Annotated in this window: 103 protein-coding genes, 1 tRNA gene and 3 pseudogenes; 49 read left to right on the forward strand and 58 right to left on the reverse strand. The window is 65.2% G+C overall.

All coding sequences use genetic code 11. The features are described from left to right. The 3 genes from VGD28_RS06605 to VGD28_RS06615 form a co-directional block, all read right to left on the reverse strand. A partial coding sequence (locus VGD28_RS06605) for a glutamate synthase subunit beta (RefSeq protein WP_331027541.1) occupies positions 1-1,201 on the reverse strand: 1,201 nt, incomplete at its 3' end. Positions 1,202-1,343: 142 nt separating this feature from the next. After that, the gene (locus VGD28_RS06610) at positions 1,344-2,144 is read right to left on the reverse strand and encodes an undecaprenyl-diphosphate phosphatase (protein ID WP_331027542.1); all 801 of its coding nucleotides are present in this window, start codon (positions 2,142-2,144) and stop codon (positions 1,344-1,346) included. Between the two features lie 52 nt (positions 2,145-2,196). Continuing rightward, positions 2,197-3,129 (reverse strand): NAD-dependent epimerase/dehydratase family protein, encoded by a 933-nt coding sequence (locus tag VGD28_RS06615; RefSeq protein ID WP_331027641.1) that lies wholly within the window; start codon positions 3,127-3,129, stop codon positions 2,197-2,199. A 135-nt stretch (positions 3,130-3,264) separates the two neighbouring features. On the opposite strand from VGD28_RS06615, the gene VGD28_RS06620 reads away from it, so the two are divergent. Both VGD28_RS06620 and VGD28_RS06625 read left to right on the forward strand, forming a co-directional pair. Beyond that, a tRNA-Leu gene (locus VGD28_RS06620) sits at positions 3,265-3,351 on the forward strand. Positions 3,352-3,528: 177 nt separating this feature from the next. After that, the gene (locus tag VGD28_RS06625; RefSeq protein WP_331027543.1) at positions 3,529-4,803 is read left to right on the forward strand and encodes a tyrosine-type recombinase/integrase; all 1,275 of its coding nucleotides are present in this window, start codon (positions 3,529-3,531) and stop codon (positions 4,801-4,803) included. Positions 4,804-4,879: 76 nt separating this feature from the next. On the opposite strand, the gene VGD28_RS06630 is transcribed toward VGD28_RS06625, so the two are convergent. From VGD28_RS06630 to VGD28_RS06710, 17 genes are all read right to left on the reverse strand, one after another. Next, positions 4,880-5,083, reverse strand: a complete 204-nt coding sequence (locus VGD28_RS06630) for a DNA-binding protein (protein ID WP_331027544.1) — start codon at positions 5,081-5,083, stop codon at positions 4,880-4,882. Then, entirely contained in the window at positions 5,080-5,310 is a 231-nt protein-coding gene (locus VGD28_RS06635) for a DUF2274 domain-containing protein (RefSeq protein WP_331027545.1), read from the reverse strand. Before VGD28_RS06635 ends, VGD28_RS06630 begins: the two co-directional genes overlap by 4 nt. A gap of 1 nt (position 5,311) precedes the next feature. Further along, entirely contained in the window at positions 5,312-6,535 is a 1,224-nt protein-coding gene (locus VGD28_RS06640; RefSeq protein ID WP_331027546.1) for a TrbI/VirB10 family protein, read from the reverse strand. Continuing rightward, positions 6,532-7,485, reverse strand: coding sequence for a P-type conjugative transfer protein TrbG (trbG, locus tag VGD28_RS06645; RefSeq protein WP_331027547.1), 954 nt, complete (start codon positions 7,483-7,485; stop codon positions 6,532-6,534). Before trbG ends, VGD28_RS06640 begins: the two co-directional genes overlap by 4 nt. After that, on the reverse strand, positions 7,482-8,291 hold the full coding sequence (trbF, locus tag VGD28_RS06650; protein ID WP_331027548.1) for a conjugal transfer protein TrbF: 810 nt from the start codon (positions 8,289-8,291) through the stop codon (positions 7,482-7,484). Before trbF ends, trbG begins: the two co-directional genes overlap by 4 nt. Then, positions 8,291-9,595, reverse strand: a complete 1,305-nt coding sequence (gene trbL / locus VGD28_RS06655; protein ID WP_331027549.1) for a P-type conjugative transfer protein TrbL — start codon at positions 9,593-9,595, stop codon at positions 8,291-8,293. Before trbL ends, trbF begins: the two co-directional genes overlap by 1 nt. A gap of 114 nt (positions 9,596-9,709) precedes the next feature. Continuing rightward, positions 9,710-10,456 carry a P-type conjugative transfer protein TrbJ gene (gene trbJ, locus VGD28_RS06660; RefSeq protein WP_331027550.1) on the reverse strand — a complete coding sequence of 249 codons (747 nt, stop codon included), beginning with the start codon at positions 10,454-10,456 and terminating at the stop codon, positions 9,710-9,712. A 5-nt stretch (positions 10,457-10,461) separates the two neighbouring features. Continuing rightward, positions 10,462-12,900 carry a conjugal transfer protein TrbE gene (gene trbE / locus VGD28_RS06665; protein WP_331027551.1) on the reverse strand — a complete coding sequence of 813 codons (2,439 nt, stop codon included), beginning with the start codon at positions 12,898-12,900 and terminating at the stop codon, positions 10,462-10,464. After that, positions 12,894-13,178, reverse strand: a complete 285-nt coding sequence (locus VGD28_RS06670) for a VirB3 family type IV secretion system protein (RefSeq protein ID WP_331027552.1) — start codon at positions 13,176-13,178, stop codon at positions 12,894-12,896. Before VGD28_RS06670 ends, trbE begins: the two co-directional genes overlap by 7 nt. Next, the gene (locus VGD28_RS06675; RefSeq protein WP_414714474.1) at positions 13,175-13,501 is read right to left on the reverse strand and encodes a TrbC/VirB2 family protein; all 327 of its coding nucleotides are present in this window, start codon (positions 13,499-13,501) and stop codon (positions 13,175-13,177) included. The genes VGD28_RS06670 and VGD28_RS06675 overlap by 4 nt, the downstream gene beginning before the upstream one ends. A gap of 9 nt (positions 13,502-13,510) precedes the next feature. Continuing rightward, entirely contained in the window at positions 13,511-14,497 is a 987-nt protein-coding gene (gene trbB, locus VGD28_RS06680; RefSeq protein ID WP_331027554.1) for a P-type conjugative transfer ATPase TrbB, read from the reverse strand. Beyond that, positions 14,497-14,895 carry a CopG family transcriptional regulator gene (locus VGD28_RS06685; protein ID WP_331027555.1) on the reverse strand — a complete coding sequence of 133 codons (399 nt, stop codon included), beginning with the start codon at positions 14,893-14,895 and terminating at the stop codon, positions 14,497-14,499. The genes trbB and VGD28_RS06685 overlap by 1 nt, the downstream gene beginning before the upstream one ends. A 1-nt stretch (position 14,896) precedes the next feature. Then, positions 14,897-16,918, reverse strand: coding sequence for a conjugal transfer protein TraG (locus VGD28_RS06690; RefSeq protein ID WP_331027556.1), 2,022 nt, complete (start codon positions 16,916-16,918; stop codon positions 14,897-14,899). A gap of 190 nt (positions 16,919-17,108) precedes the next feature. Beyond that, the gene (locus VGD28_RS06695) at positions 17,109-17,270 is read right to left on the reverse strand and encodes a hypothetical protein (protein ID WP_331027557.1); all 162 of its coding nucleotides are present in this window, start codon (positions 17,268-17,270) and stop codon (positions 17,109-17,111) included. Positions 17,271-17,534: 264 nt separating this feature from the next. Beyond that, positions 17,535-18,899: an alkaline phosphatase PhoX gene (locus VGD28_RS06700; protein ID WP_331027558.1), complete on the reverse strand. Its 1,365-nt coding sequence runs from the start codon at positions 18,897-18,899 to the stop codon at positions 17,535-17,537. Between the two features lie 176 nt (positions 18,900-19,075). After that, positions 19,076-20,125: an SGNH/GDSL hydrolase family protein gene (locus tag VGD28_RS06705; RefSeq protein WP_331027559.1), complete on the reverse strand. Its 1,050-nt coding sequence runs from the start codon at positions 20,123-20,125 to the stop codon at positions 19,076-19,078. Positions 20,126-20,266: 141 nt separating this feature from the next. Then, positions 20,267-21,409, reverse strand: a complete 1,143-nt coding sequence (locus VGD28_RS06710; protein WP_331027560.1) for an ROK family transcriptional regulator — start codon at positions 21,407-21,409, stop codon at positions 20,267-20,269. Between the two features lie 27 nt (positions 21,410-21,436). On the opposite strand from VGD28_RS06710, the gene VGD28_RS06715 reads away from it, so the two are divergent. The 3 genes from VGD28_RS06715 (at position 21,437) to VGD28_RS06725 (ending at position 26,669) form a co-directional block, all read left to right on the forward strand. After that, positions 21,437-24,244, forward strand: coding sequence for a TonB-dependent receptor domain-containing protein (locus tag VGD28_RS06715; protein WP_331027561.1), 2,808 nt, complete (start codon positions 21,437-21,439; stop codon positions 24,242-24,244). Between the two features lie 115 nt (positions 24,245-24,359). Next, positions 24,360-25,241: a phosphodiester glycosidase family protein gene (locus tag VGD28_RS06720; RefSeq protein ID WP_331027562.1), complete on the forward strand. Its 882-nt coding sequence runs from the start codon at positions 24,360-24,362 to the stop codon at positions 25,239-25,241. A 66-nt stretch (positions 25,242-25,307) separates the two neighbouring features. Beyond that, entirely contained in the window at positions 25,308-26,669 is a 1,362-nt protein-coding gene (locus VGD28_RS06725; protein ID WP_331027563.1) for an MFS transporter, read from the forward strand. Between the two features lie 24 nt (positions 26,670-26,693). Here the strand turns inward: VGD28_RS06725 and VGD28_RS06730 are convergent, their stop codons facing one another. The 3 genes from VGD28_RS06730 to VGD28_RS06740 all read right to left on the reverse strand — a co-directional run bounded on the left by VGD28_RS06730 (position 26,694) and on the right by VGD28_RS06740 (position 28,715). Further along, positions 26,694-27,302, reverse strand: coding sequence for a TetR/AcrR family transcriptional regulator (locus VGD28_RS06730; RefSeq protein ID WP_331027564.1), 609 nt, complete (start codon positions 27,300-27,302; stop codon positions 26,694-26,696). Then, positions 27,299-27,835, reverse strand: a complete 537-nt coding sequence (locus tag VGD28_RS06735; protein WP_331027565.1) for a dihydrofolate reductase family protein — start codon at positions 27,833-27,835, stop codon at positions 27,299-27,301. The genes VGD28_RS06730 and VGD28_RS06735 overlap by 4 nt, the downstream gene beginning before the upstream one ends. Positions 27,836-28,259: 424 nt before the next feature. Beyond that, on the reverse strand, positions 28,260-28,715 hold the full coding sequence (locus tag VGD28_RS06740; RefSeq protein ID WP_331027566.1) for a carboxymuconolactone decarboxylase family protein: 456 nt from the start codon (positions 28,713-28,715) through the stop codon (positions 28,260-28,262). Positions 28,716-28,870: 155 nt separating this feature from the next. Between VGD28_RS06740 and VGD28_RS06745 the strand changes: the two genes are divergently transcribed. Further along, the gene (locus tag VGD28_RS06745) at positions 28,871-29,776 is read left to right on the forward strand and encodes a sigma-70 family RNA polymerase sigma factor (RefSeq protein WP_331027567.1); all 906 of its coding nucleotides are present in this window, start codon (positions 28,871-28,873) and stop codon (positions 29,774-29,776) included. 278 nt (positions 29,777-30,054) lie between these two features. On the opposite strand, the gene VGD28_RS06750 is transcribed toward VGD28_RS06745, so the two are convergent. Then, positions 30,055-30,903 carry an arylamine N-acetyltransferase gene (locus VGD28_RS06750; protein WP_331027568.1) on the reverse strand — a complete coding sequence of 283 codons (849 nt, stop codon included), beginning with the start codon at positions 30,901-30,903 and terminating at the stop codon, positions 30,055-30,057. A 90-nt stretch (positions 30,904-30,993) separates the two neighbouring features. Between VGD28_RS06750 and VGD28_RS06755 the strand changes: the two genes are divergently transcribed. Continuing rightward, entirely contained in the window at positions 30,994-31,917 is a 924-nt protein-coding gene (locus tag VGD28_RS06755; protein ID WP_331027569.1) for a LysR family transcriptional regulator, read from the forward strand. 95 nt (positions 31,918-32,012) lie between these two features. Here VGD28_RS06755 and groL read toward each other — a convergent pair whose 3' ends face one another. Together groL and groES are read right to left on the reverse strand one after the other, a co-directional pair. Beyond that, positions 32,013-33,632, reverse strand: a complete 1,620-nt coding sequence (gene groL / locus VGD28_RS06760; protein ID WP_331027570.1) for a chaperonin GroEL — start codon at positions 33,630-33,632, stop codon at positions 32,013-32,015. 48 nt (positions 33,633-33,680) lie between these two features. Beyond that, complete coding sequence (gene groES, locus VGD28_RS06765) at positions 33,681-33,995, reverse strand: co-chaperone GroES (RefSeq protein ID WP_265119197.1); 315 nt, start codon at positions 33,993-33,995, stop codon at positions 33,681-33,683. Positions 33,996-34,246: 251 nt separating this feature from the next. On the opposite strand from groES, the gene VGD28_RS06770 reads away from it, so the two are divergent. From VGD28_RS06770 to VGD28_RS06790, 5 genes are all read left to right on the forward strand, one after another. Next, positions 34,247-34,483, forward strand: coding sequence for a hypothetical protein (locus tag VGD28_RS06770; RefSeq protein ID WP_331027642.1), 237 nt, complete (start codon positions 34,247-34,249; stop codon positions 34,481-34,483). Next, positions 34,480-34,749, forward strand: a complete 270-nt coding sequence (locus tag VGD28_RS06775) for an usg protein (RefSeq protein ID WP_331027571.1) — start codon at positions 34,480-34,482, stop codon at positions 34,747-34,749. Before VGD28_RS06770 ends, VGD28_RS06775 begins: the two co-directional genes overlap by 4 nt. Positions 34,750-35,088: 339 nt before the next feature. Beyond that, positions 35,089-35,307 carry an Hsp20/alpha crystallin family protein gene (locus VGD28_RS06780; RefSeq protein ID WP_331027572.1) on the forward strand — a complete coding sequence of 73 codons (219 nt, stop codon included), beginning with the start codon at positions 35,089-35,091 and terminating at the stop codon, positions 35,305-35,307. 245 nt (positions 35,308-35,552) lie between these two features. Next, positions 35,553-35,792 (forward strand): hypothetical protein, encoded by a 240-nt coding sequence (locus VGD28_RS06785; protein ID WP_331027573.1) that lies wholly within the window; start codon positions 35,553-35,555, stop codon positions 35,790-35,792. Continuing rightward, positions 35,792-36,628, forward strand: a complete 837-nt coding sequence (locus VGD28_RS06790; RefSeq protein WP_331027574.1) for a trypsin-like peptidase domain-containing protein — start codon at positions 35,792-35,794, stop codon at positions 36,626-36,628. The genes VGD28_RS06785 and VGD28_RS06790 overlap by 1 nt, the downstream gene beginning before the upstream one ends. Before the next feature lie 73 nt (positions 36,629-36,701). Here VGD28_RS06790 and rlxS read toward each other — a convergent pair whose 3' ends face one another. From rlxS to VGD28_RS06820, 6 genes are all read right to left on the reverse strand, one after another. Then, entirely contained in the window at positions 36,702-38,663 is a 1,962-nt protein-coding gene (gene rlxS, locus VGD28_RS06795) for a relaxase/mobilization nuclease RlxS (protein WP_331027575.1), read from the reverse strand. Between the two features lie 255 nt (positions 38,664-38,918). Then, positions 38,919-39,275 carry a hypothetical protein gene (locus tag VGD28_RS06800; protein ID WP_331027576.1) on the reverse strand — a complete coding sequence of 119 codons (357 nt, stop codon included), beginning with the start codon at positions 39,273-39,275 and terminating at the stop codon, positions 38,919-38,921. Positions 39,276-39,496: 221 nt separating this feature from the next. Continuing rightward, on the reverse strand, positions 39,497-40,084 hold the full coding sequence (locus tag VGD28_RS06805; protein ID WP_331027577.1) for a lytic transglycosylase domain-containing protein: 588 nt from the start codon (positions 40,082-40,084) through the stop codon (positions 39,497-39,499). Next, on the reverse strand, positions 40,072-40,650 hold the full coding sequence (locus VGD28_RS06810) for a S26 family signal peptidase (RefSeq protein ID WP_331027578.1): 579 nt from the start codon (positions 40,648-40,650) through the stop codon (positions 40,072-40,074). Before VGD28_RS06810 ends, VGD28_RS06805 begins: the two co-directional genes overlap by 13 nt. After that, positions 40,647-40,874 carry a helix-turn-helix domain-containing protein gene (locus VGD28_RS06815; RefSeq protein WP_331027579.1) on the reverse strand — a complete coding sequence of 76 codons (228 nt, stop codon included), beginning with the start codon at positions 40,872-40,874 and terminating at the stop codon, positions 40,647-40,649. The genes VGD28_RS06810 and VGD28_RS06815 overlap by 4 nt, the downstream gene beginning before the upstream one ends. A gap of 138 nt (positions 40,875-41,012) precedes the next feature. After that, entirely contained in the window at positions 41,013-41,312 is a 300-nt protein-coding gene (locus tag VGD28_RS06820; RefSeq protein WP_331027580.1) for a DUF736 domain-containing protein, read from the reverse strand. 389 nt (positions 41,313-41,701) lie between these two features. Here VGD28_RS06820 and VGD28_RS06825 point away from each other — a divergent pair, with 389 nt between their 5' ends. After that, a complete protein-coding gene (locus VGD28_RS06825) occupies positions 41,702-41,917 on the forward strand; it encodes a hypothetical protein (RefSeq protein ID WP_331027581.1) in 216 nt (71 codons plus the stop codon). Further along, on the forward strand, positions 41,904-42,299 hold the full coding sequence (locus VGD28_RS06830) for a thermonuclease family protein (protein WP_331027582.1): 396 nt from the start codon (positions 41,904-41,906) through the stop codon (positions 42,297-42,299). Before VGD28_RS06825 ends, VGD28_RS06830 begins: the two co-directional genes overlap by 14 nt. A 37-nt stretch (positions 42,300-42,336) precedes the next feature. On the opposite strand, the gene VGD28_RS06835 is transcribed toward VGD28_RS06830, so the two are convergent. The 3 genes and pseudogenes from VGD28_RS06835 to VGD28_RS06845 all read right to left on the reverse strand — a co-directional run bounded on the left by VGD28_RS06835 (position 42,337) and on the right by VGD28_RS06845 (position 45,603). Next, entirely contained in the window at positions 42,337-44,139 is a 1,803-nt protein-coding gene (locus VGD28_RS06835) for a ParB/RepB/Spo0J family partition protein (protein ID WP_331027583.1), read from the reverse strand. A gap of 104 nt (positions 44,140-44,243) precedes the next feature. Further along, positions 44,244-44,638, reverse strand: a pseudogene (locus tag VGD28_RS06840) (DUF2958 domain-containing protein). Continuing rightward, the gene (locus VGD28_RS06845) at positions 44,635-45,603 is read right to left on the reverse strand and encodes an ArdC family protein (RefSeq protein ID WP_331027584.1); all 969 of its coding nucleotides are present in this window, start codon (positions 45,601-45,603) and stop codon (positions 44,635-44,637) included. Before VGD28_RS06845 ends, VGD28_RS06840 begins: the two are co-directional and overlap by 4 nt. Before the next feature lie 624 nt (positions 45,604-46,227). Here VGD28_RS06845 and VGD28_RS06850 point away from each other — a divergent pair. Both VGD28_RS06850 and VGD28_RS06855 read left to right on the forward strand, forming a co-directional pair. Next, complete coding sequence (locus tag VGD28_RS06850; protein WP_331027585.1) at positions 46,228-46,938, forward strand: hypothetical protein; 711 nt, start codon at positions 46,228-46,230, stop codon at positions 46,936-46,938. A gap of 281 nt (positions 46,939-47,219) precedes the next feature. After that, positions 47,220-48,233 (forward strand): hypothetical protein, encoded by a 1,014-nt coding sequence (locus VGD28_RS06855; RefSeq protein WP_331027586.1) that lies wholly within the window; start codon positions 47,220-47,222, stop codon positions 48,231-48,233. Between the two features lie 22 nt (positions 48,234-48,255). On the opposite strand, the gene VGD28_RS06860 is transcribed toward VGD28_RS06855, so the two are convergent. After that, positions 48,256-48,771, reverse strand: coding sequence for a DNA -binding domain-containing protein (locus VGD28_RS06860; RefSeq protein WP_331027587.1), 516 nt, complete (start codon positions 48,769-48,771; stop codon positions 48,256-48,258). A 76-nt stretch (positions 48,772-48,847) separates the two neighbouring features. Then, positions 48,848-49,048, reverse strand: a pseudogene (locus VGD28_RS18665) (transcriptional regulator domain-containing protein); the annotation flags it as partial. Positions 49,049-49,259: 211 nt separating this feature from the next. Between VGD28_RS18665 and VGD28_RS06865 the strand changes: the two are divergent. From VGD28_RS06865 to VGD28_RS06880, 4 genes are all read left to right on the forward strand, one after another. Continuing rightward, positions 49,260-50,003 carry a LuxR family transcriptional regulator gene (locus VGD28_RS06865; protein ID WP_331027588.1) on the forward strand — a complete coding sequence of 248 codons (744 nt, stop codon included), beginning with the start codon at positions 49,260-49,262 and terminating at the stop codon, positions 50,001-50,003. 74 nt (positions 50,004-50,077) lie between these two features. After that, entirely contained in the window at positions 50,078-50,686 is a 609-nt protein-coding gene (locus VGD28_RS06870) for an acyl-homoserine-lactone synthase (protein WP_331027589.1), read from the forward strand. After that, positions 50,686-51,573: a phytanoyl-CoA dioxygenase family protein gene (locus tag VGD28_RS06875; RefSeq protein ID WP_331027590.1), complete on the forward strand. Its 888-nt coding sequence runs from the start codon at positions 50,686-50,688 to the stop codon at positions 51,571-51,573. The genes VGD28_RS06870 and VGD28_RS06875 overlap by 1 nt, the downstream gene beginning before the upstream one ends. An 11-nt stretch (positions 51,574-51,584) precedes the next feature. Then, positions 51,585-52,202 (forward strand): GntR family transcriptional regulator, encoded by a 618-nt coding sequence (locus tag VGD28_RS06880; protein ID WP_331027591.1) that lies wholly within the window; start codon positions 51,585-51,587, stop codon positions 52,200-52,202. A gap of 48 nt (positions 52,203-52,250) precedes the next feature. On the opposite strand, the gene VGD28_RS06885 is transcribed toward VGD28_RS06880, so the two are convergent. The 8 genes from VGD28_RS06885 to VGD28_RS06920 form a co-directional block, all read right to left on the reverse strand. Then, positions 52,251-53,486 (reverse strand): type II restriction endonuclease, encoded by a 1,236-nt coding sequence (locus tag VGD28_RS06885; RefSeq protein WP_331027592.1) that lies wholly within the window; start codon positions 53,484-53,486, stop codon positions 52,251-52,253. Further along, complete coding sequence (locus VGD28_RS06890; protein ID WP_331027593.1) at positions 53,473-53,943, reverse strand: very short patch repair endonuclease; 471 nt, start codon at positions 53,941-53,943, stop codon at positions 53,473-53,475. Before VGD28_RS06890 ends, VGD28_RS06885 begins: the two co-directional genes overlap by 14 nt. Beyond that, positions 53,933-55,189, reverse strand: a complete 1,257-nt coding sequence (gene dcm / locus VGD28_RS06895; protein ID WP_414714475.1) for a DNA (cytosine-5-)-methyltransferase — start codon at positions 55,187-55,189, stop codon at positions 53,933-53,935. The genes VGD28_RS06890 and dcm overlap by 11 nt, the downstream gene beginning before the upstream one ends. Before the next feature lie 90 nt (positions 55,190-55,279). Continuing rightward, a complete protein-coding gene (locus VGD28_RS06900) occupies positions 55,280-55,594 on the reverse strand; it encodes a hypothetical protein (RefSeq protein ID WP_331027595.1) in 315 nt (104 codons plus the stop codon). A gap of 133 nt (positions 55,595-55,727) precedes the next feature. Then, entirely contained in the window at positions 55,728-56,840 is a 1,113-nt protein-coding gene (locus VGD28_RS06905; protein WP_331027596.1) for a hypothetical protein, read from the reverse strand. Beyond that, positions 56,840-59,041, reverse strand: a complete 2,202-nt coding sequence (locus VGD28_RS06910; RefSeq protein ID WP_331027597.1) for a sensor histidine kinase — start codon at positions 59,039-59,041, stop codon at positions 56,840-56,842. Before VGD28_RS06910 ends, VGD28_RS06905 begins: the two co-directional genes overlap by 1 nt. Before the next feature lie 551 nt (positions 59,042-59,592). Beyond that, complete coding sequence (locus VGD28_RS06915; protein ID WP_331027598.1) at positions 59,593-60,672, reverse strand: PHB depolymerase family esterase; 1,080 nt, start codon at positions 60,670-60,672, stop codon at positions 59,593-59,595. A gap of 143 nt (positions 60,673-60,815) precedes the next feature. Continuing rightward, positions 60,816-60,977, reverse strand: a complete 162-nt coding sequence (locus VGD28_RS06920) for a hypothetical protein (RefSeq protein WP_331027599.1) — start codon at positions 60,975-60,977, stop codon at positions 60,816-60,818. A gap of 700 nt (positions 60,978-61,677) precedes the next feature. On the opposite strand from VGD28_RS06920, the gene VGD28_RS06925 reads away from it, so the two are divergent. From VGD28_RS06925 to VGD28_RS06940, 4 genes are read left to right on the forward strand one after another with little or no spacing between them, the layout of a single operon-like run. After that, positions 61,678-61,806 (forward strand): hypothetical protein, encoded by a 129-nt coding sequence (locus tag VGD28_RS06925; RefSeq protein ID WP_331027600.1) that lies wholly within the window; start codon positions 61,678-61,680, stop codon positions 61,804-61,806. Positions 61,807-61,834: 28 nt separating this feature from the next. After that, a complete protein-coding gene (locus VGD28_RS06930) occupies positions 61,835-62,101 on the forward strand; it encodes a hypothetical protein (RefSeq protein ID WP_331027601.1) in 267 nt (88 codons plus the stop codon). Then, positions 62,085-63,059 carry a transglutaminase family protein gene (locus VGD28_RS06935; protein WP_331027602.1) on the forward strand — a complete coding sequence of 325 codons (975 nt, stop codon included), beginning with the start codon at positions 62,085-62,087 and terminating at the stop codon, positions 63,057-63,059. Before VGD28_RS06930 ends, VGD28_RS06935 begins: the two co-directional genes overlap by 17 nt. Further along, positions 63,056-63,208, forward strand: coding sequence for a hypothetical protein (locus VGD28_RS06940; RefSeq protein ID WP_331027603.1), 153 nt, complete (start codon positions 63,056-63,058; stop codon positions 63,206-63,208). The genes VGD28_RS06935 and VGD28_RS06940 overlap by 4 nt, the downstream gene beginning before the upstream one ends. 218 nt (positions 63,209-63,426) lie before the next feature. Here VGD28_RS06940 and VGD28_RS06945 read toward each other — a convergent pair whose 3' ends face one another. From VGD28_RS06945 to VGD28_RS06955, 3 genes are all read right to left on the reverse strand, one after another. Beyond that, on the reverse strand, positions 63,427-63,681 hold the full coding sequence (locus tag VGD28_RS06945) for a hypothetical protein (RefSeq protein WP_331027604.1): 255 nt from the start codon (positions 63,679-63,681) through the stop codon (positions 63,427-63,429). A 154-nt stretch (positions 63,682-63,835) separates the two neighbouring features. Beyond that, the gene (locus tag VGD28_RS06950) at positions 63,836-64,054 is read right to left on the reverse strand and encodes a hypothetical protein (protein WP_331027605.1); all 219 of its coding nucleotides are present in this window, start codon (positions 64,052-64,054) and stop codon (positions 63,836-63,838) included. A 91-nt stretch (positions 64,055-64,145) separates the two neighbouring features. Continuing rightward, positions 64,146-64,352 carry a cold-shock protein gene (locus VGD28_RS06955; protein WP_331027606.1) on the reverse strand — a complete coding sequence of 69 codons (207 nt, stop codon included), beginning with the start codon at positions 64,350-64,352 and terminating at the stop codon, positions 64,146-64,148. 332 nt (positions 64,353-64,684) lie between these two features. Here VGD28_RS06955 and VGD28_RS06960 point away from each other — a divergent pair, with 332 nt between their 5' ends. Beyond that, entirely contained in the window at positions 64,685-65,227 is a 543-nt protein-coding gene (locus VGD28_RS06960; protein ID WP_331027607.1) for a PAS domain-containing protein, read from the forward strand. A gap of 72 nt (positions 65,228-65,299) precedes the next feature. On the opposite strand, the pseudogene VGD28_RS18670 reads toward VGD28_RS06960, so the two are convergent. Then, positions 65,300-65,434, reverse strand: a pseudogene (locus tag VGD28_RS18670) (DUF6894 family protein); the annotation flags it as partial. 156 nt (positions 65,435-65,590) lie between these two features. On the opposite strand from VGD28_RS18670, the gene VGD28_RS06965 reads away from it, so the two are divergent. Continuing rightward, positions 65,591-66,148 (forward strand): hypothetical protein, encoded by a 558-nt coding sequence (locus VGD28_RS06965; protein ID WP_331027608.1) that lies wholly within the window; start codon positions 65,591-65,593, stop codon positions 66,146-66,148. Positions 66,149-66,181: 33 nt separating this feature from the next. Here VGD28_RS06965 and VGD28_RS06970 read toward each other — a convergent pair whose 3' ends face one another. Beyond that, the gene (locus tag VGD28_RS06970) at positions 66,182-67,570 is read right to left on the reverse strand and encodes a serine hydrolase domain-containing protein (RefSeq protein ID WP_331027609.1); all 1,389 of its coding nucleotides are present in this window, start codon (positions 67,568-67,570) and stop codon (positions 66,182-66,184) included. 67 nt (positions 67,571-67,637) lie between these two features. On the opposite strand from VGD28_RS06970, the gene VGD28_RS06975 reads away from it, so the two are divergent. Continuing rightward, entirely contained in the window at positions 67,638-68,135 is a 498-nt protein-coding gene (locus VGD28_RS06975) for a MarR family winged helix-turn-helix transcriptional regulator (RefSeq protein WP_331027610.1), read from the forward strand. Between the two features lie 301 nt (positions 68,136-68,436). Here VGD28_RS06975 and VGD28_RS06980 read toward each other — a convergent pair whose 3' ends face one another. Continuing rightward, positions 68,437-68,610, reverse strand: a complete 174-nt coding sequence (locus VGD28_RS06980) for a hypothetical protein (RefSeq protein WP_331027611.1) — start codon at positions 68,608-68,610, stop codon at positions 68,437-68,439. 225 nt (positions 68,611-68,835) lie between these two features. Between VGD28_RS06980 and VGD28_RS06985 the strand changes: the two genes are divergently transcribed. Then, positions 68,836-69,576 carry a response regulator transcription factor gene (locus VGD28_RS06985; RefSeq protein ID WP_331027612.1) on the forward strand — a complete coding sequence of 247 codons (741 nt, stop codon included), beginning with the start codon at positions 68,836-68,838 and terminating at the stop codon, positions 69,574-69,576. A 212-nt stretch (positions 69,577-69,788) separates the two neighbouring features. Here VGD28_RS06985 and VGD28_RS06990 read toward each other — a convergent pair whose 3' ends face one another. From VGD28_RS06990 to VGD28_RS07005, 4 genes are all read right to left on the reverse strand, one after another. Continuing rightward, on the reverse strand, positions 69,789-70,550 hold the full coding sequence (locus VGD28_RS06990; RefSeq protein WP_331027613.1) for an NTP transferase domain-containing protein: 762 nt from the start codon (positions 70,548-70,550) through the stop codon (positions 69,789-69,791). Continuing rightward, complete coding sequence (locus VGD28_RS06995) at positions 70,504-71,595, reverse strand: inositol-3-phosphate synthase (RefSeq protein WP_331027614.1); 1,092 nt, start codon at positions 71,593-71,595, stop codon at positions 70,504-70,506. The genes VGD28_RS06990 and VGD28_RS06995 overlap by 47 nt, the downstream gene beginning before the upstream one ends. A 6-nt stretch (positions 71,596-71,601) precedes the next feature. Continuing rightward, positions 71,602-72,462, reverse strand: a complete 861-nt coding sequence (locus VGD28_RS07000) for a CDP-alcohol phosphatidyltransferase family protein (RefSeq protein ID WP_331027615.1) — start codon at positions 72,460-72,462, stop codon at positions 71,602-71,604. A 411-nt stretch (positions 72,463-72,873) separates the two neighbouring features. Continuing rightward, a complete protein-coding gene (locus VGD28_RS07005) occupies positions 72,874-73,068 on the reverse strand; it encodes a DUF6961 family protein (protein WP_331027616.1) in 195 nt (64 codons plus the stop codon). 442 nt (positions 73,069-73,510) lie between these two features. Here VGD28_RS07005 and VGD28_RS07010 point away from each other — a divergent pair, with 442 nt between their 5' ends. The 7 genes from VGD28_RS07010 to VGD28_RS07040 all read left to right on the forward strand — a co-directional run bounded on the left by VGD28_RS07010 (position 73,511) and on the right by VGD28_RS07040 (position 77,051). Further along, positions 73,511-73,684, forward strand: coding sequence for a hypothetical protein (locus VGD28_RS07010; RefSeq protein ID WP_331027617.1), 174 nt, complete (start codon positions 73,511-73,513; stop codon positions 73,682-73,684). A gap of 1 nt (position 73,685) precedes the next feature. After that, positions 73,686-73,946: a translation initiation factor IF-1 gene (gene infA / locus VGD28_RS07015; RefSeq protein WP_331027618.1), complete on the forward strand. Its 261-nt coding sequence runs from the start codon at positions 73,686-73,688 to the stop codon at positions 73,944-73,946. Beyond that, positions 73,943-74,221, forward strand: a complete 279-nt coding sequence (locus VGD28_RS07020; protein WP_331027619.1) for a hypothetical protein — start codon at positions 73,943-73,945, stop codon at positions 74,219-74,221. Before infA ends, VGD28_RS07020 begins: the two co-directional genes overlap by 4 nt. 49 nt (positions 74,222-74,270) lie before the next feature. Continuing rightward, a complete protein-coding gene (locus tag VGD28_RS07025) occupies positions 74,271-74,801 on the forward strand; it encodes a hypothetical protein (protein ID WP_331027620.1) in 531 nt (176 codons plus the stop codon). Between the two features lie 127 nt (positions 74,802-74,928). Next, positions 74,929-75,120, forward strand: coding sequence for a hypothetical protein (locus tag VGD28_RS07030; RefSeq protein WP_331027621.1), 192 nt, complete (start codon positions 74,929-74,931; stop codon positions 75,118-75,120). A gap of 278 nt (positions 75,121-75,398) precedes the next feature. After that, positions 75,399-76,442, forward strand: a complete 1,044-nt coding sequence (locus VGD28_RS07035; protein ID WP_331027622.1) for a rod shape-determining protein — start codon at positions 75,399-75,401, stop codon at positions 76,440-76,442. Between the two features lie 330 nt (positions 76,443-76,772). Next, complete coding sequence (locus VGD28_RS07040; protein WP_331027623.1) at positions 76,773-77,051, forward strand: hypothetical protein; 279 nt, start codon at positions 76,773-76,775, stop codon at positions 77,049-77,051. 73 nt (positions 77,052-77,124) lie between these two features. On the opposite strand, the gene VGD28_RS07045 is transcribed toward VGD28_RS07040, so the two are convergent. Further along, positions 77,125-77,334, reverse strand: coding sequence for a hypothetical protein (locus tag VGD28_RS07045; RefSeq protein ID WP_331027624.1), 210 nt, complete (start codon positions 77,332-77,334; stop codon positions 77,125-77,127). Positions 77,335-77,801: 467 nt separating this feature from the next. Between VGD28_RS07045 and VGD28_RS07050 the strand changes: the two genes are divergently transcribed. After that, positions 77,802-78,140 carry a YegP family protein gene (locus VGD28_RS07050; RefSeq protein ID WP_331027625.1) on the forward strand — a complete coding sequence of 113 codons (339 nt, stop codon included), beginning with the start codon at positions 77,802-77,804 and terminating at the stop codon, positions 78,138-78,140. A gap of 75 nt (positions 78,141-78,215) precedes the next feature. Beyond that, a complete protein-coding gene (locus tag VGD28_RS07055) occupies positions 78,216-79,055 on the forward strand; it encodes an NYN domain-containing protein (RefSeq protein WP_331027626.1) in 840 nt (279 codons plus the stop codon). Between the two features lie 821 nt (positions 79,056-79,876). Here VGD28_RS07055 and VGD28_RS07060 read toward each other — a convergent pair. After that, on the reverse strand, positions 79,877-81,946 hold the full coding sequence (locus VGD28_RS07060; RefSeq protein ID WP_331027627.1) for a glycoside hydrolase family 2 protein: 2,070 nt from the start codon (positions 81,944-81,946) through the stop codon (positions 79,877-79,879). Positions 81,947-82,304: 358 nt separating this feature from the next. On the opposite strand from VGD28_RS07060, the gene VGD28_RS07065 reads away from it, so the two are divergent. From VGD28_RS07065 to VGD28_RS07100, 8 genes are all read left to right on the forward strand, one after another. Beyond that, a complete protein-coding gene (locus VGD28_RS07065) occupies positions 82,305-83,459 on the forward strand; it encodes a non-reducing end alpha-L-arabinofuranosidase family hydrolase (protein WP_331027628.1) in 1,155 nt (384 codons plus the stop codon). A 330-nt stretch (positions 83,460-83,789) separates the two neighbouring features. Then, complete coding sequence (locus VGD28_RS07070; protein WP_331027629.1) at positions 83,790-85,088, forward strand: DUF1080 domain-containing protein; 1,299 nt, start codon at positions 83,790-83,792, stop codon at positions 85,086-85,088. Beyond that, positions 85,085-86,404 carry a Gfo/Idh/MocA family oxidoreductase gene (locus VGD28_RS07075; RefSeq protein WP_331027630.1) on the forward strand — a complete coding sequence of 440 codons (1,320 nt, stop codon included), beginning with the start codon at positions 85,085-85,087 and terminating at the stop codon, positions 86,402-86,404. Before VGD28_RS07070 ends, VGD28_RS07075 begins: the two co-directional genes overlap by 4 nt. A gap of 52 nt (positions 86,405-86,456) precedes the next feature. Further along, positions 86,457-87,449, forward strand: coding sequence for an FAD:protein FMN transferase (locus tag VGD28_RS07080; protein ID WP_331027631.1), 993 nt, complete (start codon positions 86,457-86,459; stop codon positions 87,447-87,449). Further along, on the forward strand, positions 87,446-88,708 hold the full coding sequence (locus VGD28_RS07085) for a Gfo/Idh/MocA family oxidoreductase (protein WP_331027632.1): 1,263 nt from the start codon (positions 87,446-87,448) through the stop codon (positions 88,706-88,708). The genes VGD28_RS07080 and VGD28_RS07085 overlap by 4 nt, the downstream gene beginning before the upstream one ends. Before the next feature lie 31 nt (positions 88,709-88,739). Then, the gene (locus tag VGD28_RS07090) at positions 88,740-89,903 is read left to right on the forward strand and encodes a Gfo/Idh/MocA family oxidoreductase (RefSeq protein ID WP_331027633.1); all 1,164 of its coding nucleotides are present in this window, start codon (positions 88,740-88,742) and stop codon (positions 89,901-89,903) included. A gap of 233 nt (positions 89,904-90,136) precedes the next feature. After that, on the forward strand, positions 90,137-90,916 hold the full coding sequence (locus tag VGD28_RS07095) for a DeoR/GlpR family DNA-binding transcription regulator (RefSeq protein WP_331027634.1): 780 nt from the start codon (positions 90,137-90,139) through the stop codon (positions 90,914-90,916). A 38-nt stretch (positions 90,917-90,954) separates the two neighbouring features. Beyond that, a complete protein-coding gene (locus VGD28_RS07100) occupies positions 90,955-92,106 on the forward strand; it encodes an MFS transporter (protein WP_331027635.1) in 1,152 nt (383 codons plus the stop codon). A gap of 40 nt (positions 92,107-92,146) precedes the next feature. Here the strand turns inward: VGD28_RS07100 and VGD28_RS07105 are convergent, their stop codons facing one another. Beyond that, the gene (locus VGD28_RS07105; RefSeq protein ID WP_331027636.1) at positions 92,147-92,893 is read right to left on the reverse strand and encodes a FadR/GntR family transcriptional regulator; all 747 of its coding nucleotides are present in this window, start codon (positions 92,891-92,893) and stop codon (positions 92,147-92,149) included. A gap of 182 nt (positions 92,894-93,075) precedes the next feature. Between VGD28_RS07105 and VGD28_RS07110 the strand changes: the two genes are divergently transcribed. From VGD28_RS07110 to VGD28_RS07125, 4 genes are read left to right on the forward strand one after another with little or no spacing between them, the layout of a single operon-like run. Beyond that, positions 93,076-94,392 carry an alpha-L-fucosidase gene (locus VGD28_RS07110; protein WP_331027637.1) on the forward strand — a complete coding sequence of 439 codons (1,317 nt, stop codon included), beginning with the start codon at positions 93,076-93,078 and terminating at the stop codon, positions 94,390-94,392. A gap of 4 nt (positions 94,393-94,396) precedes the next feature. After that, positions 94,397-96,814 (forward strand): glycoside hydrolase family 2 TIM barrel-domain containing protein, encoded by a 2,418-nt coding sequence (locus VGD28_RS07115; RefSeq protein WP_331027638.1) that lies wholly within the window; start codon positions 94,397-94,399, stop codon positions 96,812-96,814. 24 nt (positions 96,815-96,838) lie between these two features. After that, on the forward strand, positions 96,839-98,470 hold the full coding sequence (locus VGD28_RS07120) for an alpha-L-fucosidase (protein ID WP_331027639.1): 1,632 nt from the start codon (positions 96,839-96,841) through the stop codon (positions 98,468-98,470). Positions 98,471-98,498: 28 nt separating this feature from the next. Beyond that, positions 98,499-100,550 carry a beta-galactosidase gene (locus tag VGD28_RS07125; protein WP_331027640.1) on the forward strand — a complete coding sequence of 684 codons (2,052 nt, stop codon included), beginning with the start codon at positions 98,499-98,501 and terminating at the stop codon, positions 100,548-100,550. Positions 100,551-100,583: the final 33 nt, after the last annotated feature.

Genomic DNA, 100,583 nt, shown 5'->3' on the forward strand with positions numbered 1-100,583 from the left:
GGTCGGCGTCCAGGGTGAACTCGGTCCCCTCGATCGCCTGAAGGCTGCGGGACGAGGTGCCCTTCACCTCGCGCCCATGGATGCGCTGCACGCGCCCGTCGCCCTCGATGCCGGTGACCTGATGGCCGAAGTGGCGCTCGCCGCCCTCCTCGAGGGCGTAGGTCGTGATCAGGCGCCGCGGCTGCATCGGCCAGGGGGTGAAGTCGTAGCGCCCGCCCTCGGGGACCTCGGGGTAGACGTCGAGCAGCCTCACGCTCCGGGCACCCTCGCGCATCGCGTTCGAGACGCAGTCCATGCCGGTGTCGCCGCCGCCGATCACGACGACGTTCTTGCCCGCGGCGTCGAGGCTGCCGTCGTCGAATGCCGGGACCGCGTCGCCGAAGCTCTTGCGGTTGGAGGCGATCAGATAGTCGAGCGCCTCGACCACGCCGCTCGCGCCGACGCCGGGCGCCTTGATCGCGCGCGCCTTGTACACGCCGGTGGCGATCAGCACCGCGTCGTGCCGGGTGCGCAGCTGCTCGAGCGTCGCATCGCGGCCGACCTCGAAGCTCTGGTGAAAGACGATGCCGCCCGCCGCCAGCCGGTCGGTACGGCGCAGCACGACCTGCTTCTCCAGCTTGAAGCCGGGGATGCCATAGGTCAGCAGCCCGCCAGGCCGGTCGTGCCGGTCATAGACATGGACCTCATAGCCGAGCTTGCGCAGATATTCGGCGGCGGTGAGGCCCGCGGGCCCTGCGCCGATCACGCCCACCGATTGCCCGCGCGCGGGACCGGGGACGAGCGGCTCGACCCAGCCTTCTTCCCAGGCGGTGTCGGTGATGAACTTCTCGACCGATCCGATCGTGACCGCGCCGTGATCCGAGAATTCGATGACGCAATTGCCTTCGCACAGCCGGTCCTGCGGGCAGATGCGGCCGCAGATCTCGGGCATGGTCGAGGTGGCGTTGCTGAGCTCATAGGCCTCGCGCAACCGCCCCTCGGCGGTCAGCCGCAGCCAGTCGGGGATATGGTTGTGCAGCGGGCAATGCACCGAGCAGTAGGGCACGCCGCATTGCGAGCAGCGCCCGGCCTGCTCCTCCGCTGAGGGCGGGGCATAGCGTTCCGCGATCTCGCGGAAATCCTGCGCGCGCAGCTTGGGCTCGCGCTTGGGCGGAAACGCCTGCGCACGGTCGACGAATTTGAGCATGACTTCCTTTGCCATGCCAGCGCCAGTGACAGGTCGCGGGAGGCGAGTCACGCGAATATTGCTAAATAAGACAGTGGTCCTGACCTATTTAGCAATAATCGATCACGAACTCTCTACTTATTGCGATCGTATCGCAATAATAATGGCCGATTCGGCCTTATCTTGCCAGAAGCCAGACCAGCGCGGCGCTACCTGCAACGATTCGATACCAAGCGAAGGGCGCAAAGCCGTAACGGCCAACCACCTTCACGAACGCCCGCACCACCAGTAGCGCGACGACGAAGGCCGCGCCGAAGCCGATGGCGATCGCGCTCAGATCATCGAAGCTCAGCAGGTTGCGATCCTTCCACAGCGAATAGGTCGTCGCCGCGAGCATCGTCGGCACCGCGAGGAAGAAGCTGAACTCGGCGGCGGTCTTGCGCTCCACGCCCATCAGCAGCGATCCCATGATCGTCGCGCCCGACCGGCTGACGCCCGGCAGCATCGCCAGGCACTGGACCACGCCGATCGACACGGCGGTGCCGGTCGGGATCGCCTCGACGCGGCTGTAGCGCACGATCTTCACGATGCGCTCGATAGCCAAGATCGCGACGCCGCCGACGACCAGCGCCACCGCGACGATCACCGGAGTCTGCATCGCCGCACGGATCGCATCATAGGCGACCACGCCGATCGCCAGCGCCGGGGCAAAGCCGATCAGGATGTTGCGCACGAACGCCACCGATTGCGGCTCGCGCCGCAACAGGCCGATTCCGCGGTCCCAGAAGGTGCGCCAATAGGCGACCAGCACCGCCAGGATCGCGCCGAACTGGATCGCGATCTTGAAGGTGATCGAGCTGCTGTCGTTGAACCCGAACAGCTCGCCCGCGAGTATCAGGTGCCCGGTCGACGAGACGGGCAGAAACTCGGTCAACCCCTCGATGATGCCGAGCAGGATATAGGTCAGCGTGTCGCTCATGCCGGATGGTTCCCCTGCCGGGGTTCACCCGGTCTTGCGTGTGCCGGTAGGTTCAGGCGGCCTGATGCGAACCCGCGAAGCGCCCGTGGCGGCGATATTGCACCAGCCAGCCGGGCGCGACCGCACCGAACGGCGTGGGAGTCACGCCCAGCTGAGCAAGTCCGTCTTCCGCCGCGACATTGTCGGTCTGCAGCATCAGCCATTGGTCCCAGGTAATCGGCATGCCCGGCAGGAAGCCCAGGGTCGCGATCGCCGCGCCCGCGAAATCGGGCAGCTCGATCAATGCCGGATGGCGCCCGATCGCATCGGAAAGCCGCTGATGGAACTGGGTGAAGGTCATTACCTCGGGCCCGCCCAGCTCGAGCGTCTTTCCGCCGAAGCGCTCCGGGTGGGCGACCGCCTTGACCACCGCCGCGGCGACGTCGGCGACATAGACCGGCTGCATGCGCATCGCGCCGCGCAGCACCGGAACCGCCGGCGCACGCGCGATCAGCCCGGCGAAGCGGTTCACGAACTGATCCTCGCGCCCGAAGATGAAGGAGGGGCGCAGGATCGTAGCGGCGGGGAAGGCGGCGCGGGCCAGTGCCTCGCCCTCGCCCTTGGAGCGGCCGTAATCCGACTGCGCCTGCGCATCGGCGCCGATGGCGGAAATCTGGACGAAGGCGCGCGCACCCGCTGCGGCGGCGGCCTTGGCGGCATTCTCCGCGCCGATCGCGTTCACCGCATCGGCATTCCGCCCGAAGGCGCCGGCCAGGTTCACCACCGCGTCCGATCCGGCGAGCGCGCGGGCCAGCGAATCGGGCCTGCGGACGTCGCCCGCGACGAACTGGGTCTGGCCGAGCCCGCCGAGCGGCTTCAGGAACCATGCCGAGCGCGGGTCGCGCTGGACGATGCGGACGCGCGCGCCGGCCTTGAGCAGCGCCTGTGCGACATAGCGTCCGACGAACCCGCCGCCGCCGATCAACGTCACCAGCCTGTCCTTCATCACGCCCTCGAAAGTCTGTCCCAATTCCATCCCCCATGCCGCGCGTCGCGGCAAAGGGCAACCATGTGGCGATCAGTTGCGAGAAGCGGTTGACAGGTCCCCCGCCGGTCCCCTAGAGGCGCCCGCCTACCCCGTGCCCAGATGGCGGAATTGGTAGACGCACCAGCTTCAGGTGCTGGCGGTCGCAAGGCCGTGGAGGTTCGAGTCCTCTTCTGGGCACCATTTGTTCTCTCTGGAAAAGTCCAGAGACGTCCAGCAAGTAGCTGGTTTCAAAGCAAAATTTCATCGACGATCGCTGGCAACCATCCGGGTTGATCCAGCTGATTCCAGCAAAAGAGCAACAAAAAGAGGCTCATTTTGTGACTGCTGGGTGGCCCGGAGAATCCGGGAACACGCTCGATGCTGACACAACTCCAGATCACCTCCGCCAAGCCCAAGGCGAAGCCGTACAACCTCACCGACGGCCAGGGCCTCTTCCTCGTCGTCCAGGCGACCGGCTCGAAGCTCTGGCGCTTCCGCTACCGCTATGGCGGCCTGCAGAAGACGCTTCACCTCGGTCCCTGGCCTACGATCTCGCTTGCCGATGCGCGGGAGAAATGCCGTGAGGCGAAAAAGGCGATCGCCACCGGGCTCGATCCGGTGCTCGAGAAGAAGCGCGCCAAGGTCACCGCGAAATTCTCGACGGCCACGACCTTCAAGGAGGTCGCGCTCGAATGGCTCGCAAAGTGCGAGCGGGAAGGCCGCACGGAGACCACGATCGGCAAGATCCGCTGGCTGCTGGGCATGGCCTATCCGCTGATCGGCTCGCATCCGATCAACTCCATCACCCCCACCGAAGCGCTGCTGGTCCTGCGCAAGGTCGAAGCCGGGGGCCGGTTCGAAAGCGCCCGCCGCATGCGCAGCGTCCTCAGCCGGATATTTCGCTACGGCATCGCGACCGCGCGCTGCGACCGGGACGTGGCGGCCGACCTGCGCGGCGCGCTGACCACGCCCAGGACCACGCATCACGCGGCCATCACCGATCCGCGGGAGGTCGGTATCCTGCTGAAGACGATGGATGGCTACACCGGCCAGGCGGTCACGCGCATGGCCTTGCGGCTGTCGCCGCACCTTTTCGTCCGCCCGGGCGAGCTGCGCCAGGCCGAATGGAGCGAGATCGATGTCGAGAAGGCGATCTGGTCGATCCCCGCCGAGCGGATGAAGATGCGGCGGCCGCACAGGGTGCCGCTATCCCGCCAGGTGCTGGAGATGATCGCGGAGCTGCGCGAGATCACCGGGCATCGCCAGCATCTCTTCCCGTGCATGGGACGGCCGAGGAAGCCCATGTCCGAGAACGGCGTCAACCAGGCGCTGCGCCGGCTCGGCTATGAGACCGGCGAAATGACCGCGCACGGGTTCCGGGCGATGGCGGCGACATTGCTCAACGAGATGGGCCGGTGGCACCCCGACGCGATCGAGCGGCAGCTTGCGCATCAGGACATGTCGGCCGTCCGCCGCGCCTATGCGCGCGGCGAATATTGGGAGGAGCGCGTCGCGATGATGCAGCACTGGTCGGATTATCTCGACGGTCTGCGGGACGCCGCGGACGCACCGAGGCCTGCGAAGGCCACTTCCGGCAAATCGAAGGTGCGCAGATCAAGGGCCGGACGCCCTCGCGGCCGGCCGGGGAGATAGGCTGCCTGCACCCTGCGGGGCATGGATCCGGTCCATGTCCCGCAGGTACGGGGCGATCGATAAGGAGAACAGGTCCTCAACCCGGTTGCCTGGAGCATCCGACGAGGGCCTTGAGGCTGCCATATTGGATGAGCGTCGCGCGGCCGACCTTCACCGTCTCGAGATCGCCCGACTGGATCAGCTCGTAGACGCGGGACCGGCTGAGGCCGGTTATCCGCACCGCAGTCGAGATGCGCACGGTCAGCGGCTCGATCTTCTGCTCCCAGGCCCGCTCGATCATTTCTGCCCCCGCAGCCGTGCGTCGCGCTCGCGCACGAAGCTCCGGTCGCTTTCGAGGAATGCGGCGAGCATCGCGGGAATGAGATCCACGATCGCCTCCTCCCGCCCATAGGCCTGAGCGTAGAGAGCTGCATATTCGCAGAGCGCCTGATTGAGGTCGGGCATCAGCGAGATGCCGAGCTTGACCGGCGTGCGGTCCGGCAGCTTCGCGAGCTTGAGATCGGGCATGTTATCGCTCCTGTCCGGGCCAGGGTGCGAGGACGATGTCCTTGTGCACCACCACGCGCAGCGGCCAGCCTGGCCTGACCTTGATGGTCGGCTGGATGTTGAGGTTCTTCGTGACGATCTGGTCGCCGGCGTGGGACGTGCCTTGCTGGGTCGACTCGCGGATCGCGCGGACCAGATCGCTCTCGTCGCCCAGGCTGAGTTCGGTGCCGACGCCGAGCAGCGTCGACAGCGCCACGCCCTTGAGCAGCTGCCAGGTGTGGCCGTCGACCTCGTCGGCGAGACCCGCATAGCCTGCCAGGTCGGTCGCCGGCACATTGTCGATCCGGATCGAGCTGCCATTCGGCAGCACGATGCGTTGCCACACGACCAGCGCCCGCTTCTGCCCGAAGGCGACGACGCTGTCGTAGCTGCCGATCAGCCGCGCGCCCTGCGGGATCAGCAGGATGCGACCGGTGACGCTGTCATAGGCGTTCTCGGTCACCTGCGCGGTGACGAGGCCGGGCAGATCGGAATTGAGGCCGGTGATCAGGCTGGCCGCGATGATGCTGCCTGCGGTCAGCATGTAGGGCGAGACCGGGGCGATCAGCGCGTGCGGGTTGATGTCGCCTGTCGCACCCTTGTCCGCGAGGAACGCTGCCTTGCGCTGCTGGCCGCCCGGATCGCGTACGGGATCGAGCGGCATCGTCGCGGGTGGCGCAAACGGGGCTGGACCGGCGGCCTGGTCCGCAGCTGCGGATGCGTCGCTGGCCGTCACTCGTTGGGGAGTGGCGAGCTGCATCAGGATACCGGATTCCCGGGCCGCCTTGCGCTCGGCGGCGATACGCTGCCGCTCGGCCTCGGCCGCCTGCGCCGCCTGGTCCGCGGAGCCCGCCGGCGGCACCGCGCCGAGCGCCTGCTGATGGCGCAGGATCGGGCGCCCGAGATCGCCCGGCAGCGGTGGCCCGAGCTTCGGCACGTCGCCATAGCTCCTTGGGGCGCCGGCGAGCACATCTTCGGGGCCGCGACTCGCGATGTCCTTCGAATCGTCGGCGCCGGCGACGACCCGGAATGCCGCTGGCTTCAGCGCAACCCAGGTCACGCCGACGACCGCGGTCGACGTCAACGCCGCGATGGCGATGATCGCGCCGCGGCGAAAGCGGATGACCCGGGCGGGCCGGCCGCGCAGCACCAGCGTTTCGGGATCCACCTTGGGTGGGACGGTCGGAGCAGGTGTGGCGTCGCTCATGACGCCCTCCGCTGCCGCCGGTGCCGGTCGGGGCCGGTCCGGGTGATACGCACCACGGCCTGCTTCCTGGCCCCGAGACGCAGCTCCGCAGTGTCGAACAGGCGGTCGACCACATAGAAGCGACCGGACATGCGGTAATTGACGAGCTGCGCGTCTCCCTGCGCGCCGATCACGAACAGCGGCGGCGCCTCGCCGACGCCGACGCTTGCCGGGAGCTCGATGAACGTCTGCCGGCCATCGTCGAAGGCCCGTAGCGGGCGCCAGCCGGGCTTGTCGCCCGTTATGGCATAGCCGAAATGGAGCTGCTCGATCGCGAGGCCCGCAGCGACCGGCCTTGCCGCCTCCGCCGCCTCTTGCTGGCGGCGGATCGCGATCAGCTCGTCCTGCGGATAGGTCCAGGACAGCGCCGCCATGGCGGTGGCCGATGTGCTCTCGAGCCGCAAATAATAGGTGCGCCGGTCGGTGGTGATGATGAGGTTGGTCGAGAGGCCGGCCGCGAACGGCTTCACCAGGATATGGACCCGCCTGCTCTCGCCGACGCCGCTGGTCGTGTCGCCGACCGTCCACCGCGCCGTATCGCCCGCCGCTACCGAGACGATCGCCTCGCCGGGCTGCAGGGCGATATCGGTGACCCGCTCGGGGGCCGCGAAGAGGCGGTACAGGACACCTTCGCCATAGGGATAGACCTGCACGGCGTTGACGAAGGCCGGGGCCAGTGGCTCCTGGATCGCCTTCGCATTCGCCGCGCGGACCCGGAGCTCCGCGCGGGACGGCGGGCGGCGGTGCCGGGGCGTCGTCGCCGCCTCGGGCACGGCCGGCGGCGTAGGCTTCGCGGCGGGAGGCGCGGGGTCGCGGCTGGTTGCGGCGGCCTGCGCTGGCGGGAGCGGCGGCGTTTGCGCGAAGGAAGGCGCCGCGACGAGCGCGCTTGCCGCGATGAGGATGCGGTTCATGGGCGTATCTCCGGTTGGGTCTGGTCGGGCTCGCCAAGGTTCGGGTCGAGGGGCGAGCCGCTCGGCACGTCGGCGGGCGGATTCGGGGCCGGTGCCGGCGTGGCCGGCGGATGATCGGCCGACGTCTCGAGCTCCCGGCTCCAGTCGATGGCGTCGACGTAGAGGCCGAGCGGATTCCTGCGGAGCGTGTCGACGTCGCGCGGCGATTTGAGCAGGACGGCCACAATCGCGGTCCAGCGCGATGTCCCGGCGAGGCTCCCGCGCTCGTAGGCGCGCTCGGACCACTTCACCTGGAAGCTCGTCTCGGAGGCGCGCACGACGCTGGTCACCTGGACCGACACCGTCTTGTCGCCGACATCGGCGAAGGGATTGGCCGAGCGGGCATATTCGCCGAGGAAGATCGCGCCGCGCTTCGACGCGAAGTCATAGGCCCGGAGCCAGTTCTCGCGCATCAGCACGGCATCGAGCGATCGTCCCCGGATGTCCGCGATGAAGCGGGCGAGGAACCACGCGATCTGCGGATCGGTCGGTCGATATTCGGTGGCGGCGGCGGCGACCGCCTGCGCCTGGCCGAGCTTGTCGACCTCGACGACATAGGGGACGACTCGGCTTTGCATCGATTGCCACACCAGCGCGCCCGACAGGCTCGCGGTCAGCGCGAGCCCACCGAACGCCATCAGCCGCCAGTTGCGGGCCTGGACGCGAGCGGAGCCGATCCGCTCGTCCCATAGCTGGCCGGCCCGCTGGTAGGGCGTCTCGGGCGGGTCGGTTCGTCCGTAACGCTGGACGGCACGTTTGAAGCGCATCACTCCTTCTCCTTGATGTCGGGTGTCGCGCCGCCGCCGCCGCGATCCGCACCCTGGAGGGAATGGATCGCGGTTTGACGAAGGTGACGGCGGGATTGCGTGTTCTGGAGGTCGCGCGCCCAACCCGGCATGGCGTTAGACGCAGAAGCCGGCACATCCCCGGGGTTGGCTTGTGCGCTGGTGGTGCCGGCGTTCCAGGCAGCGCGCTGGCCCTGGCTCGCGGCGGCACGAACCCCGAACGCATCGCCCATGCGCTGCGCGAGAGCGCCCCGGGCGGCGGTCGCGACACCGCCCATCCCGGCGCCGACGGAGCTCGAGCCCGACGTCTCCTGGCCGAGCTTGTATGCAGTCGACGCGGCCGATCCCATCGCGGTTCCGGCGCGGATCGCGCCGAGCCCGGCGCCGGCAACGCCCCTGGCCGCCGCAACGCCTGCGCCGCCCGCGATCGCGAGTCCCCCGGCGGTCAGCGCCGTGGTTGCGACGGCGGAGCCGGCGCCGAGCTGCGGCGCGCCGGACACGAGCCCCGAGGCGATCCCTGGGCCGAAGATGCCGAGGCCGAACAGCGCGAGGCTGGCGAGCACCAGGCTCATCGCAGCGCCGATGTCCGGCTCCTGCCCCTGCAGCGCGGCAGTGAACTCGCTGAAGAAATTGGAGCCGATGCCGACGATGACCGCGAGCACCATCACCTTGATGCCTGAGGCGATGACGTTGCCGAGCACGCGCTCGGCGAGGAAGCTCGTCCGGTTCCAGAGCGCGAACGGCACGAGGACGAACCCGGCGAGCGTCGTCAGCTTGAACTCGAGGATGCAGACGAACATCTGCACCGCGAGGATGAAGAAGGCGACGATCACGACCACCCACGCGATCAGCAGCACCATGATCGTCAGGAAATTGTCGAAGAAGGTCGTGAACCCGAGCATGTCGCTCGCCTGGTCGAGCAGCGGCCAGGCGGCCTCGAAGCCCGTGCCGGCAACACGTCCGGGACGCAGCAGGTCGTCGGCGGCGAGCGTGCCGCCGCCCGCGGTCAGCCCGGCCTGCGCGAACGATCGGAAGATGATGTCGGCGAGCGTCGAGAAGCGATTGAGGATCAGCGCGAACACGCCGACGTAGAGGGTCTTCTTGAGGAAGCGGCCGATGACGTCGTCCTCGCCGCCCATCGCCCAGAACAGGCCGGCAAGCGTGATGTCGATGCCGATCAGCACCGATGTCAGGAAGCCGACATCGGGACCGAGCAGGCCGAACCCGCTGTCGATGTAGCGGCTGAAGGCCTGCATGAAGCGGTCGATCACGCTGAGATCGTTCACGGGCTTGTCCTTGGATGCATGGTGCCGCGGGGCCCCGGTGAGGGGAGCTGGGACCGGGGCCCCGCGGGCTGCGGCCGCGGCGGCCGGGGGCTGATGCCGCCGCGACCGGTCTCGCTATTGCTGCGGCGTGTAGGCCCGGCCGGTGCCGAGGAACCGCCTCGTCGCGGCGCGCGCCGCGGCGCTCTCCTGGACGCGGCGCGCCTGCTCGACGGCCTCGCTGCGGAACTGCGCGGCCATCAGCTGCTGGAGCTGGAACTGCTGCTTGGCGGTCAGCGCGAGCAGCTGGTTGGTCGCCTGGGCAGCCTGCAGCGAGCCTTCGGCACCCTGGCTCCTGGCGAGGATGGCATCGAGCTCGCCCATGTCGGTGCGGACATTCTCGACCACCTGCGCCTGGACCGTCATGGTGTGGCGGAAGGCAGCCATGCTGTTGTCGAGCCGACCGCGAGCGGCCTGCACCAGCTGGTCGCGACGCAGCGCCTGATCGAAATCCTTCGGGAAGAGCTGGCGAAAGCGCTCATCGAGCTGGTCGACGCGGAAATCGATGCCCTGCGCCTGCCCCATCAACCGGTCGATGTCCTGAAGCGCTCGGCGCAACCGGTCGAGCTCGGGGAAGCCGATCCGGCTGAGGTTCCTCGACTGGTTGAGGATCATCGTCGCTTCGTTCTGGAGCGACTGGATCTGGTTGTTGATCTGCTGGAGCGTGCGCGCCGCGGTCAGGATGTTCTGGCTGTAGTTGCCGGGGTCGAACACCGTGATCTGCGCGCGCGCCGGACTGGTGGTCAGCGATGCCATCGCCAGCGATCCGGCGGCGCCGAGCGCGAGCGCGGTGGCGATCAGGTGTTTGCGGGCAAGGATAGGCATGGGGGTCACTCCTTCGCTTGGGGATCGGGGAACTGGCCGAGGATCTCGGGCACCCATTCAAGGCCGCCCTCGCCGAGGAACCGGGCGATGAAATCGGCTGGGCCGTGCTCGGCGAGCAGCGCGTCGATGCGCTGCTGGGCGGCGGGATCGGAGGACCCGCACAGCGCCAGCGCGACCGGGCCCAGGCGCAGCTCGAACAGGCGGTTGCCGCGCGCGGACTGGAGATAATATTGCCGCTTCGGAGTGGCGCGGCTGATCAGCTCGATCTGGCGGTCGTTCAGCCCGAACCGCGCATAGGCGTCGCGCCCCTGTGGCTCGATGGCGCGATCGTTGGGCAGCAATATGCGCTGCGGACAGCTCTCGATGATGGCGGGCGCGATAGCGCTGTCGGCGATGTCGGCGAGGCCCTGGCTCGCGAACACGACCGCGACATTCTTCTTGCGCAGCGTCTTCAGCCATTCGCGGATCCGGGCCGCGAACAGGGGATGGTCGAGGAACTTCCACGCCTCGTCGAGGACCAGCAGCGTCGGCCGCCCGGTGAAGCGCTGCTCGAGGCGGTGGAACAGATAGGTGAGCACCGGCGCCACCACGCTCCCCGACGCCATCAGCGCCTCGGTCTCGAAGCACTGGACATCGGCGAGCGCCAGATCGTCCTCCGCGGCATCGAGCAGCCCGCCGAACGGACCTTCCAGCGTGTATGGGGCGAGCGCGGAGCGAAGCGCCGCCGACTGGAGCAGCAGGCCGAGGCCGGTCAGCGTCCGCTCCTCCACAGGCGCGGTCGCGAGGCTGGTCAGCGCGGACCAGATGGCCTCCTTCACCTCGGGTGTGACGACCACCTTCTCGTGCGTGAGCAGCGCGTCGATCCAGGTCGCGGCCCAGGCGCGTTCGTGGGCGTGGTCGATATGCCGGAGCGGCTGGAAGGCGATCGTCTCGCCGGCGTCGCCGCCGAGCCCCAGCCCGTGATGCGCGCCGCCCATCGCCAGCGTTGCGGCGCGGGCCGAGCGTCCCATGTCGAAGATGTAGATCTGGTTTTCCGGATAGCGCCGGAACTGGAGCGCGATCAGCGCCAGCAGCACCGACTTGCCGGCGCCGGTCGGTCCCACGATCATCATATGGCCGACGTCGCTGACATGGGTGGAGAGGCGGAACGGCGTCGAGCCGCTGGTCTCGGCATAGAGCAGGGGCGGGCCGCCGAGATGTTCGTTGCGCGTCGGACCCGCCCAGACGCTCGACAGCGGCATCAGATGGGCGAGGTTGAGCGTGTGGACGAGCGGCTGGCGGACATTCGCATAGACATGCCCCGGCAGGCTCGAGAGCCAGGCCTCGACCGCGTTCAGGCGCTCGCGGATGCAGGTGAAGCCGAGACCGTTGACGATGCGCTCGACGCTGCGGACCTTCTCCTCCACCCGCGCACGATCGGGATCGGCGACCGTGATCGTGGTGGTGAGGTATCCGAACGCGACGTGATCGCCGCCGAGCGCCTGCAGCGCGAGGTCGGCATCGACCATCTTGTTGTCGGCGTCGCTGTCGAGCAGCTGTACCGGCTGGTTGTAGATCACCTCGCGCAGCAGCGCGGTCACGGACTTGCGTTTGTTGAACCATTGACGGCGAAGCCGCGTGAGCGACCTGGTCGCGTCGGTCTTGTCGAGCGCGATGAACCGCGTGACCCAACGATAGCCGAAGTCCTGATGGTTGAGCGCGTCGAGGATCCCGGGCCGGCTGAGGCCCGGGAAGCCGAGAATGGTGAGCGTGCGCAGATGCCGGTCGCCCAGCTGCGGCTCGAGCCCGCCGATCAGCGGCGTGTCGGCGAGCAGCCCGTCCAGATACATAGGCGTCTCCGGCAGGGCGACCGGATGACGTCGTGTCGAGATCCTGCCGTGGAGGAAGGTGAGCGTCGCGACATCGTCGAGCGCGGCGATCTCGGGCATGAAGCCGGAGAGCAGGTCGAGCGCGCGATCGGTCTCGGCGACGAAGCCGGCGAGTGCCTCCCGCCAGTCGCGGTCCCGCCGGTCATCCCCGCGCTCGACCAGCGCCCGGCTGACCCTGTCGATCTGGTCGGGCGGCGGCAGGAAGGTCAGCGTCAGGTAATATCGGCTCTCGAAATGCGCGCCCGCTGCTTCGAAGGCGGCTCGTCGTTCCTGGTCGACCAGCCACGACGCAGGATCGGGGAAGCTGCTCCCGGGATAGCCGAGCGCCTCGTGCCGTTCGGCCTCCATGTGCAGCGCCCAGCCCGAGCCGAACCGCTTGAGCACGTTGTTCGCGCGCGCGCAGGTCGAGACCAGTTCGGCTTCGGTGGCGGACTCGAGATCGGGGCCGCGGAAGCGCAGCGTGCGCTGGAAGCTGCCGTCCTTGTTGAGGACGACGCCCGGCGCGACCAGCGCCGCCCAGGGCAGGTGATCGGCGAGCCGGTCGGCCCGCGAGCGATATTCGCCAAGGGCTAGCATGCGAGATACCCCCGCTGCCGGACGTGCCGGACCAGCACCGCGGCGAAGTCGGGGTCGCGTTTCGCCGCGAACACCGCGATCGTATGGCCGAAGGCCCAGACCATCAGCCCGGCGATCCATTGCTGGAGCCCGAGGCCGAGCGCCGCTGCGACCGTGCCGTTGATAATGGCAATGGCGCGTGGCGCGCCGCCGAGCAGGATCGGCTCGGCGAGCGAGCGGTGCAGCGGCGCCTCGAACCCGTCGATGTTCCGGGCGCCGAGGGAGCTGGGGCCGTTCACGCGACCAGCGCCCCACCGCCGAACGAGAAGAAGGAGAGGAAGAAGCTCGAGGCGGCGAACGCGATCGAGAGGCCGAAGACGATCTGGATGAGCCTCCTGAACCCGCCCGCGGTCTCGCCGAAGGCGAGGGTAAGACCCGTGACGATGATGATGATCACCGCCATGATCTTGGCGACGGGCCCCTGGACCGATTCGAGCACCTGCTGGAGCGGCTCTTCCCAGGGCATGCCGGTGCCGGCGGCATAGACGCGGGTCGCGGCACAGGCGGCGATCGCCGCAACGGCGGCGATCGGGCCTGCGCCGGCGTGGCGGGTAGGGGACATCTTCATGGGTCAGGCTCCTTGGCTGGGGGCGGGGCGGAAGGGGGCAAGCGCGTAGGCGCCGGTGTCCGGATCGACGCCGGCGACGCGCGCGATCGTGTCGACGCGGCGATGGGCACCGCGTCCGGCGATGAAGACGACGAGATCTATGGCTTCGGCGATGAGCCGGCGGGGCACGGTGACCACCGCTTCCTGCACGAGCTGCTCGATGCGGTAGAGGGCGGCTTCGGCGGAGTTGGCGTGGACGGTGGCGATGCCGCCGGGATGCCCGGTGTTCCAGGCCTTGAGCATATCGAGCGCCTCGGGCCCTCGCACCTCGCCGACGATGATCCGGTCGGGCCGGAGACGCAGCGTCGAGCGGACGAGGTCGGCCATCGAGACGAGGCCCGGCCGCGTGCGGAGCGCCACCGTGTCCGGTGCCGGGCTCTGCAGCTCGCGCGTGTCCTCGATCAGGATGACGCGCGCATCGACCCAGCCCATCTCGGCGAGCAGGGCATTGGCGAGCGTGGTCTTGCCCGAGCTCGTCCCGCCGGCGACCAGGATATTGAACCGCTGGGTGACCGCCGCGCGCAGCGCGTCCGCCGTAGCCGCGTCCATGAAGCCGTCGGCGACATAGTCGTCGAGGGTGTAGAGGCGCTGCGCAGGCTTGCGGATCGAGAAGCAGGGGCCGGACGAGACCGGCGGCAGCACCCCTTCGAAGCGCTCGCCCGCATAGCCTTCGCGGTGCGGCGGCAGCTCGGCCGACAGGACCGGCTGCCCGGCATGCACCTCGGCGCGCGCATGGCTCGCGACCAGGCGGATGATGCGTTCAGCCTGCGCGGCGGCGATGAAGATGCCGGTATCGACCCGGCCCTCCCCGAGCCGGTCGAGGCGCAACGACCCGTCGGGATTGACCATGATCTCGAGGACCAGCGGATCGGAAAGCGCCGCAGCGATGTCGGGACCCATGGCGGTGCGCAGCATCGCGCGCTGCCGGTCGGCGGAAGGCGTGCCGGCCATCAGCCGTCCTCCTTGGGGAGGAGCGTGCGTCGCCCGCTCGCGACAGCGCGGCCGACTTGCGCGACGAAGGCTTCGAAGCGCTCGCGCGCCACGGCGCGGCCGGCATGGTCGTTCTCGGCGAGGGGCGCCTGGATGGCGAGCTCGAACCGGATGAACAGCGCCAGCGTCTCGAGCACGACATCGCCGTCGCGCTCGATCCGAGCCAGAGCGCTCGATATCCGCTCGAGACGGAGCGCGAAGCGATCCTCCAGCTCGGACGTGCCACGTCGGTTCAGCCAGGCGGTCACCGCATCGGCAAGGATCGCGGATTTGGAGGCGCCCGGGCGTGCCGCAAGCGCCACGAGCCGGTCGCTCACTGGCCTGGGCAGGAAGAGCTGGTGGCGGACGCGGTCGACCATCTCAGAAGTCCAGCTCGAGATTGCCGGGCCGGCTGTCGGCCATGTCGATGGCGTAGGCGCGACGGACGGCGCTTTGCGCTGCCCGGTCCAGGGCTCGTTTGTCTGCCGCGGGATCGGATTCGTCCTCGCCCAGCCCGAGCGGGTCGGCAGGCGCGAGGTCGGCCGCGGCGACGGGCTCGATCTCCTGCGCGGGATGGCGCGCCTGCTCGAGTCCGCCGACTTCCTCATCGCCATCGCTCGTGATGGCGGTCAGCCGATCGTCGATCAGACCAACGCGTCCGTGCCAGTCGTCCGGCCGCGCGGGCGGCAAGTCGGCGGCACCGTGGGCGCCAGGCTCGGGAGGCGGGAGCAGGCGGGGCTTGAAGGATGCGTCCTCGAAGTAGCGCAGCTTCTGCGCCCGAACAGGCGGATGGCCGGCGACGAGCACCAGCTCGTCGGTGGGCGGCAGCTGCATCACTTCGCCCGGGGTCAGCAGCGCACGGGCAGTCTCCTGTCGGCTGACCATGACATGCGCCAGCCAGGGCGCGAGCCGGTGCCCGGCATAGTTGCGCATGGCGCGCTGCTCGGTGGCGGTGCCGAGAGCGTCGGAGATGCGCTTGGCGGTCCGTTCGTCATTGGTCGCGAACGCCACGCGGACGTGGCAATTGTCGAGGATCGCGTTGTGCTCGCCGTACGCCTTCTCGATCTGGTTGAGGCTCTGGGCGATGAGGAAGGCGCGGACGCCGTAGCCGGCGAGGAAGGCGAGGCTGGTCTCGAAGAAGTCGAGACGCCCCAGCGCCGGGAACTCGTCGAGCATCAGCAGCAGCTTGTGGCGGTCCGGCGTGCCGGCCGCGTGCAGATGCTCGGTCAGGCGCCGGCCGATCTGGTTGAGCACGAGCCGGATCAGCGGCTTGGTGCGGCTGATGTCGGAGGGCGGCACGACCAGGTACAGCGAAACAGGGCTTTTGGCGCCGACCAGGTCCTCGATCCGCCAGTCTGAAGCGGCAGTGACGACCGCCACGGTCGGATCGCGATAGAGGCCGAGGAACGACATCGCGGTCGAGAGCACGCCCGAGCGCTCGTTGTCGGACTTGTTGAGGACCTCGCGCGCGGCGGAAGCGACGACCGGATGCACCATCGGTGCTTCGGCAGTGCCGAGATGATTGGTAGTCATCATCGCGCGCAGCGTCGCGACGAAGGGGCGCCCGGGGTCGGAGAGAAACGTAGCGACCCGGGCGAGCGTCTTCTCCTCCTCGGCATAGAGGATGTGGAGGATGACGCCGACCAGCAGCGAGTGGCTGGTCTTCTCCCAATGGTTCCGCCGCTCGAGCGCGCCTTCGGGGTCGACGAGGATGTCGGCGATGTTCTGGACGTCGCGCACCTCGTCGGCGCCGCGGCGGACCTCGAGCAGCGGATTGTAGCGTGCCGATCGCGCGTCGGTCGGATTGAACAGCAGGCAATGCGAGAAGCGCGACCGCCATCCGGACGTCAGCTGCCAGTTCTCGCCCTTAATGTCGTGGACGACGGTCGACCCGGTCCAGCCGAGCAAGGTCGGAACGACCAGCCCGACGCCCTTGCCCGAGCGCGTCGGCGCGAACGCCATGACATGCTCGGGGCCATCGTGACGCAGATAGCGGCCGTGCGCGCGACCGAGGAGCACGCCGCTGTCGGCCGACAATCCCGCTGCGTGGATCTCGCGCCTGCTCGCCCACCGGGCGGAGCCATAGGTGGTCACATGGCGATGTTGGCGTGCCCGCCATACCGACCCGAGAATGGCTGTGCCGCAGCCGGCAAGCCCGCTCGCCGCGGCGATCGCGCCGGCTTCGTCGAAGACGAGCGGCGCATAGGCGTCGAAGTGGAACCACCAGGGGAAGATCGACCAGGGCCGATAGACGGGTACGTTGCCGAGCTCGAACCACGGCGCGCCGAGCTCGGGCTGGTAGCCTAGCGACGCCGCAGCCCATTGGGTCGCCGCCCAGATGCCGGCGATTACGATCAGAGCGACAACCAGCATCTGGCCGAGAAGAAGCTTGGTGGGTGTCATGCGGACCTCCGCCCGCGCGACTCACCGCGGGCCTTGGCCTCAAGGATCGCGCGCCGAGCCGCCAAACATCAGTCGCTCTCTGACGACGGGAGGTACGTTTGGAGCGCAACTCAACGGCGCGCAGATTCAGATTGAGCGGTGTTCTATTTATGTTCTAACGATACGCCCGCCGCGACACGGCGATTCGACATCAACGGAGCTTGAGATGGAGCATGATCTCCAGCTGCGTGCGGCTGCGCGCGCGATCTATGACGCCTGCTACCCGAGCGAGGAATGGGCGCCGGTCGGGTTCGAGGAAGCCGAGCGTTTCCGCACAATCCACTACCGCCAGGCCGTAGGCGCTGCCCAGCATGCCCGCGCAGTGCTGAACGACCGGGCAGTGCAAGCCCAACCTCTTTGCAAGACACGAGCGTGCCGGAGGTGATGTGGCAACGACGCAATAGAAAGGTCTACTGGTCCCCTATAATTGCGATCTGGGGAAGGCAGGTCGCTAACGGAAGGAATGCTTTCAATTCCGAAGCTCGGCAAAGCCGATGTTTGGACCTCAGGTCATTTGAGGCCCCCCTCGGCCTCTCACCAGGTTGGCGCCGGTCGGGCGTCGCCGCTTGTTCTTGCCTCACGCGGTGAAAGCCGACCAAGGACCGGTGATCGCCAGTGTCCTGCCGGGGCTGTAGGCGTTGACGAACAGGGTCGAGCCGTCGGGCGAGAAGCAGGCGCCGGCGAGCTCGGTCTGGGCACGCAGCCGCGCAAACGGATAGAGCCGCCCATCGGGCGTCACGCCGCGCAGATGGTTGTCAACGACATCGGTATATTGATCCTCGCAGACGATCAGATGACCGTTGGGCGCAACCGTCAGGTTATCGCCGAAGTTGAGCTGTGAAGGATCGGTCGATTCGACGAAGTTCTGGAGCATGCCGGGATCGTCGCGCTCCTGCGGCCGACCTTCGAAGCGCGACGGCTTATAGCGCATTACCTGACCGAGCTTGGCCGCGCCGCCCGAGGTGCAGCAAAAATAGATCTCGCCATCGCCATAATGGATGCCCTCGCCGCGCGCGAACAGTAGCGCGCCCTTGGCCGCTCCGCGCTTGCGGAGGTCATCGTCCGGACTTTCGACGCGATTGAGATCGATCCACCGCACCGACTGCCAGGTGCCTTGCGGAAGATCGACGCCATTCCAGTTGCGGCTGTCGTTGAGACTCGCTTCGACCAGCGCCAGCGCTTGGAGCTGTCCGCCACGGGCGAGCTTGCCTTTGGTTGCGGGCAAGAAGCGGTAGAGCAGGCTGTCGTCGCGATCCTCGGTGAGATAGACGATGCCGGTGCGCGGATCGACTGCCGCCGCCTCATGGTTGAACCGCCCCATTGCGGTGAGCGGTACCGGGTCCACCAGCCCGCGCGCGATCGCCGGCACCTCGAACACCCAGCCATGATCGCGCACCACGCCGTTCCCGGCGCGGGTCACGTCTTCCTCGCAGGTGAGCCAGCTTCCCCAAGGTGTGATCCCACCCGCGCAGTTGCGGATCGTGCCGAGGAGGCTCAGGTGCTGCGCCTCGACCCGGCCTGCGGCAAGATCGTAGACGATCGTGGAGGTGCCGCCCGGCAGCGCTTCGCCCTGGGCATTGCGGTCATAGGCGGCGAGCCCGGCGCCATTTCCGCCCCGGATCGGCCCCGTATCGAGGTGGCGTGCCTGGAGCTCGTGATTGCGAACGAGAGCGACGCGGCGGTTGTCGAGCGCGAAGCAGCCCATGCCGTCAGCGCGGTCGGGGACGACGAAGCCGTCGTCCATGCGGTCGCCGAACGAGGAGATCACCCGGTAACGGAACCCCTTGGGCAGGTCGAGCAAGCCTGCCGGATCGGGCTCGAGCGAGCCATAGGCGCGCGGCGTGGTCGTGGTCGCGCTCCCGCGCAGCGAGGTGCAGGCACCGAGCAGCCCGGCGAACGCGGTGCCGGTGAGGCCCAGCGCAAATTGCCTACGGTCCAGCATTGCTCATCCTCCGTTGCCTGCGGCCGGCTGGTTCATCCCATACCCGCTGCCGATCGTTGCCGAGGCGAACCATGGCTTTCAAGTTCGCCGGCGGTTACGTTGAACGCTGATGTTGAGGCCCACTACGTCCGTGGGCATGGTGGCTTCGTTCAAGATATCGACAGGCTTCCTACGCTCTACAAAATCCCGTTTTGCTTCAACGCACTGGCAACGATTGGCTCGATCACGCGAAGCATCCGGTCGAAGCCGAGATCGCTGGGATGCGTGCCGTCGACGGTCGCTTCGCCGTCATGGCCGAGCAATTCGTCCGCAGGGATGACGGTGAGCCTCTCGACGTCGGTCAATTTCTTGATCTCAGCCAGCATGGCGGCGTTCTGCCTGACCATATTCTCAGCCCAGACCCGGTTGAAGTGGGTCAGGCCACGGATGATGCTCATCACGATGATAATCGGCGCATGGGGGCGTCTCGATCGCACAGTGCGGATCAGGTTGCCAGCGCGCTGCGCAATCAGCTCCGGGCTGGTATTGGGCACGCAATCCAGCATGTAGGCGTCTGCATCGACATCGGCGACAAGGCGGGCGGCCGCGGGTTCCATCCTGGCCGACCCGCTGACCCCAAGATTGATGATGTCCACGCCGAGATGACGCGAAAGCCGAGCCGGATAGGCCATGCCTGGACGACTGGCCGAGGCGCCCTGGACGATCGAGCTTCCGTACAGTGCCACGCGCTTGCGGAAGGGATTGGCAGCCCCCTTTAGCGAGCTGCGGGCCGTGACGCCGATCTCGAGGCTCCTCAACTCCTTATAGAGCGGCAGGTAGAGCAGACATTCCTTCTCGCTATCGTCCATGTTCAGGACAAGGGTTTCGTCATTGCAGACCGTGCCGTCGCCGGGACGCCCGACTCCAGCCCATAGCCACGTCCCGCCGCGGCGGATGTAAAGGTCGAGCCCGCGCTGGGCGATAGGTGCCATATTTGGGTTTTGCTTCGCATCGGCAGTGCACCACCGGGCAGCGATTATCGGGCTGTTGGTTGTAAAGCTGAGTGCCAGGCCGGCCGGGTTCGTTAGCCGCTCCTTCACTGCAGCAGGTAGATCGGGATAGGAGCCGGGGGCGATCCGGTGCCAGCCGCTCGGCCGCTCGGGAAAGGCGCGACCGACCAGCGGCAGCCTCGCGGCATCGGTGAAGACCAGCGGTGGCCCGGATTGCGCGCGTGCCACACCGGGCATGCTGCCAAAGGCCAAGAGCGTCCCAGCGCCCGCCAATGTCTCTCGCCGAGAATATTCTGAGTTCATGCTCGTGAGATCCATTTTACGTTGGTCGCCCGGAATGGCGCCGGTGCGTGTGTCCAACGCATGTGACACTATTATTTATTTTTTCGAGAATAACTGGCCGGGCGCGGTCATTGCGTGGATCGGCAGGAGCGCCGCGCCGATCGAGACCGCGGCGCCGCCCAGTTCGGACGAACGCAGCTCTGGCGGCGCGATCCGAACCGGGGGCCGCATCAATTGGGCGCTCCGCAATCGGCCTTCCAATTGCTGGAGCATCGATTTTGGCAGCGAACTGCTCAGCACGATCATGCCAGGATCGAACCAGGCGATGCTCCCGTCGATCATCGGCTCCAACTGAGCGGCTGCACGCTCGATCCAGCTTTCGATAACTTCGGCATGTTTGCTGGTTTGCTGCTTAAGGTCAGCAAGGGAAGAAATGTCGCAGCCCGCCGATGCCAGGGTCGCCAGGAGATCGACGCCCGAAGGCCTTGGCCGATTGCCTGGGTACAGGCGGCCGATATCCCCTGCATTGCCCATCTCACCTTTCAGCAATTCGCCTGCCGCGATCACGCCCGCGCCAATGCCGTGTCCGAGTAAAATGACGACCACCGCGGAATACTGACCGATCAGACCGCCTGCATAATATTCGCCGAGAGCCGCGGCATTGGCGTCGTTCTCGATCCAGACTGGCAGTCCCAGATAGTCGCCGATTACCTCGTCCAGCGGAACGTCTCGCCAACCTTCCAGGCCTGCCACGGTCCAGCGGCGCGTGCCGTCGCGGCTAATCGCGGCACCCGGCACGCCGATCCCGACCCCGAGCAGCCGGCGCGTCAGTAGGGATTTCTCCGTCGTCAAACGATGAACTATCCGCAACAGCGCATCGGCAAACACGCGTGGGTCGGCACTGTCGAACGCCTCGGTGGCTGCGCTGATTGGAGTGCCGGCATAATCGAGCAGCGTGACCTCGAGCAGACCCCGGTGAACCGCCGCCCCCACCGCATAACCGCCGCGAGCCGAGATAGTGAGCGGTATGGCAGGCCTCCCGCGCGTTCGATCGGCGTCGAGATCCAGTTCTTCGACCAGATCGAGCGCGAGCAACTCGCGGGTGATCTTGGTCAGCGCAGTGTTGCTTGCGTCTAGCCGCAGCGCCAGGTCGCTACGCGATGCCGGCCCCTTGCTGCGCAGCTGCCACAGGACCTGCTTCTGGTCCTCGCTGAGAGCGATTTGTGCCTTGGATTTCATCCTGCCCCCCGGGAACTGCGCCTGCTGATGCGGCCAGTCAGAACCACATTATGCTTACATAATTATTTTTTGGAAAATATTTATTATTGTCACAAAAAGACCGTCAATGCAGCCTCAATCCGGCCGCATGGCGACATCGCGCCGTCTCTGGGGGACAATCAAATGAGGTTAGTTCGTCGTCGCGCAGTCACCGCCCTTCCCCTGTTGGCCCTGTGCTGCCCCGCCCTGGCTCACGCGCAGGAGGCGCAACCTAGTGAAGAGAAATCCGTCGATACCCGCGCACTGGGTTCGGAAGAGATCGTCATCACTGCTGCTACTGACCCCTTCCGCTCGAAAAGCAACTCGACCACGGTCGTTGAATCGGTTGTGGTCGACCCGCTCGAATCGCCGGCCCGGGATGGCTCGATCGCCGGGTTGATCGCTCAGCTTCCGGGCATCAACATCATCGAGGATTATGAGAATCCTCGCTACGTCACGATCCGCGGCATCACCGCGGACTATAACCTCACGACCCTCGACGGAGTGCGTCTCGCGAGCGTCGGCCAGAATGGCGCTGCCACCACCGGGCGCCGGACCAACCTCCAGCTCCTCCCCAGCGATTTCGCAAGGCGCGTGGACGTCTATAAGACCTTCACAGCCGAGCAGGCCGCAGACCAGATCGGCGGCGCGATCAACATCGTAACGCTCAGCGCCTTCGATCCGAAGCAGAAGACGCTATTTGTCGATGCCTATGGTCGGTACAACACTCAGGGCGGCGACAACAGCAACAATGCCGACAAGTCGTTGGGCCAGGTCGGCTACGGAATCTCGGGCCGGTACATCACGCGCTTCGGGTCCGACCAGCAATTCGGTCTAGTCGCGGCGGGACGCTTTGCACGAACGCCGCGCCATTTCGACATAAATTTGGAATCCGCCAGCAAGAACTATTATAACAGCGCAGGCAGGAAGATTGCCGCGCCCGATCGAGAGCTGGACTGGAACGGCTTGGCGTTCCCGATCACCAATCCCTGCTATTGTTCGTACAACGACGTGTTGGATTCGTACGGAGGCGCACTGAAGCTCGAATACCGATCGTCCGGCGATGCCATGCAGGTCAGTGTCATGGGCTATAATTATGCGACTACCCAAAACTATAACGCGAATGCCAATTATATCTATCTTACTCCTCCGACGACGCAGCTTGCATCGGCAAGCGGCTATAGCTGGCCTGTGAACTACTTTCTCAACAACTATTGGGAAGATAACATTAAATACGAGAATCGTGGCGTCATCGCTAATGCGAGCTACGATTTCGACAGCAATACCAAACTGATCTGGCGTTCAGCGCTTTCCTCGGAAACCTACAGCAATTATCGGCAGGCTGTTTCGTCACGCGCCATTCCTACGAGGAAGCCCAGCTTCAACTTCACCCTCGGTGAGGACAGCCGGACCGAGTTCAACTCGTTGAGCGATCCTGCCGTGATCTACAGCACGCCCTACCGGGTCACGTCCCAGTATGAAATCGATGCGGACGCCCGACAGCGGGTGTTCGATACCCGCCTGGATTTCATGCACAATGTCGATCGCGGCGCGCGCGGGTTCGGCTTCGTCCTCGGCGGCGAGTTCAGCCGGATGACGCATGACACCGATTCCGACAGAACCGACTATCTGGTGACGCCCGTCGTAGACAATAGCGACGTGATCTACGACCCGGATTACATACCCTATCGCAGCGCTGTTTCACTGCCGAGGCTGGATTATAGGCGATATCGCGAGAAATATTGGGATCGCCTTGGCGTCAATGAGCCATTGTCGCGCGATAACAGCATCAGTGAAGACTTCGGATATTATGAAGATCTGAAATCCGCCTACGCCTCCGTCCATTATTCGTTGCCGACGACGCGAATCATCGCTGGCGTACGTTACGATGCCGCGAGCTATCACACCAACTCGCCGGTGACCGCGAACGGCAACGTCACCGGCGAGTTCACCTCCGTCAAAGGAAGCTATGACCACTGGCTGCCCTCAGTGGGCATCGTCCAACGGCTCGGCGCCGGAGGGGACACGGTCCTGCGCGCGTCCTTCTCGAAGACGTTGACACGACCTGCTCCCGCGCAGATCGCGCAAGGCATATCCACCGCTTGCGACGTGGACGACCCCACCGAATGCAGCGTTTCCCGCGGCAACCCCGATCTCAAGCCGCGCCAATCGCGCAATCTCGATTTCAGCATCGAGCATTACTACAACGAGGGTCGCGGCATGCTGGAGCTCACCTATTTCCACAAGCGCATCAAGGACGATATTTTCACGCTGAGGGAGGTGCGCGTCGAGGATGGCGTCAGCACCACCTTTACCCAGCCGATGAACGGGACCGGCTCGGCGCTCCAGGGCGTGGAGTTCGCCTGGGTTCAGCGAGGCATCCCGGTCGGGATTTCCAATCACCGCATCGATCTGTCGATTAATGCGACGCGGCTTTGGGGCTATCTGAACTTCCAGACTGCCACGGATGTCGTGCATATCGACGGTATGGGCTATCAGCCCAAGTGGATCGTAAATGCCTCCGCGACCTATCGCATTCCCGGCATCGGTGGCGGCCTCCGCGCGAACTTCAGCCATCGCGGCAGGAACCTCACCGGCTATGGCGCCAATCCCAACACCTTCTCCTATCGGGACCCGATCACCACCATCAATCTGGCCGCCTGGCACAGGGTCACGCGGAACCTGACGTTCAAGTATCAATGGACCAACCTGCTCAACGACCATCCGAGCCTCAGCGGTGTCCAGGACGAGAATGTCTGGACGACGTCATACAAATTCGGCTCGGCGGCGCTCTTCCACGCGGTCGTTTCATTCTGAGCAAAGCCGGGTGGGTCGGTGGCCGGCAGGCTTCTATCCGCAATTACCGGCCGTGTTGATGATTTGAGAGATTGAGCACATGAGAATTGCAGCAGGCAGGCGAAACGCTCTCGCTTTGGTTCCCGCCGCCATCGCGGCTGTCATCCTGGCCGGCGCGAGTGGCGCCTCGGCGCCGGCGGAAGCCCAGACAAAGGGGACCCAGCTCTTCCCAGGCATCCGCTACGAGCAGAGAAAGATCGAGAAGCCCACCTCTGCGCGACTGCATATTGTCCGCATCAATCTCAAACAGCCCGGATTGCGGATCGGTTTAAGCCCGGGCGACAATTCAAAGGGCATGGAATATGTCGCCAGCCTGACGAGCGACACACTCAAGAAACGTCATGCGCAGCTGGCGATCAATGCCAGCTTTTTTCACCCCTGGAAGCCCGGAAGTAAGGGGCGCAATGACTTCTATCCGCAGGTGGGCGATCCCGTAAACGTCACCGGAATGCTCCTCTCCGGCGGCCGAACCGTTTCGCCGATTGAAACGGTACCCGACAACCGGATTGATTCGATCCTCTGCCTCAAAACCGGAGAAGCTCGCATTCTGGACGGCCAGCAATGCCCGAAAGGTTTTACCGAAGGGGTCGCGGCAGGGCCGCGGTTGGTCGCGAACGGCGCTGTTCGTAACTCACGGCTGGAAATCGCCACCGGAACTCATCCTCGTACCGCCTTTGCGGTCTCGCGCGATCACCACACCGCCTGGATCGTTGCCGTTGACGGGCGCCAAGAGGACAGCAAGGGAATTGCGCTCTCTGAACTGGCAGCGTTTTTCCGCTCGCTTGGCGCGTGGGACGCGATCAACCTCGATGGCGGTGGCTCCACCACGCTGGCAATCGAGGGACCGGACGGACAGCCGCAAATCCTCAACAAGCCGATCCAAAGCGGAGTCGTCGGCAAGGAGCGTCCGGTCGCCAATCAGATCCTGGTGTTCGCTCCGCCGCGGCGCTCCGAGTGAACGAGTCATTCCAGTTGACTGCTCTTCGTCATACGCAGGTCGTTTTTGAGAGCGATCGGACCTGCAATGTCGCTGTCGCCATTATTCCCGATTGAGCGAATGCTCCGGCGGCGCCGGTCAAAGGCCGGCGCCGATGAGCTGGGCGCCTTCTGCTGGCGTTATGGGCTCGGGCATTATGGCAAGGGGCTCTTCTGGCACTCCAGTGAACTGCTTTTCGCCTTTTTCCTGACCGAGCAGGCGGGACTGCCCGCTGTCTGGATGGGCACGGTGCTGATCGCCGGCATCCTTTCGAGCGCCGGGATCGACCTGCTCGTCGGTCGGGCGCTGCGCCGACGCGCCTTTACTGTCGAGCGCGCGTTACAACTCCACCTGATCGGCGCATGGGCAAGCGCCCTTCCGCTTGTTGCATTGTTCGCCACCGATCTGTTGCCGCAGGGCGCGCGCATCCCCTACGCGCTTGTCGCCGCATTGGCCTATCGTATCGCCTATGCCTTCTATGACATTCCCCAGAATGCCTTGGTCGCTCTCGCGGCGCCCGACGCCGACGCGCGGGCCCGGCTGTCGGCCCTGCGCCTTGCTTTCAGCGGACTCGCCGCAATCACGGTCGCAACCGTCCTGACGGCAATCCTGCTTGATGTGCAGGAGACACCTGCCGGTCATTTCGCGATTGCGGCTATCGTCATGTCCATCGTGGCGATTGGAACGGCGTGGCGCGTGGCACAGGGGCCCGTTCCGACCGGCGCGAAAGAGGCACCTTCGCCTCGTTTACCTTCGCCCGAGCATTATGCCAAAAGCCTCGAAGCAGCGGGCTTGCTCGCTACGATGGCATTCGCGTCCTTTGCGATCTCGCTCTTCACATCATTGGAGCCTTACTATGCGGCCGCCGCAGCATTTGATGCGCCGACGCGCTTGATCGTTCTCGCAGCGGCCGTGGGCCTGACCTGCTCTCAGATACTTTGGCTGGCCATCGCCCGGCGCTGGTCTGCCGAGACGGCCTTGTATGTCGCATCCTTCACGATGGTGAGCGCGATCTGGTTCTTCGGCGGCGCGGGTCTTGGTTATTTTGGCCAGATTGCAATGGCTGGCTTGTTCGGGATCGCGAACGGTGGTGTCGGCATGGCGCTTTGGACCGTATATGCAAACTCTGTGTCCAAGCGCTCGGCAGCAGGCGACCCATTTACCTTTGCGCTGCTCACTTGCGCCGCAAAGCTGGGGATCGGAGCCGCAGGTGGCGGTGTCGCCTATATCATGTTTTTGCGCGAACGTGCAGGCGGACCGGAGGATGTCATCCGGCTGGGCATGACCTGGCCCCCGATAACTGCGCTGGGATTAGCTTTGTTCTGCTTTTACTGGACGAGTCGCGCCGGGAGGGCGCGGGCGCATCGCCACTCCTCTCGAGCCGTCTGGACCATCCGCGGGCCACGGTGAATTCTTCAAAACGATCATCGAAGCCTAGGCCGAGCCGCCAAGTTGCGACGGCAGGACCAACTGGTCGAGCGCGCCCAGCAGTTCTGCCACACCCCTCTCATAGCCTTCATCAGCGTAGTCGATCGGAGACTGAGGCGGTCCGGCCTCGTCCCGCATAGCCACAGCCAAGGCGGCGCCGTGCGTATAATCGACGAGGATATGCACCCACAGCAAGGCCCGCTCGGGCGGGGCGCCAAGGGCTCCGAGGAGACCCGTCAGATCAGCAGTTATCCGCTTGGCATGGTCTGGGAAAACGGCAGGCCGACTGAAGATCGCCAGCGCAAGCGCCGGATGCCGAACCACCTTGGCGCAGTAAGCCGTGAGCAGCCCGACGGCACGCGAGCGGACGTCACCCGTTTCCGGCGCCGCGACATCTGAATAGACGTGGTTAGCCAGAGCCTTGATCAAGCCATCACGGTCTTTGAAGTGATAGTGGATCGTCATGGGGCTGATACCGACACGCGTCGCCAACGCGCGCATGGTAAGGCCCCCGAGGCCCTCGGTGTCCAGCACCTCCAGGGCCTTGGATAGGATCTTCGCCGAGAAGGCGCTTTCCTCGATTGACGACGGTCTTCCCCGGCCTCTCGTGGTCACTGCATGACCGTGTAGCTGGACTGGACCAATCCCGACGGAAACGACCTCGTGCCGGTATGCGTCAGCGCTATGTCGCGCTGCACACCGCCGAAGAGCGGCCTGCCAGTGCCCAACAGAAGCGGTACGCGCGTGATCACCATATCGCTGACCATGCCTAACCTGAGGAACGACTGAATTACACGCCCGCCATCGACATAGACGCGCCGGCAGCCTTCTGCTTCAAGCATAGCCATCGCCTCACTTGGCGACTTGCCCGTGAAGCGCACCTTTCCATCGAGTTCGGCCGGAACCGCTTGGTTCGCAAGCGTCGATGACAGGACCAGCACTGGGCGATTGTAGAACCAGTCCCCCAAACCCCGGACAGCTTCAAACGTCCCACGGCCCATCACGATGACGTCGATGTCTCTGATGAACGTATCATAGCCGTGATCCTCGCCAGCCTGATCATGCTGTAGCAGCCAATCGATCTCGCCGTTTTCGCGCGCGATGAAGCCGTCCAGGCTGGTGGCGATGAAGACGTGACCTGTGATCATACCCTCTCCTATTTATACATCGTATAAATAGGAGAGGGTATGATGGCAACTTTGCCGCCAACCGGAGCCCAGTAGCGGACTCGCGGCTTTCCACCCGATCCCGGACCTTCGGCCAAGCTCGTCACATCGATGCGGCAGGCGTCGGCTGTCAGGTGGTTTCCTGCCTGACAGCCTGGGAAAGTTCGAGCCGATAAGCTGCCGTTGATCATCACCGACCGAAGCGGCCCGGTCTCGACCCAATTTCCGCTGTTGCGATGACCGCTTGGCTCATAAAAAAAGGAAGTTCGTCTACATTGCCCCTGCGTTCACCGTCCCGCGCCTTCTCGCGACGGGCAGTCAACGTGAGCAATAGCTAGCCTCGCTAGCGCTGGTTACGGCGGAGCCAACGGGCTCGGATCCGAAGAGGTGTCAGATCGTGACCGCCTTAGGGCTTCGCCTTGACTGGAAGGCGGAAAGGCGCGCCAAGACGGTTGAACGCGTTCATCGCCGCGATGGTGAGGGTGAGATCGACCAAGTCCTTGGGCTCGAACGCCGCGGCTGCCGCGGCATAAGCCTCGTCCGACGCATGAGTCTCGCTGACCAGCGTTACCTCTTCAGCCCAGGCCAACGCCGCGCGATACTGATCGGGAAAAAGGTGCGGCACCTCCGCCCATACCGGCACGAGCGCCACCTTGTCGGCTGCCATCGACTTGAGCAGGTCGCGCGTATGCATGTCGATGCAGTGCGCGCAGCCATTGATCTGCGAGACGCGCAGGAAGACGAGATGGATCAACTCTTCCGGCAGGCCGGTTTCATGAAGGAGATAGTGATGGATGCCGAAGAGCGCCTTTGCCCCGTTCGGGGCCACTTCATACCAGTTCAAACGTGCCTGTACGGTCATGGTGATTCCTCGATAGGCGCCAACGATCGGCGCTATCGGGCATGACGAGGCACACCGCGTGGGTGTGACATCCAATCGAGAATTTCTTTCGGTCGCGCCTGATGATGTCACAACTTGTCGGCCTGCCTCGTCACAGATGTGACGGGCAACGATGAATGGGCGAGGCGGGCTGGGTGGTGCAGGACCTGAGAATTGATGACTTCGAGCGCGAACGCCCACGCTTGGTGCGGCTCGGCTACAGGATGCTTGGTTCGATCAGCGAGGCGGAGGATGTTGTACAGGATGCCTGGCTGCGTTTCGCTGCAGTTAAGGGAGGAATCGATACGCCGGCCGCTTACCTCACACGCGTCGTCACCCGCCTATGCCTGGACCGGCTGAAATCCGCCCGGACACGCCGCGAAACCTATATCGGTCCTTGGCTACCCGAGCCGCTGATCGGTGTGGAGGAGCCTGACGAGTCGATCGCGGACGACATCACGATCACGCTGATGTTGGCAATGGAACGTCTCTCGCCGCTCGAGCGTGCAGCCTTCCTGCTCCACGATGTGTTCGACATGGCGCTCGGAGAGGTCGCGGTGACGCTGGGTCGCGAGCCGGCCGCCGTGCGTCAACTTGCCTCGCGCGCGCGCAAACATGTTCGGGACGCGCGTCCTCGCTACACGGTCGAAGCAGCGGAAGGCGAGCGGATCGCGCGCGCGTTCTTCGCAGCTGCGCGCGATGGCGATACTGCGGCGCTGTCGGAACTGCTGGCGCAGGATGTTGAGATACACACCGACGGCGGCGGCAAGGTCCTGGCCTTCCGCAACGTCATTCGAGGGATCGAGCGCGCACTGCGGCTGTTCGCTGGCGTGAGGCGAAAGGCTGCGGTGCCGCCAACATTGCTGCGCACCGCAACGATCGATGGCTTCCCCGGCTACATCAGTATCGATCGCGGAGGCGTGCTGCAGACGACCGCACTTGATATTCGGGATGGTCGCATAATCGCGGTCTACATCGTCAGGAATCCGGAAAAGCTGACACGGGTGCAAAAGTTCACATCGCCCGATTGTGTCGCCGGTTAGGTTGCAGGGAAGCGGCGCGCAGTGGGACGATCGCCGATCAAGAATCGTTTTCAGGAGGGGTGACGGCACACGAGCGGCAGCTCCGCTTCAGGGTCCTCGATAGCTGCCGTTCGGGCCGAAGCCGAACGTATGGCAGGTTTCAGGCAACGGCTCGACGATGCCGAATGACCGGGATCGGGCGCATAGCCGCCGCACGGGTGATCGCGACAGAGAATCAGCTCTGGTTGGCGGGACTTGCTGGATGACTGTCGAAAGTGGGCTGGCGGGGCCTTCTACGATCAGGACCGCAGGACCAATTGCGCGAGCGTGGATCTCCAGCGCGGTTCGACAGAAAGGCCGAAAAATTCCCGCAGAGCGATCTCTAAGCCGGCAAGGTCCAGCTTTTCCTTTCGAGTATCGTGTCCCACGGAACGGAAAGTCAGTTCGGAGCCAGAGAGGATGATCCGCTCGTCGCGGGTGGCGCGCGCAACGATGAGGTTGCGCCGAAAAGGCGATTGAGGGTGCGTGGAGGTAAACCAGTTGGAGACCTCGAAATCCTCCCGCTGAGGAACTTCGAGAAGCACTTCATACAGCGCCCTCCATCCGCCGTCCGTTTCGAGCTCGAGCCGCCGGCCGAAGGAGGTGGGCATAAGACGATATTGGCCCAGCCTGGTATCCTGCGCGATCTCGCTGGTCCACCGAAGTGGCGCGGTCGGTACAGCCGAGCCGAAACCGACGTCCACCAGCCACTGCTCTCCCGCAGCTTCGACGAGCAGCACCATGTGCGTCCGGGGCTGGAACTGGTCGTCGCCGACGCCGCCCCAGAGCACCCGCGCGATACGCGGCTCCACTGCGAAGCCGATGTATTCGAGCGCGCGGCTAAACAGTCCGTTCTGCTCGTAGCAATAACCCCCGCGGCGGCGATGCACGAGCTTGTCCTCGATGACAGCGGGATCCAGGCTCACGCCATCGCCGACGAGCACGTCGATCGCCTCGAACGGAATGGCGGCAATATGTGCTGCCTGGAGCGCGCGAAGCATGTCGGCGCTGACGGCCAGATCGCCAGAATAGCCGACACGAGCGCAATACGCGGCGATATCAAAGTGATGGCCGTCATTCGTCGCGGCCGTTTGTCTGGTTGGGGTCATGCGCAACTTCTCCTTGGCGAAGGAATATCGGTCGGATATCGATCGGCAGAAGTGCTCAAATTCTGATAGGTTCGATCAGCAGGAGCGATCATGCTCGACCCTCTCTCCCTCGATCAGCTTCGCATGTTCGTTGCTGTGGTCGAGCGCGGGAGCTTCCGCGCGGCCGCCGCAAACCTCTCGCGGGCGCAATCCGCCGTCAGCCAAGCCATCGCCAATCTCGAGCAGCAGTTGAGGGTGAGGCTGTTCGATCGATCTGGCCATCGCCCGACCATGACCCCCGAAGGAGAGTCCTTGCTCGCCGATGCACGCGAGGTCCTGCTCCGCGTTGACGCGCTACGTGCCCGGGCGAAAGGCCTTGGCGAGGGGCTCGAGCTCGAACTGACCCTCACCGTCGACACCTTGTTTCCACTGTCGGTGGTGGGATGCGCCCTGCGCGACATGCGAGTCGAGCACCCCTCGGTCGCCATCCGGCTGGCCGTCGAGCCGCTGGGCGGACCGCTTGTTGCGCTACTGGAGAAGCGCTGCAAGCTTTCGATTATGGTCGGCGAGGAATTCCGCGATCCGCGCATTGCCGTAGAGGCGATTGGTGCCGTCCAGCACATCGCCGTGGTCTCTGTTGACCACGAACTCGCGAGGCTGCCGGACATCGACGTGAACCCGGCCGTGTTGTCCGACCACCTGCAGATCGTCCAGACCGATCCATCATCCCTTTCCCAAGGAAAGACTTTCGGCGTCCTTTCGAACCGGATCTGTCATGTCAGCAGCCAGGATGCCAAGCATGCGATGATCCTGGCCGGCCTCGGCTGGGGCAGGCTTCCCCACTGGCAGGTCGAACGCGATCTACGCGAGGGTCGGCTGGTCCGCCTCGCGACCAGGGCGCTCGGCCGCGACGGAGCCGTCTCGATGGAAGCTTATCTTGCCCACCGCATCGACGAACCCTTTGGCCCCGCTGCTAAGGCATTCAGGGCCGCTTTGCGGCGGCATGTGAGCGGCGAGGCGTGGCTGCCGAATTGAGAGGTGCCGCATGCTGTCACGCCTTCGCCGGCGGGACTGCGGACGAGACCTGGACGAAATGCGGGCCGGCGCGAGCCGGCCCGCCCCCTTTTGGATCAATAGTCCATCGACGGCACGGGTGCCGGCTTCTCTTCCTTGGGAAGCTCGGCGACCAGTGCCTCGGTCGTGATCAGCAGCGAAGCTACCGATGCGGCGTCCTGCAGGGCCGTGCGGACCACCTTCGCCGGATCAATGACGCCGGTCTTGACCAGGTCCTCATATTCGCCGGTGGCAGCGTTGAAGCCCTGGTTGTAGTCGCTCTGCTCGAGCAGCTTGCCGACAATATAGGCACCGTCCTCGCCGGCATTCTCGGCGATCTGTCGGGCCGGTGCGCGCAGCGCACGGCGGACGATGTCGATGCCGGACTGCTGGTCGTCATTGGCCGCCTTGAGCCCATCGAGCGCCTTCAGCGCGCGCAGCAGCGCAATGCCGCCGCCCGGCAGGATGCCTTCCTCCACGGCCGCCCGGGTGGCGTGGAGCGCGTCGTCGACGCGATCCTTCTTCTCCTTGACCTCGACCTCGGTCGCGCCGCCGACGCGGATCACCGCGACGCCGCCGGCGAGCTTGGCGAGCCGCTCCTGGAGCTTCTCGCGGTCGTAATCGGACGTGGTCGTCTCGATCTGCTGGCGGATCTGCGCGACGCGGCCGTCGATGTCGGCCTTGGTGCCCACCCCGTCAATGATCGTGGTGTTGTCCTTGTCGATCACGACCTTCTTCGCGCGGCCGAGCATCGCGACGGTGACGTTCTCGAGCTTGGTGCCGAGATCCTCGCTGACCACGTTGCCGCCGGTGAGGATCGCGATGTCCTCGAGCATCGCCTTGCGGCGATCGCCGAAGCCGGGCGCCTTGACCGCCGCGACCTTGAGGCCGCCGCGCAGCTTGTTGACGACCAGCGTCGCCAGCGCCTCGCCCTCGACGTCCTCGGCGATGATGAGCAGCGGCCGGCCCGACTGCACCACCTTCTCGAGCAGCGGCACCAGCGCCTGGAGGTTCGAGAGCTTCTTCTCGTGGATCAGGATGTACGGATCATCCAGCTCAACGCGGAGCTTCTCGGTGTTGGTGATGAAATAGGGCGAGAGATAGCCGCGGTCGAACTGCATGCCCTCGACGGTCTCGAGCTCGGTCTCGAGGCTCTTTGCTTCCTCGACCGTGATCACGCCTTCGTTGCCCACCTTCTCCATCGCCTCGGCGAGGATACGGCCGATCTCGGCATCGCCATTGGCGGAGATCGTCGCGACCTGCGCGATCTCGCTATTGGCGCTGACCTTCTTCGCATGCGCCTCGAGGTCCTTGACCACTGCGCTCACCGCCATGTCGATGCCGCGCTTGACGTCCATCGGGTTCATGCCCGCGGAGACGGCCTTCGAACCCTCGCGCACGATCGCCTGGGCGAGCACGGTCGCGGTGGTGGTGCCGTCGCCGGCCTGGTCGTTCTGCTTGTTCGCGACCTCCCGCAGCATCTGCGCGCCCATATTCTCGAACTTGTCGGCGAGCTCGATCTCCTTGGCGACCGTGACGCCGTCCTTGGTGATGCGCGGTGCGCCGAAGCTCTTCTCGATCACGACGTTGCGGCCCTTGGGCCCCAGCGTCACTTTCACTGCGTTCGCAAGCGTATCCACGCCGCGCAGCATGCGATCACGCGCGTCCGACGCAAACTTCACTTCCTTGGCAGCCATCTGGCCAACTCCTTTCCGTGTCCTTCCTGAAGATTGAGGGATGAGCGGTCACGCCGCCTGCTTGAGCTCGGCGATCGTCTCGATCACGCCGAGGATATCGCTCTCCTTCATGATGAGCAGATCCTCGCCGTCGATCTTGACCTCGGTGCCCGACCATTTGCCGAACAAGATTCGATCGCCGGCCTTGACCGACAGCTCCACCAGCGTGCCGCTGTCGTCCCGGTTTCCCGGACCGACGGCGACGACTTCGCCTTCCTGCGGCTTTTCTTTCGCGGTGTCGGGGATGATGATGCCGCCCGAGGTCTTCTCCTCGGCTTCGATGCGGCGGACGACCACACGGTCGTGCAAGGGGCGGAAATGCATGCATAACCTCCAGTTGCTGACAATGTTCGTGAAAGGCTGCCGCCCGAATGCGGCACGACAGCCGCAGGCAGCCGGGGGACGGACAACCGTTCCCGGACACCCGCGCGGATTATTTAGCACTCTCCCGCCGGGAGTGCCAAGATCTTTTTTGCGCCACATCGTCCTTGAAGCCGCTGACAAGGTTCAACAAATATTCGCCGTCGGGCGTTCGTGCCCGCTGGAAAGGAGCGACTGAGGAAAGGAGGTTTCGCGTGTCGACCAGCGCTCGTCTTCCGTTCAGGAGTCCCAAGGACGTTGTCGCGCACTCGGCGATCATGCCCGAGGTCAAGCGCATGGTGCTGGCATCATGGGCGTCGGACCGCTTCGCGGTCGAGTCGCAGCCGGCGCTCCGCAAGCCGCCCGAGCTGCCGCATCCGGTACCAATCGACGAAGTGCTCGCGGCGCTGCGCGAGCTCGATTGTACGGACGAGGGAGCGCGCATCCAGTGACCGACCGCGCGCTTTTGGTTCAGCTCGAAGGCTATGGGCAGACCCTGGCAGAGATCCACTATTACCGCCCCGACGCCCCTTCGCTGCTGCAGCTGTTCGTATGGCAGGAATATGATCTGGCCCCCGATTTTCCGGTGCTGCTCGGCTTCCTCGATCATTGGCGGCGCGAGATCGAGGCTGCACTCCATTCGGTGCGGATCGAACATGAGCGCTTGATCCGCCCGGCCGAGTGGCAAGCCGTCGACGGCGTCATATCAATCCCATGAGCCGCACGCTGCTCCGGCGCTGGCGCGAGCGCGGCGGACGGGCGGTACATATCGTGCTGCCATTCGATGACGTCATGGAATTCGCGCTCGCGCTGCTGTCGGTGAGTCCGGTCGAACTTGAGGCGCTTGGCTGGACGTTCGCCGACCGCAAGCGGCTGCTCGATCATTTCCTCGCTGCCGGCAAAAGCGCCCAGGGAACGTCTCCCGAGGCCTTGCCGGGCCTGCCCATCGAGATCGCGATCCCGCGGCGCGACGTCGATCGGCTCCAGCGATTCGCGCGGCGCGAGCTGCCCAAGGCGGCGAGCAACGCGGCCATGCTCCACCGGGTGCTGCGGCGTATTGACGCTGCGCGGCGAGAAGAAGAGCGCGCACGAGGACAAGGACCGCGGCTGGTCCGAGCGCTACTACGGGCGCTTCGAACGCTCGGTCGCGCTGCCCGACGGCGCCGACGAAGAAGCGGACTTCCGCGACGGCGTGCTGACCGTTCACGTGCCAAGGTCGCAGGAATCGCGCCGCGGCCGGCGCATCCCGATCGGCACCAGCGCGACGCACCACTGATCCTTGCAAGGCGCGCCGGCAGGGGGACGGCGCGCTTCGTCGGGATGAAGAGGATGGACCAAGAGCAACCGCACCCGGCTCCACAGGCCGTTTCCCACGGTGCGCATCGCGACAGAGCTCAATCCGGCGATGCGCGCGCCTTTCGGGCGACCGCGGAACGCATATGTCGCTGGGTCGCCGACGAGCGCGACGAGATCGACCGTGTCGCGGTCCGCACCTGGAACTGACTCCATGGGAGAAACGCCATGACTCGCAGCGACGTGATCGCCATCACTGGGCCGATCCCGGACCGGTTCCTGGTCGAGATCCTCGAAGCGACGCCGACACCCGGCGAACTGGTCGAGGCGGTCTGCCGCGTGCGCGCCGACGATACCGTGCCGAGCGATGCGGGAGCCGCGGGCCCCAGGGTGGCGCGGCTCTGCGCGATCCTCGAGTCGGCCGCCGAGGTCGAGCGCGACCCGCTCGAGATGGAGGACCTGCTCTGATGGCTCGGCGAACGGCGGGCCTGGGTCCCGTGCTCGCGCTGGCGCTGACCGGGAGCTTCGCCGGGGGCGCGGCTGTGAATCTGATTGCGAAGGAAGGCGCGCCCGCGCCCGCCGTCGCCCAGCCCATTCCGGTCGACTCGATGCCGCTCAATCGGCTGTCGCTCGCACCGCTGGTCGAGCGCGTCGCGCCGGCGGTGGTCAACATCGCCGTCCTCCAATCCTCGCCCTATGCTCAGAATCCGCTGCTGCGCGATCCTTATTACCGCTATTTCCTCGGCGTCCCGGACGAGGCGCTGGCGCCGCGCATCTCGGCAGGCTCCGGCTTCGTGGTGGATGCCTCGCGGGGTCTGGTGGTGACCAATCACCATGTCGTCGCCAATGCGCGTGCGATCGCGGTCGGCATCGGCGACCGCCAGGTCGAGGCGGAGCTGCTCGGCAGCGATCCGCGCACCGACATCGCGGTGCTTCGCATCTCGGCCCGCGGCCTCAAGTCGCTCCCGTTGGGCGAATCCGCGCAAACCAAGGTCGGCGACTATGTGGTCGCGATCGGCAACCCGTTCGAAGTGGGCCAGACCGTCACCGCCGGCATCGTCAGCGCGCTCCGCAGCCCCTCCGGCGGCGGGCCGCGCTATGTCCAGACCGACGCACCGATCAACCCGGGCAATTCGGGTGGGCCGCTCATCAACATGCGCGGCGAGGTGATCGGCGTGAACAGCGCAATCGTCGCGCCGGGCGGCGGCAATGTCGGCATCGGCCTCGCTGTACCTTCGGACGTGGCGCGGCGCGTGGTCGAGCGGATTACCGGCGCGAAACTGCCGCGAAGGAATGCCCGATAAGCGCGGCGGCTTCCGGATGCTAGCTCCAGCACTCTCAACGACGACTTTTAGACGCGACGCAGACTTTCCCAAATCAGGAGATCTGGGGCCCGCCACGTCCTCTGCCGAGCTGCCAGTGGATCCCTTCGCTTCGCATGATCCCCGCGACCGGCTTTCCCACATGCCGCTCCATTACTGGCCGCCATGGAACCAGGGTGAACTCCCGGCTTCGTTCGACAAGGGCATGGCGTCCGCTCGTCAGCTCTAGACGCCGCGTGAGCCTGCCCTCGATCCGTGCCCCGTCCGCTGCCTCGACATAGTCCTTGCCAAGCTCGCTCCCGATCTCTCCGGCGACGCGCAGCAGCTCGCGGCGCTGCAGGAGCGCGATCGCATTGCGCTTCATCCTGACGCCGCCGCCTTCCGCCTCGGCCAGTTCCTGCTCGACCAGCCACTGACGTCGGGCGGCGAGGGCGTCGCGCAGGTCCCGGCCGAAGCCGGCGTCGCGCAACACCAGGGGTTCGGAGCTAGCGATCGCATGGTCGAGCCAGGTGGCGGCGTCCGCCCCGTGCAGTCTCTCGAGCGGAGCCGCCGACAGCATCTCGATTGCCACCGGACGATCGCGCAGCTGCCGCGTCTCGAACGCGGCCGCCCGCTCGACATGGTCGGCCGCAATGTCCCAGCCGCCGTCCGACAGCCGCTCGACCGCACCCGCACGCCGCATCGCCTCCAGCCGGCGGACGTGCGTCTCGGCAAAGGCCTGGCTGGCGCTCGGATCGTGCCGGAGATGCAGGGCGACCGAATAGCGTCCGCCATTCTCCCGCGCGATCTCCGCAATGGTCCGATCGACATCGCGCGCGCTGGCGCTGCGCGGCGCGATGCGTACGATCGCGCCCTCGGGCGTCGGCTCGGTCGCCGCTGCGCGGCCGATGTCCAGATGGTGCACGCGCCCATCGATCCCGTCGACGATCAGATAGTGGCGGTCGCGATGCTCGTCGGAGAAGCCGCGCTGGATGACTCGCCCGATAATCGGCGCGTTCAGCTCACCCTCGATGACGCGATCGGCCGGTGCGCGCTCCAGCCTCCGCGCGGTCAGCTCGCGCTGCATCAGCCGGATGATGTCGCCGCGCTCGCCCATCCGGCGCAGCGTGTCTTCAAGTCCGTCGGCGAGCCGCCAGCGGCCGGCGCCGAGATTCGCGGCCAGACCCATCGCGCCGAGCTTGCGCAACCGCCCGGTCGCGACCGCCTGCTGGAACGGGTCGTTATGCGCGGGGCTGGTGATCCGCGCGGCATCCATCCGGCGCAGCAGCCGCCGGTCGATCGCGGTAAGCCGTTCCTGCTCGACATCGCGCCGCAGCCGCTGCTGGATCTCGCGGTCGGTACGCGGGCCGAGATCGAGCGTGGCAAGCTCGGCCGCGCGCTCGCGAAAGCCATGAGCGATATACTCGCGCGCGATGACGAGATTCTTGCCGCGATCGTCGACGCCGCGCAGCATGACATGGGTGTGCGGCTGGTCGGTGTTGAAATGATCGACGGCGACCCAGTCGAGCCTCGTGCCGAGGTCATGCTCGGCCTGCGCCATCAGCCGACGGATATAGGGCTTGAGGTCGGGATATTCGGCGCCGTCCTCGGCCGAGACGATGAACCGGAACTGGTGGCGATCGTCGCGACAGCGCTCGAGGAATTCCTTCCCGTCGGCGAGGTCGGTCTCGCGCCCGTACAGCGCGCCCGGCGCTCCTTCCCGCGTGACCCCGTCGCGCTGGATGTAGCGCAGATGCGCGCGAGCCGCGGCGAAGCCGTTCCCGGCCATGCGCACGAGCCGCGTCTTGACGATCGCCCGGCGCGCCCGGAAGCCGGCGAGGCGATCGCGGCTCGAGAGCAGCCGGCCGATGCTCGCGCCGCGGCCGATCCGGCTGCCGTCGAAGCGCCGCGTCAGCACGCCGGTCTTGCTGCCGGCTAGCCGAGCGGCGGCGAGCACCCGTCCGCCATATTTGACGAGGCGCTTGCCATCCTCGCCCTTCGACTTGCCTAGCCTGGGCGTGAACTCGTCGTCGCTCACCGCCTGCCTCCCGGAATCTCGCGAAACCCGGCCGAAACCCGCGGAATTCCGCCATTCCTCCGAAGCCCGTCTCGCGCCGCGTGCGTCGTATCTCGCAGAAAAAGGATGTGCAGACAGTCGCTTATGCAGTGTCGCGAGACACTGCCTTTATCTTGTTTTCCCTTTTCCTCCTGCCTGCCTACCCCTCGGCGCAAAAAGAAAGTCGGGACACGCTGCCTCGCCGACAGCGCATCCCGGCCCTGAAAGACGAGCGATTCACGCATCCGCAAACGCCCGCCGCGCCCGATCCGCGCGCGCGAACCTGCGCTTTCCGAACATGCCGTGCGCATTGCCGTCGCCGTCGACGAGCATCATCGCGACGAACCAGTGCCCGTCGATCCGGCCGAGGATACGCACCCGGTCGAGCTCGATCCCCGCCTCCTCGCTGCCATGGTAGAAGCCGAGCCAGCGCTCCTGCAGGCGCGCATCCCAGTGGAAATCGACCTCTTCGGCAGCAAGGAAACGCTGCGCCAATGCCGCTCCCGCGCTGTGCCCGAACTCCTGCTCGAGACCCGAAACCAGTGCCGTCATCACGCGATCGGCCGCGTTCGAGATGGATTGCAGCTGTGCCATGATCTGTCTCCGCTTGCGGTCCCCACCATCGAGGACGAGGCTTCCGGGATGGGTGGCGAAGCGGGTGTCAGGGCCGCCGGAGCGCCAGCGCAGGCGCCGCGAAGCGGACGCGGGGGGAGCCGATTTGCGCAGCAAATCGGGGGGTACCCGCGGGCCTTGAGAGCCGCTTCGCCAGCCGTCATGCTGGGGCTTCACGACGAGCCCTCCCTTGCCTCTCCACGTCACGGCACCTCGCGGCGAAGGACGAACATCGCCGGGGTCGAGGGCCCTGCGACGGACGACGGCGGCGCCTCGCGGCGCACGACGAACAGGGTCGCCGGCGGCGCCTCGGGCGGCTCCGCGGTAACGGCCGGGCGCGCACCGACGCTGCGCAGATAGGCGACCGTCTCTCCCGGGAGCATGGCCTCGCCCGCGAGCCAGGCGGCGTAGCGGCCGGGCCCGGCATTGTACGCGCCGAACAGCCCGGGATAGCCGAACCGATCGTACATGCGCCTCAGATAGCAGGCGCCGGCGACGATATTGTCGGCGGGCAGGTCGGGATCGTCGCCGAGGCGGAGATCGCGACGGAGCTCGGCCCATGTCCCCGGCATCAGCTGCATCAGCCCGATCGCGCCCTTGCGGCTGCGGATCGGGCGGCCGCCGAGCATCGTGCGGCCACCGCTCTCGGCCCGCATCACCCGCACGATCCACTCGCCCGGGATGCCACAGCGAAGCGCCGCGGCGTCGATCTCGGCCGACCAGCGTGCGACGTCGCTCGCCGATGGCGAAGTCCCCGCCAGCGTCAGCGCAAGCACGCTCAGCGCCGCCATATCAGCCTCGCCCGGCCGACGAGATCATGCGCGCGGCTGATCCCGAAATAACGCCCGTCGAACGAGCCCGGCGCGTCCATCAGCAGCAGATACTCGCCCTCTGCGAGCCGCCGGCAGCCCTGCCACCAGGGCAGCGGCCGCCCGGCGCGATCATGGCCGAGCCGCGTCGCCGCGAGCTTGCCGTCGATCAGGATCCGGGCCCCTGACGCACAGACGAGGGCGCCGCGCGCGGCGGCGACGCGCTTGACCAGCGGTACGTTGGCCGGAAGGTAGTGGCGTTCGGCGGCGAGCGCGCGCCAGCGCTCCGGCACTCGCGCAATCATCATCTCGCCGCGCTTCGCCCGGTCGCCCGGCCAGACCCAGTAGAGCCCGACCGTCGCGCTTGCGGACGCATTCCAGACCAGCCTCGGCGAAGGCGAGTAGATCGGGGGAGCGGCCAGCAGCACCAGGCCCGCGCCGCCGAGGATGGCGAGGCGGAGGTGATGGAGGCGGCGCTGGCGATGGGCATGGCGCGTATCGCCCCATGCGAGCAGCGGCATCTCGGCGCGCGGCTTGACGGCCTTCATGGCCGGATGCTCCGCGCGGCGGTCTCGCGGCTCCACGCCTCGAGGTCGTCGATATGGTATTGGACGCGCCGGCAATGGCGGCGGAAAGGCGGGCCTTCGCCGGTCACGCGCAAGTGCATGAGGTGCCGCAGCGAGATCTGGAGCCAGGCCGCGGCCTGTTGCGGGCTGAGGAAAGGCGAGCCGTGTCTTGCGAGGTCGGCCCGATCGCTGCTGCTCCTGTCCATGGCGCGTTCCCGTGGTTGTGGATTGCGACGGGATGCGCGTCGGGGCGCCGGCGAAGGAGTGTCGAAAAGGGCAGGGTGCGATTTCGACACCCCGGAGGGGTGCGCCCCGCGCCGGGTGGGGCGCGGGGCGCTTGCTGCTCAACGCGACCAAATCAGGTTGTGCGTGCCGCCTTCGCCCTCGACCAGCGTCGCGTAGATCGGCGCGGGAAGCGACGGGTCGTCGAGCTTGACCGAGACATAGGGCCGGTCCTCGCGCGAGACCTTGGTCCAGCCGGCGCCGAACTCGACGCCCGCCGAGGTCGTGACGCGGTAGTCGGGTGCCTTGTCGTGATCCTTGCTCGAGGGCTTGATGCTCGCCTTGGCGTTGAGCGTCAGGGTCCGGATGGTGCCGGTGAACACGCCGTTGTCGTCACGTGTGAAGCTGCCGATGGTGGCCATGATGCGTCTCCTTCTCGTGCTCGAAGCCGCGCCAGTGCGGCCTCGATGGCGTCGATCCGGCACCGCCAGCGGCCGGCATGCACCCGGTCTGCCAAGGCCGGGCCGCAGCGTGAGCGAAGGACGGCCAAAGCAAGGCTTTCTTGCCTCGCGAGGAAGGCGCCGGGCGCGAAGCGCCCAAGCCGGGGAAGAAAGCCGGCGACGCCGTTGCTTGAGCCCGGCCGCGCGGTGCCAGACCGCCATCGTGAAAGAGGCCGCATGCGGCTGCGCACGTCGGAGGGGATGCCGAAACTCGCCGATCGGTACGGCTCGCCTCGACATTTTCGGCTCGCCGCATCCGGGCTGCGTCACGCCGATCGGCACGCTACAACTGCCGGTTCGGGGGGAACGACATGACGGTATTGGACCAGGTGCGGGCACTGATCGAGCGGCTGTCGCCCGAGCCGGTGTGCGACGACTGTATCGCCGAGCGGCTGGGCCTGAGCGTGAGGCAGCACGCCAACATCAAGACCCGCGAGCTCGCGGGGCAAGGCGGGTTCGAGCGCAGGATCGATGCCTGCTCGCTCTGCGGCGCGACCAAGAAGGTGATCCGGCGTGCCGCGCATTGAGTTGCTGGCGCCCTTGTTGCTGATCCTTTCCGGCGCCGCGCCGGCGCCGCAGTCGGGGGTGGTCGCGTGGGTAACCGACGGCGATACCTTCCGGCTGGAGAGCGGCGAGCGCATCCGCATCGCCTGGATCGATGCGCCGGAGACCCAGCCCGGCAATGCCCGGTGCCGCGCCGAGCTGGCGCGCGGCAAGGCCGCGACCCGCGCGGCGATCGCACTGCTCAAGGGACGAAGGGTCGGGATCGAGCGCGTCGGGCGCAGCTATGACCGCACGGTCGCGCGTGTCCGGCTGGACGGGCGCGACGTCGCGGCGCTGCTGGTCGAGAAGGGCGCGGCGCGCTGGTGGCCGCGCGGCAAGCCCAGGCCCGATTGGTGCGGCAGATGAGGGAAAGGCGGGGCGGCATCGCCGCCCCGCAGGAGGTTCAGGCGGCAAGCGCCTGCGGTTCGGGCGTGGCTTCGGGAAGGGGCTCCGGCTCCGGCTCGGGCGCGGGCCGCGCCGCCTCGGCCTTGGCGTGTGCGCGCACGGTGCCGACGCCGCCACGCGCCGTATAGGCGGCGGGCGGGAAGGCCATCCAGCGCGGCACCCAGTTCTCGACCTTGGACCGGCCACCGGCCCCGGCAAGATGGTCGGCGACGATCTTCTTGAGCGCCGCGCCCTTCTCGCCGGCATTGGCGCTCGCGACCGTGTCCCCCGCTACCTCGGCGACGATCGCCCCGAGCACTTCCTTGTCGCGGATCAACTCGAGGAAGGCGCCGTCGGCCTGCCACCAGCGGGCCATGTCGAGGCCCAGCTCCAGCCCGACCGCCTCGACCGCCGGGCTTCCGGCGGCGAGCGTCTCGCCGATCAGCACCGCGATGACGTCCATGACGACCCGGTCGGAGAGGCCGAGCAACGCCATGAAGATCGCCGTCAGCCGGTCCCCGTCCGCGCCCTCGACGCGCCCGCCGCACACGGTCGGCGTCTCGGGATCGAAGCCGAGCAGGCCGAGCACCGCGCGGCGCTTGGCGTCGAACAGCGTCTCGCCGCGGCAGGTCTCGACCGACTCGGCAATAGCGTCGCTGCGCGCTTCCTGCGGCTCGGTATCGACGCGCCACAGGTGCGAGCCGGCGATGGCGTGCGCGACCATCAACCTGAGCGCGACCTTGGGGCGCGATAGCAGGGCGGCGCGGACGGCGGCATGGCGATGCAGGTCGATATAGGTCTGCATCGGCCCCGTGATCTCGGGGCGCACGACCTTGGGCCGCTCGCTTTCCGGTTGCTCGCCGCGCGCAAGACGCCTCGCTTCCTTGCGGCTCATATAGCCCTCGTGGAACACGACCTCGCCGCTGGCGCGCACGTCGATATAGACGCGCCCGCCCTTGCGCTTGGGCGCCTTCTCATATTCCCAATGCTGGAAATGCTCGTTCGGCGGCGATATCTCGACACCGGTCCAGCCCGCCTCCAGATAGGCGGCGCGGTGCGCCTCGATCGCGGCATTCTGCGCGGTCCAGAAGGCGTCGGGGTCCGCGACGTAGCGTTCCTCGTTGAACAGGTCGGCGACCAGCGCCACGCCGCTCGCATCCACGTCGAACAGCGCATAGCGGGCGCAGATCGCCTGCCCGCCGAGCAGCCAGCCGCGCAGCTGCCAGCCGAGCGGGCAATGCGCCTCGGGCGAGTCCCACAGCGCCAGCCAGTCCTTCTGCCGCGCCTTGCTGGCAAGGGTGAGGTGGCGCACTGTCGCCGCGTTGATCTTGTCATGCCGGTAGAGGTCGCGGATGCGCGGCAGCAGATTGCCGAGCGCGAGCGTGCGCCGGACCGCGAGGACGGGCAGCGCGAAGGTGTCGGCGATCTCCTCCGGAGACTGGCCTTCCTTGACCAGCCTTACGAAGGTTTCCCAGCGGGTCACTTCGTCGGGGTCGAGCCGCGCCATGTTCTCGATCAGCGACGCCTCGACGGCGGCGGCATCGTCGCCCGCCTCGAGGATCGCGCAGGGGAGGAGGAAGGGCTCGGGTTCCGCCTCGCCCTCGGCGCGCTCGCCCGCGACGATCTCGCCGGCGCGGAAGCGCCGCGCACCCGCGAGGATACCGAACCGGTCCTCCTCGCCGGGCCGCACGATCAGGGTCTGGAGGATGCCGCGCTTGCGCACGCTCGGCAGGATGTCGGAGACATCGGGCGGGCGCTTGGCGAAGCGCATATTGGCCTTGTCGACATAGAGCTTGTCGAGCGCGATGAATTCGAGTTTCATGGGACTGCTCCTTGTGAGCGCCGGGCCCGTTTCATCTTGAGAAGTGGGGCGGGACCGGCTTTCGGGATTGCGGCGGGACGGCGCGCCGCGCGCCTTTCCCTCCGTCACCCGGACGGCGGAAACCCGTCTGCAAGGCCTCTCGCCGTGGCACTCGCCCGCGCGATCAGCGCCTCGGCCCACAGGATCGACCCGGCCTTGCGCGCCCATGCCGCCCATTCCGACAGGCCAAGCGTCGTCGCGAAGAGCAGGTCGCGCTCGATGCGGAGCCCGAAGGGCAGGCGCAGCGCCTCGATCTCGCAAAGCGAGAAATAGCCGAGTTCCGGACAGCCTAGCCCCAAATCGGCGAGGCCGAACAGCGTGTCGCCGTCCTCGCCCAGCTCGCTCGCCATGTCGCGGCGGACAGCGGATTGAACAGCTTGACCAGCGGGCGTTTGTCCGTGGCCTCGCTGCTGGCGGCGAGGCGCAGCGCCGCGCGAAGCTCGGGGGTGAGGAGGGTCATGCCGCCGCTCCCATCGCCGGAGCTTGCGACTGGAAGCCGAGCAGATAGTCGGCGGCCTTGCTGGCAAGGCTCGCGGCACGGAAGATCGCGCGATTGTCGGCTCGCAGCACCGCCAGCCAAGACCCGAGATAATCGGCATGGTGCACGCTCGGCTCGATCCCGAGCGCGGCGCAGAGGAAGGCCGAGGCGAGTTCCGCGACCAGTTCCTCACGGGCATAGCCGGCGCTCCCGAACGGGTTGGACAGGTCGCGGCCCAGCCGCGAGGCGTGCCCGGTCCAGTGGCCAAGCTCGTGGAGCGCGGTGCGGTAATAGTCTTGTCTGTGCCGGAAAGCGGGCTGCGGCGGCACCTGCACATAGTCGCCGCCGGGCGAGTAGAACGCCTCGGCGCCGCCGATCCGGAAGTCGGCGCCGCAAGCTTCGATCAGCGCCTCGGCGACCGGCACCAGTTCGCGCGGCGGCAAAGGCGGACTACCGGCGAGCATCCGCTCGGGCAGCCCCTCGCACTGCGCGACGTTGAACAGGGTGAAGCGCTTGAGGAAGTGGATCGCCTTCTCGGGCGGTTCATCCCCGTTCGGCGGGGTGACGCTCCCCCGGAGCGTCCCCTTATCCGCCTCCTTGGGGATGAACCGGTCGGCATAGACGACGCACACGCCATGCTCGCCCTTGCGCACGCAGCCGCCTGCTTCCAGCGCCTGCCGGAAGGTCAGCCAGCCCTGCGAGGGATAGCCGCGCATGATGACCTCGCCCCAGAGGATCAGCACGTTGATCCCCGAATAGGCGCGCCCCGAACCGGCGTTGCGCGGCAGCCCCGGCACCGCGGCGGCGGCATCCCAGGGCTGCACCCATGGGAAGCGCCCGGCCTCCAGCTCGGCGACGATCCGTCCCGTCACCTCGTCATAGAGCGACGCGCGCACCTCGCTCCCGCTCGCCTCTCCACGCACCCGACGTCCGCCACTCCTGCCCATGACCGGCCTCCTCGTCCAAAATCCGCACCCGACCCCGGAAAGCGGGGTGGGCGGCGAGGAAGCCCGGACGGGCCCGCGACTTGAGGGCGGGGCGCACCGCAGGCTGGAACGACAGTGGAGGACCCGGGCGAAGGCCCGGGTTGCGCCCCGCCCGAGCGGGCCCAGAAGGGCGCGCCGGCCATCCCGCGCATCCGGGATCGGCCACACTCAACGCCGGTGCGCGCAGCGCAGCGTCCGCAGAATTGCGCCAGCGATCGTCACCGCCAGGCCGGGACGCAAAGCGGCCCGGCGGCGCGAAGCGCCGTAGAGCGTGGTCGCGGAACAGCGATGCCCAACAAATGAAGGCACTCTTGCCGACACCGCCGGCGCGACGGCGTGCGCGCGCAACCCCGTGCGCCAGCCGCCGCCGCGCCCCCACGGTCCAAGGCAAGTGTGCCGCGCGGGCAAACGAGAGGCGCGAACCCTGTGGCTGCCTGCAGCCGCAGCGTGCGCACCACCGAACCCGCGCCCGACCTGCATCGTGCTGCGAGGCGCCCCGCACCGCCAGGGGCATGCACCTCGGCACGACAGACGAATGCTCAAGGTGCCTGACATCCGGCTGGCGCGCCTCTACTGAAGGCTCCCATGACACCGCTCGAACGTCTTCACTCCGATCTCGCAAATGCTCGCCTTGGAGCCGAACGAGAAGGATCCGACCGTCACAGCAATCCCGGCAGGGCGGCGCGCGATCTTCGCCGGCAGATGCAGGCCAAATCCGACGTCCATCGTCTGGAGCAGGCGATCGCTGTCGCCTCGAACCTCGACGCCCAAGGCATCAACTGGACCTCGGATGCAAAAGGCCGTCTCTCCTTCCTATTCGAGGACGGATCTTCATACCCCATCGCCGAGAAGGATGACCTGGACCCGCAGATCCAGCTCGTTAAAGGCGCGACCTCTGCCCATGATGCCCGGCGTGCCCTGACGATCCGCGCGCTCGATCCGCACGCATCGCGCGACCTCAAATGGCTGCGCGATCGCCTCGCAGGCTCTAGCACGCCGAAGTTCCGGTCGACATTTCTCACGAAAGCCGGACTCCTGAAGGACGGCATTCTCACCGAGCTTGGCCACGCCACGGGATTCTTCAACCAGCACGAAGGCGAGTATGGCCCCTATCAGACGGTGACCGCGGCCGGGGTCGCTTGGATCTACGCAGCTTATCTCGCCGGAAACGTGCCGATGACCGTCGCGGCCAGAAAGCTACCCCCACAGCGGAACATCGAGCTCGACGTGATCCTCGACACCGTCGGTTTGCCAGAGCAGCTTGACTCGTCGCTCGCAGCGCTGACCGTTCGCTAGCGAGTCATAGAATGCCGGACGGCGACAAGGACTGGAGCTTCATCGAGGCGCTACGCGAGGAAGCGAAGGCGCGGCGCGGGCTGGGCTGACGGCCTCGCCCCTTCATCACGTTGAAGTCGGGTGGGCCGGCGCTTCTCACGACACCGACACACCCTTCGCCGCCGGCAAGCCCACCCGGCGGCGCAGGCCCTTTAAAGCGGAAAGCTGATCCGGGCGCGAGCCGATGTTGATATCAAGCTGCCTGGGCTCGCAGCCGACCCGAGAGCGCCTAAAAACGATCGATGCAGATCACGTCCAGGACACTCGTGCAGCGCATCCTGGTGCTGCCCAATGCCGATCTAGTCTTCACCGACACCGCTGGCCAGGCGCCGTTTACGATAGCTGAGACCTTTCGCTACGCCGACACCGCCAACATCTTGGTGACCGCGATCGGTGCGATAGGGTTGGAGTTCCTCGATAGCGGTCCGCTGCAATCAATCGAACAGCTCGACATCGTCGGCGCTGGTGCGATCCCGGACCATGTCACCCAGCGCCGGGATGAGATCGTCGCACTGCAAGGGCGCCGGCTGCTGTTCGCCAATTTCATCGCGGCGGCGCTGTTCGGGCGGATCGCCGCGCTCCAGCACACCAGCCTGTCGGGAGCGCTTAACGTCGGCATGAACGACATGTTGGTGTACGAGCAGCGCGGCGACGCCCTCGCTGTCGAGCGCACACCCTATACCAACCGGGTGCTCGGCCCGAAGGTCGCGGCGATGGCCGCTGGGCGGGCACGAACGGTTCCCGGCACCACTCTCGTGGCGGCAAGGCAGTTCACCAGCGCGCTCGCTAGCCGGGCCGCGGAGCTTAGCCATGTCAATCTCGAGACTTGCATGGCGATGAACTACCAGGCCGCGATCCTGCATAATGCCCAGCATGCGCCGGCGAGCTTCGCGATCAACTTTTCGGTCGCCGAGGCGCTCGTCACCGAGGTCTTCCATGCCTATGGCCTAGTCGGCGGGCAGCCCCCGAAGTCGTTCGCCACCAGGCCGCACAGCCTCGCGGTCTTGTCGAACAATGCGTTCAACAAGCTGAACCTCGCCGGCAAGCTCACCGCACTCAAGGATGGCGGACTTATCAGCAGCTATCTCGAGCAGCGCCTTCAACTGGCCCGCGCTCAGCGCAACGACCTGATGCACGGCGCGCTTCCCGTTGCAGTCACTGACTCCGGCCCCCTTCAGACCGCAGTAAGAGACCTGTGGGCTTTGCTGCTCGACGATCCTTTCGAATTGACCGCGGGCTACACGATGCGGTGGTAGGCGGCGCGATCGCGCGGGCAATTCAGCTGCCCAGCAGCGCCCGCCACCCTCCGGCTGCCATGCGCCGCGCCTCGGCCGCGCGCCGACGCACCCGGGTGATCAGGAAGTCGGACCGCCCCTTCCACTCGGCACGAACCCGCTCCTCGCCATAGAGCGCAACCGCCATCTCGCGATATGAAGCGCCGTCCGCGAGTGCATCCCCGATGCGCAGTGTCTCGAGCCGCCGGGGCAGTCCCGGCTCGGGCGGGTACAGCATCCGCGCGAATCGCCCGGTACGCCACAGCCCGAGCATGCGCCGCAGGGTCAGGACATGCGCGTCTACCCGGGTCAGTCCCGACAGCAGATAGTCGAGCCGGGCGGGGCCTTCCTCGACCAGCGTCCCCTCGACCACATCGATGCGGATGCGATGCCAGCCATCGGACAGGGCGACATGCTCGCGGTCGCCCCCGCGCACGATCGTCATCCAGCGGGCTAAGCGGGCGAGATCGATCGCCTCGGGATCCGAGCCCTCGGCCGGCACGGCGCGGACCTGCAGCACGAATGGATCGAGGTCCGCATGCCACAACAAACGCGCGGCGGGCGCAGGCCGACCGGCATCCTCGGCGAAAGCACAGGCCGAACGCCCGGGCGTCGGCCTCCATCTCGAGATGCGCGGCGGCGCCGACGCCGACCCGGCGAAGCCGCGCACTCACCACCGCATAGGCGGGATCGCGGCGCAGCCATTCCCAGGCGAGACCGGCGCGGTCAATACCGATCAGCGCGCAGTACGGCGCGCTGTCCCGCCAGTCCGGACGACCCTCAGGAGCCGGCCCCATCGCCGGCCCGCCGCGCCAATGCCCATGGATGACAAACGCGTCCCCCACGCCACTGCCATGCAAATTTGCGCGACGCCCGCGAACACAGTATCAGAATCGACCTTTCGAGCCGGTCGCGGTGCCGATGGGAAAGCGGCGCGTGCAGGCATGGCATGGCTGGGGCAAGGACGCTGCGGCTTGGGGCGCGTCCAGCATCGGCATGGCATCGCCTATGGTTATCGCGACGGCGCAACAATTCGCACTGGCGGTCGAGGCTGCAGAGAGCATCGACGAGCTCAGCAACCTGCTCGACGCGATCACGGGCGAGATGGGTTGCCAGTTCTTCGCGCTGTCGCATCATGTCGACATGCCGAGGGCGCCGCAGCCCGCGATCCGCATCCACAACTATCCCCTCGAATGGGAGGAATTCTTCGACGCCCAGCGACTGGGTCCCTCCGACCCGGTGCATCGCGCGAGCCATCTGACCAATGTCGGGTTTCCCTGGTCCAGGCTCCCCCAATTGATCGTGCTGACCCGGCGCGACGAGGAAATCCTCGCGCGCTCCAGGCGCGTCGGTCTTGCCGACGGCTTCACGGTGCCTGCCCACATCCCCGGAGAGTCGGCGGGTTCCTGCTCGTTCGCGACCGCGCACGGGCGAACCATCCGCACGGAATGGCTGCCGCTCGCGCAGTTCGTCGGCGCGGCCGCATTCGAGGGCGCGCGACGCCTGTCGGGCGTCCGCCGTACCGACCAGGACCGGCCGCGGCTCAGCGACCGGCAGCGCGACTGCATCTACTGGGCCGCGCGCGGCAAGTCGGACTGGGAGACCTCGCAGATCCTCGGCATCGGGCATGACACGGCGTCCCAACACATGAAGGAGGCCCGGAAGCGCTACGGGGTCACCAACCGGACCCAGCTTGCGATCCACGCCCTCTATGACGGGGCGCTCACCTTCACCGATGCGCTCAAGCGGTAAACTCCCCAGTTCTGGGGAGTGGCCACCGCCGACGTCCAGGCACAGCATCCGGGCTCCACCACGGGAGCACCGCCATGTTGTTCACGCAGGACGATCGCAGCGCCGCCAGCGACGCGGTGATGCGCGCGATGTTCGAGGCCAGGAAGCGCGTGTTCGTCGACCTGCTCGGCTGGGACGTGCCGGTCCTCGCCGGCAAATACGAGCTCGACCAGTTCGACGACACCCACGCGCGCTACCTGATCCTCGCCGACGGCAACCAGAACCATCTCGCCTCGGCGCGACTGCTGCCGACGACGCGGCCGCACATTCTCGACACGCTGTTCGCCGAGCTGTGCGACGGCTCTCCACCCACAGGTCCCGCCACCTACGAGATCACCCGCTTCTGCCTCGACCGCAGCCTCAGGGCCGCCGAGCGGCGGCGCTGGCGCGACGCGCTGGTCACCGGTCTCGCCCATTACGCGCTCGAGCACCGCATCACGACCTACACCGGCGTCGCCGAGCAGGGTTGGCTCGAGCAGATCCTGGCGTTCGGCTGGAACGCCCGGCCCCTGGGCGCGCCCAGGGCGATCGGCGGGATGATGCTCGGCGCGCTCAGGATCGACATCGAGCCCGAGACGCCCGCGCTGCTCGCCGCGAACGGCATCCTGCCAGCCACCCACATTCCGCAAGCGGAGGCAGCGTGATGGCAACCCAGCCCAAATCCCCGGCGCCACATGCCGATGCGGCGAGCGACGCCGTCCGGCAGCTTCGCGAGCACGGCTACACCGTCATCAAGCAGGCCATCCCGGCAGACACCATCCATGCGCTCGACAGCGACCTCGCCGCCGCCTTCGCGCAAACGCCCTTCTGCCAGGGCGGCTTCTATGGCGAACGGACGAAGCGGTTCGGCCGGCTGCTTGCGCGCAGCCAGCACGCGGCCGCTCTGGCCATGCATTCCGACATCCTCGCCGTCGCAAACGAGATCCTCGGCCCGTGGTGCGATTGCCTGCAGCTCAACCTCACGCAAGCAATCGCGCTCCACCCGGGCGCGCTGCCGCAACTGCCCCACCGCGACCAGGACATGTGGCGCGGCGCGATCGGCGAGACCGAGTATCTGCTCAACGTGATGTGGCCGTTCACGCCCTATCGCGAGTTGAACGGCACCACGCTCGTCTGGCCCGACAGCCACGGCTCCGGGGCGCTCGAGCCCAACCCGGACACGACCCCGATCGCGATCGAGATGGATCCCGGCGACGCGCTGCTCTTCCTCGGCTCGACGCTGCACGGCGCCGGAGGCAACCGCAGCTTCACGATCCGCCGCGGCGCGATCGTCAGCTACTGCCTCGGCTGGCTCAAGCCCTACGAGAATCAGTGGCTCGCCTATCCGCCCGAGACCGCACGGCACTTCCCGACAGAACTCGCGCGCCTTGTCGGCTATCGCCAGCACCGCCCCAACCTCGGCAATTACGAAGGTCAGTGCCCGTCAATCCTGCTGCAGGACCACCAAGTGCCCTCAATCGGCGCGATCGACGCACTGCGACAGGACCAGCAGGCTCTGATAGAGGCGCATGTCGCCGGACAGCGCCGCTAGGACCTTCCAGCGTGAGTCCCGGCGTCACCTTCGAGCGCGTTTATCACGAGCTCAAGCGTATGCTTGCTCGAGGCGAGTTTCCGCCCGGGACACCGATCGAGCCTGTCGTCATCGGGAAGCTGATCGCCACGAGCATTACCCCGGTTCGCGACGCGCTGCACCGGCTCACCGGCGAAAGGCTAGTGGAAGCGCCGAACCACAACGGCTTCCGTGCGCCGCTTCCGACGGAGGCGGCGCTGCGCGAGCTATACGAATGGCGGGGCCTGCTGCTCAGCCTGGCTGCGCACAGAACGCGCTCGTCATCAGGAAAATACGCGCCGTCGCCCGCACAGGCTCCGGATACCTCATCAGCCACGGCCAGTCTCTTCCTAGAAGTCGCGCGGGCATCCAACAATGCCGAGCTTGCCGCCGCGGTACAGCAGGCGAACGACAGGCTCGCTCCGTTCCATCGGGCAGAATACCGGATATTTGCCGATCTTGCCGACGAATACGGCCTGCTGGTCCTGCAGTACGACAACGCCAGGCACCCGGATCTGGTGCGCCTGCTGAGACAATATCATCAGCGAAGGATCCGCGCGGTATCGCATCTGCTCGCCCAGTCCGTGCATGCTGCGGAGCGTTCGCTGTGATCATCCTCGCGGCCAATACTGCGGGAAGCTTCCTTTCTGCCGGCATTTCTACGCGAGCGGCAGGAGTCGGACATCCCCGATAAAACTCTCCAGCGTCTGGAGATGAGGCTGAACCGATTTCGGAAACTTGTCCGTGAGGCCAAGCGGCACCACGAGCTGGACGCCCGCCCGGGTCATCTCGGCGAACTGCGTTTCAGAGACGCCTTCCTGGAGCGTGAGCAGATGCTTGGAGGGAATGCGATCGGCTTCATTGAGGATCTGCCGCCAGCGATCGCGGCAGGTCGTCTTCACCGCGAGCATCCGGAGCCGTTCGGAAGGGAAGCCCGGATCATGGTAGGCGGCAGCTGACGGGAACAGAAAATCGGGCTTCTTGCCCGGGTCGGATTCGGGCTGGTGCGAAAAGTGCGTACCCTCGACCAGTCGTTCCTCGACGAAAATTTCCCGGGCATGCAGCTCGAGCGAATGGCCGGATCTTGCCTTGCGCCGCTGGAGGATGGTCTGCGCGCGCGCGATGAAACTGTCGACGTCGGCAAAGCCCGCAGTGATGAAGGGCAGCTCGATGGCCTGCTCGACGCTGCGGAAAATCTCGAACTCACACTCCCTGCGCCGCATCAATCGACGGTCGGGATCAAGGCTGCTGTCGTCGCGCAGCTCTACCGCCTTGCGGATGATCTCGGCGCCGCTGGGGAATTTCGCCAGCCACGCCGCCGGCATCTCGGCCGGCTGCAGCCAGCAGCTCGTCCGGACCGATGCCGTAGCGGCGGGGAACAGCGAGCCCTGTTGCGGAGGCCAGATCAGCCATTTGCCGGGCTCGACCGGACCGATGCGGTCCTCGACCAGATCTTCCTCGGTCTCGTGCCGGCAGACCCAGACATGGCATTCGGCGATCGCGGGCGGGTCGGTCGTGCGGAACGCGAACACCGTGAGCGCGCCAGTGCTCTCCGGATCGAGCAACGCCGACGCCGCACCTCCAAAGTTGGTCAGGCGCGTCTCGTTGCGACCGCCCTTCGGATTGCCGTGAAACTTGTTATTGTACCAAATCGCGCGCACCTGCCGGTGATCGGCATGGGAATCCACATAAAGATCGAACAGGACATCCGGGTTCTTGATTTCCTGCCGGGCAAGCCCGGGGAAAATCCTGAACAGGAACTCGCGCGGAATATAGGGACCCGCCTGATGGCTCTCGTTAGCCAGCGTGTCATTGCCCGAGAGTCTCTTCACATACCAGACGAAGCCCGGACCACCATGTCCGTCCAGCCACTCAACCAGATCACCCGCCGGCATGATCCACCCCCCTGATCTCCCCCCCTTGCCGGTCCGAGCGGAGCCAGTCGGCGACAAGCGGAATGACACGCTCGATTCCGATCTTCCCGGTTCCTTTCATCGAGCATTCCCAGATCTTCATCACGCGCCATCCTGCCTGGTCAAGCAGTGCCTCGACCTCGGTATCGCGTACGCGGTTGCGACCGATCTTGGTTCGCCAGAATTCCTCGCGTGTTCCCGGCCATCGGAACAGCGGGCAATCGTGCCCATGCCAGAAACAGCCGTGCACGAAGATCACCGCGCGCCAGCGCGGCAGCACGAGATCCGGCGCTCCAGGCAGCTTGCGATCGTGCAGCCGGAACCGGAAACCCAGCGCATGCAGGCCCCGCCGGATGATCAGTTCGGGCCTCGTGTTCTTGCCCCTGATCCCCGCCATCATCCGGCTTCGGGTCGCCTGGTCGACAATGTCACCCGGCAAGCGCGAGTTTCCGCTGGAGTTGCTCCGGCTCGAGATCTTCCCGATCGACCAGCCAAGGCAGCATATGATTGGCGACTGCCTTCACGACGGGGACGACAACGGCGTTCCCGAACTGGCGATAGGCCTGCGTGTCCGACACCGGGATGATGAATTCCCTGCCGCCCGGTTCATCAAAGCCCATCAGGCGCGAGCACTCGCGCGGCGTGAGACGCCGGGGATTGCGGCCCTTCTGCTCGACAAGGATTTCCGATCCATCCTTGAAGTACCGTGCCGACAGCGTGCGGGCGACGTCATCAGGCCCGACCAGTCCGAATCCGAAGCCGTTGCCGGCCGCCCGGTGCTTGTCCGCATAGTTGCGAAGGTAGCGCCAGAGATGGTCGGTCAGCGTGTATTTGTCGGAGACAGAAGCAATATTCCCCCGGGTATAGGGCGGGTCCAGTTCCTCTGTCCCGTCTTCGGGATGAAGGATCGTGCGGAGCTTCGGTCCGTTCAGCGGATCGGGCAGGATGAGGTCGTCGAAGGTAAAGTCGTTCGGCTCGCGGAAGCCGACAATGAAAATACGCTCGCGGTGCTGCGGCACCAGTGCCTTGGCGTTGATCACCTTCCAGTGGACCTGGTAACCGAGATCCTTCGTCAGGGTCTTGTATATGATTTCGAACGTCCGGCCCTTGTCGTGATTGACGAGGTTCTTGACGTTCTCCAGCAGGAACGCCCGGGGGCGACGGTGTTCAATGATCTTGGCGACATTGAAGAAGAGCGTTCCCTGCGTCTCGTCCAGAAAGCCGTGGGGACGGTTCAGCGCATTTTTCTTCGAAACACCTGCGATCGAGAAGGGCTGGCATGGAAAGCCCGCCAGCAGCAGGTCGTGATCCGGAATATCGTCCAGGGCCACCTTGGTGATGTCGCCTGCGACCTCGTGATTGCACTCGTAATTCGCGAGGTAGGTCTTTTGCGAATATTTGTCCCATTCGCTGGTGAAGACGCATTCACCCATGTCCTCGAAGCCGCGGCGCAGGCCTCCGATGCCGGCAAACAGGTCGATGAACCGGAACTTGCCTGTGCCCGGCTCCGGTTGCGCATGCCGATGCTCTTGAATCATCGTCCTAAGCTGGCGGATGACCGTCTGGCGCGGAACCGCCTCGCCACGCTCCCAGCGATAGACCGTGCGGCGGGAAAAACCCGAGCTCTCCGCAAAGGCATCGATGCTGACGCCGGCGCTGGTCCTGAGACGCGAGAATTCGGAGATCGACAAGGGCACGGGCACCTCTCTGGGAAGATTTGTGCCACAGTGACGCAAGGATTCCCATGAGGCAAGAACAAAAAGAGAAAGTATTGTTCAGCCCGTCGCTTTCAGTCCGAGCGGCCACTGATCCTCTACGGGAGGAAGCGCGGCGCCCGACACGATCCCCGCAATTCCCGGGCAAGGACGGCAGCGGAATCGGACATCCGTCATCGCCGCGGTCTGTGTCCACGATGGCGGTATCCGCATCGAGAAGCACCGCCCCATCGAGAAGGTACATCTTCGAATATCGAAAACGCTCTCGACGACGAGGCGCTCGACGAGCTGATGCTTTTCGCTCGCAAGGATCTCGAGACAAAGGTCACCGTCGGCCAGATCCAGCGCCGCCAGCGCGCCCAAGGGTGTGTCCATGATATGAGACGGCTCCTCGGCCGGAGGAATAACCGCGCCGGCGGCTCAGGAAACCCTGCACATGGTGAGGCCATAACAGGACGGGAGCGCTCCGGTCCCGAACCGATCGCCGTATCCGGTACCGACCCCGCTGCTACTGGCAGAAATACATCACGTCGATGTCGGGCTGCCCCACGCGGCTGATATATGCTCCGAAGCGTTGCGTCAGATTGGAGAGGAAGGGAGCAGAGACCGAGGCGATCCTCTTGGGCAGTTCTTGCATGACCTGCTCCAGTGGCAGGACGGTAACATCAGCAAAATCAACTATCATTGGTTCGGCTTCGCCCGGAAACGGAACAAGAAAATGCTTCGAGGCGCCGAGCTGTTGATTGACCATTTTTCTGAAGTATTTTGTTGCCTTGTCCTTCTTCGCGTCGGTGTCAGCCTCCTTGAGACTGTCTACCTTCTGGGCCCATTCGTTTTCCCCGCGGCTGCACTTGGCAAGGAGCACGTTCGGAACATTCCCGTTTGCCATGTCGCATGCCGGCGTAAGCACAATCCTGAGATCACCGTCGAAGTCGAAGATGTCGCCGGTATGCGCCCGATGCGACCAGAGAGAAGGAATCACATAACTCTCGAAAGGATGCCACTTGAGGTGCTCGGGCCCGTCGAGCCCGAGTAGCTCGGCAACGTGACTCACATATTGTCGCGTTACGATATCCACCAGCGAAGGAGAACTGTCATCGGCCAGCTTGATGGCGGCAAAATCCTTCCACTGCGGCCAAAGACGCTTCACGAAGATCTCTGCGGACGAGGCTTGGATCTTCTGGCGGGAGCTTGCGACGACCGCCATCATCTCCCACCAGCCGCCGAACCATTTCACAGCGTTCGAATAGGCGTCCTTGTCTCCCTTGAAGAACAGGCTGACGGTCGAAAACTGCTTGAGCCGGTTGTCCATATCGCCCGGATTTCCGCTCATGATCGCCACGGGAATGCCGAGCTGCTCAAGTGCATAGAGCGCCAGCTCGTTGCCTAGGGGTTCGGTCGAGCGACCCTTTGTTTCGCCGGGAAGCCGCAGATCGAACAGAGCCGCGTCATAGCGCATCCTGGCGAGTGCGGTTCTCGCTTGGTCCGCCGTCTTGCAATTTTCGAGCATGAACTGGCGGCCATGCTCGGCATGAGCCGCGTTCCATGTTTCCACGGCCATTTCCATGAGGTCGATAATCTTCTCATCGTCCTCAACAAAAAGAATATAGCTGACCCCCATCAGTCTTCCTTCCCCGCCGGAAACTGGATTTCGAAACGGGCACCGCCCGAATAGTCGAGATGATAGAACAGGGTTGCATGTGACCTCGCCAGCGTTTCGCGGGCAATATTCAGCCCGAGCCCGGTACCCTGATCCTTCAGCGTGACGCCGACCTCGAAGATGCTGTCAACGAATTCCTCGGGAATTCCCGGACCGTTGTCCGTAACCCAGATAACGATCGTTCTGTCGCGCCGTCGGAGTGAGACCACGATTTGGGGTGCCTCGGTCCGGGCCTGTTCGAGCCAATAGATCGAGTTTCCGATGAGGTTGACCAGCGCAGTGCTAAGATCGTCGGGATAGCCAAGGACCGCAGTGACCTTCTCGGGATTCTCAACCGTGACCGGAATATTGTGCGTCTCGAACAGATCCCTTGCGCCATGTATGACGTTCACAGGATTGAAGTTCTCGGGATCACCACGCTTTCCGCCCGCAAGTGGACGCAGGTTTGCAAAAAGCGCTGACAGCTTTTCTCCGGAGTCAGCTAGCAGGGGCAAACGTTTCTCGTAGCTGGCGACAGCATGCTCATAGTTGGGGCCGTTCTTGCCCAGCAGCATCTTGAACTGGCTGCGGAGCAAAAGCGCGGCCTCGGCGACGTAGCGCGCAGCAGGTGCCCCCTCGTGCAAGATCTCTCCGACAATGGCTCCCAATGAGGACTTTGCCTCGAGCAGACGCTGACGTTCCTCGAGCGCGTCGATCTTCTCCGTCAGCTGTGCAGCCTGCTGATCGATGATCCTTTCGGCCTTGGCCCGTTCCCCGGGCTCGAGATGGGCGACAAGCCTGCGGATCCTACCGAGATCAGTAAGCTTGCGTACTTCGTCGAACGAGGTCGTCTTGCGCCTGGCGATGCCGGCCTTGTCACGAAATTGCTGGCGCTTCGGCTCGATCACTTCCGCGAGCAGAGTGATGATCAGGCGGCGCAAGCGGGCGAACGCCCTGTTCTGTTCGAAGCCTTCCCGGCTGCTCCTTTCGACGAGATTGGATTCTTCGGGCGATCCGACAGTGATGTAGCCGGCGATCTGGTTGTGGCCGATCCGCAGCGAAGGATCCTGCACACGCCGGGTGTCGAGCGTCAGCCAGTCATTCTCCGGATCGCCATAGGGGCGAACCCTGAAACCTTCTCGGAAAATCGACACGCCGGCGATCTCGTCGAGAATCTGTCGCGCCTTGGCGGCAGGCAGCGTTCCCAGGCCGGCAGCCTCGAGATTGGAGCGGATAGCATCGACTTCCCGGTCGAAGATGAAGAGCTCGACCCGGACCCGGCCGCAATTTTCGTCGGGATCGCCCAAGGCGACCCGGACGGTGATGTTCTGGGGTGCCTGGCCGCCCCGTCGGTTCTCGAATGTGCCGTGGAAGATACCCTGCTCGTCAAACTCGCCGCGGACCTCGTAATCGGACGCCGTGAGGAGCGGAACGGGCAGCACCTGAAAAGGATTCCTACCTTCGGCCACGTCTCCGGCAATATTGCTGGAGGTGAAAATTTCCTTTCCGTCGAAGCCGCAGCGATCCTTGGTACACTCCGACAGGTCGAGAAAGATGTCGAAGCTTGTATCCGCATTCGGCGCCTGGAAAGGCGACACGAGGCGCCGCAATTCCAGATGAAGCCGCTCAAGCTTCTCTTTTGTCCACTCTTCGTTCAGCTCGCGGATCTCGATCAGCGTTCCGACGTCTGCATCCGTTTCCTGGACCGAATAGTCGATTGCGATCGCGTCGAGATATGCCTCGGCCGAGAAGATTGACCAGTCGAGATCAGGAATCAGCACCTCGCGGCGCCCGCCGCTGCGCTCGCTGATTGAATAGAGACCCATTCGCCCGCCGAGCTTGGCTGCCGCGAACCGGCCTATGCCCTTGGAGCCCATCATGACCCGGTTCTTACCTGGCGATCGCCGGTTCTTGACCTTGGAGGTGGTGGCGGGCTCCATCCACTTTTCCTGGATGTCCTCTAGGGTCATGCCATGGCCATCGTCCTGAACAACGATGGATCCATCTCCCGGCTTCAGCGGAGGGACAAACTTTACGGTGACGTAGGAAGCGTCAGCGTCATAGGAATTCTTGACGAGCTCTATGACAGCTGCCTCGGGGCCGCTGATCAGCTGATCACCAATTGTACGGATAATTCGCGCACGGGGGCGAAAGCGCAGTTTTTCGGTTCCCTGCTGACTCATGCCGTTACCCCCTTCCCGGACGCAGTGTTGACTGCACCGTTCTGTCGCTGCAAGCCAAAACCCACGCTGTTTTTGAGCCCACGCCGCAGCTTATGCCTCGGTTGACCCTGGGCTGGTTGCGACAGGGTCCCAATCACTCCCCCCTTTCGTCCGTATCAAGGGTCGAACGGCACTCCGACTGTAAGCGCGCGATGATAGACCCGATGGCAGTTCGAGCAGAGTATTTCAGGTCCTCCAGCCTGCTCTCATGACACTCGTCCATGTCTGAAAAGTGGACACGATGGTGATGGACCTCGATGCAGGCTCCGCCTGCCTCCTCGCCATATGCCTCGATGGGGTCCAGCCCGCGTTTCTCGCAGAATAGCCGGTCGTGCTGGCGCCTGAACGCCTCCCTTTTCCTGTGTGCAAGCCCGGGACGACGCTCCCGCTTCAGATGGACCGCAATCCTCGGGTCTAGGCTGGTATCGCCTGAACGGACTTACCGGTTAACATCAAGAATGCTTAGAAAACGACTACTGGACCGAGCCAATCACGTCGCCCGGCAGGTTCGCTCAGGCGTTCGATAAACGGCTTCCAGAGGTCAATTTGTGAGGTCTCGACGAGGTTGCGGTACTCGGGGATCGCTCTAAATAATTTCCACAAGGGACCGTCGTTCTGCGCGATGCAGAAGTCGATCGCGAGAACGGGGTCGCGATCCGGCGCGTCGAGGAAATCCCGGCCTCGAGCATATATGGCCCCGCGGCGCCGCAGGCGTCGTCGCCTGAAGTGCTTAGCGGAGTTCCGTGGCCGAGGCCGGCGATACGATACTCTTCGATCACGTCGCGCCCATGAGCGTCGCGCCAAACCCGGCGGAGATGGCCGTCGACGTGCTGAGCCGCAGCCGGTTCGCGTGCAACCCCGTGGATCGAACGCCATTGCTCGACGATGTGTGCCGAATTCGCATGGTTCACGGTCGCGTCGCTGTCGCCGTGCCACACCGATATCGTCGGCCATGGGCCCGTGTGAGAGGATGCGGCGCCGACGAGCGCGCCAAGCGCTGTCGCGGGTGGTCCGCCATGCGCCCGCATGCGATCGAACGCCTCCGGGATCGACGCGGCGGTGCCATAGGGAAGACCGGCGATGATCGCGCCGCCCGCAAACACCTCAGGATAGGTGGCGAGCATCACCGACGCCATCGCACCCCCCGCTGAAAGTCCGGTCACGAAGATGCGGGCGGGATCGATGGGGTATTGGGCAGTCATCGCCGCGACCATCTGGCGGATCGACAGCGCCTCGCCGGCATCGCGTTGCGTGTCGCTCCGATTGAACCAGTTGAAGCAGAGATTGGCGTTGTTGCCGCGTTGCTGCTCCGGATAGAGCAGCGCGAACCCCTGTTCGTCGGCAAGCCGGGACCAGCCCGAACCATGGTCATAGCCGGAGGCATCCTGGGTGCAGCCATGAAGCACGACGACCAAGGCTGCGGACGCGGGCAGCGAGGGTGGTACGTAGAAGTGGGCCCGGAGCGCGCCGGGGTTGGAGCCGAATCCCGAGAGCTCGGACAGGCGGTCTTCGCCGGACGTGCCTGGCGCCATGGACATGGCGTTGTTCCGCATGGCGGAGAGGCGGCTGAGGGTATCGTTCAGGCTTCGCATGCGGCTTTGCTCCTGGCCACGGCGGAGGCCCTGACGTGCAGCGCGCTCCTTCGAGGATTGCTGCACTGCACAATGTCGTGCCGCGGCGGGTCGACGGCAAGGATACCGGCGAACTATTTCCGTATTCGACACGCGCAGGCGCGCTACTCCGCCAAGCGCAGGCGGAGGCGCAAGATCATCGTCCGGACGTCCTCGACGGTCCGCCCCAGGGTGTCGGCTATGGCTTCGACTTCCACCCCGCTCGCAACACCGCTCCTAAGATCGTTGATGTTGGTCTGGGTCCAGCGCTGGTGCTTGCGGATCACGGGGAGGTTCCAGCGAGCGCGCCGTCAGCCGGCATCCGGGTCGCCAGCTCCCATTTGCATCGGTCGCCAAGCCCTGGAGATGTCGGCATCCCGGCGAGGCCGGGAAGCACCTTCACCGAACAAGGGAGCGCCGGCGCGTAAATGAAGCGCCAGCACCAACGGCATTCGGTGGATCCCTGGTTGGATGGCGGGGTGTTCCATGGCGACGGGAGTTCCTTGCCGGCCTCTGCATCGCGGTCGTCAAGAAACATCAGCTTTCCCATCCCGTCACCGTCTCGCGCGGTTCAAAGGCCGACGCATCAGCTTCAGGATCGCTCACCCAATGTCGTGCGTGGGGGGCGGACGGCAATGACGCAGGCGAACTATTTCCACTTTCGAAGGCGCGAGGCTGGTGCTGCAGTGCCGTCGTCCCCATATGGCTGCTATCGCGCCGTCCTTCTCGAGCTTGGCCGCGACTGAGAGTTCTTCATGCTCCCGCTCTGACGCGGAGCTTTCCGATGCCGTTCCCCAAAACCCGTGTTGATCGGCCCGCGCCGGGCGTCACTCCCGCTCCCAGGCAGACTGCCGAAGCGGCGAAGGCGCCGCACGCGCGATTCCGCAGACTGCATCATGCAATTGAAGTTCGTCCGCTCCTGTCGCTTTTCGGGCGCTGACATCTGCACCAGGGGCCCGTCGGGCCCGTTCCAAGGAGAATAATGACATGGCCAAGGGCCAACAGCGCGGCAACCGCGAGGCGCGCAAGCCGAAAAAGCCGGGACCGCCGAAGCAGAATGCTTCCAATCCCTCGCTGAAAGGCGCGCCTCAGGCGCAGCCGCTCAAGAAGGGCTGATCTCCTTCCTCCGTTGAAAGGCAGTACCATGCAACCGTCCTCCACCCTTTGCCGCGACCAGGAAGCGCATCACCATGCGCTCGCCCGCACCGCCACACTCGACAATGTCAGGCTGGTCGCGAACGCCGCAGCTGCGGCCTGGGCCAAGGAAGGCCTCGCCGCCGGCTTGCGCGAGGATCGCAAGCTACGCACCCGGGTGTTCGCTGACGCGCATACCGGTCCAGGCGAGCCGCCCCGTGCCGACTTTCGGGAGCTGAGCGAAAATCCCGACCGGGGGCATGCCGACGGGGTTTGAGAAATCTCTGGGCTGGATGTCCGCCGTTCAGGAAGGTGACGGAGTGCCGCTGCATATCTTGCATGTCACCACCTACGCGTATCGAGTGCCCGTCGCGCTTCTTGCGCATCGGATGATGCTCACCCCGCGCGGCTCGCATGCGCTCCGCCTCATCTCCGCCGACCTTACCTGCGAACCGGCGGCGGAGCTTGAGTGGACGCAGGACGTCTTCGGTAATCTTATCGCGACTGCGTCCTTCCCCCACCCGGCGAAACGCCTGGCGATCACCAACCGGGTGACGGTCGAACAGACCGCTGCCCCTTGGCCCATCCTCAAGATCGCGCCGCATGCGCACCGCTATCCATTCGACTATTCGCAGGAGGAGCGGACCGATCTCGGCGCGCTCTTGGTGCCGGAGCATGCGGACCCGGATGGCCAGATCGCGGCCTGGGCGCGTGCGCTGGTGCTCGGCGACAACACTGACACCCTGTCGTTGCTGCAGGATGTGAACGCCGCCTCCCGCAACGGAATGATCTATGTCGCCCGCGAAGAACCGGGCACGCAGTCCCCGCAGGAGACGCTGGATCTCGGCTCGGGCTCGTGCCGCGACCTTGCCACGCTGTTCATCGAAGCGGTCCGGCATCTCGGCTTCGGAGCCCGCGCCGTCTCCGGCTATCTCTTCGATCCGCCGAGCCAGGACGGTCCCGCCGAGCCGGAGAGCCAGCACGGGGCGACGCACGCGTGGGCCGAAGTCTATTTGCCCTGCGCAGGCTGGGTCGCGTTCGATCCGACCAACGGCCGCATGGGCGAGGCGCATCTGGTGCCCGTCGCGGTCGGCCGCGGCATCGCGCAGCTGAGCCCCGTGGATGGACGATATGTCGGCGCCGCCGACGCCTTTCTCGGCATGACGGTGGAAGTCACGGTCTCGACGGACCACGCCGCTCTTAACTCGGAGGACGGACCATGGAATCCTGATTGATCATCGCCTACAGCCTGATGCTCATCCTGACGCTGCTGGTGGCGTGCTCCGTCGCGTACCGGATTCATCACTCGCACGAACGCTCCCACCGCCGCCGCTTGCGCAAGGAGAAGCGCGCCTACGACGCAAGCCAGTCGCCGCCGCCATGACCTCGCACAGGCCATGCCGGCGGGCGGCTATTTCGGGCCTGCCGGGGCATTCGCATCACGTTTCGCTTGCGCAACCGCGTCGCTGAGCCTGGAATAGCGGTATTCCCGGTAATGGAACATATCCGCGGGTATCCGCGTGATCCCATAGCGCGCCATGTCGCCACCCGCGTCCTCCGGTGTTTGCGGTCGATCCACGGCAGGTGCCCTGTCGCGCGGGCTCACGACGTCGCCGCCGCATCGCGCGCACGCATTAGCGCGAGCCTTCCCGCCATCTGGCGCAGAACGCGCGAGCGGTGTTCGTAGGTGTTGTGTCGCTCGCCAACCCGGCCGTCGACGAAGTTGGCGGAGAAGGTGGCAGTCATGTCCGCAAGTGCGGCTTCCAGCGCGTCGGCCTCCGATCCTGCGAATCCTGTTGCCGCGTTGGGTGCGGAGTGCCCGCGGTCAGTGGGCGTAATGATTTGATAGATACCCATAGCGTGTCTCCTCGGTCGAGCGGGAGCACGAAGCATCTCTCAGTCGCAGCGGCGCTCGAGGCAGGTGCTACGATACGAAGGATATGGGGTCGCGCGGCGAGATTATCAGGGGTCTCGGCAACCAGTTCGGTCGGAAGACAATGGTGAGGCCGCCTTACAGGCGGCCCATGCGGGTGGGTGTGCGTGTGACCGGGCCATGAATGACTTTCGAGCCGTAGGCCTTCACCATGATTGCGGTGTCGTCTGCGTTGTTCAGAACGACACGCGTCCCGCCTGAGTGGAGGCTCTCGATCGCGCTGATCGGAACCCTGCGTTTGGCGCAGGCCGCGACGACGTGGTCATAGGTGGCATTGACGTTGATCGCTCTCGACATGGAGTCTCCTTCGCGCGGGTGGCTTCCCCTCGCTGCTCTTTGAGTAGTCGAATGGAGCAGGGAGCGCCGAGCGCCCCCTGTCCGTTCGCGATTAAGCGGCCTGCAGATTGACCGCCGAGGTCTTCCCGCGATTGTCAGTCTCGAGTTCGTAGGAGATGCACTGATTCTGTTCGAGGGAGCGCATGCCTGCGCGCTCGACCGCGGAGATATGGACGAAGGCATCGCCGCCGCCGGTTTCCGGCGCGATGAAGCCATAGCCCTTGTCGTTGTTGAAGAATTTCACGGTTCCGGTGATCATACGGGTATCCTTTGTCCCATGCATGACGGGCATACGCCAACAGCGGCGCATCCCGGCTTCGGTTAGGCTGGAAAAGGACAAAGGGAGGAGCCGAGGCGGCCCGATATCCGTCGCAGGCGACGTCAGCTCTACCTATATAGTGTGTGTCCATGAAAAGTAAAACGAGCATGAAATATTTATGTTGCGCGCATTTTTTCGCGTGTGCTCCGCGGAATCTTTATTCTTGTGCAGCCGGAACATTGAACCTGGGCGAGCCGTTTTGAAATTACCGGGGCATTTCCGCCGCTCGGGGGCTCAAAATCATGAATGTCGCTCCCGCTCGCGTAGAAAGCATGCTGCAAACCGCTCTGGAAGCCTGGAACGACCGCGAGGACGCGTTGACTGCCGTGCTCGACGAGCTGCCGGTGGCGACCTACATCACCGATCTCGATGGCGCGGTTTCCTATTTCAATCAAGCCTGTCTCGCGCTGGCTGGCCGCACCCCGGTCGTGCAGCATGATCGCTGGTGCGTCACATGGAAACTCTACACCCTCGACGGAGTATTTCTTCCGCACGATGCATGCCCGATGGCGTTGGCTGTCAGGGAACGCCGCGCAGTGCGGGGCGTGGAGGCATTGGCCGAGAGGCCTGACGGAAGCCGGATCCGCTTCGTCCCTTATCCCACACCTCTACTCGACAAATCAGGCGAGATGGTGGGCGCCATCAATCTGCTCCTCGACGTCACGGAGCAACGGCAGGTCGACGGCTTGCGCTCACAGGCGGAACGATGCCGACGCCTGGCAAAAGGAATTGGCAACCCGCGGACTGTCGACACGCTGATGGAGATGGCCGTTGATTACGAGGCACAGGCAACAGCGATCATCAAAGCAAACTGATCGTTCGGCGCTCGCCCTTGCGCGGTTCGGCTGCGCAGTTTGGACCGTCACCGAGCGACTGCCGGAGCTGCTTCATCTGGAAGTGGCCGCGGCAGCAACCGTCGCGAATATGGTGATCGAGAACAGCACCAGCCCATCCGCGTTCGTCACTTCAATGCGCCAGTCGTCGCGATCCCAGAAGCTCGCAGCCTGATCCTTCAGGATTTGGCCCGCGTCGACACCCTGAGCCCGACACGCCGCTCGTCAGCTGAATGCGGGTTAGTGACGTGGATCTCGAGACTTTGACACTCCTGCGCCCACTACACTCACCTAGCGTTAGTCGCCGGTTCAGAAGCGGAAGCAGAGACTGGTCAGGGAGGGAACATGATGAAGATCCATTTGAGCTACATCGCCTTACGCCTGGCGGTTCCAGGCTTGGCGGCCTGCGCAACGAAAACGGATAGCTCGGCCGCAGCTGCTCAGGTAGCGGATGTCGCGCAATTACCAGTCCTGGTCCGCCAAAACGTACCGCATGAGTTGACAATGCAGGCACTTTTCATGGGTCGCCTGCATCTCGATGCCAACGGGTGCCTGCGTGGCGGCTACGACGTCGGGCCCATCATCGTCTGGCACCACGACACCCGCATTGAACGCGCTCCGGACGGCCGCATAAGGATCACCGACACCATGACCGGGAATGCGGTCCATGTCGGCGAGGAAATCGCGCTGTCGGGCGGCTATCGTGCCGGGCCAGTCGCCAACGTCACCGAACCGGTGCCGCAAGCTTGCCAGCCGCAGCGCCGATTCTTCATCGCTGGGCGAGTGATGAGCGAGACTCAACGGCAGGACTTGCTTGAGCGGCAGCGCAACCGTCCGTGGCGCCCTCACGGCCCGATACAAAGCGCTAAAGATTTAATGCTGTCCGGTGCTGTATCTCCATAATCCCGAGGTCAAGGCAGCGCGTCACGCCGCGGCTCAGGTAACTGGTAACCGAGCGCCAACGAACTCCGCCGGGTTCGATGCGTGAGGATGCCCACGATTGCACAGCACGATGATCTTGTACCCGGAACGTGGATAGACCGCGAAGTCGGCGTTCACGCCCGGCGCGCTGCCGCGATGGCCATAGCAGGTCTCGCCGTTACGCTTAGCGACGCGCAAGCCGAGCGACCATTGCGCGCTTCCGGCCACGACCGCGGGGGCCGTCAACAACCGGCGATGGGCCGGGTCGAGCAGGGCGCCCCCTCGCAGCGCCGTCGCGAACCGGTGCAGATCATCGACCGTCGAATAGCCGCCGCCGGCGGGCAGGCCGACATAATAGGGCAGCGGCTTCAATCCAGTTTGCGCGGCTCCGTTGAGCGGCACGGCCGTATTTCCGGCCGACGCGACGGCCGAGGTCGCGGTCATGCCGGCGACGCGGAAGACGCCCTGCGCGAGGCAGGTGTCCCAGCTCTGGCCAAGCACCTGTTCGAGGATCGCGCCGAGCAGGACGAAACCGAAATTGCTGTAGCCCCAGCGCGAACCCGGCGGAAACAGCGGATCGCGCCGCCCGAACAGCCGGACGAAGTCGGACGGCGTGCGCAGCTCCGATGCGTGCGCATCATAGTCGGGACCGAAGAAGTCCCCGGTTCCACCGGTATGCGTGAGGAGCTGCTCGACCGTCACCGATCGGGCGAGCGGCGTATCGGGATAGCCCGGCAGGCGCATCGCGATGGTGTCAGTCAGGCTCAGCCGGCCAGCCTGCACGAGCTGTAGCACCCCGACCGCTGTGAACATTTTGCCGGCCGAGCCGACGCAGAAGCGGGTCGCAGGGGTCACAGCCCGCGCATTTCCGGCATCCTGCGCGCCATAGGCCTCACGCAGGAGGACATGATCTCCTTTGGCGACCAGCACCGATCCCGAGAAGCGGCCAGCGGCCGCCTCGATGCGCAATTTCTGGCGGAGCGCCTGCAGGGCCTCGCCTTCGCTCATTCGTGGAACGACAAAGCCGGGCGGCTCGGGCGTGCCGGTGAAGGACAGATCATCGATGATGCCCTCGCCGATCGAAAGGACAATCTTCGAGAATCGCTCCCACTTACGGTCACGGACCCAGGCGGTGATTTCTTGGCCCCCAGTCTGCTCGCTGCGCAGAAGGATGAAGCCACCGGACGCCTCGCGCACTCCCAGGTCTTCGTCCAAATATGGGACCAAGCTCGGAATGTTCAGCCTCACGAACTCAGGATAAGCGGCCGAGCCGGGGTCATTGAAGGCCGCCAGCCATCGGGACATCCAATCCGCGGGCGCGAGCGGTTGCGCGGCGAAAGCGCGTCGCGGAAAACAGGCAAGCGCCAGCCCTCCGCCCAGGACATGGCGTCTCGGCAGGATCATGTTTCAGCCTTCACAAATGATCGTTGCATCCAATTAGGTAGGTGCCTACCGATGAGTCAATCGAGATGTGGAAGAGCCGATGAAGGATTATGTTGCGGAAATGGGCGGTGCCGCGCTCGGCGCGCGCCTGCGGCGCCTGAGCGCGGCGATCGATGCCGACGCCTCGCGCGTCTATGCCTCGCGAGGGGTCCGGTTCGAGCAGCGCTGGTTCGGCGTCATCAATCAGCTGGCGCTCGCCGGTCCATTGAGCGTCCGGCAGCTGGCCGATGTGCTCGGGATCTCGCATGCCTCGGTCAGCGAGACGCGCCAGTCGCTCGAGAGGGCCGGCTTGATAACGTCTGAGGCAGACCCGGGCGATGCGCGGCGGCGGGTGCTGGCGCTCTCTCCATCCGGCGGTGCCCTCGTCTCGCAATTGCGATCGCTGTGGGACGCCTTTGACGAGGCGGCGCGAGCGCTCGATGCCGAAGCGGGCGGCGTGACTGAGGCGCTGGCGAGACTTGAAGAGGCACTCGCGCGAAAGTCACTGTTCGAGCGGATTGCCGATAGTGCAGCTAGTAGGACCTAACGACGTCGCAATCCGTCATTTGGTGGACAAGAGCCACGTCGCGGCCCCTACTCTCCAACTGGCCGCTCGATTTCGGTCATCCAACCATGATGGGTGAGCGCCCAATTCTGGTCGTTCCACCCACCCGTCTGGAGATTCCAAAGCTCCATCCCGTAAGGTGGCCAGAGCGGCCTCCGGATGGTTAGCATCAGGCCTGCTGGGGCACCAAGTGCTGGACAGGGATAGCCTGGAACGGGCGGGCAGTGGTCATTCGCCGGGCATCATCCTAAGGGTTCGATCGGTTTAGGGGTTACGGCTAGCCCTATTCCTTATCCAGCTCGTCAATCGGATGCCGAGGGGTATCTCCGCTGGAATGGTCAGGGCCAGATGTTGATGCTTCCTCCGGAATGGTTTCGAGCTCACGCCCTGCAAGTTGCCGTAAAGATGCGTCGATGCTTCCGAGGACACGAAGCAGTTTCACTTCGAACGGGGTCACGATCGCCCTCCTTTGCCACTGCGCGCCGCAGACACTTCTTTCTCCCGACGCAACCGCGTGGAGCAAGATGCGTCAAGCGCAGCCACGTGTTATCCAGATATATTAAACTGCTATATTTTAATCGCGTGAATGTATAATCCAAATTGGTCGCCCCCCTAAGTATATGTAGCCATATCCCTAAAATAAAAAGACGACTAGGCTCGCGTACTCACTAGGAGGTGATTCATGACCATCCCAGCCATTCATGTGAGCATCGTTAGCAAGAATGAGATTGTCCGAGAAGGTCTGAAACGCATTCTTGTTGACCAGGATTTTTACGTGGATTGCGCTGTTTTCTGTATCGATGATCTCAATGCGGATAATGGCGCAGCGGTCGTCATTGTCGACGCCAGCGACATCGATGAAAGCCTCCGCGTAAGCGCCGATATCCGGGAGCGCTGGCCGGAGCCGCGCATCGTGATCATGACCGATGGATACAGCATGGAGGAGGTGTCGCGCGCATTCGCGACCGGAGTTGTCGATGGATATCTGGTGAAGGACATTTCCTGCGACCGGCTTGCGGGCGCATTACGTTTGACCGCACTCGGTGAGAAAGTCCTCCCTTCCCAAATCGCTGCTTCGCTCGCGCACGCCCCTGCAATCGCCCACTGGGACAGCGGTACGAGCGGCACCAATCTTACAACACGCGAGGTCGACATTCTGCGGTGCCTCGTCGAGGGTGAGGCGAACAAAGTCATATCGCGTCGCCTGAGCATCGCCGACGCGACGGTTAAGGTCCACATTAAGGCGATCCTGCGAAAGCTCCATGTCCGCAACCGCACTCAGGCCGCGATTTGGGCGCTTGGCCAAGGCCTAGCGGGTGAAGCGCAGCCGCAGTCACTCTTGCTCCCTTTCGGGCCGTCGTCGCAGCGGCTTTTGGGCGCAACTTCCCTCCGCGCTGAACCGGAACTGCAGCTTGTGATGTAAGTGTTGTGGGTTCGACAACAGCGTCACAGCGTCACAGCGTCAACCCGATCGCGGTGCCGCGTGCGGGACAGCGGCTTATTAGGAAGCTCCGGTCGTTATGGCGGCCGGCAGGCCCTTCCTCAAGGCGGCTGTCCATGGGGCAAGAGCTGAGCGGCAGTTACCGGTGGGAAGCAGTAGACTCGGCTACCCACGGTACTCGACTCGTTCGTAGGCTACGCCCAGCGCGCGCGCCTGCCGTGCCAATGTTCGGCTATGTCGAGAGACCACTGATCGTCAACGTCGATCCAATCGAGGCCACTGCAGTCCGCGGTGAATGCTGTTCCTTGAACAGCAAGAGCACGCATCCCTTCAGTCAAGGAAGGCGCCTCGAGATCGCGCAGCGCGGCGAAGAGTCCTTCGCCCGCCGCGAAGACGCCTGTATCGAAACAGTCATACGGGTCCAGGCACTTACCGATGGCGACGATCCGTCCGTCGATAGTCTGCACACGCGTTACATCTTCTAGATCAACCCAACCACTCTCGATCCGCCGATCGACCGCGAGCCTAGCATGTCCGGCAGCGCCCGCTCGCGCCATACAACGGTACAACGCCGGATCGACAAGATGGTCGCACATCGCCAGCAGCGCTTCGCCGCCTGCGACATGGTGCTGCGCCGCTAGCACCGACACGCCATTAGGTTTGTGATAATCGTCAACTCTGACGGTCTGCACGACAATCGGCCACGACTGGCCTGCGATATACGCCTCGATCCGGTCGGCGCCGTAGCCAAGCACGACGACTGCCCGCACCAACCCTGCCTCGGCCAACCCCAAGATCGCATGCGCGAGAAGGGGGCGCCCACCCACTGCGCAGAGGGGCTTCAGCGGCGCTGCGGAGCGCAAGCGGCTGCCTTGGCCTGCGGCTAGCAGGATCCCGGTCTCGATCACTTCAATGAACCGCAATGAATTCTTCAACTGCTCCGGCGGCGACATCATCGGTCATCTGCGTACGCGGATGCTTGCAGAAGTATGCCGAGGCCGCGTCGATCGGGCCCGACATCCCGCGATCCATCGCCAACTTGGCGCAACGAATCATGTCGATCGCAACCCCAGCGCTGTTAGGGCTGTCCTCGACCGAAAGGCGCAGCTCCAGGTTCATCGGCACGCCACCGAACATCGAACCTTCCATGCGCAGGAAGCAGACCTTGTTGTCATTCTGCCACGGCACATAGTCCGACGGACCGATATGCACGTTCTGGTCATGGAGCCTCTCCGCCGCCACCGACTGTACCGCCTCGGTCTTGGAAATCTTCTTCGAGGCCAGGCGGCGGTGATTCGACATGTTGAGGAAATCGGTATTCCCGCCCGTGTTCAGCTGATAGGTGCGCTCCAGCTTCACACCGCGCTTGGCGAACAGGTCGGTCAGCACGCGGTGGACTATCGTCGCGCCCAATTGCGCCTTGATGTCGTCGCCGATGATCGGCACGCCGGCTGCGGTGAAGCGATCCGCCCATTCGGGGTCGCTAGCGAGGAACACAGGAATGTTGTTGACGAAGGCCACCCCCGCCTCGAGCGCGCACTCGGCATAGAATTCGCTCGCCATCTGCGATCCTACGGGGAGGTAGTTCAGCAGCACGTCTACATTGGCAGCGCGGAGGGTTGCGACGACTTCCTCCTTGGTCATCTCCGCTTCATCCGCGACGATGAAGGTGCGGTCGTCGGTATAGTCTTCCATATGCTCGGCCACGCCGTCGAGGATGCGGCCCATCATCACCTTGGCGCCGGTGGCCTCGATCGTCCCGCAGAAAATCGCAGTGCAATTGGGCTTGGCGAAGATCGCGTCGGCGACATCCAAGCCAACCTTGCGCTTGTCGACGTCCCAGGCTGCGACCACCTTGATGTCGCTGGGGCGATAGCCGCCCAGGTCCCAGTGCATCAAGCCGACGGTGTCGTTGGCGCCGTCGCGATAATGGGACAAGCCCTGGACCAGAGAGCTGGCGCAATTGCCGACGCCGATCAGGGCGATGTTGATGCTCGACATTATAGTTCACGTCCTTCGGGTAGATGAGGAGTCAGAGGGAGAGATCGGTTCGATCGCCGTGCCGGCGACCCGGAACTCGATCGCCCGATGCCAAGCGAGGCCGATGAGGAGGATCGCCGTGAGAGGAACGAGCTCGAACCACCAAAATAGCCGCGGATCATTGGCAACGCAGGCGAGGAAGATCGCGTAGACGCGGACATTGGCGCTGAGCAGCGACATCAGCCGCATCGGCCGTGCGGCAGCAATCCCATAAGCCGCCGCTAATAGCGACGGGTCTCGCTGTCGGCGCAGCGCTTGATCGAAGGGGGAGGCGATGCGATCAACCAGCCCGGCAACGCAATCATAGAGCTGCACAAGTGGGTTACGGCTGTGCGCCAGCGGTGGGGCTCCCTCGCCCCGGCACCGGCGGTGGAAGCGGGCGCGCTCGCCTTCGTAGAGGCTCGATTGCACGGCATGCGCGATGCCTGCGGAAATCGCCAGCGCCCAGCCTTCGAAAGTGTCGATCGAAGCCGCGAGAACGATATAGATCAACACGAACACGCCATGATCGCAAAGGCCATCGAGCACACGGCCGAGCAAGCTGGCGGTCCCGGTCGCCCGCGCAATCATACCGTCGAGCCCGTCGGCGATCAGCCAAGCAATCGACATCAGCAGCCCCGTGATCGCCCACGGCCACGCGGTCCAGTTTGAATAGGCCAGCGCCGCTAGAATCCCGAGCACCAGTCCGCCAACTGACACTGCGTTCGCCGATACCCCGCACGCGACAAACCATGGCAGCAGGCGGCGGCCTGCCGGGTGGATGATCCAGAGGTTCGTCGGATCCTCGATCCGACGATCCCGTGACTGGTCCGGCGGAAGAGGTGTCATCAATTTGTCACCTAGCTCCCTCGCTGGCCGTTCAGCAAGTGATTTGCGGTGGTTCGCCAGGCAGTGAGCATCGTCGGCAACCTTCTGTGGCCACGCACAGAAACACTACGGGCAAAATACGCGCCACCATGGACGGCCTTGCGCGATGGGCCCACGCATCACCGAATTCGTCTGGTTACGAGGCTGGGGCCCGTCGCTTAGCCAGTGGCGTGTCTGGTCTGCTTCAAGGTACCTTTCCGGCTCGATGTCGCTGTTTCCAGCCACTCACTGGACCATTGCCGCAATGCGCCCTCATATCGGCCATTCAGCTGGTTTGCGATCAGTCCTGGCGGCCGTCGTTCCTTCAGGCGATGGTCGGGTGCAGCTGCTATATGGTTAGCTGTCCTATACGTCCTGTGACGAGGCCCCAATTCACTGCGGAGGTTCGGCGCGGATCATGTACAGCCGGACTAGGCGGTGACCGACTTCATTCCACCATTTGGCTTGTTCGAATGCTCCGCTTGCTCGCAACTCGGCGATCCTACGCTCGATCACCTCAGGGCCGTCCTCGCCATTCTCACGGTCGAATGCGAGCGCGTCAGCCCAGATCGCGAGCTCGCGTTCCAAGGCTATCTCTGCCACCATACAAGCAGCCGGCGACGACGGCTGGCGGAATCTAGATGCAAGCGGCGGCGTTCGCGAGCGCGCTGGAGGGCCGTTGCTATGAAAGTCATGCCGATGGCGACAAACGCGACCGCAGCGGCATAGGCAGCACTGAGGTGGGGATCGATAGCGCCTCTCCGACTGGTAAGCGGGAGCGCGATGGTCTCTCAGCCATCGGCGCTTACGGTAAACGATAGCCGACGGTGACTCTCGATAGCACGAATTCAACTGAGGCATCCTTAAAAAGCGACGCCCGGGTGGCCTGCCCTTTCAAACTATCTTTGAGGTCAGGCTTTCGCCGCAGCGCCTGTGCCCCTATATTAAGCGCATCGCTCGCAGGACGGTCACGTAGGCGCGAGCGGCTGAGAGACATCGCGCTCCCGCTTACATTAGCTGGAGCTATCCGATGGATCTCAATTACCTGCTATCCCGACATCAAATTTCCCTGATGCAAGCCGATGCCGCTGCTTGCTCCGAGGCGCGCATCGCCCATCGCGGACGCGCCGGACATTATGCCGAGCGTATCCGCGAGCTTCAGAGCAAGCTCGGCGCAGCGCCAGCGTTGATCGGGCAGACCTGATTTGCCCAAGGAGGATCTCCTTACCCTCGACGGGCTGATCGAGGAAATACTTCCAGATGCCCGCTTCCGCGTCCTTCTCGAAAATGGACATCGCATCATCGTCTACACGGCCGGCAAAATGCGCAAATATCGCATACGCACGCTGGTTGGCGATCGCGTTCAAATCGAGATGTCGCCATATGACATGGAAAAGGGCCGGCTCGTCTATCGCGAGCGGGTGGCAAACGCCGGTTTCAGCACTCGCAGCTCGAGACGGCGATGACCGACAGAGCATCCGTTCCTCCCAAGCTGTCCGCACCAAAGCTCAAGCTGTTTCGCAAGAAATTCGAAGCGCCGCGCCTCTCGCCTGAAGCCGTAGAGCGTCAGAGCCGCGCGACACTGCTTGCCTGGAATATCCTTGGTGGCGATGCGGCTATCGCCTTTCTCAACAGATATCATGAGGGCCTCGAAGGCCGCCCTCTGGATATCGCGGTTGCGAGCGCGGCAGGTTGCGAAGCGGTTGAGTTCGCCATCGCCGCCTATGCCAGGGGCGACTGACGCGCTGCATGCCGTTGATGTCCTCACTAATGTACAGCTCGCGGTCGGCATGACGGATGAACTCGCGCGGGCAAATATGACGCTCCGCCGCAGCGCGGATTTCTTCTCCTTCTCGCTGGCACGGTCCAGCGCGCCGACGAGCGCTGTGCAACCTATTTCACACCAGCTGCGGTCAAGGGTCATCGGTAACGGCCTGCGCGAGCTGGACCGGTTTCTGAACATCCTTATCGACCAAGTCGCCTCGCGGCGGCATCTGCCAACTGCTCCCGGCCAGCGAAATACCGCAAACAAGCTTCAAGCGTTCTGGAGTGATATCGGAGTGACGAGCGACGGTCACGTGCGGCTTCGGGCTCTTGGGAGGTCGCGGGATTGCCTGTTCCACTGCGATGGTATCGCCCGACGGGCGGATGTGGGTAACGCGGGGGTCATGACCCTGGGTTGGCCCGACGAGAATGGCCTCCTTCAGATAGCTCCATTGGGAAGCCCGATAATCGTCAAACCAGCAGATCTCCAAAACGTTCGCGCGTTCTATGGCCAATTAGCCGACGATCTCCGCCTTGCCGCAGGCCCGTCCAACTGACCTGTGCCCTTAGTCGAGCATCTACCGCAATGAGCGATTGCGCAGCTTCGGGTCTGCATTATTTTGCCGCCTCCCGAAACGAATGCGACTAATTGCGCAAGCGCTTGTTGAGTCGGCGGAGGCGCCGATGACCCAGGATCGCATTGTCGCCGTCGGCTTCCTGACCAGTGCTGACCTCAGGCTATTGGGAGAACGCTTTGACCGTTATTTCCCGGTCGAGCATGAAGATGTGTTCACAGACCTCCTATCCGAACTCGACAAGATCGAGGCCACGCCTTTCGGAAAGGGTGTGAGCATACAACGGAAATCGCCTGTCTGACGTCGCCCTCTCCGCAGTGCGATATCGGCCAGCTGAGCCCACTGGATAGGCGATATGTCCGCGCCGCGGATGCCTTTCGCAGCATGACCGTCGAGGTGACGGTCACGGCCATGCCGGAACGTGCCCGAAGTGCGGCAGACTAGCGAATGCCCGCCCTAAATCACTCCGTCAGTCGCAAACCGGTTGACCGGATGGCACCGCGCGCTCAGCCAACCGCTTCCTGGATCGCCTTGGTGCCCACTCGCCAAGCCGCTGAAGACATCCAAAGAATGAGTACGATGCAATTTCTCCGTTTCCTCCCCGGCTCGGCGCACGACCTTGCGATGGACCTCGGCACCGTCAACACGGTCGTCTATGCGCGCGGTCGCGGAATCGTGCTGAGCGAACCGTCGGTTGTCGCGATCGAGACGGTCGCCGGCGTGCCGCGCGTTCGCGCGGTCGGGGCCGAAGCCAAGCTCATGCTGGGCAAGACACCCGACAACGTCAGCACGGTCCGGCCAATGCGTGACGGGGTCATCGCCGATATCGACGTCGCCGAGCAGATGATCAAATACTTCATCGAAAAGGTGCGAGGGCGTGCTTCCCGCTTCGGTCGCGGACCCGAGATGGTGATCAGCATTCCGAGCAGCGCCACGCAGGTCGAACGCCGCGCCATTCGTCAGGCGGCAACGAACGCGGGTGCGCGCAAGGTCTTTCTGATCGAGGAGTCGATGGCCGCAGCGATCGGGGCGGGATTACCCGTGGCCGAACCACGCGGCGCGATGGTGGTCGACATCGGTGGCGGAACGACGGAGGTCGCCATCCTCTCGCTGCGTGGACTGGCCTATAGCGCCTCGGTTCGCGTCGGTGGCGATCGAATGGACGAAGCGATCGCGTCTGGCATCCGCCGCAAGCACAACCTGCTGGTTGGCGAAGCGACCGCCGAACGTATCAAAGTCGAAATCGGCACCGCGCAATATCCCGGCGGCGGCGTCGGCGCCGTGACGAGCGTCCGGGGACGGGATCTGGTCAAGGGCATGCCGGCCGAGGTCGAGGTCAATCAGCGCGAAATCGCGCACTGGCTGTCGGACCTCACGGCGCAAGTGGTCGAAGCGACACTCACCGCGCTGGAGAAGACTGAACCTGAACTGGCGTCGGACATCTACGATTGTGGGATCGTGATGACCGGCGGCGGCAGTTTGCTGGGACAACTGGACGACCTACTCTCGAAGGCGACGGGATTGCCGGTCGTCGTTGCGGACAATGCGCTGATGTGCGTGGCGACCGGCGCGGGCGCCGCCCTGGAAGATCCGGGCTTCCGGGGGGTGATGTCGGACGGATAGCCTCGCGTGACCTAGGCTTGGCGATTACCCCCTGCGATCTTATGCCTCCGTTGCCGGAACGCGCGTCGCGAGCTCCCACCTGCAGCGATCACCCAGCCCTGCGGCGGTCGGCATCACGGCGAGCTCCGGGACCACTTCCACCGAGCAGGGCAGCGCCGGCGCATAGATGAAGCGCCAGCACCACCTGCATTCGATCGCGCCTAGGTTGGAAGGCGGCGTGGCCCATGGCAGCGCTTGCCCTCTGTCAGGTTGCGCTTCTCGGTCGTCCAAAAACATGGAAAACTCCAATGAGGGGAGGACGGCAGCAGCGTCGCGGTAGGCTGCTGCAATATGCGTCAGTTTCGGCGTCACGGCGTGATCGAACCCCGTGAGTTCAAGGCAGTCGATCTGGTGCTGCTGGCACGTGGCAGCGTCGACGCGGGCCGCAGTGAGCTGTCGGGGCTATTTGTCCAGCAACTTCGCTTCGCGGCGCTCACGCTGGCGCTTGTCATCGCGCGCCATCTTCACGGCGCGGGAATTGTGCCGCAGCACCAGCGCTATGCCGGTTGCTGCAAGGACCATCATCAGGATGAGGCCATAGGCCACCAACAAGCGAGTCTCGATAGATAATACCCTTAGTTCGGTGCCGATCTGTCCGCGCGCTCAGCGGAACGCGGAATAACCAAGCGCGAATTCGCGTCGGCTATTTGGTGGCGATCTCGTTCGCCTCGGCGCGATAGGTTTGTTTGACGAAGGTGCGCGCGGCGGTCTGCGTCTTGAACGTATCCTCCAGCACTTCGCTCGACACGAGCGGATAGCCTTGCGAGTTGAACCGCGTCGTGCGCACGGTCACCCGGAAGATACCTTCTTCGTCCTTCGACACGAGATAGGGGCGGACTGGTACTCTCGACATAGGCATCTCCTTGAGCAGATGGGGTGAGCGCATCGCCAGCAGCCCGATCGCGCCACGATCGGCCCGCGGTGTGGCCGCTATCGACGAATGGAGAACGGGCGGAAGGCCAGGCCGGGGCTGCTGTGGGCAACCTAGCGACAGCACGCAGAAGCGCCCGCTTCGAGCAGGTCTCACGCATCGTTCAAGTGCTGGGCCGCGACGAATGGGTCGCCCTCGCAACAGGAAGCCAGCGCCGCCAATGCGAATCGGCGAGCCCGTGTCGGCGCGCCAGTCGGACGACTATGGGCGCTGCGCGGAGAACGCGCAAGGCGCGCGACACCGTCGCCCACTCGGCCAGGAGACGTGTGGACGGGATGGTCACGCACTGCGAATGCGCCTACGGTGGGATCATCATCGCACCACCCGCTTCGCAAGCGCGCGATGCCAGAGAGAAACGGATTGCTCCCGCTTGCCGACGGGAGAATCACATGACGAACAATCTCGCACATCGTGGTTTCGACGAGCCACGCCGGTTGGTGACCGATCTGCCAGAGGATGTTTCCAGTGCGCTCACCAGGCTGGCGCTGCCCGTCGCGACCAGATCATGCGCTTCCGCGCCCGGTCGAGCTTATTTCGAGGTTTATCGTGCCGATCGCGTCAATCTCACGTCGATCCTGTTCTCGGGTGGCGACTGGCGGTGGCGCTTCTGCGCGCCGGACGGCACGTTGATTGCCACCAGCGCCGGCTATCGCGACGAACGTTCGTGTGCGGATGCTGTTGCCGCGCTACGTGGCGCCGCGGGAACGGCTGAGGTCCGACATCCCTGAGCGATCGCACTGGCCCTTGGCATGGGTAGCGGTCGTCGCTCTGCCGCACTACCATCACGCCGAACGGAGACTTGCATGAACTCGACTCAAGCCGGCACGCCGACGCCCGACCGGCGCATCGCCTTGCTGATCGATGCGGACAATGTCTCGCACGGCAAGATCGCCGCGATGCTGGCCGAGCTCTCGAAATACGGCACGGCCAACATCCGGCGTGCCTATGGGGACTGGGCGAGCTCGGGCCTGAGGGGATGGACCGCCAAGCTTCACGAACATGCCATCCGGCCGATCCAGCAGTTCAGCTATTCCAGGGGCAAGAACGCGACCGATATCGCGCTGGTGATCGACGCGATGGAGCTGCTCTACACGCAAAAGCTCGACGCCTTCTGCATCGCTTCGAGCGATGCCGACTTCACGCCTCTGGTCATGCAGCTGCGGGCGAACGGTCACGACGTCTATGGTTTCGGCGAGCGCAAGACGCCTGACCCGTTCGTCAATGCCTGTACGACGTTCCTTTACCTCGATCGCCTGGGCGAGGAAGGCGGCGCGGCGGTCAAGCCCGAGCCACCCACACCGCCGGACGCCGCGCTTGCGGGTACGAAGAAGCCGCGGTCAAAGGCGCAAACGGCAGAAGCGAAAATCGCGAAGCCGCCGCTGAGTCAGGACGCCAAGCTGGTCGCAGTGCTCCGCGGCGCGGTGGAGGCGACGGCTGGAGACGATGGCTGGGCGCCGCTCGATGCAGCCGGGAGCGCCGCGCGCCGCCAGGCGCCGATCGATCCGCGCAACTATGGCGCGCGCAATTTCCCCAAGCTCTTCGAGGCGGTCGGGCTGTTCGACATCGTGAAGGCGGAGGAAAACGGACAAAGCTATGTCGCGGACCGACGCAACAAGGACCGCACTTCGAAGCCACGGTTCTAGCGCCAGTCGGCGACGGCGCCGGCACAATCCGTTTCACCCGGGCGACAATCCGCCACCTCATACCAATATCGTCATCATCGCCAACAGTTCCGTTCGTAGGGGCGACGCCGAGGGACCATGGTGCTCCCGCTAACGAACGCAGCGTGCGCTGCCTGCAGTCGGGGCAAAAGCGGTCGCTCACGACATGTCTCATGCGAGCGTCTTCTATTCCGGCATCTACTTCCAAAAGCGGACAGACCGCTCACGGCCCAGCTGCAGACGCTCTCACTGTAAGCGTGACGCCATATCTTGGGCGTCTGCTTCGACAGGGTCACCTGCTGAATGCTGCCTGCCCGCCAGCGCCCCAGTTATCCGCCCCGAGCCGTCGTTCGATCGCTGCTTGGATATCCGGGATTGATGATCCCTCGCTTGGACATGCGGCCGGATTCAACTGAGCTTCCCGAGTCTCTCTCGCCTGAGACGCTCATCCCCGATTATGGCGCCCTCATTTCGAGCTCATGACCGAGACTTGGACGATCGAAATATGGTCCTCGCTAGAATATCCGAAGCTTTTTCACTGTCGCGCTTGGAAGTCCCAGGGTTTGCGCCGCGACTTGTGTCTGCTACTGTGTCTCTCGGCGAGAAGGCGATGGAAATCGCGCTTCGAAGTCAGCTAGTTGGGCGCCCATTCGGTTTCCTCTTCTGGCACCATTTTCCCCATCCACGGACGTCCATCAGCGTCGCGTAAGCGGCTGGGCAAGAATCCTTTCCTCGATCTGTCTTTCAGACGAGATGTGGGTCGGTTCGCCGGAAGTGGGTCTAGGCTTTGCTGATCAGTCCGATCAGCCCGCTGGCGCCAGCATCGCGGGCCCTGGCAGGTAACTCCATTCGGTGACGTCGCTTCCGGCGGGTGTGCGGACCTCAATCCGGTTGAGTCCCGGCCGCAAGCGCAACTTCCAACGCGCGATCCGCCCCTCGACCGGGATCGTCGCCACCGTAGCGCCATCGACCAGCAATGTCGCGGCGTCAGCGTTGGTATAGGCCTTCACCTCGACATCGGGGGTGCGGCGGATGTCGTGTCGATGGCTGGCGATGTGGACCATCGGCCTGTCCGACCAGTTCGCCTGATACCAATAGAAGGCATCCTTACGCGTCCGGCGGTCATAGGTGACCAGGCCTTTGTCATTGATCCCGCGCCGATCGCCCTCATGCCGCCCTGCCGATGCAAAGTCGAACGCCACCCATATGAAAGTGGCGAAGAGATATGGTTTGTCGGCCAGATCGCGCCAGTTCCGCTCGTGATACTCGGTCTGATATTGTTCCGGATGCCAGCCCGAGGCGGGCTCCACATCGCCGGGCGGATCGGCCTGATGCCGGATGCTGCCTCCTGCGCCATATTCGCTGACCGCGAAGGCACGTCCCGGATGGGCCGCGTGGAAGCCGGCTGCCCACCGCCCCAGCGTCTGGCCGCTCTGGTCCTTGTACCATCCGAAATAGCGGTTGAAGCCGATCACGTCGCTGACCATCGCCTTGGGATGGTCGTCGGCCTGGCAGCAATGCGCATAGGCGGTCGGACGGCTGGGATCCGCTTCCTTCGCCACTCTTTGCAGATATGCCAGCAACTGCGCGACGCGCGGATCGTCGGCATAGATCTCATTTCCGATCCCCCAGATCATCACCGACGGGTGGTTGTAGGTCTGGGCAATCAGCTCGCGGAGCTGCTGCGCGGCATTGGCGCGAAACGCCGGGCTATCCTCGATCTCGGCGACCGCGCCAATCTCCGTCCAGACTCCAAGGCCGAGCCGGTCGGCTTCCTCATAAGCCGCTTGCGGATGCTGGAAATGAGCGAGCCGGACGCCGGTCGATCCCATATCGCGCAGGATCGCGAAATCCTCGGCGACCTGCTCGCGCGAAACGGCCGTGCCGATGCCGGGCCGAGCGCTGTGCTGGAGGTTGGCGCCGCGCAATTGATAGGGTTTGCCATTGAGCAGCAGCCCGCGTGCCGGGTCGATGCGGACGGTGCGGATGCCGAGCGGAACCGTCACCTGGTCGCCTGCCGCGCCGATCTGGGTGACGACGCGGTAGAAATATGGGTCGCGGACGCCGTCCCAGTGCCTCGGTGAGGCGACCTCGCCGTGCAGCTCGACGGCGGCTGTCTCGGCTGGCGCAACCGTGACCGCGCGCTGCATTCGTGCGACCTCGCGCCCGGCCGCATCGAGAATGCGGCTGATGATCGTCGCGCGTTTGCGCGCGCGGCCGTCGTTCGAAACGCGCGCCAGAACCGAAATGCCGGCGCGCTCCGGGGTGAGGCTCGCGACCCGGGCATAGATGCCGGGCCCGCCATGATCCATCATGTCGAAGTGGAGATCGCCGGTCTCGATCAACGAGACGGGGCGGTAGAGGCCGCCGAAGATCGTGAAGTCGCCGCTCAGCGGCGCGACCGTGCGCGTGGCGCTGTTGTCGACGCGCACGGCGAGGATGTTGCGGCCGGGGATCAGCGCGGCGGTGATATCGAAGCGGAACGCCGAATGGCCGCCTTCGTGCCGGCCGATGTGCTTACCGTTGAGCCAGACGTCGGCGACGCTCGCCGCGGCATCGAACTGGATGAACAGGCGGCGCCCCGGGGAGCGCGGGGTGACGTTCAGCGCGCGCCGATACCAGGCCGGGCCGCGATAATAGCTCCCGTCGCCGATTTCCGCGGCGTTGAAGCTGTGCGGGAGGGTGACCCTGGTCCACTCCTTGTCGTCGAACGCGATCGCGCTTGCCTCAGGATGGTCTCCGCGTGAGAAGTGCCAGCCGGGACCAAGCGTCAATACGACGCGAGGCGAGGCGGTCGATATCGGCTCTGCGCTTGCCCCGAATGCCATCGGCACCAGAAATGCGAACACGGCCGCCCACAGCCATCGTGCCATCGTCACAAATATTTCCCCATCGGACATCAGCCTCGTCCAATTGCGCCGACTCAATTTCCGCCGGCAAGATAGACACGCCGATTCAGAAATGATACCGCTACCATGAAGACGCCAAGTCGCTCATCATTTATGGGGAATATAGCCGGCGGCCTTGCTCAACCTCCGGCCCGCTTTGTCCGCGGTGAGGAAGGGGGACATAATCTTCCGTGCGCTATCCTGTCGCCTGCCCGTGGGCCGCGTAGCAGCGCTTCTGGCGACCGAGCGTAGCCACCGGCCCGACGAAATCATGCCTCTCACAACGGATCCGACTGCCATGCGACGAATTCGAAACCGCACAAGCGGCCTGTCGGCCTTCGCCATGCTCAGCTCCCTCCTCTGCGTTGCGCCCGCGACCATCGCGCTCCCGGCGCATGCGCAGATCAGGACAGGACAAGCCGCAGCCGTCGAAGCATCCTCGGCTGAGCCTCTCTCATCCGTCCCGACATTGGCGCAGCCAACAGAGGGCAACAGCCGCTTTCAATGGTCTTCAACCGCGCCGCTCATCCTGCCCAAGCCGGATGCGGCGCATCAGCTGGTTGCGGTCAAGGATCCGTCGGTCGTCTATGCGAATGGCAAATTCCATGTGTTCATGACAACGGCCGGCCCTCAGGGCTGGGGACTCGCCTACACGAGCTTTCGCACCTGGCGCGAGGCGCAGGGCGCGCGCCTGACGTTCCTCGACCGGTCGGGCATCGGCCCGGGATATCGCGCCGCACCCCAGGTCTTCTACTTTGCGCCGCAGAAGCGCTGGTACATGATCTTCCAAGGCGGCGACCCGCTCTATTCAACGACCAGCAACATTGACGATCCGCTATCTTGGAGCGCGCCAAAGCCCATTTTCGCGACTGTGCCGGACGTGGTCAAAGGAGACGACGGCCGGCCGGTCTGGCTGGATTTCTGGGTGATCTGCGACGACAGTCGCTGCCATCTCTTCAATACCGGAGACAATGGCCGCCTTTATCGGTCCGAGACTTCGCTGCACGACTTTCCGCGGGGTTTCGGGAATATGCAGGTCGTGTTGAACGATACCCGCGACCGCTTGTTCGAGGCCAGCATGACCTACAAGGTCGCGGGTGCCGGCGCCTACGTCACCATGGTCGAGGCGATTGGGCCGAAGGGGCGCTATTTCCGCTCCTGGACCAGCGACCGGCTCGACGGATCCTGGACGCCTTTGGCCGACAGCCTGGCCGATCCGTTCGCTGGATCGGGCAACGTCGATTATCCGGGCGGGCGCTGGACGCTCGACATATCGCATGGCGAGCTGATACGCGCGGGCAACGACCAGAGCTTGACCATCGATCCCTGCAACCCGCTGCGGTTTCTCCACCAGGGAGTCGATCCGCGCGCGGACGCAAGCGACTATCTCAATCTTCCTTATCGGCTCGGCTTGCTCACCGCCGCGCGGCAAAATCCGATTTCGGCGATGTGCCGGACAAAGCGCGACACCAACCCGCGCACCAATGCGCAACGATGAATGGCAGTTCTGTTTCGGTGCACGCCGGCAGGTCTGACACGCACTCCTCGGCGCGAGTAGGCACGCGGCCATCGCCCGGCAACAGTTTCGCTGCTCACTGGAGTGGCGTGACGGCTGGCGAGCGCATCGTCCGCGTTTCCACATCTAACGTTCGAGGAGACAGCGCCATTATAGATCGCACAACGGCGCAAGGATAATGTGCCGCGATATCTTCGTGGGTGGGCTTGGCCTATCTTGTGGGCATCTAGGATAGGAGCTGGCGCGATGGTTCACGGACTCGCGATTCGAGGTCTACTCGCTGCGCCAGTTGCTCTGACGGTCGCTCCGGCCATGGCGCAGGAGCAGGTGCCGTGGGTCGACATCACGCCGCGCGCAGACCTGGCGGGCTGGCACATCGCGGGCGGACGGGCGCCGTATGAGGTCGTCGGCGGCGAGCTTATCGGACGCGCAGCACCGGGCCCGGCGAACAGCTGGCTGGTGTCCGACCGGCAATATGGCGACTTCATCCTGGAATATGACGCGAAGACCGATCCGGTGCTCAACTCCGGGGTCATGATCCGCGGCCAGAGCCGGCCCGATTACCGCAACGGCGTGGTCTTCGGCTACCAGGCCGAGATCGACCCGTCGAAGCGCGCATGGAGCGGCGGCATCTATGACGAGCAGCGCCGGCAATGGCTCCATACGCTCGGCCGCAACGATGCGGCGCGGCGCGCCTTCCGCTCGGGCGACTGGAACCATTATCGCGTCGAGGCGATCGGCAACCGCCTGCGCACCTGGGTGAACGGCGTGCCCGCCGCGGACATCGTCGATGACACCGATGCGAAGGGGTTCATCGCGTTCCAGGTGCACGCCATCCCCGACGCGCTGGCCAGTCGTAAGCCTGAGGTACGGTTCCGCAATGTCCGGATCATCAGCGAGAACCCGGCTCGCTTCGCCTTGCCGGCGACGGCGCTGGAGCAGCAGGGCTGGCTGACCAACCGCCTGTCCGACGGCGAGCGGCGCGCGGGCTGGACGCTGCTGTGGGACGGCAGCACGGCGAAGGGCTGGCGAAGCGCCAAGGGGAAGGGGTTTCCGGGTAGCGGCTGGTCGATCCGCGACGGTGTCCTGTCCGTAAAGGGGGGCGGCGGAGACATCGTCACCGCGCGGGATTATCGCAACTTCGAGCTGTCGGTCGATTTCCGCCTGACGCCCGGCGCCAACAGCGGGATCAAATATCGTATCGATCCCCGGACGCAGGTCGGCCTCGAATATCAGCTGCTCGACGATACGCGCCATCCGGATGCCAAGATGGGCCGCGACGGCAACCGCACGCTCGCCTCGCTCTACGACCTGATCCCCGCGCGCAACCTGTCGGACCCCGACAGTCCGGGCAAGCGGATCAATCCGTCCGGCGAATGGAACCGCGCGGTGATCGTCGTGCGCGGCCGGCATGTCGAGCATTGGCTGAACGGCTTCAAGGTCGTCGAGTACGAGCGCGGCTCGCCCGAGTTCCGCGCGCTCGTCGCGCAGAGCAAGTTCGCGGGACGGACGGGCTTCGGCGAAGGCGAGCAGAGCCCGATCCTGCTCCAGGATCATGGGGACCGCGTCGATTTCCGCTCGATCAAGCTGCGCCAGTTGCAAGGGGAATGACGATGCTCGACCGCCGGACGATGATGAAGGGCGCGGGTGCCACGCTCGGCATCGCGATGAGCGCGCGCAGCTATGCGAAGATCAGGGGCGCCAACGACCGGCTGCGCGTCGCGGTGGTCGGCGTCAACGGCCGCGGGCAGGCGCATTGGGGCGCCTTCTCGAAGCTGCCGAACGTCGAGGTCGCGGAGTTCGTCGATGTCGATTCGCAGGTGCTCGCCAAGCGCACGGCCGAGTTCGTCGCCAAGGGGAACGCGCGGCCGAGAACCGAGCGCGACTATCGCCGCATGCTCGACCGCAAGGGCATCGACATCGTCACGGTGGCGACGCCGGATCATTGGCACGCCAAGATGGCGATCGACGCAATGGATGCCGGCCGGGACGTCTATTGCGAGAAGCCGATCAGCCTCGCCCCGGCCGAGGGCGAGGCGATGATCGCGGTGCAGCAGCGCACCGGCCGCAAGCTGCAGGTCGGCAACCAGCAGCGATCGAGCGTCGAGACCCAGCAGCTCGCCGCGCTGATCAAGGCCGGCGAGCTCGGCGACGTGTACGAGGCGCAGACCTGGTATGCCAACAACCGCGTCTCGATCGGGCGGGGGCACGAGATGGCGCCGCCGCCGCATCTCGACTGGGATCTGTGGCAGGGGCCGCGGCCGCGCGGACCCTATCGCTCCAACCTCGTGCCCTATAACTGGCACTGGTTCTGGAAGTACGGGACCGGCGAGACCTGCAACAATGCGATGCACGAGCTCGACGTGGCGCGCTGGCTGATGGGGCTAACCTTCCCGGAGACGGTGACGGCGCGCGGCTCGCGCCAATTCTATCGCGGCGACGATTGGGAGATGTACGATACGCTCGCGCTCGATCTCGTCTATCCCGACGGGCGTGCGATCCGGTGGGACGGGAACAGCTGCAACGGCATGCAGCGCTACGGCCGCGGGCGCGGCGTGCTGTTCCTCGGGACCAAGGGCTCGGCGGTCGTCGATCGCAACGGGTTCGAGCTCTACGACCTCGCCGGCAAGCAGGTGCGCCAGGTCGCCGCGGCAGCGAGTTCCGAGACCACGGGGACGGTCGGCGAAGGCGCGCTCGACGTCCTGCACGCCGGCAACTTCGTCGACGTCATCCGTGGCCGGGCAAGCGCGCTCGCGTCGCCGATCCGCGAGGGGCATATCAGCACGACGCTCTGCCACCTCGGCAACATCGCCTATCGCACCAAGTCGACGCTCACGCTCGACACCGCGACCGGCAAGCCCTCCGGCGCCGAGGCGATGAAGCTCTGGTCGGTCGACTACGAGCCGGGCTGGGAGGTGAAGGCCTGATCGTCCTGTGCTCGCCCCGATGATTGCGATGCAGCCCGAGCGGTTCGCCGCGATGGGGACGCGGGTCGAGCTGCATCTGTTCGGCTCGGACGATCGCGCCGCGCTGCTCGCGGCGCGGCGGGCGATCGAGGCGGTCGACGACGCGCTGACGATCCACCGGCCCTCGGCGACGACGGCGCTCAACGAATGCCTGATGGCAGGGCGGCCCTGCCGGATCGACGATCCGGTGCTGCTCGACGCGCTGGTCGAGATCGAGGCGGCCTATCCGGCGACATACGGCCTGTTCGATCCGGCCGCGGATGTGTCGAGGCCCGGGGCGGGGTGGAACATGATCTCGTTCGGCCGGGACAACGCCGGCATCGAGGCGTCGCGGCCCGTCGCGCTCGACTTCGGCGGGTTCGGCAAGGGTTTCGCGCTCGACCGGGCATGCGCGACACTGAGGGCGGCGGGCGTCGCGTCAGCCTTTCTGTGCGCGGGCGAGAGCTCGATCGCGGTCGTCGGCGAACATCCGCTCGGGGGAGGCTGGCCGGTCGCGATCCCCCATCCTCTGGAGCCTGGACGGTTCCTCGCGGAATTCGAGCTGCGCGACGAAGCGCTCTCGATCTCGTCGACCGTCGGCGCCGGAACGGCCGCGCCGGAACGCGCCGCGATGATCCGTCCGACGGACACTTCCGTCGTCACCGCGCCGCGCACCACCGTCGCCATCGACCGCAGCGGCGCGCGTGCCGAGGCAATGAGCACGGCGCTGATCGTCGCCGACGACGATCAGGCCGGGTATCTGTTGGACTGCGGTCGGGCGTGCAGCCCGCCTCAATCCTCCCCCGCCAGGGGGAGGTGGCACGCGCAGCGTGACGGAGGGGGCGGAAGCACATCGATAGCGGGTCGCCGTCCTCCCCCTCCGTCAGTCCCCGTCTTCGCGGAGACTGACACCTCCCCCTGGCGGGGGAGGATTGAAGGTCGATCGGCCGTGACGCGCCGCTTCCTGTTCGATTTCAGCCGTGAAGCGGCGATGCCCGTTCAACCAGGTGAGATGGCTCTGCAATGACCGACAAGGATTTCGACCTCACGCGGCGCGCGTTCATCGACGGCGTCCTGAAGGCGACGGCCGCCGCCGGCATGGCGGCGGCCGCGCCCTGGGCGGTCTCTGCCGCAGGAGCCGAGCCGGTCGCGGGCGATCGCGTGCGGCTGGGCGTGATCGGGACGGGCGATCGCGGCCGGACGCTGATCCGCAACATCCTCAAGACCCGCAACTGCACGGTCGCCGCGATCTGCGACAATTTCGAGCCGCATCTGACTAAGGGCCGCGCGCTGGTCAGCCCGGGCACGCGCGCCTTCGCCGATCATCGCGCGATGCTCGACGCCGGCGGCCTCGACGCGGTCGTCATCGCGACCCCGCTCGATGTCCATGCGGCCCAAGCCCTGGATTCGTTCGACGCGGGACTGCATGTTTGGTGCGAGAAGGCGATGGCGCGCACGATCGCCGATTGCAGCGCGATGGTGAGGAAGTCGCAGGACAGCCGCAAGGTTCTGCAGATCGGCCACCAGCGCATGTTCCATCCGACCTATCTCAACGCGCTGCGCCGGGTGAAGGCGGGCGAGATCGGGCTGGTCACCCAGATCCGGGCGAGCTGGCATCGCAACACCAGCTGGCGGCGCCCGGTCCCGGCCGGAGCCACCGACCGGCAGATCAACTGGCGGCTCTATCGCGACGCCTCGGCGGGATTGATGACCGAGCTTGCGACCCATCAGCTCCAGGTCGGCAACTGGTTCCTCGACGCGGTGCCGACGCGGGTGATCGGATCGGGCAGCATCTGCTTCTGGAAGGACGGTCGCGACGTCTACGACCATGTCGCGCTGGTCTACGAATATGCCGGCGGGCGGAAACTCGTCTACACCTCGCTGCTGAACAATGCGCGCTATGGCTGCGAGGAGCAGATCCAGGGCAGCAAGGGGACGATCGAGCCGGAGCTCGGCCGCATCTATCAGGAGGTGCCGCCCAAGGTGCTGGCGCTCCAGCGGATGCAGGAGGACGTGAAGCGCGGCCACAAGCGCACCGTCCCGATCGGCGGCGCCACCTGGTTCCCCGAGCTCCCCGTCACGACGCCGGGGGACTCGCTGGGCTGGGGCGAGTATGACGAGACGATGCTGCAGTTCGAGGGGTTCGGTGAAGCGGTGCGTTCAGGCAGGCCGCTCCCAAGGCTGCTGGCGCAGGCCTATTACGCCAGCGTCGCCTCGCTGCTCGGCGAGCAGGCGATGGACCGCGGCGAGGCCATGGCCTGGCCGACCGACCTCGTCAGCATCTGACTATCGAACGTATCACCAAGAGGAACCCGCCGTGATCGAATCCAACCGCCGCGAGCTTCTGGGCCTTCTCTCTGCGAGCGTCGCCGCCGGCTTCGCTGCCGACGCGCTCGCGCAATCCGCCACCCGCGGCGACGCGCCGACCGAGGGCGCGCCGGCACGGCCTGCGCCCGAAGCCAAGTATCGCGTGCCGTTCGCCGTGATCGGGCTCGACCACAATCACATCTATGGCATCACCGATGCCGTGATCCGCGGCGGCGGCGTGCTGACCAGCTTCTACGCCGCCGATCCCAAGCAGATCGCGATGTTCCAGAAACGCTATCCGGGAGTCCCGCTGGCGCGCTCGGAGGACGAGATCATCGAGAACCGCGCCATCAAGCTGGTGTGCAGCGCGGCGATCCCCAGCCTGCGCGCGCCGCTGGGCATTCGCGTCATGCGGGCGGGCAAGGATTATCTGAGCGACAAGGCTGCGGTCGTTTCGCTGCAGCAGCTCGCCGATGTCCGCCGCGCGATCAAGGAGACGGGTCGCAAGTTCGGGATCATGTATTCGGAGCGCCTCGAGGTGCCGGCCGCGGTCATGGCCGGCCAGCTCGTCCACGACGGCGCGATCGGGCGGGTGATCCAGACGGTCAACCTCGCCCCCCACCGACTGGCCGCCCCGACCCGGCCGGACTGGTTCTGGGACACGAAGCGCAATGGCGGCATCCTCACCGATGTCGGCAGCCACCAGGCCGACCAGTTCGTCTATCTGACGGGCAGCAGGCGCGCCCATGTCGTCGCGTCGCAGACCGGCAACTTCAACCATCCCGAGCACCCTCAGTTCGAGGATTTCGGCGACATGGTGCTGAACGGGGACGGCGGCACCGGCTATGTCCGGGTCGACTGGTTCACGCCCGACGGCCTGCCCACCTGGGGCGACGGCCGCCTGTTCATCCTCGGGACCGAGGGCTTTATCGAGCTGCGGAAATATGTCGATGTCGCAGGGCGGCCCGGCGGGAACCATCTGTTCATCGCCGACCGCAAGGGCACGCGCTATCTCGACTGCTCGAAGGTGCCGCTGCCCTTCGGCCCGCAGTTCGTGACGGACATCGTCGAGCGCACATCGCTCGCACAGGACCAGGACGGCGCCTTGCTCGCGGCGGAGCTCGTGCTCACCGCCGAGGCGCGCGCGACACCAGCCAGGGCACCCGCCAGCTAGGCTGGAAGGATCCACGTCCTCGCCTGATCATGCAGCTCCCGGATTGCCGCGGCCAGCACCGGACCGCCCGCTTCGGGCCGGTTCCCATCGAGCCGGGTCGCGGCGCCACTGGCCTACTCGATAATCGGGCGATCGATGGGTCCCGCCGGCGTCCATCTAAGAATGCGGGGCGGCGTGTCTGCGGCAATCAATGCATGATTGCAATGCATGGTAATGCACGATAATGCACGTTCATGAATCGAGAACCGCCTGAAGAGCGTCGCGAGACGATCGCCGCCAGACTGGCCGAGGGATCCAGCCTTTCAGCGACCGCGTTGGCGGAGGAGTTCGGCGTCTCGCCCGACGCGATCCGGCGCGATCTGCGCGCGCTTGCGGCAGAGGGGCGATGCCGCCGCGTCTATGGCGGCGCGCTTCCGCTGTCGCCGGCGTCCACGCCGATGCGCACCCGCAGCCAGGAAGCGCCCGGCCGGAAGGCTGCTCTGGCGGAGGCGGCCACCAGGTGCATCCAGCGCGGCGACTTTCTGTTCCTCGACAATGGCAGCACCAATCTCGCCCTTGCACAGCGCCTTCCCCGGAGCGGCCTGAAGGTCGCCACCAACTCCGTCTCCATCGCTGCAATCCTCGCGGATCGGGACGATATTGAGCTCTACCTGCTCGGCGGGCTTGTGCGTCCGGGGATCGGCGGGTGCGTCGATGCCGACGCGATGCTGGCCCTTCAGCAGATGAACATCGACCTTTGCTTCCTCGGCGCCTGCGCGGTGTCCGTCGAGGAGGGGGTGTCGGCCTTTGATGCCGCTGACGCCGCCTTCAAGCGGACGGTGCTGCGCTGCAGCCGTCGCGCCGCGCTGCTGAGCACCAGCGAAAAACTCGCGACGCGCGCGCCCCATCGGGTTGCGCCGCTGGAAGCGATCGACGCGCTCGTCGTCGAACATGACGCTGTGGAGCATATCGACCTGGGAGCGGTGCGCGCGCTCGGCCTGGACGTCATCACCCCCATGCGAGGCGCTGAATGAACGCGGGCATCGCCGAATCCGCAAAGCGAAAGATCAGCATGACTTCTTCCGAACGGGCGGCCAGGCTGGCGACGCGCCTGTCCTTTCTGGTCGCCGGATTTGGCATCGCCTGCTGGGCGCCGCTGGTTCCCTATGCCAAGGAGCGCCTCGGCGTCGGCGACGCGACATTGGGTCTGCTGTTGTTGTGCATCGGCATCGGCTCGGTGACCGCGATGATCCTGACCGGTCCGCTCAGTGCGCGATTCGGCAGCAAGCCCGTCATCCTGGCGGGCGGGTTCGGCCTGGCGGCCGTGCTGCCGTTCCTGACGCTTGCGCCGGATCCGCTGACCCTCGCCGCGGCGCTGCTCGCATTCGGCGCAGCGCTCGGTTCGATCGATGTAGCGATGAACATCCATGCGGTGGAGGTGGAGCGCGCCGCGGGCGTGCCGCTGATGTCCGGCTTCCATGCCTTGTTCAGCATCGGCGGCTTTGCCGGCGCCGGGCTGATGACCTCGCTGCTGTCATGGCGTGTCGATCCGGCGATCGGCACCTCGGCCTGCGCAGCGATCATGGCGGTCGTCATGGCGATCGCCGCGCCGCGGCTTCTCCGCGATGCCCAGACGGAGGAGGGGCCGCTGTTCGTCGCACCGCGCGGCATCGTGGTGCTGCTGGCGGGCCTTGCCGGTGCGACCTTCCTGGTGGAAGGCGCAATGCTCGACTGGAGCGCACTGCTCATCACGCGCGCCGGCCTCGTCGCCGCGCAACAGGGCGGAATGGGCTATATGTTCTTCGCGATCGCGATGACGATCGGCCGTTTTGCGGGCGACGCCGTGACGCAACGCATCGGCGATCGGGCGGTCCTGTTCGGGGGCGGTATCGTGGCGGTCACAGGCTTCGTTATCCTGCTCTTAGCGCCGGGGATCGTCATCGCCGTGGCGGGTTTCGTTCTCATCGGTCTTGGCGCTTCGAACATTGTGCCGGTTCTCTTCCGCAAGGCGGGATCGCAGGCGGTCATGCCGATGGCGCTCGCGATCGGGGCAATCACGACCACCGGCTATGCCGGCATTCTTGTCGGCCCTGCCGGCATCGGCTTCGTTGCGGGAGCCGTGGGGCTTGAAACTGCCTTCTGGATGCTCGCGGCGCTCATGTGCATTGTGCCCGCGACAGCGAGCATCGTCGCCGGCGGAAAGGGTTCGCGGGCGAGCATTTGAGGCACTGTCCAAGTCCCGGACTGGCGAAGCCTGCTTGGTGTCAGCGCTTCTTCGTCACCTGATCAACGCCCACGTCGATGACCAAGACCATCGCTTCGTAGGCGACATCGGGCTTACGATGCTCGATCGCGTCTGCAATTCTTGCATGCCGGGCGACATTCTCGTGCATCGCGTCGATCGTCATCGGCGTGCTCAAGGAGAAATATGCGCCGAGCGCGACCTCGACCACCCCTGAAAAAGCCCGAAACAGCGGATTTCCCGACGCGGCGGCGATCGCCACGTGGAAGGCCAAGTCGGCTAGAACAAACGCATGCCGGTCTTCGATGGACGCGGCCATGCTATCGAGGGCTGCTCGAATTTCCCGCATATGCTCGTCGGTCCGTTGAAGCGCGGCAAGCGCGACGGCGGCGGGCTCCACGGCGCGGCGCATCTGCGCCAGATGCTCGAAGAATTCCGGATCGAGCCCGAGGCGCACGCGCCAAGTCAGCACATCCGGATCGAACCAGTTCCAGTATTCGGGCGGAAGAACATGTGTTCCAACGCGGCTCTTGGCATTGATCAGTCCCTTCGCGACGAGCGTCTTGGTGACCTCGCGCATCAGAACCCGAGAGGCCCCGAAGCGGCTGCGGAGTTCTTCCGCCAGCAGCACGCGGCTACCTGGGGCACGAGCGCCAGAAAGTATCTCGGACCCAAGGATCGAGACGATCTCATCGTGTCCGGCAGCACGGCCGGTCCTTCTTATCATGTGTCCCGCAGCCATCATGTCCCCCGTGCGGGGCGCCCGCATCCCGAGTCAAGGCACTTGCGTCGATCCCTCAATTAGTAATAACAATATTCCTAATAAACATAACCGTTGATGAGAGGGGAGAGATGAAAAGCGGGAAACCTGCGTCCTTGTCGCGTGGGAAAGTGGTCCGGGGGCGGGGCAGGCCAAGAACTGTCGTCGCGAGTCCGCGGGGACTCCGGCGTTTGGCGGTCACCGCCGCGCTGGCCTTGTCGATCGCGTCGCCGGCCTGGGCGCAGGTGCTGACGGACGAACAGCGTTCGGCAGCGAAGACGGCAAATGCGGATCCGGCACTCGCGCCCGATCTGCTCCTGTCCGCGAAGGACATGGCCTGGTGGCGCGATGCCAAGCTCGGCATCTTCGTGCACTGGGGCCTGTACGCCATTCCCGGGAAGGGCGAGTGGCACATGTTCAACGACAAGGTGCCGGCGGCGGAATACGCCAAGCTGTCGCAACAGTTTAACCCGCGGCACTATGATGCCCGCGCATGGGCACGCCTCGCGCACGAGGCCGGCGCTCGCTACATGGTGATGACCGCCCGTCATCACGACGGCTTTTCCCTGTTCCGCAGCCCGTCCAGCTATGGCGGATATGATTCGGTGCGGTCTGCCGCGCAGCGTGATCTCGTCGCGGATTTCGTGACGGCGGTGCGGGGCGAGGGGTTGCGCGTCGGCCTCTATTATTCCCCGATGGACTGGCGCTTCCCGGGCTATTTCCAGCCGAAGGAGCTGCCCGACAACGCCCAGCTGATGAAGCGGCAGACCTATGGCCAGATCGAGGAGCTGATGCGCAACTATGGCCGCATCGACATCCTCTGGTGGGACGGCGGATGGCTGGCGCACAAGGGGACCGATGCCGACGCGGCGGGCTTTTGGGAATCGGACAAACTGAACCGCATGGTGCGGCGTTATCAGCCAAAGGCGGTGATCAATCCCCGCTCGGGCTGGCAGGGCGATTTCGATGTCGCGGAGGGCGGCTCGCCGATCACCGGGCCGATCCGCGCGCGTCCATGGGAAAAGACCTTCTCGATCAATCGGTCGGCCTGGGGGTTCACCCCCGACAAGAACACGCTCGGTGCGGATGAGGTGATCGTGCTGCTGGTCAATGCAGTGGTGCGCAACGGCAATGTGCTGGCGAATGTCAGCCCTGATCCCGATGGCCGGATTCCGGCCGACCAAGCGAAGACGCTGCACGGGGTTGGCGAATGGCTCAAGCGTCACGGCCGGGCGATCTACGGCACCCGGCCGGGGCCGCTTCAGCCGGTCGATAACGTCCATGGCTCGACCCAGTCCGGCGACAGCGTCTTCCTGCATATTCTGAGCTGGCCGGACGAGGCGCTGACGGTTCCGATCACGGGCCCGGTCCACGACGTAGTCAATCTATCCGGCGCCGAGGTGACGTGGCGCAAGGAGCCGAACGGAATCCGGATCATGGTGCCGCCCGCATCGCGCGGCGCGGCCGTGACCATCGTGGAGGTGAAGGGCGGCAATGCGGTTCGTTAGGTGGATGGTTCGCGCGTTGGTCGCCGCGATGGCGGTCGCCGGCACGGTTGCTCCGGTCTCGGCGCAGATCCGCAATCTGTCGCAGGACTGGCTGTTCCATCGCGGCGACGTCGCTGGCGGCGAGCAGCCGCAGCTCGACGACCTGCGCTGGCGAAAGGTGGTCGTTCCGCACGACTGGGGGATCATGGACAAGCCCGACGGCTCGCCTCCATTCGATCCCAAAGCGGTGGGCGGGCAGGATTCGGGCTATCTGCCCGGCGGAAAGGGCTGGTATCGCCGGCACCTGACGTTGAGCGCGGCCGAGGCCGCCCGCGTCGCGCGGCTCGCGTTCGAGGCCGTGTACATGGACGCCGATATCTGGCTCAACGGCGAGCATCTCGGCCGGCATCGTTACGGCTACACGGCGTTCGCCTTCGACCTGACCGGCAAGCTGCGCGCGGGGCGCAATGTCATCGCCGTTCGCGTGAACCATGAGGATCCTTCCTCGCGCTGGTACGCCGGATCCGGCATCATTCGCCCGGTCACGCTCGAACTGTCGAGCCGCGTCCATCTCGATCCCGACAGCATCTTCGTCACCACCCCGGTCGCCACCCAACAGCGCGGCGTGGTTTCGGCGCGTGCCACGATCGCGAACCGGTCGAACGAGCCCGCGCGTGTCGAGCTGATCTCGCGCGTGGTCTCCCGCGCGGGCAAAGTGGTCGGCGAGGCTCGCGAGGTCCGGTCGGTCGCGCCCGGCGGACGCAACGAGGGCGTGCAGACGCTGGAACTGGCGCGCCCGGCCTTATGGTCGCCCGGCGCCCCGAACCTCTACACGCTGGTCCAGCAAGTGCGCATCGGCGGCAAGCTGGTCGATGAGCGCCGCACGCGGTTCGGCCTGCGCACCATCACGATCGACGCCCGTCAGGGCCTGCGCATCAACGGCACGCCGGTGAAGCTGCGCGGCGGCAATATCCATCACGACAATTACATGATCGGCGCCGCCGGCGCGCCCGACGCCGACCGGCGCAAGGTCCGGCTGATGAAGGCGGCCGGCTACAATGCGATCCGCAACGCACACAACCCGGCCAGCCAGGCGACGCTCGATGCCGCCGACGAGCTCGGGATGCTGGTCATCGACGAAGCTTTCGATGCCTGGGCCAAGAGCAAGCGGGACCGCGACTATGCCCGCTTCTTCGCCGAGAACTGGGCGCACGACATCGACAGCATGGTGCGCAGCGGCCGCAATCACCCGAGCGTGCTGTTCTGGAGCATCGGCAACGAGATTCCCGAACAGGGTAGCCCGGAGGGCGTCGCGACGGCTCGGCAACTCGCCGAACGGGTCCGGCAGCTCGATCCGACACGGCCGGTGACCCAGGCGGTAAGCATCGATCCCCCGCAAAGCCGCGCGCAATCCGCGGTCCTCGACGTGGCCGGCTACAATTACCGGGCGCATCTGTTCGATGAGGAGCACAAGCACCTGCCCGAGCAGGTCATGTACACGTCGGAATCCCTGCCCAAGGATGCGTTCGCCTATTGGCGCACGGTCGAGACGAGTCCCTGGGTCATCGGCGACTTCGTGTGGACCGCGGTGGACTATCTGGGAGAGTCCGGCATCGGCTGGATGGGCTATAGCCAGGATTGGCAGAAGCTCGGTCCCTATCCCTGGCATCTCGCCTATTGCGGGGAGATCGACGCGACCGGCCGGAAGCGGCCGGCGGCATATTATCGTCAGATCCTGTGGAAGACCGGCATCGACCCGATCGCCGCCTTCGTCCGGCAGCCTGCCGGGACAGAGGATCTGCCCGACCGCCACTTCTTTCCGATCACGCCGCCGCATCTCGACTGGTCGCTCGAGGACGTCCATCCAAGCTGGAGCTGGGCCGGTCAGGAAGGGAAGCCGCTCGAGGTGGCGGTCTATTCCGAGTTCCCCGAAGTCGAGCTGACGCTGAACGGAAAAAGCCTGGGACGTAAGGCTGTCGGTCTCGCCACCCGGTATCAGGCCTTGTTCACGGTGCCCTATGAAGCGGGCGAACTCGTCGCGATCGGCTATCGCAACGGCCGGCCGGCCGGCCGTTGGACGCTACGTACCGCTGGGGATGCCGCCCGTGTCGATCTGTCGCCGGACCGTCAGCAATTGCCCGCCGATGGCGAAGCGCTGGCCTATGTGGCGATCGAATTGAAGGACGCGGCCGGCACGCCGCTTTACGCCCGCGCCGGGGATCGCCGGGTGCGCGTCCGGGTGAGCGGTGCGGGAACGCTGGCGGGCATCGGCAACGGCGACCCGCGCGATGCGGCCAGCTTTCAGTCCGGCGTGCGCAGTACCTTTCACGGTCGGGTCGTCGCGGCGATCCGCGCCGGAACCGAGCCGGGCCCGATCGTCATCGAGATCGAAGCCGACGGGCTGCCGTCCCGGCAGATCCGTCTGAATGCCGTCCGCCCATAAATTTCGACTTTTCCGGAGACGACGATGATCTCGAAGCGTGAATTCCTCAAGGCCAGTGCCGCGACCGGCGTGTCCGCACTGGCTGGATCAGCCCATGCCGGCTCCAGCCTGGCTCAAGCGGCTGGACCATTCCGTCCGAGCTGGGATTCCTTCACCTCGACCTATCAGGCGCCGGACTGGTTCCGCGACGCGAAGTTCGGAATATGGGCGCATTGGAGCGCGCAATGCGTGCCGGAAGCGGGCGACTGGTATGCGCGGCACATGTATATGCAGGGCGAGCCGCAATATGAGCATCATCTGAAGCATTACGGCCACCCGGCCGATGTCGGCTTCATGGAGATGAACAACCGCTGGAAGGCCGAAAACTGGAATCCGGACGATCTGCTGGATCTGTATCGCGACGCCGGCGCGCGCTATTTCGTCGCACTGGCGAACCATCACGACAATTTCGACAATTACGCATCGAAATTCCACGAATGGAACTCCACCCGGGTCGGGCCGAAACGGGACCTGATCGGGATATGGGCCAAGGCGGCGCGCGCGCGGGGTCTGCGCTTTGGCGTGTCCAACCATTCCGCGCATGCCTGGCACTGGTTCCAGACCGCCTATGGCTATGATCCGATAGGCCCTCGCGCGGGGCAGCGTTATGACGCCTGGAAGCTGACCAAGGCCGATGGCCGCGGGAAATGGTGGGAGGGGCTCGATCCCCAGAACCTGTATTGCGGCCGCAATGCCGCGCTGGCCGACGGGATCACGACGCTCGAGGCGGCCAGGAAATGGCAATGGGAACATAACGGCAAATGGGACGAGAACCCGCCCGCGAACAATCCGGAGTTCGTCAAGCGCTGGTTCCTGCGCTGCAAGGATCTGATCGACAGCTATCAGCCCGATCTGCTGTATTTCGACAATTTCGATCTTCCGCTGGGTCAGGCCGGGCTCGACATCACCGCCTATTATTACAACAACTCGCACAAGCGGCACGGCAAGCTCGACGTCGTCGTCAATGCGAAGAACATGCCCGAAGCGCGCCGCGCTGCCTTGGTGGAGGATGTGGAGCGGGGCTTTCGCGGCGGGATTCAGCCGCATGCCTGGCAGACCGATACCTGTCTCGGCGACTGGCACTACAACCGCCAGCGCTTCATCGACAAATCCTATATGGGCGCCGCGGCGGTCGTGCATCGGCTCTGCGACGTGGTCGCGAAGAACGGCAATCTGCTGCTCAGCGTGCCGATCCGAGGTGACGGCACGATCGATGCGGAGGAACGCCGCATCGTGGAAGAAGTCGGCGGCTGGACTCGCCGGTTCGGTGAAGCGATCTATGGAACCCGTCCGTGGCACGTCTTTGGCGAAGGACCGACGGAAGTTGAGTCCGGGCAATTCGGCGAAGGCAAGATGAAGCCGTTCACGGCCGCCGACATCCGCTTCACGACCAAGCGCGGCGCCCTTTATGCGATAACCCTGGGACGGCCCCAGTCGGGCACAATTCTGATCCGTTCGCTGGCGGGCAAGCCGGTCGGCAGGGTCGAAGTCGTGGGCGCCCCCGTGCCGCTGCAATTCCAGTCGCGGCCGGAGGGCGTCGAAGTCTCCCTGCCGGACTCGGCGAGCCACGCATTCGGCGTCGCGCTCAAGATCATGGGGCCGGGGTTGATCGGCTGAACTGGTCGGTCCGTTTGGGGGACAAGGCATGAATATCCTGAAGCCGGCGCTTTTGTCCGCGTCGTTGCTCTTGGCGGGCACGGGCTTCGCGCATGCCCGGAGCGGGCAGATCCAGCCTGGCTGGCCGGGCGCGGGTGCCCTGTTCGTGGGTGCGAATTATCAACCGGTCGATCGTTCGCCCGAGCAGATCCGGCGCGACATCGCGTTGATGAAGTCGGCGGGATTCAACGTCGTGCGCATGGGCGATCTTTCCTGGGACTATTTCCAGCCGGCCGAGGATCGGTTCGAGTTCAAGGAATTCGATCGCGTCATGGACGCCATGCATGCGGCCGGCATCCGCGTGATCCTCGATGTCCCGGGGTTGCCCGCGCCGCTATGGCTGCACCGGAAGTATCCCGGGGTCGATATCGTCAGCCAGGATGGCAATCGCCGCTACCCCGCCGAACGGTATATGGAAGATATCAGCGACCCGGACTATCGCCGGCTCGCCAGGCAATTGGCGGAGCGCCTGTTCGAGCGCTACGCGAAGCATCCGGCGGTGATCGCGGTCGGATACGACAATGAAATCGGCAACAATTTCATGTCCTATTCGGATGCTACGCGCCGGCGCTTCATCGGCTGGCTGAAGGAGAAGTATCGGACGCTGGAGGCGTTGAACAAGGCGTGGGCGACCCAGCGCTGGTCGCGGCGGGTGAGCGACTGGGACCAGATCGATCTGCCCAATGCCGAAGGCCCGGGCGCACCCGAACCGTATCTCGACCTGCGGCGCTTCTGGTCCGGTGTCACGATTTCGGTCCTTGAGGATCTGGAGGCGATCCGGAAAAGAACCGTGCCCGACAAGCCCGCGATCTCCAATCTGTGGGACAGCAGCGAACGCAAGGGGTTCGACTATCTGGCCAGCTACCGCCGCTATGTCAGCTATGGCGCAATGGGCTATTATGCCGGCGACCCGATCAGCGGCGGGTTCGATTCGCTGATGATGAAGGGCGCGCTGTCCACCCCGATCTGGTTCAACGAGTTCACTGCCGGCGGCGGAGGCTATTACGGGACCAGGGGCCGCGCGAGGATGTGGGCCTATTTCGGCCTCATCAACGGTGCGCAAGCGGTACTCGCTTGGACCTTCAACTCGCATCGCGGCGGCGAGGAGCAAGCGCTGTTCGGGCTGGTCGACCATGACGACACGCCCTCATGGAAGCTCGACGAATTCGGCCAGCTCGCGAAGGAGTTCAGGACGCTGCAGTCGATGGGTTTCCCGCGGGCGCTCGATCCCAAGGTGGCGATCGCCTATTCGTTCGAGGCACGGATGGCTGCCAGTCAGCGCAACCAGACGAGCACGGTGCGGCAATATTTCACGATCCCCTATATGGATCACGCGCATAACGCCTTCGCGCCGCTGTATAACGACAATGTCGATGTGGCAGTGATCAATATCGGGCACGAGGATCTCAGCCGCTACCGCCTTGTCGTGGTGCCGGGACTGTACCTGATGGATCGGGCATCCGCCGAAGCGTTGCGCGGGTTCGTGAAGAATGGCGGCACCGTCATCATGTCCGCCATGTCCGCCAAGGTCGACGAGACCAGCCAATGGTTCGGTACGTCGCTTCCCGGCAGGCTCAGCGACGTGTTCGGACTCGCCACCAAGGAATTCTATCGCACCGAACAGCCGCTGACCGGCGAAGTGGCAGGCAAGGCATTTGCGACCAAGGCAAAGTTCTACGAAGTGCTGCGGCCTACGACCGCCAAGGTGATCGGCCGGTTCGACAATGTCGATGGATTCCCGCCCGCCGTCACCGTCAACCAGTTCGGCAAGGGGCAGGCGGTCTATGTGGCCGCGACTTCGGATCGCGCCCTGCTGCACGCGGTCTATCGCGATTTCTACGCGAAACTGGGCATCGAGCGGGGGCCGGAAACGCCGGAGGGCGTGTATGCGCGCGTCGTCGATGGCCGCACGCTCTATGTCAACACGACCACCGAATCCAAGCTGGTCGCCATAAGGGGAAGTCAATCCGGCCTGCTGACCGGCAAGACCTGGAATTCCACCCTGCGTCTGGAGCCCTATGGCGCCGATTTGCTGCGCTAGGAACGGCCGGTGCCGCCGCCGTCGCGCGGCGGC

Origin of the sequence: Sphingomonas sp., from assembly GCF_036402235.1 — a bacterium.
GTDB lineage: Bacteria > Pseudomonadota > Alphaproteobacteria > Sphingomonadales > Sphingomonadaceae > Sphingomonas.

Bases quoted from the DNA above. Each gene is read 5' to 3' on its own strand.
- VGD28_RS06610 (WP_331027542.1), bottom strand. From the start codon at position 2,144: ATGAGCGACACGCTGACCTATATCCTGCTCGGCATCATCGAGGGGTTG.
- VGD28_RS06615 (WP_331027641.1), bottom strand. From the start codon at position 3,129: ATGAAGGACAGGCTGGTGACGTTGATCGGCGGCGGCGGGTTCGTCGGA.
- VGD28_RS06625 (WP_331027543.1), top strand. From the start codon at position 3,529: ATGCTGACACAACTCCAGATCACCTCCGCCAAGCCCAAGGCGAAGCCG.
- VGD28_RS06630 (WP_331027544.1), bottom strand. From the start codon at position 5,083: ATGATCGAGCGGGCCTGGGAGCAGAAGATCGAGCCGCTGACCGTGCGC.
- VGD28_RS06635 (WP_331027545.1), bottom strand. From the start codon at position 5,310: ATGCCCGATCTCAAGCTCGCGAAGCTGCCGGACCGCACGCCGGTCAAG.
- VGD28_RS06640 (WP_331027546.1), bottom strand. From the start codon at position 6,535: ATGAGCGACGCCACACCTGCTCCGACCGTCCCACCCAAGGTGGATCCC.
- trbG (WP_331027547.1), bottom strand. From the start codon at position 7,485: ATGAACCGCATCCTCATCGCGGCAAGCGCGCTCGTCGCGGCGCCTTCC.
- trbF (WP_331027548.1), bottom strand. From the start codon at position 8,291: ATGCGCTTCAAACGTGCCGTCCAGCGTTACGGACGAACCGACCCGCCC.
- trbJ (WP_331027550.1), bottom strand. From the start codon at position 10,456: ATGCCTATCCTTGCCCGCAAACACCTGATCGCCACCGCGCTCGCGCTC.
- trbE (WP_331027551.1), bottom strand. From the start codon at position 12,900: ATGCTAGCCCTTGGCGAATATCGCTCGCGGGCCGACCGGCTCGCCGAT.
- VGD28_RS06675 (WP_414714474.1), bottom strand. From the start codon at position 13,501: ATGTCCCCTACCCGCCACGCCGGCGCAGGCCCGATCGCCGCCGTTGCG.
- trbB (WP_331027554.1), bottom strand. From the start codon at position 14,497: ATGGCCGGCACGCCTTCCGCCGACCGGCAGCGCGCGATGCTGCGCACC.
- VGD28_RS06685 (WP_331027555.1), bottom strand. From the start codon at position 14,895: ATGGTCGACCGCGTCCGCCACCAGCTCTTCCTGCCCAGGCCAGTGAGC.
- VGD28_RS06690 (WP_331027556.1), bottom strand. From the start codon at position 16,918: ATGACACCCACCAAGCTTCTTCTCGGCCAGATGCTGGTTGTCGCTCTG.
- VGD28_RS06695 (WP_331027557.1), bottom strand. From the start codon at position 17,270: ATGCTGGGCAGCGCCTACGGCCTGGCGGTAGTGGATTGTGCGGAAACG.
- VGD28_RS06700 (WP_331027558.1), bottom strand. From the start codon at position 18,899: ATGCTGGACCGTAGGCAATTTGCGCTGGGCCTCACCGGCACCGCGTTC.
- VGD28_RS06705 (WP_331027559.1), bottom strand. From the start codon at position 20,125: ATGCCCGGTGTGGCACGCGCGCAATCCGGGCCACCGCTGGTCTTCACC.
- VGD28_RS06710 (WP_331027560.1), bottom strand. From the start codon at position 21,409: ATGAAATCCAAGGCACAAATCGCTCTCAGCGAGGACCAGAAGCAGGTC.
- VGD28_RS06715 (WP_331027561.1), top strand. From the start codon at position 21,437: ATGCGGCCAGTCAGAACCACATTATGCTTACATAATTATTTTTTGGAA.
- VGD28_RS06725 (WP_331027563.1), top strand. From the start codon at position 25,308: ATGTCGCTGTCGCCATTATTCCCGATTGAGCGAATGCTCCGGCGGCGC.
- VGD28_RS06735 (WP_331027565.1), bottom strand. From the start codon at position 27,835: ATGATCACAGGTCACGTCTTCATCGCCACCAGCCTGGACGGCTTCATC.
- VGD28_RS06740 (WP_331027566.1), bottom strand. From the start codon at position 28,715: ATGACCGTACAGGCACGTTTGAACTGGTATGAAGTGGCCCCGAACGGG.
- VGD28_RS06745 (WP_331027567.1), top strand. From the start codon at position 28,871: ATGGGCGAGGCGGGCTGGGTGGTGCAGGACCTGAGAATTGATGACTTC.
- VGD28_RS06750 (WP_331027568.1), bottom strand. From the start codon at position 30,903: ATGACCCCAACCAGACAAACGGCCGCGACGAATGACGGCCATCACTTT.
- VGD28_RS06755 (WP_331027569.1), top strand. From the start codon at position 30,994: ATGCTCGACCCTCTCTCCCTCGATCAGCTTCGCATGTTCGTTGCTGTG.
- groL (WP_331027570.1), bottom strand. From the start codon at position 33,632: ATGGCTGCCAAGGAAGTGAAGTTTGCGTCGGACGCGCGTGATCGCATG.
- groES (WP_265119197.1), bottom strand. From the start codon at position 33,995: ATGCATTTCCGCCCCTTGCACGACCGTGTGGTCGTCCGCCGCATCGAA.
- VGD28_RS06785 (WP_331027573.1), top strand. From the start codon at position 35,553: ATGACTCGCAGCGACGTGATCGCCATCACTGGGCCGATCCCGGACCGG.
- VGD28_RS06790 (WP_331027574.1), top strand. From the start codon at position 35,792: ATGGCTCGGCGAACGGCGGGCCTGGGTCCCGTGCTCGCGCTGGCGCTG.
- VGD28_RS06800 (WP_331027576.1), bottom strand. From the start codon at position 39,275: ATGGCACAGCTGCAATCCATCTCGAACGCGGCCGATCGCGTGATGACG.
- VGD28_RS06805 (WP_331027577.1), bottom strand. From the start codon at position 40,084: ATGGCGGCGCTGAGCGTGCTTGCGCTGACGCTGGCGGGGACTTCGCCA.
- VGD28_RS06810 (WP_331027578.1), bottom strand. From the start codon at position 40,650: ATGAAGGCCGTCAAGCCGCGCGCCGAGATGCCGCTGCTCGCATGGGGC.
- VGD28_RS06815 (WP_331027579.1), bottom strand. From the start codon at position 40,874: ATGGACAGGAGCAGCAGCGATCGGGCCGACCTCGCAAGACACGGCTCG.
- VGD28_RS06820 (WP_331027580.1), bottom strand. From the start codon at position 41,312: ATGGCCACCATCGGCAGCTTCACACGTGACGACAACGGCGTGTTCACC.
- VGD28_RS06825 (WP_331027581.1), top strand. From the start codon at position 41,702: ATGACGGTATTGGACCAGGTGCGGGCACTGATCGAGCGGCTGTCGCCC.
- VGD28_RS06835 (WP_331027583.1), bottom strand. From the start codon at position 44,139: ATGAAACTCGAATTCATCGCGCTCGACAAGCTCTATGTCGACAAGGCC.
- VGD28_RS06845 (WP_331027584.1), bottom strand. From the start codon at position 45,603: ATGGGCAGGAGTGGCGGACGTCGGGTGCGTGGAGAGGCGAGCGGGAGC.
- VGD28_RS06850 (WP_331027585.1), top strand. From the start codon at position 46,228: ATGACACCGCTCGAACGTCTTCACTCCGATCTCGCAAATGCTCGCCTT.
- VGD28_RS06855 (WP_331027586.1), top strand. From the start codon at position 47,220: ATGCAGATCACGTCCAGGACACTCGTGCAGCGCATCCTGGTGCTGCCC.
- VGD28_RS06865 (WP_331027588.1), top strand. From the start codon at position 49,260: ATGGTTATCGCGACGGCGCAACAATTCGCACTGGCGGTCGAGGCTGCA.
- VGD28_RS06870 (WP_331027589.1), top strand. From the start codon at position 50,078: ATGTTGTTCACGCAGGACGATCGCAGCGCCGCCAGCGACGCGGTGATG.
- VGD28_RS06875 (WP_331027590.1), top strand. From the start codon at position 50,686: ATGGCAACCCAGCCCAAATCCCCGGCGCCACATGCCGATGCGGCGAGC.
- VGD28_RS06885 (WP_331027592.1), bottom strand. From the start codon at position 53,486: ATGCCGGCGGGTGATCTGGTTGAGTGGCTGGACGGACATGGTGGTCCG.
- VGD28_RS06900 (WP_331027595.1), bottom strand. From the start codon at position 55,594: ATGGACACACCCTTGGGCGCGCTGGCGGCGCTGGATCTGGCCGACGGT.
- VGD28_RS06905 (WP_331027596.1), bottom strand. From the start codon at position 56,840: ATGGGGGTCAGCTATATTCTTTTTGTTGAGGACGATGAGAAGATTATC.
- VGD28_RS06910 (WP_331027597.1), bottom strand. From the start codon at position 59,041: ATGAGTCAGCAGGGAACCGAAAAACTGCGCTTTCGCCCCCGTGCGCGA.
- VGD28_RS06915 (WP_331027598.1), bottom strand. From the start codon at position 60,672: ATGCGAAGCCTGAACGATACCCTCAGCCGCCTCTCCGCCATGCGGAAC.
- VGD28_RS06925 (WP_331027600.1), top strand. From the start codon at position 61,678: ATGGCCAAGGGCCAACAGCGCGGCAACCGCGAGGCGCGCAAGCCGAAA.
- VGD28_RS06930 (WP_331027601.1), top strand. From the start codon at position 61,835: ATGCAACCGTCCTCCACCCTTTGCCGCGACCAGGAAGCGCATCACCAT.
- VGD28_RS06935 (WP_331027602.1), top strand. From the start codon at position 62,085: ATGCCGACGGGGTTTGAGAAATCTCTGGGCTGGATGTCCGCCGTTCAG.
- VGD28_RS06945 (WP_331027604.1), bottom strand. From the start codon at position 63,681: ATGGGTATCTATCAAATCATTACGCCCACTGACCGCGGGCACTCCGCA.
- VGD28_RS06950 (WP_331027605.1), bottom strand. From the start codon at position 64,054: ATGTCGAGAGCGATCAACGTCAATGCCACCTATGACCACGTCGTCGCG.
- VGD28_RS06955 (WP_331027606.1), bottom strand. From the start codon at position 64,352: ATGATCACCGGAACCGTGAAATTCTTCAACAACGACAAGGGCTATGGC.
- VGD28_RS06960 (WP_331027607.1), top strand. From the start codon at position 64,685: ATGCTGCAAACCGCTCTGGAAGCCTGGAACGACCGCGAGGACGCGTTG.
- VGD28_RS06965 (WP_331027608.1), top strand. From the start codon at position 65,591: ATGATGAAGATCCATTTGAGCTACATCGCCTTACGCCTGGCGGTTCCA.
- VGD28_RS06970 (WP_331027609.1), bottom strand. From the start codon at position 67,570: ATGATCCTGCCGAGACGCCATGTCCTGGGCGGAGGGCTGGCGCTTGCC.
- VGD28_RS06985 (WP_331027612.1), top strand. From the start codon at position 68,836: ATGACCATCCCAGCCATTCATGTGAGCATCGTTAGCAAGAATGAGATT.
- VGD28_RS06990 (WP_331027613.1), bottom strand. From the start codon at position 70,550: ATGATGTCGCCGCCGGAGCAGTTGAAGAATTCATTGCGGTTCATTGAA.
- VGD28_RS06995 (WP_331027614.1), bottom strand. From the start codon at position 71,595: ATGTCGAGCATCAACATCGCCCTGATCGGCGTCGGCAATTGCGCCAGC.
- VGD28_RS07000 (WP_331027615.1), bottom strand. From the start codon at position 72,462: ATGACACCTCTTCCGCCGGACCAGTCACGGGATCGTCGGATCGAGGAT.
- VGD28_RS07010 (WP_331027617.1), top strand. From the start codon at position 73,511: ATGGATCTCAATTACCTGCTATCCCGACATCAAATTTCCCTGATGCAA.
- VGD28_RS07020 (WP_331027619.1), top strand. From the start codon at position 73,943: ATGACCGACAGAGCATCCGTTCCTCCCAAGCTGTCCGCACCAAAGCTC.
- VGD28_RS07025 (WP_331027620.1), top strand. From the start codon at position 74,271: ATGACGGATGAACTCGCGCGGGCAAATATGACGCTCCGCCGCAGCGCG.
- VGD28_RS07030 (WP_331027621.1), top strand. From the start codon at position 74,929: ATGACCCAGGATCGCATTGTCGCCGTCGGCTTCCTGACCAGTGCTGAC.
- VGD28_RS07035 (WP_331027622.1), top strand. From the start codon at position 75,399: ATGCAATTTCTCCGTTTCCTCCCCGGCTCGGCGCACGACCTTGCGATG.
- VGD28_RS07040 (WP_331027623.1), top strand. From the start codon at position 76,773: ATGCGTCAGTTTCGGCGTCACGGCGTGATCGAACCCCGTGAGTTCAAG.
- VGD28_RS07045 (WP_331027624.1), bottom strand. From the start codon at position 77,334: ATGTCGAGAGTACCAGTCCGCCCCTATCTCGTGTCGAAGGACGAAGAA.
- VGD28_RS07050 (WP_331027625.1), top strand. From the start codon at position 77,802: ATGACGAACAATCTCGCACATCGTGGTTTCGACGAGCCACGCCGGTTG.
- VGD28_RS07055 (WP_331027626.1), top strand. From the start codon at position 78,216: ATGAACTCGACTCAAGCCGGCACGCCGACGCCCGACCGGCGCATCGCC.
- VGD28_RS07060 (WP_331027627.1), bottom strand. From the start codon at position 81,946: ATGGCACGATGGCTGTGGGCGGCCGTGTTCGCATTTCTGGTGCCGATG.
- VGD28_RS07065 (WP_331027628.1), top strand. From the start codon at position 82,305: ATGCTCAGCTCCCTCCTCTGCGTTGCGCCCGCGACCATCGCGCTCCCG.
- VGD28_RS07070 (WP_331027629.1), top strand. From the start codon at position 83,790: ATGGCGCAGGAGCAGGTGCCGTGGGTCGACATCACGCCGCGCGCAGAC.
- VGD28_RS07075 (WP_331027630.1), top strand. From the start codon at position 85,085: ATGACGATGCTCGACCGCCGGACGATGATGAAGGGCGCGGGTGCCACG.
- VGD28_RS07080 (WP_331027631.1), top strand. From the start codon at position 86,457: ATGGGGACGCGGGTCGAGCTGCATCTGTTCGGCTCGGACGATCGCGCC.
- VGD28_RS07085 (WP_331027632.1), top strand. From the start codon at position 87,446: ATGACCGACAAGGATTTCGACCTCACGCGGCGCGCGTTCATCGACGGC.
- VGD28_RS07095 (WP_331027634.1), top strand. From the start codon at position 90,137: ATGAATCGAGAACCGCCTGAAGAGCGTCGCGAGACGATCGCCGCCAGA.
- VGD28_RS07100 (WP_331027635.1), top strand. From the start codon at position 90,955: ATGACTTCTTCCGAACGGGCGGCCAGGCTGGCGACGCGCCTGTCCTTT.
- VGD28_RS07105 (WP_331027636.1), bottom strand. From the start codon at position 92,893: ATGCGGGCGCCCCGCACGGGGGACATGATGGCTGCGGGACACATGATA.
- VGD28_RS07115 (WP_331027638.1), top strand. From the start codon at position 94,397: ATGGTTCGCGCGTTGGTCGCCGCGATGGCGGTCGCCGGCACGGTTGCT.
- VGD28_RS07120 (WP_331027639.1), top strand. From the start codon at position 96,839: ATGATCTCGAAGCGTGAATTCCTCAAGGCCAGTGCCGCGACCGGCGTG.
- VGD28_RS07125 (WP_331027640.1), top strand. From the start codon at position 98,499: ATGAATATCCTGAAGCCGGCGCTTTTGTCCGCGTCGTTGCTCTTGGCG.